Source organism: Mycobacterium sp. 1164966.3 (assembly GCF_001665395.1).
Lineage (GTDB): Bacteria > Actinomycetota > Actinomycetes > Mycobacteriales > Mycobacteriaceae > Mycobacterium.
On sequence record NZ_LZSG01000019.1, the window covers coordinates 1 to 115,343 of the forward strand.

At 65.9% G+C, this 115,343-nt stretch carries 102 protein-coding genes, 1 pseudogene and 2 riboswitches (1 of these 105 running past the window's edge); of the genes and pseudogenes, 41 read left to right on the forward strand and 62 right to left on the reverse strand.

The genetic code is table 11. From position 1 onward, the window contains the following. From A9W99_RS25870 to modA, 4 genes are all read right to left on the reverse strand, one after another. Positions 1–180: alanine and proline-rich secreted protein Apa (locus A9W99_RS25870; RefSeq protein ID WP_216639713.1), on the reverse strand; the 180-nt coding region annotated here is incomplete at its 3' end. Positions 181–294: 114 nt separating this feature from the next. Continuing rightward, complete coding sequence (locus tag A9W99_RS06365) at positions 295–1,437, reverse strand: sulfate/molybdate ABC transporter ATP-binding protein (RefSeq protein ID WP_067374965.1); 1,143 nt, start codon at positions 1,435–1,437, stop codon at positions 295–297. Between the two features lie 2 nt (positions 1,438–1,439). Further along, positions 1,440–2,234 (reverse strand): ABC transporter permease, encoded by a 795-nt coding sequence (locus tag A9W99_RS06370; RefSeq protein WP_067374967.1) that lies wholly within the window; start codon positions 2,232–2,234, stop codon positions 1,440–1,442. A 9-nt stretch (positions 2,235–2,243) separates the two neighbouring features. After that, positions 2,244–3,008 (reverse strand): molybdate ABC transporter substrate-binding protein, encoded by a 765-nt coding sequence (gene modA, locus A9W99_RS06375; protein WP_067374969.1) that lies wholly within the window; start codon positions 3,006–3,008, stop codon positions 2,244–2,246. 287 nt (positions 3,009–3,295) lie between these two features. Between modA and A9W99_RS06380 the strand changes: the two genes are divergently transcribed. From A9W99_RS06380 to A9W99_RS06390, 3 genes are all read left to right on the forward strand, one after another. After that, positions 3,296–3,973: an SDR family oxidoreductase gene (locus A9W99_RS06380; protein ID WP_067374971.1), complete on the forward strand. Its 678-nt coding sequence runs from the start codon at positions 3,296–3,298 to the stop codon at positions 3,971–3,973. A gap of 53 nt (positions 3,974–4,026) precedes the next feature. Beyond that, the gene (locus A9W99_RS06385; protein ID WP_067374973.1) at positions 4,027–4,935 is read left to right on the forward strand and encodes an LLM class F420-dependent oxidoreductase; all 909 of its coding nucleotides are present in this window, start codon (positions 4,027–4,029) and stop codon (positions 4,933–4,935) included. Positions 4,936–5,076: 141 nt separating this feature from the next. Next, positions 5,077–6,465 (forward strand): NAD(P)/FAD-dependent oxidoreductase, encoded by a 1,389-nt coding sequence (locus A9W99_RS06390; RefSeq protein WP_067374975.1) that lies wholly within the window; start codon positions 5,077–5,079, stop codon positions 6,463–6,465. A gap of 3 nt (positions 6,466–6,468) precedes the next feature. On the opposite strand, the gene A9W99_RS06395 is transcribed toward A9W99_RS06390, so the two are convergent. Further along, positions 6,469–6,894 (reverse strand): PaaI family thioesterase, encoded by a 426-nt coding sequence (locus tag A9W99_RS06395; RefSeq protein WP_067374977.1) that lies wholly within the window; start codon positions 6,892–6,894, stop codon positions 6,469–6,471. Between the two features lie 429 nt (positions 6,895–7,323). On the opposite strand from A9W99_RS06395, the gene A9W99_RS06400 reads away from it, so the two are divergent. The 8 genes from A9W99_RS06400 (at position 7,324) to A9W99_RS06435 (ending at position 18,845) form a co-directional block, all read left to right on the forward strand. Beyond that, positions 7,324–7,740 carry a BlaI/MecI/CopY family transcriptional regulator gene (locus A9W99_RS06400; protein WP_067374980.1) on the forward strand — a complete coding sequence of 139 codons (417 nt, stop codon included), beginning with the start codon at positions 7,324–7,326 and terminating at the stop codon, positions 7,738–7,740. Positions 7,741–7,754: 14 nt separating this feature from the next. Then, positions 7,755–8,705 carry a M56 family metallopeptidase gene (locus A9W99_RS06405; protein WP_067374981.1) on the forward strand — a complete coding sequence of 317 codons (951 nt, stop codon included), beginning with the start codon at positions 7,755–7,757 and terminating at the stop codon, positions 8,703–8,705. A 114-nt stretch (positions 8,706–8,819) separates the two neighbouring features. Beyond that, the gene (gndA, locus tag A9W99_RS06410; RefSeq protein ID WP_067374983.1) at positions 8,820–10,277 is read left to right on the forward strand and encodes an NADP-dependent phosphogluconate dehydrogenase; all 1,458 of its coding nucleotides are present in this window, start codon (positions 8,820–8,822) and stop codon (positions 10,275–10,277) included. 15 nt (positions 10,278–10,292) lie between these two features. Continuing rightward, positions 10,293–11,729 carry a GuaB1 family IMP dehydrogenase-related protein gene (locus tag A9W99_RS06415; protein ID WP_067374985.1) on the forward strand — a complete coding sequence of 479 codons (1,437 nt, stop codon included), beginning with the start codon at positions 10,293–10,295 and terminating at the stop codon, positions 11,727–11,729. Beyond that, a complete protein-coding gene (locus tag A9W99_RS06420) occupies positions 11,729–13,105 on the forward strand; it encodes a hemolysin family protein (RefSeq protein WP_067375132.1) in 1,377 nt (458 codons plus the stop codon). Before A9W99_RS06415 ends, A9W99_RS06420 begins: the two co-directional genes overlap by 1 nt. Continuing rightward, positions 13,102–14,151 (forward strand): hemolysin family protein, encoded by a 1,050-nt coding sequence (locus A9W99_RS06425; protein WP_156622978.1) that lies wholly within the window; start codon positions 13,102–13,104, stop codon positions 14,149–14,151. Before A9W99_RS06420 ends, A9W99_RS06425 begins: the two co-directional genes overlap by 4 nt. 239 nt (positions 14,152–14,390) lie before the next feature. Beyond that, the gene (locus tag A9W99_RS06430) at positions 14,391–16,574 is read left to right on the forward strand and encodes a malate synthase G (RefSeq protein ID WP_067374987.1); all 2,184 of its coding nucleotides are present in this window, start codon (positions 14,391–14,393) and stop codon (positions 16,572–16,574) included. A gap of 96 nt (positions 16,575–16,670) precedes the next feature. Further along, positions 16,671–18,845, forward strand: coding sequence for a substrate-binding domain-containing protein (locus tag A9W99_RS06435; RefSeq protein WP_067374989.1), 2,175 nt, complete (start codon positions 16,671–16,673; stop codon positions 18,843–18,845). Between the two features lie 220 nt (positions 18,846–19,065). Here the strand turns inward: A9W99_RS06435 and A9W99_RS06440 are convergent, their stop codons facing one another. Beyond that, positions 19,066–19,932 carry an alpha/beta fold hydrolase gene (locus tag A9W99_RS06440; RefSeq protein ID WP_082929864.1) on the reverse strand — a complete coding sequence of 289 codons (867 nt, stop codon included), beginning with the start codon at positions 19,930–19,932 and terminating at the stop codon, positions 19,066–19,068. Between the two features lie 40 nt (positions 19,933–19,972). On the opposite strand from A9W99_RS06440, the gene A9W99_RS06445 reads away from it, so the two are divergent. Continuing rightward, complete coding sequence (locus A9W99_RS06445) at positions 19,973–20,833, forward strand: haloalkane dehalogenase (RefSeq protein WP_067374991.1); 861 nt, start codon at positions 19,973–19,975, stop codon at positions 20,831–20,833. A 27-nt stretch (positions 20,834–20,860) separates the two neighbouring features. Here the strand turns inward: A9W99_RS06445 and gcvP are convergent, their stop codons facing one another. The 12 genes from gcvP to A9W99_RS06505 all read right to left on the reverse strand — a co-directional run bounded on the left by gcvP (position 20,861) and on the right by A9W99_RS06505 (position 34,432). Next, a complete protein-coding gene (gene gcvP / locus A9W99_RS06450) occupies positions 20,861–23,704 on the reverse strand; it encodes an aminomethyl-transferring glycine dehydrogenase (protein WP_067374993.1) in 2,844 nt (947 codons plus the stop codon). 165 nt (positions 23,705–23,869) lie between these two features. Then, a riboswitch (glycine riboswitch) is annotated at positions 23,870–23,967 on the reverse strand. Positions 23,968–24,075: 108 nt separating this feature from the next. Then, positions 24,076–24,699: a MerR family transcriptional regulator gene (locus A9W99_RS06455; RefSeq protein ID WP_067232242.1), complete on the reverse strand. Its 624-nt coding sequence runs from the start codon at positions 24,697–24,699 to the stop codon at positions 24,076–24,078. A 253-nt stretch (positions 24,700–24,952) separates the two neighbouring features. Continuing rightward, positions 24,953–25,447 (reverse strand): bifunctional nuclease family protein, encoded by a 495-nt coding sequence (locus A9W99_RS06460; RefSeq protein WP_067232245.1) that lies wholly within the window; start codon positions 25,445–25,447, stop codon positions 24,953–24,955. Positions 25,448–25,553: 106 nt separating this feature from the next. After that, a complete protein-coding gene (locus A9W99_RS06465; protein ID WP_067374996.1) occupies positions 25,554–26,291 on the reverse strand; it encodes a MerR family transcriptional regulator in 738 nt (245 codons plus the stop codon). Beyond that, the gene (gene garA, locus A9W99_RS06470) at positions 26,291–26,764 is read right to left on the reverse strand and encodes a glycogen accumulation regulator GarA (protein WP_371514928.1); all 474 of its coding nucleotides are present in this window, start codon (positions 26,762–26,764) and stop codon (positions 26,291–26,293) included. Before garA ends, A9W99_RS06465 begins: the two co-directional genes overlap by 1 nt. Before the next feature lie 202 nt (positions 26,765–26,966). Next, positions 26,967–27,365: a glycine cleavage system protein GcvH gene (gene gcvH / locus A9W99_RS06475; RefSeq protein WP_067375000.1), complete on the reverse strand. Its 399-nt coding sequence runs from the start codon at positions 27,363–27,365 to the stop codon at positions 26,967–26,969. Between the two features lie 28 nt (positions 27,366–27,393). Further along, positions 27,394–28,158 carry a DUF881 domain-containing protein gene (locus A9W99_RS06480; protein WP_253869648.1) on the reverse strand — a complete coding sequence of 255 codons (765 nt, stop codon included), beginning with the start codon at positions 28,156–28,158 and terminating at the stop codon, positions 27,394–27,396. Positions 28,159–28,312: 154 nt separating this feature from the next. Continuing rightward, the gene (locus tag A9W99_RS06485) at positions 28,313–28,645 is read right to left on the reverse strand and encodes a small basic family protein (protein WP_067232259.1); all 333 of its coding nucleotides are present in this window, start codon (positions 28,643–28,645) and stop codon (positions 28,313–28,315) included. A 55-nt stretch (positions 28,646–28,700) separates the two neighbouring features. Continuing rightward, positions 28,701–29,621, reverse strand: a complete 921-nt coding sequence (locus A9W99_RS06490; RefSeq protein ID WP_067375001.1) for a DUF881 domain-containing protein — start codon at positions 29,619–29,621, stop codon at positions 28,701–28,703. Then, on the reverse strand, positions 29,614–30,240 hold the full coding sequence (locus A9W99_RS06495; RefSeq protein ID WP_067375003.1) for a CDP-alcohol phosphatidyltransferase family protein: 627 nt from the start codon (positions 30,238–30,240) through the stop codon (positions 29,614–29,616). Before A9W99_RS06495 ends, A9W99_RS06490 begins: the two co-directional genes overlap by 8 nt. Positions 30,241–30,329: 89 nt before the next feature. Then, a complete protein-coding gene (gene secA2 / locus A9W99_RS06500) occupies positions 30,330–32,678 on the reverse strand; it encodes an accessory Sec system translocase SecA2 (protein ID WP_067375006.1) in 2,349 nt (782 codons plus the stop codon). 110 nt (positions 32,679–32,788) lie between these two features. Continuing rightward, positions 32,789–34,432 carry an acetolactate synthase gene (locus A9W99_RS06505; RefSeq protein ID WP_067375008.1) on the reverse strand — a complete coding sequence of 548 codons (1,644 nt, stop codon included), beginning with the start codon at positions 34,430–34,432 and terminating at the stop codon, positions 32,789–32,791. A gap of 82 nt (positions 34,433–34,514) precedes the next feature. On the opposite strand from A9W99_RS06505, the gene A9W99_RS06510 reads away from it, so the two are divergent. After that, the gene (locus A9W99_RS06510; protein ID WP_067375010.1) at positions 34,515–36,422 is read left to right on the forward strand and encodes an ABC transporter ATP-binding protein/permease; all 1,908 of its coding nucleotides are present in this window, start codon (positions 34,515–34,517) and stop codon (positions 36,420–36,422) included. Here the strand turns inward: A9W99_RS06510 and A9W99_RS06515 are convergent, their stop codons facing one another. The 3 genes from A9W99_RS06515 to A9W99_RS06525 form a co-directional block, all read right to left on the reverse strand. Beyond that, positions 36,423–37,904, reverse strand: coding sequence for an FAD-binding protein (locus A9W99_RS06515; protein ID WP_067375012.1), 1,482 nt, complete (start codon positions 37,902–37,904; stop codon positions 36,423–36,425). After that, the gene (locus tag A9W99_RS06520; RefSeq protein ID WP_067375138.1) at positions 37,901–38,401 is read right to left on the reverse strand and encodes a VOC family protein; all 501 of its coding nucleotides are present in this window, start codon (positions 38,399–38,401) and stop codon (positions 37,901–37,903) included. Before A9W99_RS06520 ends, A9W99_RS06515 begins: the two co-directional genes overlap by 4 nt. 138 nt (positions 38,402–38,539) lie before the next feature. Then, positions 38,540–39,223, reverse strand: coding sequence for a TetR/AcrR family transcriptional regulator (locus A9W99_RS06525; RefSeq protein WP_216639714.1), 684 nt, complete (start codon positions 39,221–39,223; stop codon positions 38,540–38,542). A 120-nt stretch (positions 39,224–39,343) separates the two neighbouring features. Between A9W99_RS06525 and A9W99_RS06530 the strand changes: the two genes are divergently transcribed. After that, positions 39,344–39,793: a nitroreductase/quinone reductase family protein gene (locus A9W99_RS06530; RefSeq protein WP_067375016.1), complete on the forward strand. Its 450-nt coding sequence runs from the start codon at positions 39,344–39,346 to the stop codon at positions 39,791–39,793. A 13-nt stretch (positions 39,794–39,806) separates the two neighbouring features. On the opposite strand, the gene A9W99_RS06535 is transcribed toward A9W99_RS06530, so the two are convergent. After that, positions 39,807–40,466, reverse strand: a complete 660-nt coding sequence (locus A9W99_RS06535) for a hypothetical protein (RefSeq protein ID WP_067375018.1) — start codon at positions 40,464–40,466, stop codon at positions 39,807–39,809. A gap of 102 nt (positions 40,467–40,568) precedes the next feature. Continuing rightward, positions 40,569–41,531, reverse strand: coding sequence for a sterol desaturase family protein (locus A9W99_RS06540; protein WP_067375020.1), 963 nt, complete (start codon positions 41,529–41,531; stop codon positions 40,569–40,571). Positions 41,532–41,607: 76 nt separating this feature from the next. On the opposite strand from A9W99_RS06540, the gene A9W99_RS25875 reads away from it, so the two are divergent. Together A9W99_RS25875 and A9W99_RS06550 are read left to right on the forward strand one after the other, a co-directional pair. After that, positions 41,608–42,528 carry an alpha/beta hydrolase fold domain-containing protein gene (locus A9W99_RS25875; RefSeq protein ID WP_172828820.1) on the forward strand — a complete coding sequence of 307 codons (921 nt, stop codon included), beginning with the start codon at positions 41,608–41,610 and terminating at the stop codon, positions 42,526–42,528. Continuing rightward, entirely contained in the window at positions 42,525–43,727 is a 1,203-nt protein-coding gene (locus A9W99_RS06550) for an NAD(P)/FAD-dependent oxidoreductase (protein WP_067375021.1), read from the forward strand. Before A9W99_RS25875 ends, A9W99_RS06550 begins: the two co-directional genes overlap by 4 nt. 54 nt (positions 43,728–43,781) lie before the next feature. Here the strand turns inward: A9W99_RS06550 and A9W99_RS06555 are convergent, their stop codons facing one another. The 26 genes from A9W99_RS06555 to eccB form a co-directional block, all read right to left on the reverse strand. Further along, positions 43,782–44,492, reverse strand: a complete 711-nt coding sequence (locus A9W99_RS06555) for an MgtC/SapB family protein (protein WP_067375023.1) — start codon at positions 44,490–44,492, stop codon at positions 43,782–43,784. 99 nt (positions 44,493–44,591) lie between these two features. Beyond that, entirely contained in the window at positions 44,592–44,909 is a 318-nt protein-coding gene (locus tag A9W99_RS06560) for a DUF732 domain-containing protein (RefSeq protein WP_067375025.1), read from the reverse strand. Positions 44,910–44,914: 5 nt separating this feature from the next. Then, on the reverse strand, positions 44,915–46,309 hold the full coding sequence (locus A9W99_RS06565) for a PPE family protein (RefSeq protein ID WP_067375027.1): 1,395 nt from the start codon (positions 46,307–46,309) through the stop codon (positions 44,915–44,917). Between the two features lie 21 nt (positions 46,310–46,330). Then, the gene (locus A9W99_RS06570) at positions 46,331–46,630 is read right to left on the reverse strand and encodes a PE family protein (RefSeq protein ID WP_067375029.1); all 300 of its coding nucleotides are present in this window, start codon (positions 46,628–46,630) and stop codon (positions 46,331–46,333) included. A gap of 18 nt (positions 46,631–46,648) precedes the next feature. Further along, positions 46,649–47,902 carry a PPE family protein gene (locus A9W99_RS06575; protein WP_156622982.1) on the reverse strand — a complete coding sequence of 418 codons (1,254 nt, stop codon included), beginning with the start codon at positions 47,900–47,902 and terminating at the stop codon, positions 46,649–46,651. Between the two features lie 26 nt (positions 47,903–47,928). After that, positions 47,929–48,171, reverse strand: coding sequence for a hypothetical protein (locus tag A9W99_RS06580; protein ID WP_067375031.1), 243 nt, complete (start codon positions 48,169–48,171; stop codon positions 47,929–47,931). A gap of 649 nt (positions 48,172–48,820) precedes the next feature. Continuing rightward, on the reverse strand, positions 48,821–49,144 hold the full coding sequence (locus A9W99_RS06585) for a DUF732 domain-containing protein (protein WP_067375033.1): 324 nt from the start codon (positions 49,142–49,144) through the stop codon (positions 48,821–48,823). 74 nt (positions 49,145–49,218) lie between these two features. After that, positions 49,219–50,625, reverse strand: a complete 1,407-nt coding sequence (locus A9W99_RS06590; protein WP_067375035.1) for a PPE family protein — start codon at positions 50,623–50,625, stop codon at positions 49,219–49,221. Positions 50,626–50,638: 13 nt separating this feature from the next. Further along, positions 50,639–51,877 carry a PPE family protein gene (locus A9W99_RS06595; protein WP_067375037.1) on the reverse strand — a complete coding sequence of 413 codons (1,239 nt, stop codon included), beginning with the start codon at positions 51,875–51,877 and terminating at the stop codon, positions 50,639–50,641. Positions 51,878–51,943: 66 nt separating this feature from the next. Further along, a complete protein-coding gene (locus A9W99_RS06600) occupies positions 51,944–52,243 on the reverse strand; it encodes a PE family protein (protein WP_067375039.1) in 300 nt (99 codons plus the stop codon). Between the two features lie 730 nt (positions 52,244–52,973). Next, positions 52,974–54,203, reverse strand: coding sequence for a PPE family protein (locus A9W99_RS06605; RefSeq protein ID WP_067375040.1), 1,230 nt, complete (start codon positions 54,201–54,203; stop codon positions 52,974–52,976). A gap of 14 nt (positions 54,204–54,217) precedes the next feature. Beyond that, positions 54,218–54,517: a PE family protein gene (locus tag A9W99_RS06610; RefSeq protein WP_067375042.1), complete on the reverse strand. Its 300-nt coding sequence runs from the start codon at positions 54,515–54,517 to the stop codon at positions 54,218–54,220. Positions 54,518–54,805: 288 nt separating this feature from the next. Further along, positions 54,806–54,982, reverse strand: a riboswitch (M-box (ykoK) riboswitch). 320 nt (positions 54,983–55,302) lie between these two features. Further along, positions 55,303–57,135 (reverse strand): type VII secretion AAA-ATPase EccA, encoded by a 1,833-nt coding sequence (eccA, locus tag A9W99_RS06615; protein ID WP_067375045.1) that lies wholly within the window; start codon positions 57,133–57,135, stop codon positions 55,303–55,305. Then, positions 57,132–58,346, reverse strand: coding sequence for a type VII secretion protein EccE (gene eccE / locus A9W99_RS06620; protein ID WP_067375047.1), 1,215 nt, complete (start codon positions 58,344–58,346; stop codon positions 57,132–57,134). The genes eccA and eccE overlap by 4 nt, the downstream gene beginning before the upstream one ends. A 13-nt stretch (positions 58,347–58,359) precedes the next feature. Continuing rightward, complete coding sequence (gene mycP / locus A9W99_RS06625) at positions 58,360–60,174, reverse strand: type VII secretion-associated serine protease mycosin (protein WP_067375048.1); 1,815 nt, start codon at positions 60,172–60,174, stop codon at positions 58,360–58,362. Then, the gene (gene eccD, locus A9W99_RS06630; RefSeq protein ID WP_067375050.1) at positions 60,152–61,663 is read right to left on the reverse strand and encodes a type VII secretion integral membrane protein EccD; all 1,512 of its coding nucleotides are present in this window, start codon (positions 61,661–61,663) and stop codon (positions 60,152–60,154) included. Before eccD ends, mycP begins: the two co-directional genes overlap by 23 nt. A gap of 192 nt (positions 61,664–61,855) precedes the next feature. Next, positions 61,856–62,758: an ESX secretion-associated protein EspG gene (locus A9W99_RS06635; protein WP_067375051.1), complete on the reverse strand. Its 903-nt coding sequence runs from the start codon at positions 62,756–62,758 to the stop codon at positions 61,856–61,858. Between the two features lie 82 nt (positions 62,759–62,840). Further along, positions 62,841–63,125, reverse strand: a complete 285-nt coding sequence (locus A9W99_RS06640; RefSeq protein WP_067375055.1) for a WXG100 family type VII secretion target — start codon at positions 63,123–63,125, stop codon at positions 62,841–62,843. A 50-nt stretch (positions 63,126–63,175) separates the two neighbouring features. Then, a complete protein-coding gene (locus A9W99_RS06645) occupies positions 63,176–63,472 on the reverse strand; it encodes a WXG100 family type VII secretion target (protein WP_067375057.1) in 297 nt (98 codons plus the stop codon). Between the two features lie 252 nt (positions 63,473–63,724). Then, positions 63,725–64,024, reverse strand: coding sequence for a PE family protein (locus A9W99_RS06650; RefSeq protein WP_067375059.1), 300 nt, complete (start codon positions 64,022–64,024; stop codon positions 63,725–63,727). Between the two features lie 395 nt (positions 64,025–64,419). Then, entirely contained in the window at positions 64,420–65,634 is a 1,215-nt protein-coding gene (locus A9W99_RS06655) for a PPE family protein (protein WP_067375060.1), read from the reverse strand. Positions 65,635–65,643: 9 nt separating this feature from the next. Then, positions 65,644–65,943, reverse strand: coding sequence for a PE family protein (locus A9W99_RS06660; protein ID WP_067375062.1), 300 nt, complete (start codon positions 65,941–65,943; stop codon positions 65,644–65,646). A gap of 252 nt (positions 65,944–66,195) precedes the next feature. Then, positions 66,196–67,362, reverse strand: coding sequence for a PPE family protein (locus tag A9W99_RS06665; protein ID WP_067375064.1), 1,167 nt, complete (start codon positions 67,360–67,362; stop codon positions 66,196–66,198). A gap of 538 nt (positions 67,363–67,900) precedes the next feature. Continuing rightward, on the reverse strand, positions 67,901–69,067 hold the full coding sequence (locus tag A9W99_RS06670) for a PPE family protein (RefSeq protein WP_067375066.1): 1,167 nt from the start codon (positions 69,065–69,067) through the stop codon (positions 67,901–67,903). A 518-nt stretch (positions 69,068–69,585) separates the two neighbouring features. Then, entirely contained in the window at positions 69,586–73,752 is a 4,167-nt protein-coding gene (gene eccCa, locus A9W99_RS06675) for a type VII secretion protein EccCa (RefSeq protein ID WP_067375068.1), read from the reverse strand. Next, the gene (gene eccB, locus A9W99_RS06680; RefSeq protein WP_067375070.1) at positions 73,749–75,263 is read right to left on the reverse strand and encodes a type VII secretion protein EccB; all 1,515 of its coding nucleotides are present in this window, start codon (positions 75,261–75,263) and stop codon (positions 73,749–73,751) included. Before eccB ends, eccCa begins: the two co-directional genes overlap by 4 nt. A gap of 442 nt (positions 75,264–75,705) precedes the next feature. Between eccB and malQ the strand changes: the two genes are divergently transcribed. The 3 genes from malQ (at position 75,706) to A9W99_RS06695 (ending at position 80,350) form a co-directional block, all read left to right on the forward strand. After that, the gene (gene malQ / locus A9W99_RS06685) at positions 75,706–77,862 is read left to right on the forward strand and encodes a 4-alpha-glucanotransferase (RefSeq protein WP_067375142.1); all 2,157 of its coding nucleotides are present in this window, start codon (positions 75,706–75,708) and stop codon (positions 77,860–77,862) included. 341 nt (positions 77,863–78,203) lie between these two features. Beyond that, positions 78,204–79,949 (forward strand): molybdopterin-dependent oxidoreductase, encoded by a 1,746-nt coding sequence (locus A9W99_RS06690; RefSeq protein WP_067375144.1) that lies wholly within the window; start codon positions 78,204–78,206, stop codon positions 79,947–79,949. 104 nt (positions 79,950–80,053) lie between these two features. After that, the gene (locus A9W99_RS06695; protein WP_253869640.1) at positions 80,054–80,350 is read left to right on the forward strand and encodes a LapA family protein; all 297 of its coding nucleotides are present in this window, start codon (positions 80,054–80,056) and stop codon (positions 80,348–80,350) included. Between the two features lie 10 nt (positions 80,351–80,360). On the opposite strand, the gene A9W99_RS06700 is transcribed toward A9W99_RS06695, so the two are convergent. From A9W99_RS06700 to A9W99_RS06710, 3 genes are all read right to left on the reverse strand, one after another. Beyond that, positions 80,361–80,756, reverse strand: a complete 396-nt coding sequence (locus A9W99_RS06700; RefSeq protein ID WP_156622980.1) for a hypothetical protein — start codon at positions 80,754–80,756, stop codon at positions 80,361–80,363. A 69-nt stretch (positions 80,757–80,825) separates the two neighbouring features. Continuing rightward, the gene (locus A9W99_RS06705; RefSeq protein ID WP_067375075.1) at positions 80,826–81,254 is read right to left on the reverse strand and encodes an SRPBCC family protein; all 429 of its coding nucleotides are present in this window, start codon (positions 81,252–81,254) and stop codon (positions 80,826–80,828) included. Positions 81,255–81,357: 103 nt separating this feature from the next. Then, a complete protein-coding gene (locus tag A9W99_RS06710; RefSeq protein WP_067375077.1) occupies positions 81,358–81,921 on the reverse strand; it encodes a hypothetical protein in 564 nt (187 codons plus the stop codon). A 246-nt stretch (positions 81,922–82,167) separates the two neighbouring features. Between A9W99_RS06710 and A9W99_RS06715 the strand changes: the two genes are divergently transcribed. After that, positions 82,168–84,033, forward strand: a complete 1,866-nt coding sequence (locus tag A9W99_RS06715; RefSeq protein ID WP_067375079.1) for a DUF4407 domain-containing protein — start codon at positions 82,168–82,170, stop codon at positions 84,031–84,033. Positions 84,034–84,104: 71 nt separating this feature from the next. On the opposite strand, the gene A9W99_RS06720 is transcribed toward A9W99_RS06715, so the two are convergent. Next, entirely contained in the window at positions 84,105–85,322 is a 1,218-nt protein-coding gene (locus A9W99_RS06720) for a cytochrome P450 (protein WP_067375082.1), read from the reverse strand. A 189-nt stretch (positions 85,323–85,511) separates the two neighbouring features. On the opposite strand from A9W99_RS06720, the gene A9W99_RS06725 reads away from it, so the two are divergent. Next, positions 85,512–86,060 (forward strand): TetR/AcrR family transcriptional regulator, encoded by a 549-nt coding sequence (locus tag A9W99_RS06725; protein ID WP_067375084.1) that lies wholly within the window; start codon positions 85,512–85,514, stop codon positions 86,058–86,060. A gap of 55 nt (positions 86,061–86,115) precedes the next feature. On the opposite strand, the gene A9W99_RS06730 is transcribed toward A9W99_RS06725, so the two are convergent. From A9W99_RS06730 to A9W99_RS06735, 3 genes are all read right to left on the reverse strand, one after another. Next, a complete protein-coding gene (locus A9W99_RS06730) occupies positions 86,116–86,406 on the reverse strand; it encodes an ANTAR domain-containing protein (RefSeq protein WP_067375086.1) in 291 nt (96 codons plus the stop codon). Positions 86,407–86,656: 250 nt separating this feature from the next. Further along, the gene (locus A9W99_RS27125) at positions 86,657–86,827 is read right to left on the reverse strand and encodes a hypothetical protein (RefSeq protein ID WP_253869642.1); all 171 of its coding nucleotides are present in this window, start codon (positions 86,825–86,827) and stop codon (positions 86,657–86,659) included. Beyond that, complete coding sequence (locus A9W99_RS06735; RefSeq protein ID WP_253869644.1) at positions 86,827–87,918, reverse strand: M28 family peptidase; 1,092 nt, start codon at positions 87,916–87,918, stop codon at positions 86,827–86,829. The genes A9W99_RS27125 and A9W99_RS06735 overlap by 1 nt, the downstream gene beginning before the upstream one ends. Positions 87,919–88,290: 372 nt before the next feature. On the opposite strand from A9W99_RS06735, the gene A9W99_RS06740 reads away from it, so the two are divergent. The 8 genes from A9W99_RS06740 (at position 88,291) to A9W99_RS06775 (ending at position 96,932) form a co-directional block, all read left to right on the forward strand. Beyond that, complete coding sequence (locus A9W99_RS06740) at positions 88,291–89,154, forward strand: mycofactocin-coupled SDR family oxidoreductase (RefSeq protein ID WP_067375088.1); 864 nt, start codon at positions 88,291–88,293, stop codon at positions 89,152–89,154. A gap of 94 nt (positions 89,155–89,248) precedes the next feature. Then, positions 89,249–90,187 (forward strand): thiamine pyrophosphate-dependent dehydrogenase E1 component subunit alpha, encoded by a 939-nt coding sequence (locus A9W99_RS06745; protein ID WP_082929871.1) that lies wholly within the window; start codon positions 89,249–89,251, stop codon positions 90,185–90,187. Between the two features lie 28 nt (positions 90,188–90,215). Further along, the gene (locus A9W99_RS06750) at positions 90,216–91,214 is read left to right on the forward strand and encodes an alpha-ketoacid dehydrogenase subunit beta (RefSeq protein WP_067375148.1); all 999 of its coding nucleotides are present in this window, start codon (positions 90,216–90,218) and stop codon (positions 91,212–91,214) included. Next, positions 91,207–91,443 carry a lipoyl domain-containing protein gene (locus tag A9W99_RS06755; RefSeq protein WP_067375093.1) on the forward strand — a complete coding sequence of 79 codons (237 nt, stop codon included), beginning with the start codon at positions 91,207–91,209 and terminating at the stop codon, positions 91,441–91,443. The genes A9W99_RS06750 and A9W99_RS06755 overlap by 8 nt, the downstream gene beginning before the upstream one ends. Before the next feature lie 19 nt (positions 91,444–91,462). After that, entirely contained in the window at positions 91,463–92,335 is an 873-nt protein-coding gene (locus A9W99_RS06760) for an enoyl-CoA hydratase-related protein (RefSeq protein WP_067375095.1), read from the forward strand. A 19-nt stretch (positions 92,336–92,354) separates the two neighbouring features. After that, positions 92,355–93,890, forward strand: coding sequence for an acyl-CoA synthetase (locus A9W99_RS06765; RefSeq protein ID WP_067375097.1), 1,536 nt, complete (start codon positions 92,355–92,357; stop codon positions 93,888–93,890). Positions 93,891–93,903: 13 nt separating this feature from the next. Next, positions 93,904–95,271: a Rieske 2Fe-2S domain-containing protein gene (locus A9W99_RS06770; protein WP_067375099.1), complete on the forward strand. Its 1,368-nt coding sequence runs from the start codon at positions 93,904–93,906 to the stop codon at positions 95,269–95,271. After that, positions 95,268–96,932, forward strand: coding sequence for an FAD-binding protein (locus A9W99_RS06775; RefSeq protein WP_067375101.1), 1,665 nt, complete (start codon positions 95,268–95,270; stop codon positions 96,930–96,932). Before A9W99_RS06770 ends, A9W99_RS06775 begins: the two co-directional genes overlap by 4 nt. 64 nt (positions 96,933–96,996) lie before the next feature. Here the strand turns inward: A9W99_RS06775 and A9W99_RS06780 are convergent, their stop codons facing one another. Continuing rightward, entirely contained in the window at positions 96,997–97,854 is an 858-nt protein-coding gene (locus tag A9W99_RS06780) for an enoyl-CoA hydratase-related protein (RefSeq protein ID WP_067375104.1), read from the reverse strand. 237 nt (positions 97,855–98,091) lie between these two features. Here A9W99_RS06780 and A9W99_RS06785 point away from each other — a divergent pair, with 237 nt between their 5' ends. The 3 genes and pseudogenes from A9W99_RS06785 to A9W99_RS06795 all read left to right on the forward strand — a co-directional run bounded on the left by A9W99_RS06785 (position 98,092) and on the right by A9W99_RS06795 (position 99,960). Continuing rightward, a complete protein-coding gene (locus A9W99_RS06785; protein WP_067375106.1) occupies positions 98,092–98,904 on the forward strand; it encodes an SH3-like domain-containing protein in 813 nt (270 codons plus the stop codon). Continuing rightward, positions 98,880–99,598 (forward strand): annotated as a pseudogene (scnC, locus tag A9W99_RS06790) (thiocyanate hydrolase subunit gamma). The gene A9W99_RS06785 and the pseudogene scnC overlap by 25 nt, the downstream one beginning before the upstream one ends. Beyond that, a complete protein-coding gene (locus A9W99_RS06795) occupies positions 99,598–99,960 on the forward strand; it encodes an SH3-like domain-containing protein (RefSeq protein ID WP_067375150.1) in 363 nt (120 codons plus the stop codon). The pseudogene scnC and the gene A9W99_RS06795 overlap by 1 nt, the downstream one beginning before the upstream one ends. A 3-nt stretch (positions 99,961–99,963) precedes the next feature. Here A9W99_RS06795 and A9W99_RS06800 read toward each other — a convergent pair whose 3' ends face one another. Next, complete coding sequence (locus tag A9W99_RS06800; RefSeq protein WP_067375109.1) at positions 99,964–100,509, reverse strand: bifunctional 2-polyprenyl-6-hydroxyphenol methylase/3-demethylubiquinol 3-O-methyltransferase UbiG; 546 nt, start codon at positions 100,507–100,509, stop codon at positions 99,964–99,966. Between the two features lie 10 nt (positions 100,510–100,519). Next, on the reverse strand, positions 100,520–101,614 hold the full coding sequence (locus tag A9W99_RS06805) for an NAD(P)-dependent oxidoreductase (protein ID WP_067375111.1): 1,095 nt from the start codon (positions 101,612–101,614) through the stop codon (positions 100,520–100,522). Between the two features lie 202 nt (positions 101,615–101,816). Here A9W99_RS06805 and A9W99_RS06810 point away from each other — a divergent pair, with 202 nt between their 5' ends. Next, positions 101,817–102,419, forward strand: coding sequence for a TetR/AcrR family transcriptional regulator (locus tag A9W99_RS06810; RefSeq protein ID WP_067375113.1), 603 nt, complete (start codon positions 101,817–101,819; stop codon positions 102,417–102,419). Here A9W99_RS06810 and A9W99_RS06815 read toward each other — a convergent pair. Beyond that, complete coding sequence (locus A9W99_RS06815) at positions 102,408–105,707, reverse strand: LuxR family transcriptional regulator (RefSeq protein WP_067375152.1); 3,300 nt, start codon at positions 105,705–105,707, stop codon at positions 102,408–102,410. The two genes, A9W99_RS06810 and A9W99_RS06815, sit on opposite strands and share 12 nt — an antisense overlap. 153 nt (positions 105,708–105,860) lie before the next feature. Here A9W99_RS06815 and A9W99_RS06820 point away from each other — a divergent pair, with 153 nt between their 5' ends. The 8 genes from A9W99_RS06820 to A9W99_RS06855 all read left to right on the forward strand — a co-directional run bounded on the left by A9W99_RS06820 (position 105,861) and on the right by A9W99_RS06855 (position 113,994). Further along, complete coding sequence (locus A9W99_RS06820) at positions 105,861–107,078, forward strand: cytochrome P450 (protein WP_067375154.1); 1,218 nt, start codon at positions 105,861–105,863, stop codon at positions 107,076–107,078. Between the two features lie 127 nt (positions 107,079–107,205). After that, a complete protein-coding gene (locus tag A9W99_RS06825; protein WP_172828821.1) occupies positions 107,206–107,658 on the forward strand; it encodes a hypothetical protein in 453 nt (150 codons plus the stop codon). 81 nt (positions 107,659–107,739) lie between these two features. After that, the gene (locus tag A9W99_RS06830; RefSeq protein WP_067375117.1) at positions 107,740–108,921 is read left to right on the forward strand and encodes a cytochrome P450; all 1,182 of its coding nucleotides are present in this window, start codon (positions 107,740–107,742) and stop codon (positions 108,919–108,921) included. Continuing rightward, complete coding sequence (locus tag A9W99_RS06835; RefSeq protein WP_067375119.1) at positions 108,918–109,112, forward strand: ferredoxin; 195 nt, start codon at positions 108,918–108,920, stop codon at positions 109,110–109,112. The genes A9W99_RS06830 and A9W99_RS06835 overlap by 4 nt, the downstream gene beginning before the upstream one ends. Positions 109,113–109,271: 159 nt before the next feature. After that, positions 109,272–110,060: a heavy metal-binding domain-containing protein gene (locus A9W99_RS06840; RefSeq protein WP_067375121.1), complete on the forward strand. Its 789-nt coding sequence runs from the start codon at positions 109,272–109,274 to the stop codon at positions 110,058–110,060. Beyond that, positions 110,060–110,437: a DUF5073 family protein gene (locus A9W99_RS06845; protein WP_067375123.1), complete on the forward strand. Its 378-nt coding sequence runs from the start codon at positions 110,060–110,062 to the stop codon at positions 110,435–110,437. The genes A9W99_RS06840 and A9W99_RS06845 overlap by 1 nt, the downstream gene beginning before the upstream one ends. Positions 110,438–110,794: 357 nt before the next feature. Beyond that, on the forward strand, positions 110,795–111,493 hold the full coding sequence (locus tag A9W99_RS06850; RefSeq protein WP_067375156.1) for an ABC transporter ATP-binding protein: 699 nt from the start codon (positions 110,795–110,797) through the stop codon (positions 111,491–111,493). Then, positions 111,490–113,994: an ABC transporter permease gene (locus A9W99_RS06855; protein WP_067375158.1), complete on the forward strand. Its 2,505-nt coding sequence runs from the start codon at positions 111,490–111,492 to the stop codon at positions 113,992–113,994. Before A9W99_RS06850 ends, A9W99_RS06855 begins: the two co-directional genes overlap by 4 nt. Here A9W99_RS06855 and A9W99_RS06860 read toward each other — a convergent pair. Together A9W99_RS06860 and A9W99_RS06865 are read right to left on the reverse strand one after the other, a co-directional pair. After that, on the reverse strand, positions 113,981–114,598 hold the full coding sequence (locus tag A9W99_RS06860; protein WP_067375125.1) for a DUF4389 domain-containing protein: 618 nt from the start codon (positions 114,596–114,598) through the stop codon (positions 113,981–113,983). The genes A9W99_RS06855 and A9W99_RS06860 overlap by 14 nt on opposite strands. Continuing rightward, positions 114,595–115,343: the 3' portion of an NAD(P)/FAD-dependent oxidoreductase gene (locus A9W99_RS06865; RefSeq protein ID WP_067375160.1), read on the reverse strand. It continues 451 nt past the right edge of the window; the window shows 749 of its 1,200 coding nt (coding positions 452–1,200); the start codon falls outside the window, past its right edge; it ends in the stop codon at positions 114,595–114,597. The genes A9W99_RS06860 and A9W99_RS06865 overlap by 4 nt, the downstream gene beginning before the upstream one ends.

Consider the following 115,343-nt stretch of genomic DNA (forward strand, 5'->3'; position numbering starts at 1 on the left):
CCGGGGCGGCGCGGGGGGGGGGGCGGTCGGGCTTGCCGGGGGCGACGGCGGGGGCTCCGGATCGGCGTTCGAGACTGCCGGCAACGCGATCGTGATGGCACTGGCGCCGCTCACCGCGGCGATTGCCAGGGTCGCCCACAGCCCTTTGCTACGTGTCGAGTTTTGGTCCACCTGCTCCATGGCGACGAACCTACCGTGTTACGGCTGTGACGCAAGGAAGCGCCTCTGCCGTTGCGGCGCGGTTTTCCCGATGTTGCCGATCCGCAATGTGTGACCGGACAGGCTCCGGACAAGCTATTGACGCCTCGGCCCACCTGGCGCGGGATAAAGCGTCACTTCGTGAGCTTTGATGCTGAACCACACCCGCTCCCCCGGCGTCAGACGCAGCTCCGCAGCTGCGTCGACGGTGATTTCGGCGGCCAGGCCGGGTGCGCCGTCGGGCTGCTCCTGAGCGCGCACCAAGACCGCGGATCCGCGGGCGTCCAGTTCCGCGACGGTCACCTCGACGGTGTTGCGCGGACTGCCGTGAGGCATGTCCTGATACACCGCGACCGCGGTAGGCGGGAACACAGCTATCGCGTTCTGGCCGTCAGTGGGCTCCCCGAACTCGCTGCCGGGCAACGGATTCGGGTTTCCATGCAGGTGTGCGCCGGATCGGGCGTGCAGCGAGCCGTCCGGGCCGATGGTTCCGTTCACCAGGTTGACACCCGCCACGCGCGCCCCGAAATGGCTGCGCGGCCGTGCCAGCACCTCGACGACCGGGCCGATCTCGGCGATTTTGCCGCACTCGAGCACCAGTACCCGGTCGGCCAGCGTGAACACATCCAGCAAATCGTGGGTGACCAGGATTACTGCGCAGCCGCTGCGACTGACAACGGTACGCAACACCGCTCGGATCGCCGCCGCAGCGGCGACGTCGAGGCCGGTCAGCGGCTCGTCGAGCAGCAGCACGTCAGGTTCGGCCGCCAGCGCCCGGGCGATCGCGACCCGCTGAGCCTGCCCCCCGGACAGCTGCCGCGGCTTGCGGTCGGCGAACAGCTCGGCGTCCACCTCGCGCAGCCAGCGCCGCGCCTTCGACGCGTTCGCCCGCGCGCGGCCCGGCGCGAACATCCCGAACATGCCGTCGCGGCTGCGCGGCCCGAACGCCACGTTGGCGGCCACGCTCAGATGCGGGAACAGCAACGGCTTTTGCAGCAGCAGCCCAACCCGGCGGTCGTGCGTGGACACATGCACGCCGGCTTCGGTGTCGGTCAGCACCCGATCCCCCAAACGCACCACGCCTGCGTCGGGCCGAATCAGCCCAGCGATCACGTGCAGCGCGGTGGATTTGCCCGCGCCATTGGGCCCGAGCACCGCGAGCACCTCGCCGGCGGAGACCGAGAAGGACACATCCAGATGGCGCTCTGCGAAGACCGCGCGCAGCTGCAACTCAGTCATCGCTACCTCGCGTCGGTCCCGGTCAGCCGGCGAGTCCCCAGACCCAGCACCACCAGCGCCGCCACCGCGACGAGCAGGATCGACAACGCCACCGCCGCATCCGGGTCCGTCACCCGCTGCAGGTAGATCTCCAGTGGCAGGGTCCGAGTAACACCCTGGCGGGATCCGGCGAACGTCAGCGTCGCCCCGAACTCCCCCAGCGACCTGGCGAATGCCAGCACGGCGCCGGACGCCACGCCGGGAAGCAGCAGCGGCAGGGTGACCCGCCACCACACCGTGCTGGGCCGCGCCCCCAGCGTCGACGCCACCACCTCGTAATCGCCCCCGGCGGTGCGCGCGGCGCCCTCGAGGGAAATCACCAGAAACGGCAACGAGACGAAGGTCTGCGCCAGCACCACAGCAGTCGTGCTGAACGCGATGCTGACACCGGCGGCCTCCAGGTATTGCCCGATCAGCCCGAGCCGGCCGAACGCGTAGAGCAGCGCAATGCCGCCGACCACCGGCGGCAGCACCAGCGGCAGCAGGATCAGCGGACGCAGCAGCCGCACTATGCGCGTGTCGCTGCGGGCCAGCACCAGCGCCATCGGCACACCCAGCAGCACGCAGAGCAGGGTGCTTGCCGCGGCGGTCTTGAGGCTGAGGTACAGCGCCGCCGCGGATGACGTGCTGGTGATCAGCGACCAAAAGTGCAGCCAGTCGACTTTGATGGCGATCGCCAGCAGCGGCAGCACCACGAACGCGGTCCCCGCGGCGGCGGGTATGTATACCCACCGGGGCAGGTGCGTCGGCCGGTACATGGCTGGTAGTCAGGGGTTGGCTTGTGGTGTCTGAAAGCCGAACTGGGCCAACACTTTCTGGCCCGTCGGGGAGGTCACCAGGGTGACGAATTTCTGGGCCAGGGTGGGTTGAGGTGCCTTTTTGAGCATCGCGATGGGATAGACGTTGACCGCCCCGGCGGCTTCGGGGAAGTTGACGGTCGCCACTTTGTTTGCGGCACTGCGTGCGTCGGTGATGTAGACCAGCCCGGCGTCGGCTTGTCGAGTGGTGACTTTGTTGAGGACGTCGGTCACGCTGAGTTCCTCACTGACCGGACTGAGGCGCACCCCGGTGGAGTCTTCGATGCGATGCGTCGCCGACCCGCAGGGCACCGGCTGCTGGCAGATCACCACGCGCAGACCCGGCTTAGCCAGGTCGGCGAACGAGGTGACCCGCTGCGGATTGTCCGGCGCGGTGACGATGACCAAGGTGTTGGAGGCGAAGTTGCCCGGATCACCGGCCAGCAGACCCGCTTTGGCGACCGTCTCCATCTGCGCGGTGTCGGCCGACGCGAAGACGTCGGCAGTTGCTCCCTGCGTCAACCGGGTCGCCAGCTCCGAAGAACCGGCGAAGTCGAATTCCACGCTGCTGCCGGGATTGTCGGTTTTGAATTGCTGACCGATCTGCGTGAACGCCGGTTTCAGCGAAGCCGCCGCGAACACCACCACCGCGGACGGCGACTTCGGACCGCACGCGAGCAAGCCCGACGCCAATACGGCCGACAGCACTCTGGCCAGGACCCCGATCGGACGCATCGGCCCAACCTATCTCGCTGGTGTCCGGGCCCGGAACGCCCTGAAGGTGCTAGCCGAATAGTTATGCAATTCGTCCGCGCGTCGCGGAGGTGTGGAGTTTCGCCAAAGAGCTACTGTCCAGTAACATTGGCCGGAGTCGACGCCATAACACGCTGAGATTCCAGGCAATGCAGTTCCGGCGGCCGCTGTGGTCCAACGGTTGAGCCGCCGTCGGAACTAGGTTCGCTGCAGCAAATGCGCTGGTGAACGGCCCAGGGTCTGGGTTCAACGTTGAACACGAGGAGGTCATGGCAGTGGAGGTGCTGGTCACCGGAGGCGACACCGATCTAGGGCGAGTAGTAGCCGAAGGCTTCCGCGAGGACGGCCACAAGGTAACCCTGGTAGGCGCCCGCCGTGGCGATCTCGAGGTCGTCGCTAAGGAACTCGACGTGGACGCCATCGTCTGCGACACCATGGACCCCAGCAGCCTCGCCGAGGTGCGCGGGCTATTCCCCCATCACCTGGACACCATCGTCAACCTGCCGACGCCGCGCTGGGAAGCGGGCGATCCCCGCACCTATTCGTTGGCCGACACCGCCAACGCATGGCGCAATGCGCTGGACGCGACGGTGCTCTCGGCGGTGCTGACCGTGCAGGCCGTGGGCGACCACCTGCGTTCGGGCGGGTCCATCATCAGCGTGGTGGCGGAAAACCCGCCCCCGGGCAGCGTGGACGCCGCGATCAAGGCGACTCTGTCCAGCTGGGTTGCGGGGCAGGCAGAAGTTTTCGGCACCCGCGGGATCACGGTCAATGCGGTGGCATGCGGTCGCAGCGTGCAGCCCGGGTACGACGGCCTCGCGCACACACCGCCGTCGGTCGCGGCTGAGATCGCCCGGCTGGCGCGGTTCCTCACGACGTCGGCGGCTCGCCACATCACCGGCCAGACGCTGCACGTCAGTCACGGCGCGCTGGCCCATTTCGCCTGAGCCCCGTCCAGGGCGCTGTCTCAACCGCCGGGCCGATCGCTACGGTTGACACCGTGGCGATCAAGCTCGGATTTCAAATTCCCAACTTTTCCTATGACACCGGCGTAGAAAAGCTCTTCCCTACGGTTATCGCGCAGGCCCAAGAAGCCGAAAAAGCTGGCTACGACTCGCTTTTCGTGATGGACCACTTCTACCAACTGCCCATGCTGGGTCCTCCGGACGCGCCGATGCTCGAGGGCTACACCGCCCTGGCTGCGTTGGCGACCGCGACCGAACGTCTGCAGTTAGGCACGTTGGTGACCGGCAACACCTACCGCAATCCGGCGCTGCTGGCCAAGATCATCACTTCTTTGGATGTGGTGAGCGCCGGCCGGGCGATCCTGGGCATCGGCGCCGGCTGGTACGAGCTCGAACACCGCCAGCTCGGCTTCGAATTCGGTACGTTCACCGACCGTTTCCAGCGACTCGAAGAGGCGTTGCAGATCCTTGTGCCGATGATCAAGGGCGAGCGGCCCACATTCTCCGGAAAGTGGTACCACGCCGAATCGGCGACGGCCGAGCCGCGATACCGCGACCGCATCCCGATCATGATCGGCGGCGGCGGCGAGAAGAAGACCTTCGCTATTGCCGCCCGCTGCGCCGATCACCTCAACATCATCGCGGGGCTCGACGAGCTCCCACGCAAGGTAGACGCGCTCAAGGCGCGCTGCGACGAGGCCGGCCGAGACCCGGCGACCATCGATACCAGCCTGATGTTGACGGTGTTGCTCGATGGCAAATTCGACCCCGACCGGGCGAACCCGCGCATGGTGGCCGGCAGCGCGGAGCAGATCGCCGAGCAGGTGCAGGCGAGAATCCTGGACGTCGGCGTCGGTGGGGTGATCGTCAATATGCCGAATGGGCACACCCCCGGTGTCATCACGACAGTCGCCGAGACGCTGCGACCGCTGTTCGGCATGTAGCCCAGCACACTCTCGCGACGCCGTTGTGGCTGATTACACAGGCTCGCGCTTGGGTATCTAGTCGCCGGCTTGACTACGCTTGGCTGCGGAGTAGCTAACTGCAGTCGAACGCCGATGGAGCCTCGTCAGGAGCAGCCGAACATGAGTCCCGAGCAAGAAGTCCCAGCTGCTCCCAAGCGTCGGCATCAGGTGGTGATCATCGGCTCGGGCTTCGGCGGACTCAACGCGGCAAAGAAACTCAAGCGCGCCGACGTCGACATCAAGCTGATCGCCCGCACCACCCATCACCTTTTCCAGCCGTTGCTGTACCAGGTGGCCACCGGGATCATCTCTGAGGGGGAAATCGCCCCGCCCACCCGTGTCGTCCTGCGCAAGCAGCGCAACGCGCAGGTGCTGCTGGGCAATGTGACCCATATCGATCTGGCCAATCAGCGCGTCATCTCGGAGTTGCTCGGCCACACCTACGAAACTCCGTACGACACGCTGATCGTCGCCGCCGGCGCCGGCCAGTCCTACTTCGGCAACGACCATTTCGCCGAATTCGCACCCGGCATGAAATCGATCGACGACGCCCTGGAGCTGCGCGGGCGCATTTTGAGCGCCTTCGAACAGGCCGAACGGTCGAACGATCCGGAACGACGCGAGAAGCTGTTGACCTTCACCGTCGTCGGCGCCGGTCCGACCGGTGTGGAAATGGCCGGGCAGATTGCCGAATTGGCCGAACATACGTTGAAGGGCGCGTTCCGCCACATCGACTCCACCAAGGCGCGGGTGATCCTGCTGGACGCCGCCCCCGCGGTATTGCCGCCGATGGGTGGGAAGCTCGGTCAGCGGGCCGCCGCGCGGCTGGAGAAGATGGGCGTGGAGATCCAGCTCGGCGCGATGGTCACCGACGTGGACCGCAACGGAATCACCGTCAGGGATTCCGACGGCACCGAGCGGCGCATCGAGTCGGCCTGCAAGGTGTGGTCCGCCGGAGTCCAGGCGAGCCGGCTGGGCCGGGACCTCGCCGAACAGTCGCCTGTGGAACTCGACCGGGCGGGCCGGGTTCAGGTGCTGCCGGACCTGTCCATCCCCGGATACCCGAACGTCTTCGTCGTCGGGGATATGGCCGCGGTGGACGGCGTGCCCGGCGTTGCACAGGGTGCCATCCAGGGCGCCAAGTACGTTGCGACGACGATCAAGGCCGAACTCGCGGGCGCCGACCCCACCCAACGGGAACCCTTCCAGTACTTCGACAAGGGTTCGATGGCCACCGTGTCGCGCTTCTCCGCTGTGGCCAAGATCGGGCCGCTCGAGTTCAGCGGCTTCATCGCCTGGCTGATCTGGCTGGTCTTGCACCTGGTGTATCTGATCGGATTCAAGACCAAGATCACCACGCTGCTGTCCTGGACGGTGACCTTCCTCAGCACTCGTCGCGGTCAGCTCACCATCACCGACCAGCAGGCTTTCGCCCGAACGCGCCTCGAACAGCTGGCCGAGCTGGCCGCCGAGGCGCAAGACGCGGCGACCACCAGAGTGGCCAGCTGACCGTCAGCGCGCCTCGAGGTTCTGTAGCCGCACCTGACCGCGGGCGACCGTACGGTCATTGGCGTCGGTGACGGTGACCAGCCAGAGTTGTTGACTACGACCGCGATGGATCGGTTCGGCAGCGCCGTACACCATGCCCGAGCCGATAGAGCGCAAGAAATCCGTGTTGTTGTTGACGCCCACCACGTTTCCGCCGAGGCCGCTCCCAGGCGAATTCAGCCAGGTGTAGGCCGCCACGCTGGCCATGCTCTCGATCATCGAGCAGTAAACGCCGCCGTGCACCAGCCCCATCGGCTGCAGCAGTTTGTGGGTGACCTCGAGTTGCGCGCGGGCGCCGTCGGGGGTGAGTTCGGTGAACCGCAGCCCCAGCTCGGAATCGAAAGGCGCGGTGAAGTTCTCCGGAAGGGTCACGTCCGACGACACGTTCATGTGTCTACACCATCGGCCGATCCCTGTTCGTCGTGGCCGATTCCCTCCCCAGAAAACAGGCCGGGAAACAGGCGAGCCCCGTGCAACCCAGGCACGGGGCCCGCCGATCGAGTAGACCGGGGGTCGCTGCAGCCCTCAGGACTCTGCCGCGGTCATTGTTCGCTCGACGGGATTTAGAATAGGCAAGGCTGCCCTAATTTTGCAAGGGTAGGCCGGCCGGATTGTTCGGCGCTCCGGGCGCGCGAAACTTGTCGGCCGTCGGTGTTACCAGGGTCACACCCACGTCTATAAAGGCCGGTTTACCAGTGCCTGGTGTCCGCTGGGCGCCCAAGCGCGACCGGCCTGGCCGTGCGACGGGCGGCTTCGCATACGACAACCGGTAGTAAGCCGGAGTACGCTTATTGGACGTCTGATGGAGATGAACGAACTATGGCCAAGCTGACTCGGCTGGGTGATCTGGAACGAACGGTGATGGACCATTTGTGGTCCACACCGGAACCCCAAACCGTTCGCCAAGTCCACGAAGCGCTGTCCGCGCGGCGTGACCTCGCGTACACCACGGTGATGACGGTGCTGCAACGGTTGGCCAAGAAGAATCTGGTTTCCCAGATTCGCGACGACCGGGCGCACAGGTATGCGCCCGTGCACGGCCGCGACGAACTGGTGGCCGGGCTGATGGTCGACGCGCTCGCCCAGGCCGAGGACTCTGGGGACAGGCAAGCCGCGCTGGTGCACTTCGTCGAGCGCGTCGGGGCCGACGAGGCCGACGCACTGCGTCGAGCGCTCGCCGAACTGGAAGCAAATCAACGCAATACGCCTTCTGCTGGCGTTACTGCGGAGGACTGAGGGAGACTGGCAGCGTGTCCGCGCTGGCCTTCACCATCCTTGCGGTGCTGCTGGTCGGTCCGATACCGGCCCTGATAGCCCGCTCCAAGTGGCCGCTGCGCGCTCCACGCGCCGCGATGGTGCTGTGGCAGGCGGTTGCCCTGGCAGCGGTGCTTTCGGCATTCAGCGCCGGCATCGCGATCGCCACCCGCCTTCTGATGCCCGGTCCCGACGGGAGGCCGACGGCCGGCATCCTGGACGCGGAGGGCCGGTTGGGCTGGCCGCTGTGGGCCGCATACATCGCCGTTTTCGCGCTGACGGTGCTGGTCGGTGCGCGATTGATGGTCGCCGTGGTACGTGTGGCCATCGCGACTCGGCGGCGGCGAGCGCACCACCGCATGGTGGTCGACCTCGTCGGGGTCGGACACGACGCCGCCCTGCCCCAGCCCTGCACCCGCACCCGCGACCTGCGCGTCCTGGACGTCTCACAACCGCTCGCCTACTGCCTGCCCGGCGTACGCAGCCGCGTCGTGGTCACCGAAGGGGCACTGAACACGCTCAACAACGCGGAAGTGGCGGCCATCCTCACCCACGAGCGAGCCCATCTGCGCGCCCGCCACGACCTGGTCCTGGAGGCGTTCACCGCGGTGCACGCCGCGTTCCCGCGGCTGGTGCGCAGCTCGACTGCGCTCGACTCGGTGCGATTGCTGGTCGAGTTGCTGGCCGACGATGCCGCGGTGCGCGCCGCGGGGCGCACTCCCCTGGCGAGGGCGCTGGTCGCGTGCGCGTCGGGCCGTGCGCCGTCCGGCGCGCTGGCCGCGGGTGGTCCCAGCACCGTCTTGCGGGTCCGCCGGCTCTCCGGGCGCGGCAACAGCCTGCCGCTCTCGGCTGCCGCGTACCTGGCCGCGGCGGCCGTCCTGGTGGTGCCGACGGTCGCGTTGGCGGTGCCGTGGCTGACGGAGCTGCAGCGTTTGTTCGCCGCCTAGGCGCTGCGCCCGAGCGAAACACTCTGCAGTGTCGGCACTTCGCTGTGTCAGAGTTGTCGGACTAGTGTTCGCCAAAGAGCTCGAGCCGAATTTCTGCGACCGGAGAGGCAAGACATGAGTTCGTCGGAATCGAAGACGGGAACCGCGCAGATCGGCGTCACCGGCCTGGCCGTGATGGGATCGAATATCGCCCGCAACTTCGCTCGCCACGGCTACACCGTGGCTTTGCACAACCGGTCCGCCGCCAAGACCGACGCGCTGCTCAAAGAGCACGGTGACGACGGCGACTTCGTGCGCTCGGAGACCATCGAGGAGTTTCTGGACGCGCTGGAGAAGCCGCGGCGGGTGCTGATAATGGTCAAGGCGGGCGATCCCACCGACGCCGTCATCGAGCAGCTCGCCGACGCCATGGAAGAGGGCGACATCATCATCGACGGCGGCAACGCCCTCTACACCGACACCATCCGCCGCGAGAAGGCCATGCGCGAGCGCGGACTGCACTTCGTCGGCGCCGGGATCTCGGGCGGCGAGGAAGGGGCCCTCAACGGGCCGTCGATCATGCCCGGCGGGCCCGCCGAGTCATACGAATCGCTGGGACCGCTGCTCGAGGAGATCTCCGCACACGTCGACGGAGTGCCGTGCTGCACCCACATCGGCCCCGACGGTGCCGGACACTTCGTCAAGATGGTCCACAACGGCATCGAATACTCCGACATGCAGCTCATCGGCGAGGCCTACCAACTCCTGCGCGACGGTCTTGGCCTGACTGCGCCGCAGATCGCCGACGTGTTCGACGACTGGAACAAGGGCGATCTGGACAGTTTCCTCGTCGAGATCACCGCACAGGTGCTGCGGCAGGAAGACGCCAAGACCGGCAAGCCCCTCGTCGACGTCATTCTCGACGAAGCCGAGCAGAAGGGCACGGGTCGCTGGACGGTGAAGTCAGCGCTGGACCTCGGTGTGCCCGTCACCGGCATTGCCGAGGCGGTGTTCGCCCGCGCATTGTCCGGTTCGGTGGCCCAGCGTAAGGCCACCACCGGGCTGGCCTCCGGCGCGCTGGGCGAAAAGCCCAGCGACTCAGCGCAGTTCGTGGAGGACGTCCGGCAAGCCCTCTACGCGTCGAAGATCATCGCCTACGCGCAGGGCTTCAACCAGATCCAGGCCGGCAGCGCCGAGTACGACTGGGATATCACCCCGGGTGATCTGGCCACGATCTGGCGGGGCGGCTGCATCATCCGGGCCAAATTCCTCAACCGCATCAAGGAGGCGTACGACTCCGACGCCGAGTTGGCGACGCTGATCGTAGCGCCGTACTTTCGCAGCGCGATCGAATCCGCCATCGACGGCTGGCGCCGGGTGGTGGTGACAGCGACCAAGCTGGGTATCCCGATTCCGGGGTTCTCGTCGGCGCTGTCGTACTACGACGCTCTGCGCACCGAGCGCTTGCCCGCCGCGCTCACCCAGGGGCTGCGGGACTTTTTCGGTGCCCACACCTATGGCCGCATCGACGAGGACCCGAGCAAGAAGTTCCACACGCTGTGGAGCGGAGATCGAACCGAAGTACCTGCCTAGCGAGTTGCATAGACGATGAGGTTCCTGGACGGGCAGCGGCCCGGGTACGACCTGACCTACAACGACGTCTTCATCGTGCCGAACCGCTCGGACATCGCCTCGCGGTTCGACGTCGATCTGTCCACCGTTGACGGTTCGGGCACGACCATTCCGCTGGTGGTCGCTAACATGACTGCGGTTGCCGGGCGGCGGATGGCCGAGACGGTGGCGCGCCGCGGCGGCATTGTCATTCTGCCGCAAGACCTTCCGATCGACGCGGTGCAGCAGACGGTGGATTTCGTCAAGAGCCGCGACCTGGTACTCGACACGCCGGTGACCCTGACGCCCGACGATTCGGTCTCGGACGCGATGGCGCTGATCCACAAGCGCGCACACGGCGTGGCGGTGGTCCTCTTCGAGGGCCGTCCGATCGGTCTGGTGCGGGAATCGTCGTGCGTAGGTGTGGACCGCTTCGCCCGGGTGCGTGACGTCGCCGTGAGCGATTTCGTGACGGCTCCGGTGGGCACCGAGCCGCGTAAGGTCTTCGACCTGCTCGAGCACGCCCCGATCGACGTGGCGGTACTGACGGGCGCCGACGGCACGCTGGCCGGGGTGCTGACCCGCATGGGAGCCATCCGCACCGGCATCTACACCCCTGCCACCGACGCCCGCGGCCGGTTGCGGATCGGCGCCGCCGTCGGCATCAACGGCGACGTCGCGGCCAAGGCCCGGGCCCTCGCCGAGGCCGGTGTCGACGTACTGGTCATCGACACCGCCCACGGGCACCAGGTCAAGACGCTGGAAGCGATCAAGGCGGTCGCGTCATTGGATCTGAATGTGCCGCTGGCGGCGGGCAATGTGGTGTCAGCCGAGGGCGTTCGGGATCTGCTCGGCGCGGGGGCGAGCATCGTGAAGGTCGGCGTCGGTCCGGGCGCGATGTGCACCACCCGGATGATGACCGCCGTCGGACGTCCGCAATTCTCCGCTGTGCTCGAATGTGCTTCTGCAGCAAGGGAACTCGGCGCCCACGTGTGGGCCGACGGCGGGATCCGGCATCCGCGGGATGTGGCGCTGGCGCTGGCCGCCGGAGCGTCGAACGTAATGATCGGGTCGTGGTTCGCCGGTACCTATGAATCCCCCGGCGACCTGATGCGCGACCGCGACGACCAGCCGTACAAGGAGAGCTACGGCATGGCGTCCAAGCGTGCGGTGGTCGCCCGCACCGCCGCGGACAGCAACTTCGACCGAGCCCGCAAGGCGTTGTTCGAGGAAGGCATCTCGACATCGCGGATGGGACTGGACCCCGATCGGGGCGGCGTCGAGGACCTGATCGACCACATCGCCTCCGGGGTGCGCAGCACCTGTACCTACGTTGGTGCCGCCACGCTTGCGGAACTGCACCAGCGCGCCGTCGTCGGAGTCCAGTCGGCGGCCGGCTTCGCCGAGGGCCATCCGCTGCCGACCGGCTGGTGATCAACATCTCTCTCATCGTGGCCACCGGGCTGGCCATCGTGGTGCTGATCTTCGGCACGGCGGTGTTCGTCGCGGCCGAATTCTCGCTCACGGCGCTGGATCGCAGCATTGTCGAGGCGAACGCCCGCGCCGGTGGCCGTCGCGACCGCTTCATCCAGCGCGCTCAACACAAGCTGTCGTTCCAGCTGTCCGGGGCCCAGTTGGGCATCTCGATCACCACGCTGGTCACCGGGTACCTCACCCAGCCGCTGGTGGACAAGCTGCCGTACCCGCCGTTGGCCGCGATCGGGATATCCGACGGCCTGGCCGACGGGCTCACCACGTTCTTGGCGCTGGTGATCGTCACCTCGGTGTCGATGGTGTTCGGCGAGCTGGTGCCCAAGTACCTCGCGATCGCGCGCCCGTTGCGGACCGCCCGCGCAGTAGTGGTACCGCAGCTGGTGTTCTCGGTGCTGTTCACCCCGGCCATCCGGTTGACGAATGGGGTGGCGAACTGGATTGTCCGGGAGCTGGGAATCGAGCCGGCCGAGGAGCTGCGCTCGGCCCGCTCACCGCAGGAATTGCTGTCGCTGGTGCAGACGTCTGCGCGCAGCGGCGCCCTGGATCCCGCCACCGCGTCGCTGATGCGCCGATCGCTGCAATTCGGCGCGCTGACAGCCGAGGAACTGATGACTCCGCGGTCGAAAATCGTGTCGCTGCAGACCGATGACACCATCGCCGACCTGGTGGCAGCCGCCGCGAAGTCGGGGTTCTCGCGTTTCCCCGTCATCGACGGTGACCTCGACCAGACCGTCGGTATCGTGCACGTCAAGCAGGTGTTCGATGTCGCACCCCCCGATCGCGGACACACGCCGGTGACGACCGTGGCCAAGCCGGTCACGGTGGTGCCCTCCACGCTGGACGGCGACGCGGTGATGGCGCGTATCCGCGCCGACAGCCTGCAGACCGCGCTGGTTGTCGACGAGTACGGCGGGACCGCCGGCATGGTGACCGTCGAGGACCTGATCGAAGAAATCGTGGGCGACGTCCGTGACGAACACGACGACGCGACACCGGATGTGCTGGCGTCCGGCAACGGATGGCGGGTGTCGGGCCTGCTGCGCATCGACGAGGTGGCCACCGCGACCGGATATCGCGCCCCGGACGGACCTTACGAGACCATCGGCGGGCTGGTGTTGCGCGAGCTCGGACACATCCCGCGGGCCGGCGAAACCGTCGAGGTGCCGGCGTGGGACGCGGACGGTTTGTCGGACGACTCGGTGCGCTGGCAGGCGACGGTGGTCCGGATGGACGGCCGCCGCATCGACCTGCTTCAGCTGACCGAACTGGCCCATCAAGCCGACAATCACCCGACCGGCCCAGGACCGCGAGAATGATCCACGACGCGCTCAAAGTGTTGGCGGCGATCCTGCTGATCGGCGGCAACGCATTCTTCGTCGGCGCGGAGTTCTCGCTCATCTCGGCCCGTCGCGACCGCCTGGAGGCGCTGGCCGAGCAAGGGCGGGCCCGTGCTGTCACCGTGATCCGCGCCGGTGAGCAGCTTGCGTCGATGCTGGCGGGCGCTCAGTTGGGCGTCACCGTGGCCTCCATCCTGCTCGGCCGGATAGGCGAGTCGGCGGTCGCCGATCTGCTGCGGAGGTCGCTGGGTTTCACCAGCATGCATCCGACGCTGGTGCACACAGTGTCGTTCGTGGTCGCGCTGGCCGTCGTGGTGACACTGCATGTGCTGCTCGGCGAGATGGTGCCGAAGAACATCGCACTGGCCGGTCCGGAGCGAACGGCGATGCTATTGGTTCCACCGTATTTGCTCTACGTGCGCGCGGCCCGGCCATTCATCGTCTTGTACAACAAGTGCACCAACGCGGTGCTGCGGGTACTGGGTGTCGCACCCAAAGACGAGCTCGACATCACGGTGTCCACCACCGAGCTGTCCGAGATGATCGCTGATTCGGTGTCCGAAGGCCTACTGGATCAGGAGGAACACACGCGGCTGAGCCGGGCGTTGCGGGTATCGACCAGGGTCGTCGCCGATGTCGCGCGGCCGCTCGCCGAGGTGCGGGCGGTGCCGGTCGCCCGGGCGGGCAGCGGGCCGACGGTCGGTGCCGTGGAACAGGCCCTCGGCGAAACCGGCTACTCCCGGTTTCCGGTCACCGGCATCGGCGGCGAGTTCGTCGGATACCTGCACATCAAGGACGTGCTGACGCTCGGCGACGATCCGCAGGCCATCGTCGATTTGGCGCTGGTACGTCCGCTGCCCCGGGTGCTGCAGTCCCTGCCGCTGGCCGACGCATTGTCGCGGATGCGCCGCAGCAACAGCCATCTGGCGCTGGTGACCGACGAGGGCGGGCAGGTGGTCGCCATGGTGGCGATGGAGGATCTGGTGGAGGACCTGGTCGGTAGCGTGCACGAAGGCACACACTGATTGCGACCCGTATGCTCTGTGCGGCTGGGGGTGCAGACGACTCGGATGGCCCGCCGCAGTGCCGTCCGTGAAGTCGCCAGCCCCGGCTTGACCTGCTGCTGCAGGTCGCCGTATACGCTCGTCAGGCTGTCGCTCGGTAGGCTGGCGCATAGCCAAAATGGGGCCGATCGGCCCGGTTGGTCTGATCGAAGCGGCCAACCGGGCTCCAACCGGGCTTCCACAGGGTGTGAAGGAGAACCATGACTGAACGCGTGTCGGCGGGCAACTTGCGCGTCGCCAGGGTGCTCTACGACTTCGTGAACAACGAGGCCCTGCCCGGTACCGGAATCGACCCGGACAGCTTCTGGGCGGGCGTCGACAAGGTCGTGACCGACCTCACCCCGCAAAACCAGGATTTGCTGAACCGCCGCGACGAGCTACAGGCGCAGATCGACAAGTGGCACCGCCATCGGGTCATCGAGCCGATCGATCAGCAGGCCTACCGCGAATTCCTCACCGAAATCGGCTACCTGCAGCCCGAACCCGACGACTTCACCATCACCACCTCCGGCGTCGACGACGAGATCACCACGACAGCCGGGCCGCAGCTGGTGGTCCCCGTCCTCAACGCCCGCTTCGCGCTAAACGCGGCCAACGCTCGCTGGGGTTCCCTCTACGACGCGCTGTACGGCACCGACGTCATCCCGGAAAGCGGCGGCGCGGAAAAGGGCACCAGCTACAACAAGGTTCGCGGCGACAAGGTGATCGCCTACGCGCGCAAGTTTCTCGACGGTGCCGTGCCGTTGGCGTCGGGCTCGTGGGCAGACGCGACGGAGTTGCGCATCGACGACGGTCAGCTGCAGGTCGCCATTGGTGCGGAGGCCACCGGGCTGGCGAGCCCGGAGCAGTTCGCCGGCTACAGCGGCGAGCTCGGCTCGCCCAACTGGTCGGTGCTGCTGGTCAACCACGGTTTGCACATTGAAATCCAGGTCGACCCGGAGTCGGCGGTCGGCAAGACCGATGCGGCCGGCATCAAGGATGTGATCCTTGAGTCGGCGGTCACCACGATCATGGACTTCGAGGACTCGGTGACCGCGGTCGACGCCGACGACAAGGTGCTCGGCTACCGCAACTGGCTCGGTTTGAACAAGGGCGATCTCGCCGAGAACGTCCTAAAGGACGGCAAGACCTTCACCCGCGTCCTCAACGAGGACCGCACCTACACCACGCCCGACGGCGGCGAGCTCACCCTTCCTGGACGCAGCCTGTTGTTCGTCCGCAACGTCGGTCACTTGATGACCAACGACGCAATTGTCGACAGTGACGGCAACGAGGTTTTCGAGGGCATCATGGACGCGCTGTTCACCGGCGTGACAGCGATTCACGGGCTCAAGAGCGGCGACGTCAACGGGCCGCTGGTCAACAGCCGCACGGGTTCCATCTACATCGTGAAGCCCAAGATGCACGGTCCCGCCGAGGTGGCGTTCACTTGCGAGCTGTTCAGCCGCGTCGAGGACGTGCTGGGATTGCCGCAAGGCACCCTGAAGGTCGGCATCATGGACGAGGAGCGCCGCACCACCGTCAACCTCAAGGCGTGCATCAAGGCAGCAGCCGATCGCGTCGTGTTCATCAACACCGGGTTCCTGGACCGCACCGGCGACGAGATCCACACCTCCATGGAGGCGGGACCCATGATCCGCAAGGGTGCAATGAAGAACAGCACCTGGATCAAGGCCTACGAAGACGCCAATGTCGACACCGGCCTTGCCGCCGGCTTCAAGGGCAAGGCGCAGATTGGCAAGGGCATGTGGGCGATGACCGAGCTGATGGCCGACATGGTCGAGCAGAAGATCGGCCAGCCCAAGGCCGGCGCCACCACCGCATGGGTGCCGTCGCCGACGGCGGCCACCCTGCACGCGATGCACTACCACCAGGTAGACGTGGGCGCCGTGCAGCAGGAACTCGAGGGCCAGAAGCGCACGACCATCGAGGAGCTGCTGACCATTCCGCTGGCCAAGGAACTGGCCTGGGCGCCTGAGGAGATCCGCGAGGAGGTCGACAACAACTGTCAGTCCATCCTCGGGTACGTGGTGCGCTGGGTGGAGCAGGGTGTCGGCTGCTCGAAGGTGCCCGACATCCACAACACGGCCCTGATGGAGGACCGGGCCACCCTGCGGATTTCCAGCCAGTTACTGGCCAACTGGCTGCGACATGGCGTCATCACCAGCGAGGACGTGCGCGCCAGCCTGGAGCGGATGGCGCCGTTGGTAGACGAGCAGAACGCCGGTGATCCGGCGTACCGCCCGATGGCGCCCGACTTCGACGACAGCATCGCCTTCCTGGCCGCGCAGGACCTGATTCTGACGGGCGGGCAGCAGCCCAACGGCTACACCGAGCCGATCCTGCATCGCCGTCGTCGGGAGTTCAAGGCGCGGGCCCGCTGATCGGTGCGGGCCGCTGGTGGCCCGGGGGACCTGGGAATTTCGCGTTGACCAGCGGAGATCTTCAACGGATTCGAACGAAAGGACGCAGACACCGGAATGGGTAGGCACAGCTTGCCGGACCCCGAGGATTCCGCCACCGAGCCCTCTGAGGAATCCTTCGCGGACAGTGCGTACCCCGGGGACGAGGCCGATCACGGTCGACATAGCGGCCAACAGGCGGATGACGAATCGGACATCTGGTCCGACGATGACGACGAATGGTCCGATGACTACCACGATTCGGACGAGAGCCGTTATCTGGACGAAGACGAACCGTCCCCCAGCTGGGGATCCCGTCCCATCGAAGACGAGTCTCTGCCCGCTCCGCGTGAGGCCTACGCCGACCTCAACGACGACCGGTACGCCGCCGGAAGTGACATAGCGCCCGGGGTGGCCGAGGGGTATCCGGACTTTCCGTCCCGGCCCGCGAGCGCGGCAACCCCGGGCCCGTCGACGCCCCCACCGCCGCTCTACGCCGCTGGCCACCGCGGTGGCGGCGAATGGCGCGGCGGGCATCGCAGCGGTCGCGGCGGCCGGGGAGTCAGCATCGGCGTCATAGTGGCCCTTGTCGCGGTCGTCGCCGTGGTGGGCGTATGGATTCTGTGGAAATTCATCGGTGACTCGTTGTCGCATCGGTCGCAGAACGCCGCGGCCCGCTGTGTGGGGGGAAAGGAGACGGTTGCCGTCATCGCCGACCCGACCATCGCCGATCAGGTGCGGGAGCTGGCCGAAAGCTACAACCCGTCGGCCGGGCCGGTGGGCGACCGCTGCGTCTCGGTCGACGTCAAACCTGCCGGTTCCGATGCGGTGCTGAGTGGTTTCAGCGGCAAATGGCCAGCCGAGTTGGGCGATCAGCCCGCATTGTGGATCCCGGGCAGTTCGGTCTCCGCCGCACGCCTGAGCGCGGCGTCCAAACAAAAGATCGTCAGCGACAGCCACTCATTGGTGACTTCACCGGTGCTGCTCGCGATTCGCCCCGAACTCCAGCAGGCCCTTTCCAGCCAGAACTGGGCGGCCTTGCCGGGCTTGCAAACCAATCCGAACTCGCTGGCCGGCTTGAATCTGCCGGCCTGGGGATCGTTGCGGCTGGCTTTGCCGACCAACGGTAACGGCGATGCCTCGGTGCTCGCCGGCGAGGCGGTTGCCGCCGCGTCGGCCCCCTCCGGCGCGCCGCCCACCCAGGGCGTCGGCGCCGCGCGCACGCTGATGGCCGCGCAACCCAAACTGGCCGACAATTCCCTCGGCGCAGCGATGAACGCGCTGCTCGGCGGGGGCGATCCAGCGACCGGCCAGGTGCACGCGGTGGCCACCACCGAGCAACAGCTGTTCCAGCGCGGCCAGTCGCTGCCGGATGCCAAGGGCAAGTTGGGCTCCTGGCTGCCGCCCGGGCCGGTCGCGGTTGCCGACTATCCTGCCGTGCTGCTCACCGGCTCATGGCTGTCCCACGAACAAACCGAGGCCGCCAGCGCGTTTGCCCGATTCATGCAAAAACCCGAACAACTGGCCAAGCTGGCCAAGGCCGGGTTCCGGGTCAATGGCGTGAAACCGCCGAGCAGCGCGGTCACCAGCTTCCCCGCCCTGCCCCCGGCGCTGTCGTTGGGCGACGAGGCGCAGCGCGTCACGCTGGCCAACGGACTGACCTCATCGTCGGCAGCGGTGGCCGCGACAATCATGCTCGACCAGTCGATGCCCATCGACGAGGGCGGCAAAACCCGGCTGGCCAATGTGGTTGCGGCCCTCAGCGAAAGAGTCAAATCGATGCCGCCGAACTCGGTGGTGGGGCTGTGGACGTTCGACGGCCACGAGGGCCGATCCGAGGTGGCAATCGGACCGCTGGACGACCCCGTCAACGGGCAGCCTCGCTCGGCCGCGCTGACAGCCGCACTGGACAAGCAGTATTCGTCCAACGGCGGCGCCGTGTCGTTCACCACGCTGCGCATGATCTATCAGGAAATGCTCGCGAATTACCGTGCCGGGCAAACGAATTCAATCCTGGTGATCACCGCCGGGCCGCATACCGACCAAACTCTCGATGGCGCGGGTCTGCAGGATTTCATTCGCAAGGCAGCGGACCAGGCCCGGCCGATAGCGGTCAACGTCATCGACTTCGGCGGCGACCCGGACCGGGCGACCTGGGAGGCCGTCGCACAGCTCAGTGGCGGCAGCTACCGCAACCTGGCGACCTCGGCGTCCCCCGACCTCGCCGCGGCGGTCAACACATTCCTGGGCTGAGTCGGCATTGCCGAGCAGACGCAAAATCGCCCATTTTGGCCCCGCGAAGGGTGATTTTGCGTCTGCTCGCGCTCGCTGCTTTCGGGCGCTGTGAAGCCACGGCTTTCGGTGTGAAGCTACGGCTTTCAGGGTGAAGACAGGGCGGGATCTGGGATTTTCCCGCCCTGGTTTCACTCCCCAACGCCAAGCCTTCACTCCCAACGCCAAGCCACTACGCCGGCTAGCCGGCCAGCAGGGAGAGCGCGGCGTCGGCGTAAGCCTTGGGATCTTCGATCTGCGGGTAGTGGCCCAAGCCGGGCAGTTCCAGCACCGCGGCGCCGGGACGCAGCTCGCGCAACCCGTCGAGAACGTTCGTCGTGGCCACCGGATCGTTGAGTCCCCACACGAAGCCCAGCGGTTTGGGCCAATCGCGCACGGCGCCATGCCAGCGCTGCGCGTAACGCTCCCGCTCCTCGAGATAGCTGATCAGCAGGTGCGCGATGCGATTGCCGTCGTTGTACGACAACAGCTCCCACTGGGCGGCGGCCTCCTCAGCCGAAAGCGGGTGATCTGCCGAGAACAGCCGGCCGAACCCCCGCTGGAAACCGCGCCGATTCGTCAGCCGGGCCGCGACCGGACCCAGCGGTCCGCGCAGCACCTTCTGGATCGGCCGCAGGCTGGCCCGTTCCAGGATCACGCTGCCGTTGCTCAGCACCGCCCGCTGCATCTCGAAAGGCAGGCGGCCGTCCAGGTCTCGGGCGATCAGCTCGGTGGTCACCGACGTGCCCATGTCGTGGGCGAGCACCACTACCGGGCCGGTCGTCGTCTGCGCGATCACCGTCTGTACCAGGTTGGCCTGCTCGAGCAGGCTGTAGCGATGCGGTCGCGGCTTGTCCGACAGGCCGTAGCCGAGGAAGTCCATCGTCACCCAGGCGTGGTCGCCCAGGTACGGCAGCACGGCCCGGAAATCGAACGAACTCGACGGGAAGCCGTGCAGTAGTAGCACAGTCGGTGTCGCGCCGGCTTTTGACCGGACGAACAACCGGCCCGCGGGCGTCTCCAGCCAGCGACCGGCGTCGCGCCATTCCTGGACACTCAATGCTGTCACCCTTCGGACATACCATCGAGGGCGCGATCTAAGGAGGGTTATGACGATCGAATTCACCCCTGACCCCGAGCTGTATCCGTTCGAGTCGCGCTGGTTCGACAGCTCGCGGGGACGGATCCACTACGTCGACGAAGGTGACGGCCCACCGATCCTGTTCTGCCACGGCAATCCGACGTGGAGCTTCCTGTATCGCGAGATCATCGTCGGGCTGCGGGACCGATTTCGCTGCGTGGCACCGGATTATCTCGGTTTCGGGCTGTCCGATCGCCCGCCCGGATTCGGCTACAAGGTTGACTCGCATGCCCAGGTGATCGGCGAACTGGTCGATCACCTGGGACTCGACGGGTATCTGAGCATGGGTCAAGACTGGGGTGGGCCGATCAGCACTGCCGTCGCCGTCGAGCGTGCCGATCGGGTGCGCGGCATCGTGCTGGGTAACACCTGGTTCTGGCCGACCGACGATCTGACGACGAAGCTCTTCAGCCGCGTGATGTCAAGTCCCCCAATGCAATACGCGATTCTGCGACGCAATTTCTTTGTCGAGCGGCTGATTCCGGCCGGGACCGCGCATCGGTTGAGCCCGGAGGTGATGGAGCACTACCGCGCCGTGCAGCCCGACGCACAGGCGCGGTTGGGGGTGGCCGAACTGCCGAAAGAGCTCCGGGCTGCCCGTCCGCTGCTGGCACGGCTGGCGCGCGAGGTGCCCGCAAAACTAGGCGCCAAGCCGGCACTGTTGGTCTGGGGCATGAAGGACTTCGCGTTCAGACCCGGCCCGACGATCCCACGGATGCGCCAGACGTTTCCCGATCACGTGCTTGTCGAGCTTCCGGAGGCCAATCACTTCATCCAGGAAGACGCGCCCGACCGGATCGCCGCCGCGATCATCGACCGGTTCGGCTGATGCCAGAGTCGAGGACGCGGAGCAACGTTATGCGAACGCCTCCACCGGCGGGCACGCGCAGACCAAGTTGCGATCGCCGTAGGCGCCGTCGATCCGGCGCACCGGCGGCCACACCTTGGGCCGGAAACCCGCACCCAGCGGGTAGGCAGCCTGTTCACGGGTGTACGGGTGATCCCACTCCGCCACCAGCAGACACTCCGCGGTGTGCGGAGCGCCGCGCAGCGGATTGTCGTCAACCGGCCACTCCCCCGCCCCGACGCGGTCGATCTCGCCGCGAATGGCGATCATCGCCTCGCAGAAGGCGTCGACCTCGGTCAGGCTCTCGCTCTCGGTGGGCTCCACCATCAGCGTGCCGGCCACCGGGAAACTCATCGTCGGGGCGTGAAAACCGTAGTCCGCCAAGCGTTTCGCCACATCATCGACGGTCACGCCGGTCGACTTGGTGATCGCGCGCAGGTCCAGGATGCACTCGTGGGCGACCATGCCGTTCTCGCCGGTGTAGAGCACCGGGAAATACTCGTCGAGTCGGCGAGCGATGTAGTTGGCCGAGGCGATCGCGGTCAGCGATGCCGCGCGCAGGCCGTCGGCACCCATCATCCGGATGTAGGCCCAGGTGATCGGCAGGATCGAGGCCGATCCGTAGGGAGCCGACGACACCGGGTGACCGTCCGGAAGCTCGGGCGCATAGGGATGGCCCGGGAGGAACGGAGCCAAATGCGAACGCACCGCAACCGGCCCCACTCCCGGGCCCCCGCCGCCGTGCGGGATGCAGAACGTCTTGTGCAGGTTCAGGTGGCTGACGTCACCGCCGAACTTGCCCGGGCGGGCCAGCCCCACCAGCGCGTTGAGGTTGGCGCCGTCGACGTATACCTGACCGCCCGCGTCGTGCACGGCGGCGCACATGTCGGCGATGTCCTGCTCGTACACACCGTGGGTGGACGGGTAGGTGATCATCAGCGTCGATAGCCGGTCGGCGTGCTCGCTGACCTTCGCGCGCAGATCGTCCAGGTCGACGTCCCCGTTGTCGTGGCAGGCCACGACCACCACGCGCATCCCGGCCAGCGCCGCCGAGGCCGCGTTGGTGCCGTGCGCGCTGGACGGGATCAGGCAGATGTCGCGGTGTGGCTCTCCGCGGCTGGCGTGGTAGTCGTGGATTGCCAGCAGACCCGCGTACTCCCCTTGCGAGCCGGCATTGGGCTGCAGCGAGACGGCGTCATAGCCGGTGATAGCCACCAGCCAGGTCTCCAGGTCGCCGATCAGCCGGCGCAGCCCCGCGGTGTCGGCAGGCGGGGCGAACGGGTGCTGGCGCGCAAATTCCGGCCAGGTGATCGGCTCCATCTCGGCAGCGGCGTTGAGTTTCATCGTGCATGATCCCAGCGGAATCATGCTGCGGTCCAATGCGACGTCCTTGTCCGCCAGCGCGCGCAGGTAGCGCATCATCGTCGTCTCGGTGCGGTTCTGCGTGAACGCGGGATGCGTCAGGAATTCCGACGTGCGGGCCGCAACTTCTGCGCCTGCCGGCTGGACGGGCGACACGCCAAAGGCGTCCAGAACCGCCGCCACATGCTCTTCGGTGGTGGCTTCGTCGCAGGCCGCCGACACATGGTCAGGGTCGACACGCCACAGATTGATGCCCTTGGCCTTGGCAGCCGCCATCACCTCGTCCGCCCTTCCCGGTACCCGGGCCAGCACCGTGTCGAAGTACGTGTCGTGCACCAGCGCGTCGCCCAGGGCGGCGGCGATGGCCTCGGCATGGCCATGCACCCGGCGCGCGATCGCGGTCAATCCCTCGGCGCCGTGGTAGCTGGCATACATCGCGGCCATGACCGCCAGCAGCACCTGCGCCGTGCAGATGTTGCTGGTGGCCTTGTCGCGACGGATGTGCTGCTCACGCGTTTGCAGGGCCAGCCGGTAGGCCGGCGACCCGTCGGCGTCCAGCGAAACGCCGACCAGGCGCCCGGGCAGCTGACGGGCGTGTTTGCTGTGCACGGCCAGGTACCCCGCATGCGGGCCGCCGAATCCCATCGGCACGCCGAACCGTTGCGTGGTGCCGAAGGCGACGTCGGCGCCGATCTCGCCGGGCGGGGTGATCAGCGTCAGCGCCAGCAAATCGGCGCCGACGGCGATCAGGGCCCCGCGATCATGCGCCTGAGCCACCAGAGCGGCCCAGTCGGTGACCCGACCGCTGGCGCCGGGCAGCTGGGTGACGACGCCGAAGAAGTCACCCTCCGGCAGGCCGTCGCGCAGGTCGGCGGTCACGATCTCGATGCCCAACGGTTTTGCCCGGGTGGCCAGCACCGCTGCCGTCTGGGCGAACACGTCGCTATCAACGACGAGGCGGCCAGTCGAGCCGCCGCGCGCCGCACGATGCATCAATGTCATGGCTTCGGCCGCCGCGGTGCCCTCGTCGAGCATCGAGGCGTTGGCGATCTCCAGTCCGGTGAGGTCGCTGACCATGGTCTGGAAGTTCAGCAGCGCTTCCAGCCGGCCCTGACTGATCTCGGGCTGGTAGGGCGTGTAAGCGGTGTACCAGGCGGGGTTTTCCATGATGTCGCGCAACAGCACGGGCGGGGTGAGCGTGTCGTAGTAGCCCTGCCCGATCATCGAGACGGCCACGGTATTGGCGTCGGCCAGCACACGCAGCTCGGCCAATGCTTCGACCTCGCTGGCGGGCGCCGGCAGCCCGTCCAGGCCCGGTGCGGCGCCGGTGTCGGTGAGCTTGTCGAGAATCCCGGCCGGGACGGCCTTGGCGGCAAGCTCGTCGAGTGAGTTGACACCGATGACCGCCAGCATGGCCTCGACGGCCTGCCGGTCCGGGCCGATGTGCCGGTCGGCAAACGTTGCCGGGTGGGGGTTTGAATTCCCTGACATGTGACGAACTCCTGACGCACGGTTCCAGAGGAAGGGTCTAGCGGCCCTCTCCCTCTGTCTTCACCCGTGCACCAGGCGCCTGAGAGATTCGGCGCCGCTACTTGGCGCCTTTCCCCATCGGCGGGCGACGGTCGCTGCGGTCGTCGCCGCTTTCCAGAGGCATCGTTGTCTTACGCGGTCCGGGTGCCTGAGAGGTTGACGGAGAGGTGTTGCTCCTTCGGCGTCCATGACTGGCGGTCATGGAACTCTCCCGCGCAAGCGCGACGCGGCGTCCAGTTTACTCGCCCGCACTTGCTCAGCCGCGAGCGTGCGCATTTGTACGCTGACACGCCGGCCGGCGCGTACATTTGCGCACGCTCGCGGAGGAAGCCTCAGCCGATTTTGCGGTCGCGATGCTTGCGGCGAGAGGCCAGCTCGTCCTCAGGGGCCGCGATCGACTCGCCGCCGTCGGCACGCTCACCGGGGAAGTCGGCGATGACGCCGGTCAACTCCCGCATCGCGCCGGACACCGCGATGCCGAACACCCCTTGCCCGCCCTGTAGCAGGTCGACGACCTCTTCGGCGGATGTGCACTCGTACACGCTGGTGCCGTCGGAGAACAGGGTGATGTTGGCCAGGTCCTGGACACCGCGCTGACGCAAATGGTCGACCGCGACGCGGATGTTGTGCAGCGAGATGCCGGTGTCCAGCAGGCGCTTGACGATCTTGAGAACCAGGATGTCCTTGAACGAGTACAGCCGCTGGCTGCCGGAACCGGCTGCGCTGCGGATCGAGGGAACCACCAGAGATGTGCGTGCCCAGTAGTCCAGCTGACGGTAGGTGATGCCGGCGATCTGGCAGGCGCTTGGGCCGCGGTAGCCCACCAACTCATCGGGCACCGAGTCGTCGGGGAAAAGGCCGGGCTGCACAGGCTCGCTTGGTGCGGCAGCGTCAGTGGTCGCGACATTCGCTTGGTCAGAAAGGTCCAGCTGCTCCTGACGTGGCTGCTCGCTCACGGTGGTTCCTCTCGCCGATCGCGCTCGTGTACTCGCTGCGTCATTGGCTGCCCCCGGCAACCACGGTCGCTCAGGCCCGAGTGCTAGTGAGCATACGCTTTTCGCTAGCTGCCGTGGCCCGAGATGAATCTTCAAGTCGTGTTCAAAGTATGGCTGCCGCCCGGGCCGGGAGCCGCGATCCGCGAGGCGTGTCGACAAAGCAGTGCCAGATGAGACGCATCCGTAACGTTGCCCGGACGATGCCCGACCGCTGCTACGTAGCCTTGAAATCGTCGGGAGACACGCTGTCGAGAAATTCCTTGAACTTCTCCACCTCGTCCTCGCGGACCGCGCTGCTGGACTCCTCGTCGCTCTCATCGGGGATGAGCAGGCCGGCCTGGGCCAGGACCGCTTCTTCGACGTAGATCGGAACGCCGACGCGCAGCGCGATCGCCACCGAGTCCGAGGGGCGCGCCGACACCGTGATGTTGCGATCGAAGATCAGGTCGGCGTAGAAGGTGCCCTCCTGCAAATCCGTGATTCGCACCTCTTTGAGCGAATGGCCAAGTGCGGCAATGAGATCCCTGATCAGGTCATGTGTCAGCGGCCGGGGCGGCTCGACCCCTTGCTGCTCCAGGGCGATGGCCGCGGCCTCCGACTGGCCTATCCAGATCGGCAGGTACCGGTCACCATTGGCTTCGCGCAGTAACAGCACCGGCTGGTTCTGCGGCTGCTCGACGCGAATGCCGACAACACGAACTTCACCCATCTGTGTCTGCCCTCCGCACATGCCGCTGTGTCCGACTGAACCCGGCGCGACGACCCCGCCAAGGCCAGGGTCGCCGAACACCAAGCTGTCGACCGAAGTCTAGTCCTCAGCGGTGAAGAAGGTCGCGAACCGCCGACTTGATCAACGACGTATGCAACGTGATGGCAAGCGCGGCGACCTCGCGCGCCAAATCGTCGGCACGGTCGCGGGCGCCGGCCTTACCGGCTTTGACTAGCGGCCCGGCGATCTGAGCGATCAGATCGGACTGCCGGTCGGCGGCTGACCGAAAGGCACGCAGATGCCGCGGCTCGACGCCGTATTCGGACAGCGCGCGGGCACATTGCAGAATCACCACCGCGTGTTCGTCGAAGAAGCCGCCCGGCCCGGTGGTGATCACCCCCGCCTTGAGCAGTGCCGTCAGCAGGTCGTCGTCTACCCCCGAACGTTCCAGCAGGTCTTCCCGGCTGAGCCGGATGCGGGTGGGAGCCACCTCGGCGGTGTCGGATTCCGAACCACCGTTGTCGGCAACCGGCACCAATCGCGGTACGCCGTAAGGCGATCCGACCGACGGCAGCTCACCGTCCGGCAGGGCGTCGAGCTGTGCCCTGATCACCTTCAGGGGCAGGTAATGATCCCGCTGCGCGGTGAGGATGAAGCGGAGGCGCGCACAGTCGTACGCGGTGAACCTGCGGTACCCGGAAGCGGCGCGCTGCGGCGTCACCAGCCCCTCAGCCTCCAAAAAGCGGATCTTGGAGATGGTGACATCGGGGAAATCCGGCCGCAGCAGGTCGAGGACCGCCCCGATCGACATCCCGGCTACCGCCGGGCTATCGAGTGCGCCCACTAGCCTCCGGTTCCCCCCTCGTCACCCTGCTTGGGTCCGGTCAGGAACACCAAGCGGAACTTGCCGATCTGCACTTCGTCACCGTTGGCCAGCACTGCCGAATCCACCGGCTCGCGGTTGACGTAGGTGCCGTTGAGGCTGCCGACATCGACGACCTGGAATTCGGTGTTCTCCAACCTGAATTCGGCGTGACGACGGCTCACGGTGACGTCGTCGAGGAAAATGTCGCTGTCTGGGTGCCGGCCCGCGGATGTGATGGCCTGGTCGAGCAGGAAACGCGATCCAGCGTTGGGTCCGCGTTTGACGACCAGCAACGCCGAACCCGCCGGAAGGCCTTCGACCCCGGACACTGTGCTCTCCGTGCCGGCCTGCGCGGGCGCGTCGAGTTCGTTGAGGAAGTCGGCCCGAAAGACGGAAGTCGTCTCTACGGTGACATCGTCAGAAGTCTGGTCCTGCGAACTTCCTGAGTCCATTTCCGTCACCCGCTGCTCCTTACTGGCTGCTGTGGCGTTCGACCGGGCCGCTCGGCCGGCTTTTCAATCGAAATGCCGTCAAATGTCTTCAAATGCCGTCAATGCCTTCGATACCTATGTGTCGACCGTACCGCGCAGTGGTCCGCGATGTGGTTCCCACCACAAGATCTTCGCGCAACGCTGGCTGGCACATTAGCAACCGTCATTCGGTCAGTGTGCCGCGGTAGGCCTCGGCGTCAAGCAGCGCCGCGAGGCCCGACTCCAACGTTGCGGTATCCGGCACCTGCAGATCCAGCAGCCACCCGGTGCCGTAGGGATCCGAGTTCACCAGTTGCGGACTGCTTTCCAGCTCGGAGTTGACCGCGGCCACCGTGCCGGACAGCGGCGCATACAGATCCGAGACCGATTTCGTGGACTCCACTTCACCGAAGGACTCGCCCGCGGTTACTTCGGCACCCACATCCGGCAGCTGCACGAAAACGACATCGCCCAATGCGGATTGCGCGAAATCGGTGATCCCGACTCGCACGATGTCGTCCCCGCTGCGGCGAACCCACTCGTGCTCGGCGGTGTAGTGCAGATCGGACGGGATATCGCTCATGGGCAAGTCCTGTTCTGTTGGGTTCTGCTCACTTGACGGGCTGAGCGTATTGGCGTGCTTTCGGTTGCCGCAAGGTGGTCACATCGATGCGGTCGGACTGTTGCACACTCATCCGGGCGCCGACACGCTTGGCGCTGTCCTCGGCGCCACCGGGAATGTTCATCGCCGCGGCCAGCGTCGGCGGATCGCCAATCGCCAGAACCGAATACGGCGGCGAGAACGCTTTTCCGTCGATAGTCAGCGAGCCGGGAGTGCCCACCACCCAGGTATCGACACCGACCCGAACAGACTGGCGCGCATCGTTGATCTCGATGGCCTCTGCGCCGGCGGCGCGCAGCTCGTTGATGACGTCGAGCATGGTGTCCGGCGCCATTCCGGGACCGGGGTCTTCGATCTTGACGGTGACGCCGGGCCCGGTGGCGCCCACCGACCCGACGAGGATGGCCAGCGCCGCCAGCCTGGCCTGCGCGCTTTCGATGGCAGCCTGATCGGTGTTGCCGGACGCCCGCAGTTTGTTCAGGGTGTTCTGAAGCTCGGTCACCTCGGTCTCCAGGGCAGCCTCACGTTGCCGCAGCGAGTCCAACAGCACCAGCAAATCTGCGGGACGGGCGGTGTCCAGGGAATCGCCGGACTTGGTCTGATGCACCTGGGTGGCGATGGCGATGCCCAACACCACACACAACAGGATGGCCAGCGCGCCGAACGCCAACCGGGAACGACCACCCCGCAACAGCCCGGGCAATCCCGTTCGGCCCAGCGGCCCGATTGCTGGCCGGGGACGGTTTCCGGGCAATTCGTGACGGCCGTGCTGCGGTGCGTCCGGCGCTTCGGAGTCAGCAACCTTTCGCGTCGAGTTCTCAGCCTCGGCGGCGCTTTGTGCGCGGTCCTGGGACTGGTCTTCCGGGAAAGACCCCGGGGGTCGCTCGCTCACCCTGACCTCATCTCTGTCATGCGCCGAAGAGTCGGCGCCGCAATGCGGCGGCGTTCCCGAAGATCCGGATACCCAGCACGACGATGATCGCCGTGGACAACTGGGTGCCAACGCCGAGTTGGTCCCCGACGTAGACGATCAGGGCGGCCACCAGGACGTTGAACACGAACGACACCACGAAGACCTTCGGGTCGAAGATGCGCTCAAGGTAGGCGCGCAAGCCGCCGAAGACCGCGTCCAGCGCGGCCACCACGGCGATGGGCAGATAGGGTTGGACGACCTCCGGCACGCTGGGGTGAAAGAACAGGCCCAGCACGATGCCGATCGCAACCGCGGCGATACCGATCATGCTGAGCGGATTCCAGTCGTCGGCAAGGGCATCTGGAACACCGGGACTTCTCTCACTAGGGCCCAATCTGTTTGGCGAACTTGACTTCCCGGATTGCTCCGGCGGGCAGCGAAAGGCGATCGGAGACGTTCACGCTGACGCCGACGCCGTAGGAAGTCTCCAGCAGCCTCAGCCGGTGCAGACCAGGGCTGTTCTCGAAAGTGTCTCGCATCCCGTGCGGCGGCCCGACGGCCAGGATCGTATACGGGCTGCTGGTCGGGTTGTTGTCGACCAGGATCGCCCCGCCCGCCTGCCGGATCGTCACGTTCGGGCCGATCCTGGCGCCGCCAACCGAAATGGCCTCTGCGCCGCTCGCCCACAAGGAGTTGACGACCAGTTGCAGATCGCGGTCCAGGATGATTTGCCGGCTTCCGTTCACCCGCTGCTTGGATACGTCGGAAAGGTTTGGCCCCACACCGGGATCGGTCACCGTCACCGTCAGGCCGGGACCGGTGATCGCTGTGCTGGCCGCGGCCAGGCTGAGGGCATCGAGGCGGGTCAGGAGACGCTGTCCCATCGCGTTGTCGGCTAGCGCGAGTCGCTGCACGTCGTCAACTTGAGCCGCGAGCACGTTGCGTCGCTGGGCCAATTTGGCGGCCGCCGTCTGCGTTGACCGCACACTGGTCGCCAGCAGTTGCTGGGCGGTACGCACGCCGGGTGCAACCGAGCGGGCCTGCGCCACCGCGGCGGCAAAAACCGTGACTACCAGCATCGCCGCCAGCGCCTGCCAGATCCAGCCGAAAACACGTGCTCGCCGGGATGGGCGACCTGGTTGGCCGCGCTTGGCGGCTGCGGCGGCGTAACCGGGGTCCAGGTGTTCCGAGAGCAGGGCCCGCAGCAGCGACGGCACCGGGATCAGTGTGGGCCGCGCCGCCGCATGGGCGCTACGACCCGCGTTGGGGTCGTAGCCGCCGAGCAGCCGGTCAGGTTCAGACATGCTTACCCGCTTGCGGCGTCGGCGGCCGATCGGCCCGGCTGAGCTTGGGCAGCTGGCGAACCACCAGCGTCATCTGCACGATGTACAGGACGAACGCCCAGAGGTACATGTACAAGCCCCAGATCAGAAAGCCCCAACCGCAGGCGCCCACCACCCGGCTCCACAGTGCGTGCCACTGGCCCAGCAACACCAGCGGAAAACCAGACATCAACGCGAAAGTCGCGGCTTTGCCAACGTACGTGACCGGCAACGCGGAGAGCCCGCGACTGCGCAGCGACGGCAGTGTGGCGGCCAACAGCCCATCGCGGGCCAGCAGCGTGATGACGAACCACCACGGCACAATGCCGCCGGCCGCCATGGTGATCGGGACGGCAACCATGTAGAGGCGATCGACCGTCGGGTCCAGCAGCACGCCCAACCGTGAGGACTGGTTGAGCATCCGCGCGATCTTGCCGTCGGCCCAGTCGGAGATCCCGCTGAACATCAGGATCGCCACCGCCCAGGCGTTGGCGTGCGCGACCAGCAGCACGTAGATGAACACCGGGATGAGCAGCAGACGGATGGCGCTCAGCACGTTGGGTACGGTCAGCACTCGATCGGCTGGGTGTGCGGGCTCCATATGCCGTGACCCTAGCCCGGCGACGATACGGTCCGCACGACGGACCGGTGAACGCTCGAGCGCGCGACTGGCCGCACGTTCGACGAGCCCTAGCGGAACACTCCGGGCAGGCTCAGCGTGGACAGCGTGTCATCCGCCAGCGGATTGTCGTTGACCATGTACGTCCACGTCGAGGTCGGTCGCGCCAGCTTGGACAGATCCAGCCCCGGCTCCTCGTCGAGCACATTCGCGGTCTCGAACGTCTGCTGCGCGGCCTCGATCGCGTCGGCGGCCAGCGAGGCGAACGCGTCGACCGCCAACCGGTGAAATTCGTCCAGCGGGTTCTGGCGGCCCAGTGCGCGCAAATGGATGCTTTCCCGGATGTCGGCGAGATATGCCAGATGATCGGCCCAGCCGCGGTCCAGGTGATACAGCATGATCAGTCGGCAGATCTTTTCCAGCCGTTCCTCGGCCTCGTCCTCGGGCATGGCCTCAGCCAGCTCCTCGTACCGCTTCGGAGCCAGCTCGGCAAGCTCCTCGCGCGCAGTCGCCGTGCGCAGCAACGTGTTTCGCCGTTCCACGATGATGGCCCGCTGTTGCGCGATCAGCTGGTTGTAGCGCCAGGTGTTGGCGTGGACATCCAGCATCCGGCCCTCCGCGACCCGCTGGGCATGGTCGAGCATCCCAGCCGCCTTCGGGCTGACGATCCGGCCGTCCTCATCGGTCTCCATGGGCAGCTTGTTGTAGTCGAGGTTGGCCGCGACGACGTCGTCTTCCCAACTCGAGAAGAACACCGAGGACCCCGGATCGCCCTGGCGCCCCGCCCGGCCGCGCAACTGATTGTCCAGCCGCTGGGTGTGATGCCGACCGGTCCCGACCACGTGCAGACCGCCCAGTTCGGCAACGCGGTCGTGGTCGGACTCGTCGGAGCCGCCGAGCCGGATGTCGGTGCCGCGCCCGGCCATCTGGGTGGACACCGTGACCGCGCCGAATTTTCCGGCCTCGGCGATGACCTGCGCCTCTTCGGCGTCGTTCTTGGCGTTGAGCACCACCGCGGGAACGCCGCGGCGCAGCAACCGCTCGTGCAGCTCTTCGGATTCGGCGACGTCGCGGGTGCCGACCAGCACGGGCTGGCCCGTCTCGTGCACCTCGGCGATGTGGTCGATGATCGCGTCGTTCTTGGCCGCGGCGGTGATGTAGACCCGGTCGGACTCGTCCTCGCGGATGTTGGGAGTGTTCGGCGGTATCGGTGAGACGCCGAGTTTGTAGAACTGGCGCAGTTGTTCGCCGGCGGCCAGCGCGGTACCCGTCATGCCGCAGACGGTGGCGTAGCGGTTGATCAGCGCCTGCACCGTGATGGTGTCGAGAACCTCGCCGGTCTCGGTGGTCTCGATGCCCTCCTTGGCCTCGACGGCGGCCTGCAGGCCGTCCGGCCAGCGCTGCAGCTGTGCGATGCGGCCGCGGGATGCGTTGATCAGGTGCACCGCATCGTCGCGGACGATGTAGTGCACGTCGCGTTGCAGCAGCACGTGCGCGTGCAGGGCGACGTTGACCTCGGTGAGCGTGGTCCCGACGTGTTCCTCGGAGTACAAGTCGATTCCGCCGAGGGCCTTCTCCACCTTGCGGGCGCCGGTCTCGGTCAGATGGACGTTGCGGTTGTCGGAGTCGGTGGCAAAGTACTCGTCCGCGTCGGACCCGCGGACCAAGTTGCCGACCAGCTTGATGATTTCCAGGCGTGGGGTCTCGCGGTGGGTGGTGCCGGCCAGCACAAGAGGCACCAGCGCCTCGTCTACCAGCACCGAGTCGGCTTCGTCGATAAGTGCCACATCCGGATTGGGCGATACCAGGTCCTCGACGTCGGTCACCAGCTGATCGCGCAGCACATCGAAGCCAATTTCGTTCACCGAGGCGTAGGTGATCTCGCAGCCGTAGGCGGTTCGGCGCTCCTCGCTCGTCGACTCCCCCGTGATCCAGCCGACGGTCAGCCCCATCGCCTCCAGCAGCGGGCCCATCCACTCCGCGTCGCGGCGAGCCAGATAGTCGTTGATGGTCACGACGTGCACATGCCGCCCAGCGAGGGCGTAGCCCGCGGCCGCGATCGCGCCGGCCAGCGTCTTGCCCTCACCGGTGGCCATCTCGATCACGTCGCCGGCGAGCATCCGCAGGGCGCCGAGCAACTGCACGTCAAATGGGCGCAGGCCGGTCGCCCGCTCGGCCGCTTCCCGGGCGATGGCGAGGAACTGCGGGATGTCGTGGGATTCCGCGAGATCGTCGAGATTCAGCAGCCCGGCTGCTTTGCGCAGTTGCTCGTCTTTGAGGTCGGCGGCTTCCTCGTCGTATTCGGCGGAGGCGTTCACCTCGGCGAGCGAGCGGTTTCTGTTCTTCTCCGTGCTGGCACCGAGCAGCCGCCAGAATCGGCTGCTGACTCTGCCAGGTTGGCTTTGGGTGGTCTTCGGCACAGGTCAACGGTACGCGAGCGGCCCACTCCCACCGCGAGCGTGCGCATTTGTCCGGGACACGCCGGGGGCCGGGCGTACATCTGTGCACGCTCGGCCTCAAGTTGGGGCCGTTAGGCCAAGTTGGACCTGCGTGGGTACGCGACGGTGGGATCGGTGAGCACGTTGACGACGGCGGGCAGGCCACTGGCAAACGCCCGTTCCAGTGCCGGGCGAAGCTCTGCGGGCGCTGACACCAGCTCGCCATGGCCGCCCAGGGCGCGTACCACCTCGTCGTAGCGGGTGCCCGGGCGCAGCTCGGCCACCACCGAATAGCCGTACAGCGCCTCCATCGGATGTTTCTCGAGCGCCCAGATGCCGTTGTTGCCGATCACCGACACCACCGGCACGTTGTGCCGGACCAGCGTGTCCCACTCCATGCCGCTGAACCCGAACGCGCCGTCGCCCTGCAGCAGCACCACCTGCCGGTCCGGACGGGCCAGTTTGGCGGCCAGCGCGTAGCCCGGGCCGGACCCCAGGCAGCCGAAGGGCCCGCTGTCCAGCCAGCATCCGGGCTGATAGCTGTCGATCACCCGGCCGGCGTAGGACCCGAAGTCGCCGGCGTCGATGACGACGACGGCGTCGCGGTCGAGCATTGGGGCCAGCTCGGCGTACACCCGCATCGGGTGCAGCGGGATCCGGTCGTCGGCCAGTTCGGTTTTCTCGCGGTCACGCGCCGCGGTCTCCGCCGCGCGCAGCTCCCCGACCCAGTCCTGATGGTCCGTCGTCGTTCCGATGGAGAGCGCCGCCAGGATGGTCGTCAGGTCGCCGTACAGGCCGGCCGCGACCGGCCGCGGATGCTCGCGGCCGGGTTCGACGCGGTCCGCCACGACGATTTGGGTTTCCGCCCCGAACACGCCGCCGAACCCCAGCCGGAAGTCCATCGGCACGCCGACGACCAGCGCCACGTCCGCCCCGCCCAGCGCCTTTCCGCGCGCCCGCGAGAAGGCCAGCGGGTGGTCGGCGGGGACCACACCTCGGGCCATCCCGTTCATCAGCACCGGAATCTGGCGTTCCTCGGCCAGACGCAGCAGCGCGACCTCCGCGCGCCCCCACCAGACGTTGGTTCCCGCCATGACCACCGGGCGCTGCGCGGCGGAAAGCAGGCCGGCAGCGCGCTCCAGCGCTTCGGGGTCGGGCGCGGGTTCCGCCGGCAGCTGGGTGAGCGCGCCGGCGGCGCAGTCGTCGTCAGCCATGGAGAAGACGTGATCCATCGGAAAGTCGACGAAGCCGACGCCGGACGGGGCGGTGACCGCCGCCGCCAGCGCTTCGTCGACGAGCCGGCCCGCCGCCTCGGCCGACTCGGCGGTGGCGGCGAACCGGGTCAGCGGCGCAACAAACGGCACGTGGTCAATCTCCTGCAACGAACCCATCCCCCAGCGCAGCGCGGGTGCGCGGCCACCCAGCACCACCAACGGCGACTGGTTCTGCTGTGCGGCTGCCATCGCACTCATCCCGTTGGTGACCCCAGGTCCCGCGGTAAGCGCGGCCACCCCGGGCACCCGGGTGACCTTCGACCAGCCCTCGGCGGCGAACGTCGCCGTCTGCTCGTGGCGGGTGTCGATCAGACGGATGCCTTCGTCACGACAGCCGTCGTAGATGGAGAACAGATGACCGCCCGACAGGGTGAACATGGTGTCGATACCGTTGGCGCGCAGTCGGCGGGCGATGAGCCGGCCGGCGTGGAAGGTCTGGGTGGGGGGAGCGTCGGTGCTCATGTCCGCAGCCTATCCGTCGCGCTCAGGTACCTTCGCGGGGAAGTACGCCCCCATGAGGGGTGGCAGCAAGGAGACGCAATAAATGGACCACAGGCTCTTCAAGCCGTCCATCGACTGGTCCGCGGCAATCCCGGAATCCATTGTCTGGCTGGCGATCGCCTGGCTGATCAGCGCAGTCTGTGTGCTGACCGTGTTGGCTGTGTTGAGGTATTCGACCGTTTGGGGTCGGCAGTTCTGGCGTATCAGTGGTGGCTACTTTACTGGCCGTCACGCGGTGCGGGTCTGGCTGATGCTCGGTTTGTTGTTGCTGATGATCCTGATCTCGGTCCGTCTCGACGTGTTGTTCAGCTTCTTCTACAACGACATGTACTCGTCACTGCAAACAGCGTTCCAAGGCGACGCAATGGGCGACGCAAAGGTCTTTCGATCCGGCAAAGACGGCTTTTTCAGCTCGCTCCTGCATTTCAGCGTGCTGGCCGGTGTATACATCGCAAAGATCCTCCTCGACATCTACTTGACGCAACGATTCACCATCGCCTGGCGCATGTGGCTGACCAGGCGCCTCACGGACGATTGGCTGGAGGGCAAGGCCTACTATCGAGATCTGTTCGTAGACAAGCCCATCGACAACCCCGATCAGCGCATCCAGCAGGACATCGACATTTTCACCGCCGGGGCCGGTGGCACCCCGAACATCCCGCGAAACAGCGCCCAGGACATCTTGCTGTTCGGTGCTGTCCACGCGGTTGCGTCGGTGATCTCATTCGCCGCGCTCTTGTGGATGCTTTCCGGGCCGCTGCTTGGGGTGCCGCGGGCGATGTTCTGGATCGTGCTGGTCTTTGTGTTGGTGGCGACCGTCGTCGCGTTCTGGCTGGGGCGTCCCTTGATTTGGCTCAGTTTCAGCAACGAAAGGCTCAACGCCGCGTTCCGATATGCGCTGGTGCGCCTGCGCGACGCCGCCGAAGCCGTCGGCTTCTACCGGGGGGAGCGCGTCGAGGGGGCACAGTTGTGGCGGCGCTTCACGCCGATCATCGACAACTACCGCAGGTACGTTCGCCGAACCATCGCGTTCGAAGGATGGAACTGGTCGATGACCCAAGCGATCGTCCCGCTGCCGTGGATAGTCCAGGCGCCACGACTGTTCGCGCACCAGATCAAATTCGGCGATGTCGTACAGACCGCCTCCGTGTTCGGCCATATCCACGATTCGCTGTCGTTCTTCCGCAATTCATACGACAAGTTCGCGTCCTACCGCGCGGCGATCATGCGGCTGCACGGGCTGGTGGACGCGAACGAAAAGGGGCGCGCCCTACCGACGATCCTGGTCAAACCCAGCCGCGACGTGGCTGTCGAGCTCGCCAAAATTGAGGTGCGCACGCCGGCCGGGGATCGCTTGGTTGACCCACTTGACGTGCGGCTGGACACCGGTTCCTCGTTGGTGATCGTCGGGCAGTCGGGGTCCGGGAAGACCACCCTGCTGCGCAGCCTGGCCGAATTATGGCCGCATGCCTCAGGGACACTCTCTTGCCCGGCCGGCGACAACGCGACGATGTTCTTGTCGCAATTGCCCTATGTGCCGCTGGGCACGTTGCGCACCGTGGTGTGTTACCCGAATTCACCGGACGCCATTGCCGAGCACACGTTGCGGGAAACGCTGACGAAGGTCGCACTGGCGCCGCTCTGCGACCGGCTGGACGAAGAGCGCGACTGGGCCAAGGTGCTCTCCCCAGGCGAGCAGCAACGCATTGCCTTCGCCCGGGTCCTGCTCACCAAACCGAAAGCGGTCTTCCTCGACGAAAGCACGTCGGCGCTCGACGAAGGGCTGGAATTCGCGCTCTACCAAATGCTTCGCACCGAGCTGCCGGATTGTGTGGTGGTCAGCGTCAGCCATCGGCGCGCCGTCGAACTGCTGCACGAACGGCAGCTGGAGTTGCTCGGCGGCGGTCACTGGCGGCTAGGGCCGGTCGAGAAGGAGACGGCCCAGGTGTAGTTACCGCGTGGCCGCGTGCGCCCCCGCGCGGCGGCCGAAGAAGGAACCCTCACCCAGTTGGGTGCCGCTGGCGTAGCCCTTGCCGTCCTGCGCCAGGTTGGACGCGCATGCACCCACCGCGTACAGCCCGGGAATCACGCTGCCGTCGGCGCGCTGCACCTCGCCGTCGAGGGTGACCGCCAGGCCGCCGACGGTAAACCCGGAATACATTGCCCGACCGAGCGAGAGATCGAACACGGCCCATGGGCCATTGTCTTGTGGCGCAAGGAATTCCGGCTGCTTGTGGAGATCCGGATCCTCGCCCTTGGCGGCGAACTCGTTGTAGCGCTCCAGCGTTGCCGCCAGGTTGCCGGCCGGAATGCCCAGCGCGGCTTCCATTTCGGCGATCGTCTCGTAGCCGTCGAGGAACCGGATCAGTGGCATGCCGGGCATCTCGGTGTGCGCTTCGTCGACGATCAGGTAAGCGGTTTGGTCCGGCTGTTCCAGCACGAACGCCGAGGTACGCGAGTGGTAGGAGTCCTCGGCGACGAAGCGCTTGCCCTCGTTGTTGACGATCACACCGGTCAGCAGGATTTCCGGAGGGTAGGCGGCGGCGGTGATGAACAACTCGTCCATGTGCTCGGTGACGCCACCCGCCGAGATACCCATTCGGATGCCGAGGCCGTCGTCGTTCGGGTTGCCCAGGATGTAGGGCGCTACCAGGCCGTGGTGTTTGGTGCGGCGTGGCTGACCCAGCGCCGGGGTGTGCTCGGCGACCATGTCCGGGTTCATCGCGAAACCGCCGGCCGCGATGATCACCGCCTTCGCCTTGACCGCGCCGGTTTCGGTGAAGTGCTTCCATGCCGCGCCGACCACCGCACCCTCGTCGTCGACGATCAGATTGGTTGCCCCGGTCTCGTAGCGGATCTGCACTCCCAACGCGTCGGCGCGTTTCACCAGCAGGTCGATGACCATCGCTGCGCCGCCCAACTCGCCGGGCACCGGCACCGAGTGCCCACGCGGCGCCGGCATCGCCTGCTCGCAGAAGGGCCACACCTTTTCGTTACCGGTGTAGCTCAGGCCCTCGGTGCCCGGTGGGACTACCACTTTGCCTGGAAAGTAACTGCGCTCGAACTCAAAACCCAGGTCTTCCAGCCAGTTGAAATGATCGACGCTGCCCTCGCAGTACGCCCGAATCTTGGCGTGGTCGGGCTTGCGCGACACGGCGACCAGGTACTTGTACATCTCCTCGGGTGAATCCGGGTGTCCGGTCGCCTGCTGGACCGCGGTCCCACCGCCCAGGTAGAAGTGGCCCCCGGCAAGGGAAGTGGTGCCGCCGGCCGCCGCGGCGCGCTCGAGTACCAGCACCGTCGCGCCGGCGGCCGCCGCGCTGACCGCCGCGCAGCCGCCGCCGATGCCGAAGCCGATCACCAGAACATCGACGTCGTCCGACCAGGACTCCACTGTGTCCGCTTTGACCGTCGCCGGAATCTGGGTGCTCACCGCTGCTCCTGTTTTATGTAGTCGTAGAACGCTCTCATCTCCGGTGAGATATGGGCGATCTCTATGAACGGCACTCCGGCCTGTGGCGCTGACACGTAGGCGAAGCGGATTTCACCCGGCATCACGCCCTGCTGGACAACCGGCGCGCCGTGAGCCGACGCTGCCACCAGCGCCGCGTCGAATTGCTCGGGGCTTTCGGCCTCCATGCAGATGTGGTGCAGACCCGGCCCGTTGTCTCGCAAAAAGTCACTATAGATGTTCTCGCCGCGGACCGGTGAGATCAGCTCCAACTGCATGTCGCCGAGGTAGCTCAGCGAGATGCTCGCGACGAAGTCCGCGGGCTCGCCGTGATAGGTGCAGCTATCCGGACCGAAATGGACGTCCGGGATGCGCACCCACTTCCTTACGCCTAACAAGCCGGTAAGGGCCATTTCAGTGGCGTCCAGGTCGTTGGTGACCCAGGCGATCTGCGTCGGCGATTGAACGGGAAGGCTCATCGTCTCGCAGGATAGCCCAGCCCTGACAAAGCCCATAGCCCGCCAAAGCGGCCTGGCCGAACTTTGCCGCCATCAGCAACAAGCGTGCCCCGAGGGCCGGGTGAACACGTTCTAATTCCGGCTATGGCGCCCACCAGGTCAGTGCTGGGCCAGCACGCCCACCAGCAGCAGTATTTGGGTATCGAATACCGACTCGGGGTCGGTGAGGGTGTCGGCCCCGTACTGTCCGAAGACCTCCAGGCTGATCGCGCCCACCACGGCCGCCCAGAGCAGGAAACATTTGGCAATGACCTGATCGTCGCCCGGGAAGCCGAATTCTTGTCGCAGACGCTCGAAATCCGACGACATCGGTTGCGAGACAACGTCACTGGTCAGCCGGACGTCCCCAGTGGCTATCCCGGCGGCGATAGCGTCGAAGAATGCCCCGACGACACGGGTGCCGACGCCGACGGTGCGTTCGGGTGGCGCGTGATAGCCGGGCACAGGGCTGCCGTACAGCAAGGCCCAGCGCGCAGGGTGCGCGACGGCCCATCGCCGCGCCGCCCGCGCGATCGCGATGACGTCCTCGCTCCACAAATCGGGCACGCCCTCGCGGGCTTGGTCGACGGTGTCGGCCAAATCGGAATAGGCGTCAACGAGCAACAAAGTCAGCAACTCGTCGCGGCTGGACACATACCGGTACACCGCCGAGGACACCATCCCCAAGTCCCGGGCTATGGCGCGCAGCGACAACCCGGCAGCGCCATGGTCGATCAGGTGCCGACGGCCGAGTTCGACGATTCTGCTCTCGATCTGCTCGCGCGATTCCTGACGTTTGCCCACCCGGGCAAGTCTCGCACAATCGAGATCACCGCTCTTGCTTTTCCGCATGGCCTGTGGCACGGTGAGCGCATAAGTGAGCGGTGCTCTCGGTTGTCGGCCAAATACGGGAAGGACCGAGCCATGCCGACTCGATACGATCAGCCCAACCGGGCCGCACGAGCCGCCAACACGGTAGTTCGCTGGCTTGCCGAACTGGGAATAAGCATTGCCGGAACACGGGCGCTGCGCGTCCAGGGCCGCAAAACCGGCAAGCAGCGCGGCGTGGTGATCAACCTGCTGACCGTCGACGGTGTGGACTACGTCGTCTCGCCCCGCGGCAACACCCAGTGGGCCCGCAACGTCCGGGCCGCAGGTGTCGTCGAGGTGGGACCACGCTGGCGCAGCGCACCCGTCGGCGTCCGCGAGGTGCCCGACGACGCCAAACCCGAACTGTTGAAGCGTTATCTAGCCAGGTGGTATTGGCAGGTCAAGGACTACGTGCTGGGGTTGACGCCGGAATCCGGCGACGACGAGTTGCGCGCCGCGGCACCCTCGATACCGGTATTCGCCCTGCATCCGGCCACCCGCTGACCTCGGTGGCGGGCTACCCCGCGCCGGCGAGGTCCGCGTTGGCCTGCTCGGAGATGTTGCGCCAGGACACGGCGGCCGGCAGATCTCCCCACACGCTGTTGAAGATTCCGACGATCTGGGCGCTGCCCCCGTTCGATACGTACACCGGCCCACCCGAATCGCCCTTCTGGCTGACGACGCCGTGGGACATGGTGAACCAGCCGTTGTTCACGCTTTCGACGGTTCCGCAGGTTTCCCCGGTGCTCACGCCGAAATGGCAGATCGCCTGGCCGGGCGCGACCGACACTCCCCTGCCTTCCAGCGGGCGGCCGCCAGGCAGGATGTTGCTCACCGCGACGTTGTCGGCCAGCACGATCGCCTCGTAGTCGGCGATCATCTGGTCGGTGGCGACTGTGGTACCGGTAGGCGTGTTGTCCCGGAAGGTTGCCATGTGACCGATGACGTTGTTCGCCCAGTCGGTCACCACCCCGCCGCCCCGGCAATGGCCGGCGGTGTAGGCAATTCTGCGGCCCGGATCGACATAGCCCAGGGTGCAAAGTTTGCTGTCCTGATGGATCTCCATGCCGGGGAACACCGCTGGCGGGTCCGCGCTGGCCGTCCCGGGTAGCAGTCCGGCCAGCACTACCGATGCCGCACCCGCGGCCCACCCGCGCACTGCCCAGCGACGCACCATCGCTCTCCGCTCCGTCGGGGCCGGCGAATGGCACCGGCCGCAGATCGAGGTTATGGTTCAACCCCCCGTCGACATAGCTTTTCGCGCCGGCCACTGCGAGCGTTACCCGGACTTGGCCAGCGGCACCGCGTCGTCGGCCCGGCGTGCCGCACGCGGCTCCCAGCCGGGCGGCCCGAAAACATAGCCCAGACGATCGCGCAGCCGCGTCGCCGACCGCCAGTCGCGGGCGATCGCCACGTACTCGCGCGTCTGCAACTTCCAGATGTTGAAGGTGTCGACCCGCTTGGTCAGACCATAGTGCGGGCGGAACACCTCAGGCTGGAAGGTTCCAAACAATCGGTCCCAGATGATCAGGATGCCGCCGTAATTCTTGTCCAGGTACAGCTGGTCCATCCCGTGGTGCACCCGGTGATGCGACGGCGTGTTGAAGAGGAATTCGAAGGGCCGTGGCAACTTGCCGATTCGCTCGGTGTGGACCCAGAACTGGTAGATCAAGTTCAGTGACCAGCTGAAGTACACCATCCACGGCGGAAGCCCGAGCAGCGGCAACGGCAGCCACATCACGACCTCACCACTGTTGTTCCACTTCTGCCGCAACGCGGTGGCCAGGTTGAAGTATTCGCTGGAATGGTGGGCCTGGTGCGTGGCCCAGATCAGCCGGACCCGGTGCGCGATGCGGTGGTAGCCGTAGTAAAGCAAGTCGACGCCGAGGATCGCGATGACCCAGGTGTACCACTGCTTTGGCGAGAGGTGCCAGGGCGCGACGTAGGCGTAGATCGCCGCGTAGCCGACCAGGGCCAGCGATTTCCAGGCGGCGGAGGTGGCCACCGAAACCAGCCCCATGGACATGCTTGCCATGGAATCGCGGGCCAGGTAGCTGCCGGACGCCGGGCGTGAGAGCGCTGGGTCCGCTATGTCCTCAGGCCGCTCCGCAGCGATGCGTGCCAGCTTGCGCGCCGCCGTCCACTCCAGAATCAGCAGCAACAGAAAGAATGGAATGGCGAACAGCACCGGATCCCGCATTTGCTCGGGTAGCCCGAACCAGAATCCGGCCAGCGCGTCCACAGCACTAGATTACGGCGCGCCGCTCTCGTCAGCTGAGCGGCTAGGGATCCTGGCGTATGGGTACAGACTGTTCGTGATGAGACCGACGAACCACGGCATGCTCAACCGAGGCTTCACCCAGCGACTTCTTCGCGCCACCGGAGTGCGCAATCGGCTCTTTCCGGCCGCAAAGCTGGACTACTGGGCGGCCAATCCGCGGTTGCCCTACGCCGGCCAACCGTCCAAGCGCGTCCTGAGGAAAGTCGACGTCACTCGGCAAGCCCTCAACAACCGTTTGCTCTATCAGGTCACCCCGCGCCTGGCCGACGGCGCGGCGCCGGCCGGCCATGTGCTCTATCTGCACGGCGGGGCCTACGTGCTCGACCTGATGCCGCACTTCCATTGGCCGGCCATCGCCAAGTTGTCGAGTATGTTGCGGCGCACGATGACCGTGCCGATCTATCCCATCGCCCCTGAGCACACCTACCGTGAGGTCTTTCCGTTCCTGCTGCAGGTGTATCGCCGCATGCTGGACAGCGCTGAGCCGAGTTCGATTGCCTTTATGGGTGATTCGGCGGGCGGCGGTATGGCTTTTGCGTTATGCCACGCCGTGCGCGACGCCGGTCTCCCCCAGCCGAGCGACGCAGTGTTGCTGTCCCCGTGGATGCACGTCGGACTGCCGGACCCGGACGTGCCGGCCGTCGCCAAGATCGACCCGTTCCTCAACCTGGACGACCTGCGCGCCGCGGGTGTCCGATACGCCGGCGGCGACCCGCTGGACAATCCCCTGGTCAGCCCCGGCGTGGGACCGCTTGTCGAGTTGCCGCGTCTGACCGTATTCACCGGAACACACGACGTCCTCAACCCCGATACCCGGGCTTTTCGCAAGCGAGCGGCAAACGAGGGTCTCGACATCGGCTGGCACGAGCTCGATGGAGGATTGCACATGTGGATGCTGCTGCCTGGTCATGAGGGAACAGTGGCGCTGGAGCAGGTCCGTCAGGTGTTGAGCCCTTGACCGAGGTGATGGTGATCGGCTCCGGCTTCGCCGGCCTGTGGGCGGCGCTGGGGGCTGCCCGCCGACTCGACGAGCTTGCCGTCCCGCCGGGCAAGGTCGACATCACTGTGTTGAGCGCGAAGCCGTTTCACGACATTCGGGTCCGCAATTATGAAGCCGATCTGAGCGCCTGTCGCATTCCGCTCGCCGATGTGCTTGATCCGGCCGGGATTGGGCACGTCGCCGCCGAGGTAACCGCCATCGACACCGAAGCGCGCACACTCGCGACGTCGGACGGCATTACCTACCGCTACGACCGGCTGGTGCTGGCCGCGGGCAGCCACGTGCTCAAGCCCGACGTTCCGGGTCTGCGCGACTTCGGTTTCGACGTCGACACCTACGACGGCGCTGTCGCGCTGGATCGTCACCTGCGCAGACTGGCCGAGGGTCCACCCACTGCGGCGTCCGCCACGGTGGTGGTGGTCGGAGCCGGTCTGACCGGGATCGAAGCGGCCTGCGAGCTTCCCGGCCGGCTGCGGGCCATGTTCGCTCGCAATGGCTTTCCGCCCCGGGTGGTGCTGGTCGACCACAATGTCGTCGGATCGGATATGGGCGCGTCGGCCCGGCCGGTGATCGAACGGGCGTTGTCGGACAACGGTATCGAGACCAGGGCCGGTGTGCGCGTGATAGCCATCGGCAAAGACAGCGTGTCGCTGTCCTCGGGCGAGCAGCTCGCCGCGGCCACCGTGGTGTGGTGTGCCGGCATGCGGGCCAGTCCGCTGACCGAACAACTGCGGGTGGCCCGCGACCGGCTGGGACGCGTGCAGGTCGACGATCATCTGCGGGTGATCGGTATTCCCTCGATGTTCGCCGCCGGTGACGTGGCCGTTGCCCGGATGGACGACGAGCACGTCTCGGTGATGTCGTGCCAGCACGGGCGTCCGATGGGGCGCTACGCCGGATACAACGTGATCAGCGACTTGTTCGGTGAGCCGCTGTTGACGCTTCGGATCCCTTGGTACGTAACAATTCTCGATCTCGGACCGGCCGGCGCGGTCTACACCGAGGGCTGGGACCGGCAAGTGGTTGCCCAAGGGGCGCAGGCCAAGACGACCAAACAGACCATCAACACCGTGCGGATCTATCCGCCGCTGACCGGCAACCGCGCCGACCTGTTGGCCGCGGCCGCACCGGACCTGCAAGCCCGCCCGTCGGTCTGATGGTGGCGACCCGCAGCGCCCGGCTACGCCGCGCTTGCGATCGCCACGGGGACGTCACTCGGCCTGCGCCTGATCGCCGGCGTACCAATGCACCGCGTAGACGCCCGGCTGCAGGGACAGTTCGGCTACCAGCCGTTCGAGGCGGGCCGGCGTGTGGCCGTCCATCAGCAGGTGTGCGGTCAAGGTGAGGTTGTCCTCGTCGTCGGCCCGCCCGGTGTGGATGCCGCGCAGAATGATGTCGTTACCGGCGGTGTGCTGCACGATATGTGCGCGCGCGTACTTCGCGGATTTAGGCCGACAGATCACTTGGACCTGGTAGGGCTGCAGGCCTTCGTCTTCCTCGACGCTGTTGTCGTGGTCGATGAGCCGGCCCAGCGGCCGCCCGAACAGGTGGATGGCCACCACGGCGCCGGTGGCGATCAACGCGAACAGCAGATGGCCCGAGGCGGCCAGCACCCCGACCGCTGCCGAGCACCACAGCGTGGCGGCGGTATTCAGTCCGCGCACGTTGAATCCTTCGCGCAGGATCACCCCGCCGCCGAGGAACCCGATCCCGGATACCACGTAGGACGCGACCCGGGTGGCGCTGGTGTCCTCGGTGACGACGGAGTACAGCACGAACAACGTGGCGCCCGTGGCAACCAGTGCGTTGGTGCGCAGACCGGCCATCCGTGCTCGCCACTGCCGCTCGAGACCGATGAGGGCGCCGCAGCCCACACCGACGGCCAGCCGGAGCGCGAAGTCGGCGATGGTCAGCGTGTGCATGACGCCGCACTTCCTTCCGATCCAAGACGGCGACGGCAGCTAAGCAGATGTGAGTTAACAGCAAGTGGAGTGGAAGCGAACCGGGGGTGCCGCGCGCGGCTAGCGCGACTTGGGTGTCAGGTGTTCGGGACAGTACGCATTCGATGCGAGGGCTGCGAACCGGGCAGCGCCATCCATCGTCATTCCCGGATTTTCGTTCTTGATGTCGTGCACAACCTGCAAACCGGTTTCACCCTTGCTGATCATCCCGCACACCGCCTTGGCGGAGGTGATGACTTGCCCCGGGCTGCTGTAGGTGAACCCGGCATTGTCCAGCGCTGCCAGGAACGCCGCATCGTCGCCGTCCGGCTCGCCGTATGCGGGTGCTGCGAGGCTGATGGTGACGAAGACGCCGGCAAGCGCTAGTTGCAGTTTCATGGCAGTCAACTCGAATGTGCTTCGGGGAGTGTGATTTTGGGCTTGTCTCCACTGGATACGTGCACCGTGTGGATGCCAGGCTTCTTGGACAACCGGTCGAGCAGTGCGTCGAGTCCGGCCTTGTCGACATTCCAGTGCTGCACCGCTTCGGGTTCCTTCTGCAACCTCGCGATGACGTCGTCGAGCTTGACGGGCTCGACGGGCCCCCTGCCGCCGGTGGCGCGGGCGCGGGCCCCGCTTCCGCTGAGGACTTGCGGCGCCACGCTGCCCAGGGCGCCTCCGGTCATGGCTCCCAAAGCCATTTGGCCGACCAGGCTTCCCGGGATTCCCGCGGCGGGAGCGGCCGCCAGGCTGGCGGCCGGCAAGGCAGTGCTGGCCATCCTGATCGCCGGAGTCGCCGACGCCCAGCTCGGTGGCACCGACAGTTTGCCGACCACGTTGGCGTCGCCCACGCCCGCCGATACCGCGCTGGTCAGGCCGGCCGACCGCAGCCCAAGCCCCGCCCCCAGCGATGATTTCGGAATATCAAGCCCCGCAGCAGAAGGGGTGTAAAAGTATTTGAACTCGGTCATGCCCAGGTTGGGGATGCTCATGATGTCATTGGCTACCGTGCTGAACCGGCCGATGTCGGCGAAAATCCCGAAAGTGTTCTGCCACAGCGGCCCGGCCAAGGGTGACCCCGTGAGGCCATTGAGTATCCCGTCCCAGAAGGCCATGTAAGCGCGGGCAGCATCGCCGAACGGCCGCAGCAAGTCCGCGATGGGGTTGGAGGAGAGCGCCGCCGCCGCTGGGAGCGCATTCGTCACTGCGCTGGTGCCGCTTGCCGCACCGCCGGCCTCACCTACCGCGGCCGCCTGACTGGCGAGCCCAGCCGCATTGGTGGTAGGCGGCGGCTCGGTGAACGGCGTGAGTTGGGAGGCAGCCGCCGACGAGGCGGCATAGCCGAACATCGCCGTGGCGTCCTGGGCCCACATTTCCCCGTACTCGGCCTCGGCGGCTGCGATCGCGGCGGTATTCTGCCCAAAGACGTTGGTTGCCAACAGCATTGCCAGCTGAGCTCGGTTCGCCGCGATCACCGGCGGGGGCACCACCGCCGCGAAAGCGGTCTCGTAGGCGCCCGCCGCCGCCCTCGCTTGGCCGGCCGCGACTTTAGCCTGCGCCGAGGTGGCCGATATCCATGCCACGTATGGTGCTGCGGCGGTCGCCATCGCGACAGCCGACGGGCCGCTCCACGCGTCGTTGGCCAGACTTTCGATGATCGAGCCGTAAGACGCGGCGGTGGACTGCAATTCGCTCGCCAATGCATCCCAGGCGGCGGCAGCCGTCAGCATCGGCCCCGCGCCCGGACCGGTATAGATCTGACCCGACGTGATTTCTGGTGGCTGGAATGCGAAAGTCATTGGGCGCACAGTTCCTTACCGCTAGCCGGCAGCGGCCGCGTTGGCGGCCTCAGTGGCCGCATACGATGCGGCACTGGTCGCCAGGGTGCTCACAAACATCTCGTGAATCGCCGCCGCCTGGGCGCTGACCGCCTGGTACATCAGCGCGTGTGCGGCGAACTGCGCGGCCGTGAGCGCCGACACTTCGTCGGCAGCAGCTGGGACCACGCCGGTGGTCGGGGCCGCCACAGCAGCGTTCTCCGCGCTCATCGACGAGCCGAGCGCCTCCAGGTTCCCGGCCGCAGCAGCCAGCATTTCCGGTTGTGCCGTAACAAAACTCATGCGTCTTACTCTTTCTCCCTAGTCCGCCGGGACCACGATGATGGTGGCCGTCGTAGCTGTGTCAGTGGAGCCCTGCGCTCCACCGCCGCCGGTGGCCCGGACGCCGTTACTGACGGTGTGCACACCAGCGCCAGCAAAGGCGCGTCCAGCCAGACTCGCCGCGGCCATCTCACCGAACAGAGCACCTTGCGGTGCAGCCGAAACTGCCGGCACAGCACTCAAACTCGCACTCGGCAGGACCGAGGCGAACGTCTTCAGCACCGGGGCGGCCGCCACCCAGCCTTGCGGAACCGAAAGCGAGCCGACCAGGGTCGCTCGGCCCATGGATCCCGACACCGCTCCCGCTCCCGAGTTCGGTATGACCGAGGACACGTAGCCGCCCCGTAAGGGTGAAAGCGCCCCGACGGAACCCTTGTCGTTGAGCAGTGCGGCAACGCCCGGCGCGTTTTGCGACAGACCGAGTAACTGAAGTGAAAAAAGCCACCAGCCGCCGCCCAAAACGAACGGAACCATTGGGCTGTAAGCACCGGTGATGGCTTGGAAAATGGAGCGGAATTCTGCCGAGATCGGATAGAGGAAGTCGATGACCGACGCGGCCGGCGTCGCCGCCAAGGGGGCTGCCGTCCCCAACCCTTGCAGCGCACCGGGAACCAACGTGACCAGCTGAGACAGCTCTGTCGAGATGTTCGACGCAGGTGAGGCGGCGGCTTGCGCAACGGCAGCAGCTTGGCCGGCCACGGCTCCCGGCGCAGTGGTCGGCGGCGGTTCGGAGAAAGGTGTCAGCTGGGCGGCTACCGCCGACGAGGCGGCGTAGGCGTACATCGCCGCGGCATCCTGCGCCCACATCTCGGCATACAGCGCTTCGCAAGCCGCAATCGCCGCGGTGTTCTGGCCCAGAAAGTTGGTAGCGATCAATGTCATCAACAGTGTGCGGTTGGCTGCAATCACCGGCGGGGGCACCGTGGCCGCGAACGCCGTCTCGTATGCGACGGCGGCGACCTTGGCCTGCATTCCCGCCTGCTCCGCTTGCATTGCCGTCGCCGTCATCCACGCCACATAGGGTGCCGCCGCAGCCGTCATCGCGATCGACGCCGGGCCCTGCCAGGACCCGACGGTCATCCCCTCGATCGTCGAGCCGTAGGACGCTGCGTGCGAATGCAATTGGGCCGCCAGTACGTCCCAGGCCGCCGCAGCGGCCAACATCGGCCCCGCCCCCGGACCGGCGTACATTCGCCCCGAGTTGATCTCGGGTGGCAGCACCCCGAAATCCACAAACACGCCCATTACCCCCAGTTCCGTTACCGCGCTGCGAGCGCGTGAACCGCCTCGGCGGCCGCAGGCCAAGCCGAATCGGCCATCGTCCGCTCGTGAACGACGCCCACCTGCGCGGAGGTCTGGGTCGAAATCTGTTCGACGGGAACGAAATTCGCTCCGAGATCACAAGCACCTGCGACCGCGGGTCGGGTGGCGACCGCCGACCCGATCCTCGCCGGGTTGCCGGCGGCTGCCAGCGACTCCGGCTGCTCGGTCACAAATGACATGGACTTCCTCCCTGACGACCACGTGTTGGCAACGTGTCGGCGGCCTTGTTCAGCTACCGCACGTATTTCAGCGGGTCTTAGATGGCCGCCATGGTAATCACGGGTCTGCACGCTTGCCGGTGACGCAGTGCAGTTCATATGAAATCCATCGGATTCGCCGGTGATTGGCTGCTTGTCCGGCGAGCAATGCCCGATTCGGCGTCGTCCGATCATCTACTGCATTGGCAGGGAAACACCAGCTAGAGGGCTTTTAGCGCCTGCGAGGATGGGCGTTTGGCGCAATTGTTGGGGCGGGGCCGGTCAGCACTACAAGTGCGCTGGTTCCGCAAATTCGTGAGTGGCTTGTTTCAGCGCATGTGTCAGCAGACCCGCTGCGCATAAATCGTTCCGGAAACCGGCAACACCGACGAATGTTGATATGTGCTATTAATCGCTTCGTCAAATATGCGCTTTGCCGTGGATTGTTGTCGCCCCGCAACGTTTATCAGCAGATTATTTGAATTCTATATGTGTGTGGGCCCCGGATTGACTGGGGCTCGCAGCACATCGAATGCGCGCGCAACGTCGCGTCTGGTCCGTCCGACACCGCAACCGCCAAACGAAAATCGAAAGCGACCATCTGTCAATGGGATTCAGCCCGCAGCGACGGCTAAGCCTTGGACAGCTGATGGGGACAGTAGAACTTCGCCGCGAGCACGGCGAACGTGCTGGCGTGCTCCATGGTGATGGCCGGATTGCGGACCTTCAGGTCGTGAATCAACTCCAGCCCGGATTCGCCGCTGTCCAGACACGTGCACACCGCTTTGGCCGACGCGATAGCTTGATCGGGACTGTTGAAGCCAATGTCGTTGTCGCGCAGGGCTGCGATGAAGCCCCTGTCGTCAGCGACGCCGTACTCCTGCGGTTCGCCATACGCCGGTGCGGCCACGCCGATCGCGACGGCGATGCCGAATAGAGCCAGCAGCATTCTCATGGAGCACCATCCTGTTCGCGTTGTGATGATTGCTGTCTCCTGAATAGCCTGGTAGGCAATGTTTTTCGCATGACCTATCCCAACTGGGCGTCCGACGGCACCACCTTGGGTTTGCCCTTGGTCAGATGCACCGCGTGGATGCCCGGTTTCCGCGCCAGTTGCTCGAGCAGGCTGTCGAGGCCCTCCTCGTCGACGTTGTGGTGCTGCACGCTTTCCGGTTTCTCCGCGATCTGGGCAACCATTCGTTTCAGCTTTTCCGGCGAGGTGCTGTCTTTGAGGTCTTTTACCGGGGTGAGACGGCCTCGAACGCCGATGCCCCCAGCGGCGCTGGGAGCACCCGCGCCGAGGGCGCTGCCCAACATGCCTGCCATGGACATCGAGCTGAACACGCTTGCCTCGCCGAGCGCGGCGGCGGGCACCGCGTCCGGGCCGGCGGCAGACAACGCGGCGGCGACCATCCTGACGCCCGGGGTGGCCGTGGCCCAGCTCGGCGGAACGGTCAACTTCCCGACCAAAACACCACGTCCCCAATCCGCCTGTACCGGGCTGGTGGCGCTCGTCAGCCAGCCGCGGCCCCAGTGCGGCGTAAGCCCGCCGGCCAAGGCGTCTTTGGGAAGGTCGCCGAACGCGGTCGCGTGCGGAGCGAACTTCAAAAACTGCGAGGCGGGGAAGTTCACGAGCAGCCCGATGTCGTTGAAGCCGGTGGTAAAGCTGAGCGGCGTCTTGACCGCGTTGTAAAGGGCTTCGTACCAGGCGGAACCGTTTGGCCCCAATACCGTGTTGAGCAAACCTCGCATCGTGTCCGTGTACTCGGTGCTGAGGTTTGCTCCCATTTGCAACAGGTCCGACCCCGGGCTGGTGGCGGCCGCCAGCGACGACACCGCCGACTGTGCACTGCCGGCCGAGGTGCCGGCCGCTGAACTCACCGCCGCCGACTGGCTGAGCAAGCCGCCCGCGTTGGTGATCTGCGGCGGCTGACTGAACGGCGTCACCTGACTGGCGGTCAACGAGGAACTCGAGTAGCTGTCCATCGCCACGGCGTCCTGGGCCCACATCTCGCCGTATTGGGCTTCGGCGGCTGCGATCGCCGCCGTGTTCTGCCCGAAGATGTTGGTGGCCACCAACTGTGCCAGCAAATTGCGGTTGGCCGCGATCTCCACCGGCGGTACATGCGCGGCAAACGCCGTCTCGTAGGCGGCCGCCGCCGCGGTGGCCGAACTCGCGGCCTCGACGGCCTGCGCGGCGGTGTTCTGCATCCAGGCCAGGTAGGGCGTGACCGCGGCCGCCATGCTCACTGACGAGGGACCCATCCACGGCCCGCTGGACAACGCATCGATCACCGCGGAATAGGAGGCCACCGTCGACTGCAATTCGGTGGCCAGCCCGCTCCAGGCGGCCGCGGCGGCCCTCATCGAGCCCGATCCCGGGCCGCTGTACATCCGCCCGGAGTTGAATTCCGGTGGAAACGCCGCATAAAACATGTCGATCCCCCGGTCAGTCCTCGAGCGCCGGAATCACGAAGATCGTCGCCGCCGCAGGATCGGCCTCGATGGCCGCGCTGAGCGAACGAGCCGTCGCTGCGCCGCCTCCGGAGCCGAACGCGGCAGCACCGAGACCGCGTCCGGCAAGGCTGGACAACGCCATCTGGCCGAAGACGCTGCCCTCGCCCGCGAGTGCGGCTTCCGGTGCTGCTGCCAAGTTCGCCGGTAGCACCGAAGCGAGCGTTCTGATCTCCGGGGCGGCTTGAGTCCACCCCTGGGGCACCGACAAGCTTCCGACCAGCGCCGATCGGCCCATGGACCCTGACACCGGAGCGCCGGTTAGGCTCGCCGCGGGCACGTGCGGCGCCAGCTCGGTAGCCAGCGGGGCCAACGCCCCGCTAATGGGTTTGGGCGGCGTGAAGTATGCCTGGAGACCCTGGCCGTTTTGGGCGTAGGCGTACATCTGCCCGAACGACAGGAACGGCCCGCCGGGTATCGAAGTGAGCCCTTGCAGGGAGTACGGCCCCGACGCGATCGTCGACATGATCGTGTTCCAGTTGGTGAGCTCCGTCGGCACAGCCGGCAGATTGAAGATCGGCGTGGTGCCCGACTCCAGGCCGGAGAAGATGTTGCCCGCGGTTGCGGTCGGCGTTGTCGGCGAGAACGTGGCATTCGCCAGGTTTTGCAGAACTCCCGGCAGACCGTTGATCAAGCCGCTCTGGGCGCTGGCTTGAGACACCGCCGCCGATTGCAGGGAAGTCCCCTCGGCATTGGTGGTCTGGGGCGGCTCGGTGAAGGGCGTCAGCTGCGCAGCGGACGCCGAGGAGCCGGCGTAGGCATACATGGCGGCGGCGTCTTGTGCCCACATCTCCATGTAGTGGGCTTCGGTGGCCATGATCGCCGGAGTGTTCTGCCCCAGGATGTTGGTGGCGATCAGCGACATCAACAATGCGCGGTTGGCCGCGATCACGGGCGGTGGCACCGTCGCCGCGAACGCCGTCTCATACGCGGCGGCGGCGAGTTTGGCCTGGGTACCGGCCAATTCGGCCTGGGCGCCGGTAGCGTTGATCCACGCCACATACGGCATGGCCGCCGCGGCCATGGTGATCGAGCTGGGCCCGGTCCAGGGTCCCCCGGTCAGGCCTTCGATCGTCGCCCCATATGCGGCTGCCGTGGACTGTAACTCGGCGGCCAATTCATCCCATGCCGCCGAGGCAGCCAGCATCGGTCCGGCCCCCGGACCGGCATACATGCGCCCTGAATTGATCTCCGGCGGAAGCGCCCCGAAGTCTATAAACACCCCCGGTACCTCCGGCCCTCACGTCGCGGCGACCGCGTTGGCGGCCTCGGTGGCCGCATATGACGCAGAGCTGGCCGTCAAGGTCGCGACGAACTGCTCGTGAATCGCCGCGGCCTGCGTAGCCATCGCTTGATACACCTGCGCGTGCGCGACGAACTGCGCGGCGGTAAGCGCCGAAACCTCGTCGGCGGCGGCCGGGACGACGCCGGTCGTCGGGGCGGCTGCGGCCGCGCTTCCGGACGTCATCACCGATCCGATACCCGCCAGGTTGCCGGCGGCTGCTGCCAGCGCTTCGGGCTGTGTCGTCACAAAAGACATGGGCGCCTCGCTATAACTATGTCGCTAGGAAACTGTTTTCGGCATTCGTTGTATGCGGCCGGGGAATTGCCCCTGCTTCCTTAGATGGCCGCCATGGCCATCAGGATCCACTCACTTTTTGCCGGCAAATCCGCGCACCGCATATGAAGTGCGCCAGATCGGCCAGTTATTCGGTACTGGTACAGGCCACTCTCAATACAGTGACCATCGTGATCGGAAGTTATGCACAGGGCGTTCCCGCCAGGTAATCACGGTGTAAATAAGACATTCGGAGCTTGGCACGGCGCGTGTGAGATTTGCTTTGCAGTTAACCCTGCGAGTTGCTGTTCTAGCAGTTCATCGCCATAAATCAGAGGGCACAGCAATACGTTATCTAGTCAGCGTAAAACGGCACATCAGCTCCGGCAATGAGACACACGTCACGGGTATCTGCTGAACTCACCGCGCGCGAAATGGCTCAGCCCGAGAATAATTGGACCGGCGTGTCGCAGCTGGCGCGCACTCCGCATATGTTTATCTGAAACATTAAACTGTCATCGACAGGGTTGCCCGTAAGACAGACAAAGGTCGCGGCGCAGCCATTCATTCGACCCGCGCCGCATCGACAAACAATCGCCATGCGATTTCTTGAGCGTAAGTAAGCTCGGCCGTCAATAAGCTGATTCCCAGCTGTTGATCTCCTGTGAGCAGCAACGAATTCGCACGCCGCGGCTAGCCGTCAACCGTTGTGCTATCCCGCCGCCGGCGGACGTGCGACGAAGGTCGGGCGGAAGCCGTATTGGGGTACGGCGCGACCCAATCCCTGGCCGCCGAAGTTGCCGAACGGCACCGGCGGCATGCCCGCCGCCACCGCGGGTGACGGGGCGATCATCGGAGTGCCCCCGAGCGCCGACGCCAGCGGGCCGCCCACGGGTGCGGGACCGGTCCAGCTGGGCGGCACCGACAACGGGCCGACCAGCGAGGCCCCGCCCAGGTTCGCTGCCACCGAACCGCCAGCCGCCCCGAGGTTGCCCAGCGAACCCGCTGCGCCGCCGATCGCGCCTTCGGCGCCCGCGGCGGCGGCCCCGGCAGCTTCTCCGGCCTCCTGAGCGGCTTGTCCCCCGGCCAGTCCCATGAAGTCGGCCGCGGTGCCCATCCAGTTGCCCGGCATATAGAAGCCGGACGAGAAGATGGTGTTCCAGATGTTGGCGTTGGGTCCCCATGCGGTCCAGAAGTTGTCGAGCGCGGTGTTACCCGAGGATCCCCCCAGCAGCATGCTGAGAAGATCCCCAGACCCCGTCGTCGGCGTGGCTGACGAGAGAGGCGAGGCCATTCCCTGCAGTGTGCCCGGGACCGTCGAAAGCACTTGTGACAGCGTGCCTTGCTGCGTGCCGGCCGGCGTGGCCGCCGCCTGGACCAGCGCCGCTGATTGCGCGGTCAGCCCGCTGGGACTGGTGGTCTGTTGCGGCTCGGCGAACGGGCTGACCTGGCTGGCCATCGCCGACGAGGCCGCGTATCCGTACATCGCGGCGGCGTCCTGGGCCCACATCTCCGCGTACTGAGCCTCGGTGGCCGCGATGGCCGCAGTGTTCTGACCGAGGATGTTGGTGGCAACAAGCGCCGCCAGCTGAGCGCGGTTGGCCGCGATCGCCGGCGGCGGCACCGTGGCAGCGAAGGCGGCCTCAAAAGCCCCGGCGGCGGCCTCAGCCTGCGCGCCGGTCTGCTCGGCCTGTAGGGCGGTGGTGCCCATCCACGTCATATACGGCGTGGCAGCGGCCGTCATCGATGCCGACGCCGGACCGTGCCAGCCTTCGCTGGTGAGGCCGGTGAGGACGGAGTCGTAAATCAATGCGGTGGAACGTAATTCGGCCGCCAGTCCTTTCCACGCCGACGCGGCGGCCAGCATCGGGGCCGAACCCGGTCCGGTGTACATCCGCGCCGAGTTGACCTCGGGCGGAAGCATCGCGAAATCCAGTGTCATGGTTGATCTCCCGTTCAGCGGGTGGCGATGGTGTTGATGGCTTCGGTAGCCGCGTAGGAAAGGCCGCTGGAACGCAGCATCTCGACAAACATCTCGTGAATTGCCGTGGCTTGAGCGCTGACCGCCTGGTACATCGCACCGTGAGCGCTGAATTGCGCTGCTGTCAGGGCGGATACCTCATCGGCAGCGGCGGGGAACAGTCCCGTCGTCACAGCCGCCGCGGCAGTGTTCTGCGCGGCCATGATTGATCCGGCCGCGTTCAAGTGGCCGGCGGCCGCGGCCAGTGCTTCTGGTTGCGCAATTACGAACGACATCGGGCTTCTCCTCATCTTCAGAGACCGAACCCGGGCGTGGTGGCTGAGTCCTTCTTGCGCTGGCCGCATTTCACCAGCACGTGTCCGCGCGGCGGAGACGTGCGGTCTGCGGCGTGAGCCGAATCAGACTGCTGAGAGGGTGCCGGGGTTGGATCGCAACGAAATGGTCATCGATCTGGAATACGGACTATCACCGGGACTCATTTCGCTCTCACCTCCTCACGGCCAGGGCATACGGGGATGCCACATGTCGCACACAAGGATGAGGGCCCAGCAAGAACGCTGGGCACGGCACCCCTCTCGTCAGAGCTTTGGCACCACACGGCGTATCCGGTTGGATCGCAACCGGAAGCCACTTGGGCTCAACCCTTCAGCCGGGAGGAGCTGTCCTGACCCTGGGCGTCTCTCGACGTTCGAGGTCAGTGGCCTGTATCCGTGTAGACGCCTCACCTAGCGAGGTGCATACCTAGGAAATGTTGGCACTCACAACCGTGTGAGTCAACCCAACGTGCCCCTTATTGCAACAAAGTTGCACCTGACTTCGGCCAATCGTCACATGTGACACTCGGGCACCAGGAAAGAACGATGTTGGCGCTCGCTTCGGACGTGGTAAGAGCTTTTGGTGTGAACGGTGGGCGCTCGGTGTGAGCGTGGCGGCGGAATCGGCCGGTGAATCTCCGCCCAGGCTGCAGACACAGCCGGGTGTCGGCGGAAACTCCTCGCTGTGAAATTCACTGTGGGGAAACCCAATTCGCGCCTGGCGAGCCCGCAGCCACCGGGCCGGGCTACTCGGTCTTCTTCTCGGCGACCGCGGCGCTGAGGCCTTCGGCCAAGTCCTCGCGAGTCAGCTCCTTGAAGCGGAGCAACTGGTCCTCGCTGAACTCGGTCAGATCGCTGGCCAGCACCGCGTCCAGGTCCTCGTCGTCCAACCGGGCGCTGCGGTGATCGCGCGCCTTTTCGACGACATTGCGCACGAAACCGGCGTTGCCGAGTAGGTCGATGCCGCGGATCAGGTCACCGTCTTCGGAGTAGCTTTGTTCGTTGTAGAACCTCGTGTACGAAGGCAACAACACCTGCGCCTCTTCGTCGGTGATGACGTCTTCGTTCTCCCGCCCCATCAATTTGGTCAGCGCGATCAGCTCGTCCGGTGTATAGCTGTAGAACTCGATGACCGTTGAAAAGCGCCGTCGCAGACCCTGATTCACCTCGAGCATCTTTTCCATCGCCTTGGCATAACCGGCTCCGAACACCACCAGCTCGTCGCGATGATTCTCCATGTACAGCAGCAGCGTGTTGATGATCGCGTTGCCGTAGGGGTCGCCCTGGGAGTAGCCCTTCTCGTGCAGGGTGTGCATCTCGTCGAAGAAGACCGCCCCGCCCAACGCCCCTTCGAGCATCTCCTCGGTGTTCTTCTCCGCGTCGGCCATATAGCGGCCCAAGAGCTTGGTGCGGCTGGTTTCCACCACCATCGGCTTGCGCAGCACGGTCAACCCGCACAGCTGTTTGGTGAACGCGCGTGCCACCGACGTCTTGCCGGTACCCGGCGGGCCCAACAGCAGGGTATGGCGGGAGGTGACCGGCACCGGAAGCCCCATCTTGGCCCGCGCCAAGTTCACCTTGGTCGTCGACTTGATGAGCTTGATTTCCTTTTTGGCCTGATCCATGCCGAGCATCGCGTTGAGCTCGGCGTCACCCTCCGCCAGATACTTCGCGGCTGCTTCGGCATGCCGGGCGGCCTCGGTCTGAGCACGGGTCGGCGCGCTGTCCGGGTCCCAGGGATCGGTGCGGGCCTCGATCGTTTCCGGGTCGGTCATCACCAGCCGGAAGGTGGGATTGTCCAATGCCTCCCGGGCCGGGGTGAACTTCGGGTCCCGGGAATACACGCGGCGCAACAGCTCGACAGCCTCGTCCTCGCGGCCCATATGCCGCAAGCACATGCCCTGGGTGTACAGGGCGATGTTGGCCGCGCCCGGCACCCGGTCCCCCTCGATGGCGTCCTGAGCGCGACGGTAGGCCTCCTCGAAGACGCCCAGCGATGCCAGCGCCGTCGTGGCCATCGCCGCGCCCGCGGCTTTCAGCTCGGGATGACGCCATACCGTCGCATCCGGGAACTGCGCGAGCACGTCCGGCCAGCGTTTGGTGCGGAAGTACAGCACGCCGCGGGCATAGCTGACCAGCTCGGCGTCGAAGGGATGTCGCGGCTCGATGTTGTCCAGCAGCTCGGCCGCCTCCTGGTACCGCTTGGCTTCGGCCAACGTGACGGCATATGCGCAGGCCAGCGAATCGACGCTGGTTACCGCCAGCCGCAGGAACAGTCCGTCGGAGACCTCGGGACGAAACTGCAGGTCCGTGACACCAAGCCGACGGGTCTCCCACCCGAACGTCCTAACCGCCGCCCACGCGCCGGCCAGCACTTCCATGCCCTGCTCGCCGGCGAACACTCGCGCCAGCCAGGCGTCGCACATCGCTGGATCGAGGTTGCTGGCGGTGGTGAACATCTGCAACGCCACCTGCGGGTTGTGACTGGGCTGCAATCCGTTGACAGAGATCCCGGATGCCAGCAATCCGGCGACCATCGCATTGCGGGCGTCTTCGGCGGTCGACTGCGGGCGGCTCATCGCCCTGCAGGCAAGCTCGTTGAGCTTTCCTGCGGCTGACCAAGTTCGAACAGCAACTCGTCATGGTCGTACAAGCCCCGGCTGGGCAGGTCCAGCCGGGCCCGCAGCGAAGGGGTTGGGAGGCTGGCGCGCACCGCGGCCAACTGACGGCCAGTGAGCCGGTTGAGGCCCGCCGCCAGCTTTCTGGGCAGCTTGCCGTCGGTGTGGTAGCGCACCCAGGCCGAGACCTGAGGTTGGCCGCCGCGACTGGTGAGCCGGATCGTGATCACCGTCGCCTCGGTGTCTGCCTGCCACAGCTCGTCCAACGTCTCTGCGTTGATGTCCGACGGCGTCACCCAGAAGCTGGTGGTGTACCCGTTGAAGTGTTTCAGGTGACGCCACCCGGGCCTGCTCCATGTCGGCTCCAGATCGGCCAGCACGGCGCTGTCGACCTCAGCGAGCTCGTCGGCGGTCAGGGGGCGAGCCGCGCAACTTTGCCCGTCGAGATCCTGGGCGAGCCGCTCGGTGGCCGCTACTAACGTCGAAGCCAGCGAATCGCGCACCGCGACGGCGGCCACGTTGCGCTGTGGGTCCATCCGCAACACCAGCCAGGTGCTGCGCTGGTACGAGCGGGGCCGGTCGTTGAGCTCCTCCCACTGTTCGGGGCCCCAGTCGTCGAGCTTGGACAACTCTGCCGCGTTGCCGCCCTGACGTACTTTCACCGAAACGATGTCGACGCTGTCGAGGTGGATGTCGAATTGGCGCAGCCCATCGGCAACCGCGTCCACCGGCAGGGTGTCTGTCGAGGGTCCGGCCGACGGCGACGTCCGATGACGATGGCGCCCGGGGGCTTCCTCCTCGTTGCCGCCGACCGCGATCACCGTGAGCAGCCGGCCCTGGTACTCGCGCACTCCGACCGTGTCGCGCCCGAAGCGGCGCTGGTGATCGATCGCGGGTGTACACCCGGCCGCCAGCGCGGTGCCCGGGTCGGCTGACCAGTCCCACACCCAGGTGGCCAATCCTGACGCCACCGTGATGCCGCGGTAGGTGACCAGCGCCAGCAATGCCACCAAGACCGCCAGACCGACACCCACCCACCACGCCACGTGATGTTCGCCCTGCCATGCCTTCGGACAATGGCTGGCCAGCAGCAAGATCGCTACATCCACGACAAACACCGTGGTGAGCCGCGGCCATGACAAAGCCAGTCCCAACCTGCGCTGAGCCTTCATTGTTGCTCCGCCCCTACTGCTGCTTCCGCGATCGTCGCATCAACGATGCCGTACCGAATATCGCGCCACCTATCAACAACGCCCCGGTCAATCCCCCGGCCGCCACCCACACCGGCACCATATCCCGACGAGCGGGCGGGGTCGGCACGTTCATCGGCGTCGATAGCTTCGTCGGCGGCTTCGGTGGCCCTTCGGGCACATCCCAGGTCAGTGCTGCCACCGGATCGACGACACCGTGGCCCACTTGGTTGTCCACACCCCGAGCGGGTGCCCGGGCCGTGCGGACCAGCCGGTTGACGACTTGGTATGCGGTCAGCTGGGGGAATCTGGAGCGGACCAGCGCAGCCACCCCGGACACAATCGCGGCGGAAAAGCTGGTGCCCGACGGCACCAGCAACGAGTTGTCCGGACCGTCTATCGCGTTGATCAGACCGTCGTCGCGAGGCGAGAGTCCGATGACATCGGTTCCCGGTGCCGCGATCGAGACCCACGGGCCGGCGATGCTCGACTGGCCCATCGGCGCGCCGTTGGAATCCACCGCCCCGACCGTGAGGACATAGTCGCTGAACCACGACGGCGTGACGACGGTGGTGACACCGCTCCAGCCGCGAGGATCCTTGGGCTGCAATGGATCGTAGAGCGGATTCTGCTTGCAGTCCTTCTTGTTGCTGTCGCCGGCCGCCGCCACGATGACGGCGTTTTTGTCGACTGCCGCGTAGTGCACGGCAGCGCCCAAGACGCGCTGGTCGACGATGTTGCGCGCGCTCATGCAGGTCACGTCGGAGATGTTGATCACCGACGCGCCCATGTTCGCTGCATGCACGATCGCGCGCGCCATGGTCTGGACGTTGTCGATCTTCTGCACCGTTTGCGGATCCTCGTCGCCGGTGTAGGGATCCTTCAGGCCGAATGCGTTGCTGGACTGGCGGATTGCGATTATCTCCGCTTCCGGGGCGATTCCGCTGAAAGCGTCCGGCGCGGACTGCGCTGGAGGCGGGGGCGCCGGCGGCGGTGGCTTGGGCGCGGGATCCAGCGGGCGGGGACCACCGACGCTGACCACTCGCCCACCGCCGGAGTAGGCCGGGACCGTCACCGTGCCGCCGCCGTGATTGGCGGACGGCGCCTGCCCCGGCAGGCCGGGGAGGCCCGGCGCGCCCGGATTTCCAGCTCCCGGCCCGCCACCTCCCGGACCGCCACCTGCCGGACCGCCTTCCGACGGCGAGGGCGGCGGCGCGGGGACCATTGTCACGGTCTGAGGCAGCGGCGACAGCGTAACCGTCTGTGGCGGTGGCGCTTTCGGCGGTGGTTCGGTGGTGGGGATAGTGACGGGCTTGCGCGGTGCCGCCGGGGGGCCGGCCGCGCCGTTCGCCGGCGCGGCACCGATCATCGACGCCACTATGGTGCCGTGGGCGTCGCAGTCGGACAATCCGTCGCCGCCCGCCATCACGTAGTCACCACCGGGAATCAGGTGCGCGAATCTGGGGTGCGGCGTCACACCGGTGTCGATGACGGCGACCTTCACCCCCGCGCCGCGGCCGAACTCCCAGGCCTCGGACAGGTTGAGCATCTCCATGTACTTGGGCTGCGACCGAAAGTCCGTTCCCGGCAGCACGCCGACCTCGGTGCAGTAAGAGTTTTGCTTCATCGGTGCGGCCGGTCCGGGCGGACCGTCCGGTGGCACCGCGCCGGGGTCGATTGGCGGGGGCGTCACCGCATAGACGGGCGGTAAGCCCGCCAATGCACCCGAAGTGAGCAGAATTGCGGCGGTGGTCGCTCGAGCCGCGCGGCCCCGCCATTTCCGCGCGCTAACGGTACCGGATTGCTGCATAGACATTCATCAACCACAGTGCCAATGGGAAAATTGGCATCAGGCAAAGGTATTCGATCCATTCCACGAATTTGCGGAACAGCGGGCTGTAGATGGTGTTGGGCACGACTGCCGCGGCCGTCATACCTGCCGTGGGCAGCAGCACCAGGATCGCCACCCCGATCGACAACGACAGCGGTGACGACAGCACCAGGATGTACCGGGTGACCACCGCGGCCACCACCAGCACGGCCGTCGCGGCCAGTGTGATCGCCTGCCAGCGGTCGACGTATGAGCGACCGCGCAACAGCAGGAAGCCCGCGATGAACCCGGTCAGAATGAGCGGGAGCCAGCGCTGGAAGGTACGCGGATCGCACAACGCGGTCAGTGAGACCACCGTCAATATGCCCAGTCCCACCAACAGGCCGGTCAGGAACGACCGCGCGCGCTCCGCCTGGAGGAGCACATCGCGCACCGAGGCCGGCCCTTCCAGGACCGGCGGACCGCCGCCGGAGCGCACCACGGTGGTGGGCAGGTCGGGCCGCGCCTCGAAAACCCATCGGCTGGTGGCCGACGGGAACACCGGCAGCCGGATGCCGGCCAACCGGCGGGCCAGCGACGGAGCGGCGTGATAGGCCACCACGCACGCCAGCGCCACGCAGGTGAGCAGTGTCACGGCACCGGTCATCGCGACCATTCGCGCCAGGCTCGCAAGCGTCGCCACCGCACTGACGGTGACGATCGCCGTGTACATGCCGAGCCGTCGACCGGTGAATCGCAGGGCCAGCATCGCCGCGACGGTGAGCACTCCGGAACCCAGCAGTGCGTGCGGGGACCCCAGCGGTCCCGGCGGGGCGGTGGCTGCGGCCACCGTCAACTCCGCGAGGGAGCTCATCAGCAGGATGTCGCCGACGCGTCGATCCTGGTCGGTCTTGGCCCGGATCAACAACAGCACTGAAACGGCCAGCGCCACCACCGCGATCGCGCTCGCGAACGCGGTTGGCAGCCAGGAGTGGTGGTGCCAGCGGTACCAGCTCAGCAGCGCTGCGGAAAGGCCCACCCCGATCGCCACCATCGACGCGCCGACCTGAACCGCGACTACCGGGTCGATCGCGGCGAAGCGCTTGCTCAGATTCGTCGAGACCGCGGTCGAGATGTGCTCGATCACCTGCGAGCGATGCTCGGTGTCTGCGATGAACCGAATCCACAGCCGGTCGCCGTCGTAGATGTCCTGCTCGGTCAGCGATTGAGTGGCGCGCAACGGCGTGCCGTCCACCAGACACAGCGCCCACCGGCCTCGCCCGGTGGTCTCCAGCGGGGCTTCGCCGAGTTCCCTGAGCCGACTGTTGACCACCTTCAGCAGCGGGTCGGTCATCAGCGAAACCGGGGCGTTCGCATCCAGCAAAACGCCTACTTGGACACCTTCGCCGGCCATGATGCCGACCACGACGGCCCGAGGTTGCGCAATACCCTCAATGTCAGCGTGTGGCGCGTCAGCTACCGCCGTCATCGCCGTGCACCCCCTGCCAATTCCGAATTCATGTGGCTCGCCTCGTGGTGAGTACTCGCCTCGCGGTGAGTAGATGTGGATATCTTTGGTGTCAACTTTGCTGCTGATTCTAGAGAAGTATGGCGCGTTCGCATCTCGAGAGCACTTTACGTTCGAACACGTTGTTGCACTCGGTATCTCGTTACGCGGCTGTTAAACCCGCCGATGTGTTTTCCACTCGCCGTACGGCAATGTGTCCAAAACCGTTTTTACACCTACCTGCACGAGCTGCGGGGTCGCCGGGCAGATGGCCAGCCAGGCCTCCCCTGATCCGGCCGTGCGGGCCTGCTGATAGAGCGCGATGCGGCCCCCCGAACCGTCCTTGAGCGACAGTACCGAGGCGCTTGGCCCCTTGGCGTCATCCCGGTACTGCCGTGCATAAACGGCGACCTCGGCTGCGGGGTCGGACAGCGCCTGCCCCAGTGCGGCGACGGTGGCTGCGCTGATGCCCATCCGCCGCAGATCGCCGCCGGAGAACACGTTGAATCCGGACTCCTGCCACGATTTCGTCGCCTCCAGCATTTCTTCCAGTGGCACGTTGACGGCGTTGATGGCTGCGGGTTCGGCGTGGTGGATCGATTCCAGGCCGTCCATCACCAGTGCCGCGATCGAGGCGCTGTCCGACACGGCGACGTCGTCGACCGTGATGTCGCTGCCAACTCGAACCGCGGATACCCAGTGCTGGCCGCGACGGGCCAGAACCACCCGGAACTCGTTGTCGGGGATGTCGCGTGAACCGGGCGGCTGGTTTTCGTCGTCCACGACGCCGTAAAGCAGTTTGCCGCGCGACAGCAGGGCGACGACCTCGAGGTCGGGTGCGGCGAGCACCCGCATCCGGGCGGCGACCTGCTCGTTCACCTCGTCGTTGACGACGATGCCCTGTTCGCGCATGACGGCCATCCCGGGATGTTCGTTCAGCCAGTCATTTGAATCGGTGGATACGTATGGCCGGCACCGGAGCTCCGGTGCTACATGCCTGATGTCCAGCAACGCCTGGAGCATCCAGAATCCGTCGACATTGACGGTGATATCGGTGCGGGTGCTCTGCTGATCCATCAGTTACCTCATTGAATTGCTCGGACACTGCAGGACGCGGCAGCACACCGGGATGGTGTGCTGCCGCGCCTGGTGTTGGTTGTTAGGCCCAGCTGGACCCGACGGCACTGTCCGTGCTGGCCATGTTGCTGCCGGCCGCCTGGACCTTTTGGCCGTGGGCGTTGGCCTGCTCGTAGATCACCTGGAAGTTGCGTCCCAACTGGGTGATGAACTCCTGGCAGGCCACCGAACCGGCACCACCCCAGAAGTCACCGGCAGCAAGCACATCGCGGACGATGGCCTGGTGCTCGGCTTCCAGTGAGGCAGCCTGGGCACGGATCAAGGCGCCGTGGGCATCCACATCGCCGAACTGGTAGTTAATTGTCATCTCGATGTTCTCCTAACGTCTGAAAGGGTAGGCAGCTTCGGCTGTTGCCGCTAGCTGCTAAGGATCTGCTGCGACGCCTGCTCTTGCTGCTCGTAGTTGTTGGCGTCGCGGATCAAGCCGTCGCGCACACCGTGCAGCATGTTCACGATGTTGCGGAAGGCCGTGTTCATCTGACCCATGGTGTCGTAGGAGGTCGCCTCGGCGGCACCGCTCCAGCCCGCACCCGAGATGTTCTGCGACGACGCCCACATCCGGCGAGCCTCGTCCTCAACTGTCTGGGCGTGGGTCTCGAAACGCCCCGCCATCGCCCGCATCGCGTGCGGGTCGGTCATAAAGCGCGTTGCCATATGAATTACTCCTCAGTCAATAGTTGCTTGGAATTGTCGTGCTGGAAGGCGACGGCTGGGCCGACTGCGCGATGACGCAACCGCCCAACCGCAAACTAACTACGCTCCCCTTTCTGTCAGCCGCCGGTGCCACCGGCCGTTCCAACACGGTCAAGCAGACCGTCCCGGGCGCTTCCATCGCCGGGCAGTCGATCCCCGAGATCACCGACTGCCTGGGGGTTGCCGTCGCAACCCTTGCCTCGCCGGCCTGGTCTAGCCGGCAGCGGCTGCATTGGCGGCCTCAGTGGCCGCATACGAACCGGAACTTGTCGTCAGGGTGTTCACGAACGACTCGTGAATCGCGGCGGCTTGCGCGCTGACCGCCTGGTACATCTGCGCGTGCGCGGCGAACTGGGCCGCCGTCAGCGCCGACACTTCGTCAGCGGCAGCGGGGACCACCCCGGTCGTCGGGGCCGCCGCAGCCGCGTTCTGTGCGTTCATGGCGGAACCGATGCCCTGCAGGCTTCCGGCCGCCGCAGCCAGGGCTTCTGGCTGCGTGGTCACGAACGACATGTTGCTTCCTCCTCATTCGTCAGCAACCGCTCTCCCCCAAGAGAGTAGATGACTCCGCGGTCCGAGGTCGTTTTCGGCGCCGCCAATCGGCAAGTGTTCACCAGCCGGTACGGCGAATTCACTTTCGGTAACGCCACAGTAACAGTGCTCCGCCTGGATCGCGGCCCGCTCGCGACCCCGATAACGAGATCTTTACAGTGCATACGGCCAGCTCCGTGGGTTCTGGTGGGATAAAAATCGCGTCGCCGGCTAACTCCCGCCGGTTAGGCCCGGCGGTGGGCACAGCGTCGTCGCGGGTCCCATTGCCGCCAGGCGCGCGCGGGCCCATCCCGGCGGGCGAAGTCGCCGCGTGCGCGGTGACCGCTGTGGTCACCGCAGCAACTGCCGGTGCGGGGTCATCCGGCGAAGGGTGGGCGCGCCATGACGGTGGGCCGGAAGCCGTACCGCGGACCGCTGTTGGCGCCGGCGCCCCCGCCGACACCCGCGAGCGGCATTCCCCCCAGCAGGTTTCCCGCTCCCGATTCGGGCGCCGCGCTGATCGTGCTGATAGGTAGCGGCGCGGCATGGCTCGGCGCCGCGACGGGCGGGGACCAGGTGGTCGGGACCGATAGCTTGCCGACCGACGCCGCCTGGCCCATTCCCGCGGCCACTCCCTGGCCACCGCCGCCCAGCAGTCCTCCCAAACCGCCTAAACCTTTCCCGGCAGCTGCGCCCGCGGCTTCCGCCCCGGCTTTCGCGGCGGCCGCCGGGGCCAGCCCCTTGCTGATGGACAGCATGGTGTTTGCCATACCGGTCGAGAAATATGGCATGCCCAGCACGTTATAAGCGGGACCGGCAAAGTTCCTGAAGGCGGTGATGAACCACTGCGGGTTCACCGTGCTGTTCCCGCCGATCCCGGTGAGGATCGAACCGAGTATTGAGTTCGGGTCGACCGTGAACCCGTTTGAGGTTCCCGTGATCCCGGTCCCGGTCAGCGACAGACCCTGCAGCACGTCACTCACAGAAGACGTCGTCTGCGCGGACGTGCCCGCCGAAGTACTGGCGGCCTTCGTGACCGCGGCGGATTGCAGCGCCTGCCCGGCGGGGTTGGTCGTTTGGGACGGCGAGGCGAACGTCGTCAGCTTCGTGGCGGTCGCCGAGTTGGCGGCGTAGCTGTACATGGCCGACGCGTCTTGGGCCCACATTTCGCCGTACTGCGCCTCGAGCGCCGCAATGGCGTTTGTGTTCTGACCAATGACGTTCGTAGCCATCAACTGCGACAGCTCGGCACGGTTTGCCGCGATCAGCGGGGGCGGTACTGTCGCCGCGAACGCGTTCTCATATGCGGCTGCCGCGGCGCTGGCCTGGCTGGCTGCCTCCTGGGCTTGAGCGGCGGTCGTGTTCATCCAGGTGACATAGGAGTTCGCCGCCTCAGCCATTGCACCCGACGCCGGACCCAGCCACTCGTCGTCGGTCAGCGTGGTCACCGCCGCTTCGTAGGCCGTTGCGGCCGAAGACAGCTCTGCGGCCAACCCGTTCCACGCGGCGGCGGCCGCGACCATGGGGGACGAGCCAGGCCCCGAATACATCCGCAAGGAGTTGATCTCCGGCGGTAATGCCCCGTAATCCATCCCCAGTCCTTACCTGGCCGCCACCGCGTTGGCCGCCTCAGTGAATGCATACGACCCTGCGCTGGTGCGCAGCGTGTTGACGAACATCTCGTGAATGGCCTGTGCCTGGGCGCTGACCGCTTGGAACATCTGGGCGTGCGCGGCGAACTGGGCCGCCGTCAGCGCCGACACCTCGTCGGCAGCCGCCGGAATCACGCCTGTCGTCGGCACTGCCGCAGCCGCGTTCTGGGCGCTCACTGCCGAGCCGATACCTTGCAAACTCGCGGCAGCCGCCGCCAATGCCTCCGGTTGCGCCGTCACAAACGACATCTGATTTCCTCCCTCGATGGGCTAGTAATTCAATCACCTTCAGCGAAAGTCATTCTGTGGTCACGTTACTTCGCTTGCACCGAACGGTGTTGCGCGCAATGCCAACTATTCATTCCCGGCCAACTACTGTTCATGTCCTGGTAAGCGGAATTCACCTGTAGTTCGCTCGCGAATTCCGTCGATGAAGTCATTGCTTGCCAACACATCGGACAACCCGCCGGCCCATAAAATTTGGTTGAAATTAACCTCCTCTTATCCTGCGGATGGTGATCGGGTGAGCACGTTGTAGCGGAAGCCGTATTTGGTGACGTAGCCGGCGCTGCGCCGGCCGGTTCCGGCGCCGGATAGCGGTATTCCGCGCAGCAGGCCCGATGTTCCGGCATTGGAGGCGGTGGCGGCGTTGATGCTGCTGATGGGTGCGGGTTCGGCGACCGGGCTGATTTCTGCGATGGGTGTGGCGGCGGTCCAGGTTTGGGGCACCGACAAGGCACCGACACGGGCGGCCTGGCCCCAGTTGGCAGCCACCGGGGCGCCCCAGGCGCCGATGGCACCTGGCGGCGGCAGTGCTCCACCGAGCGCGGGGCTAGGAGCAGGAGCGCCGGGCAGCATTCCAGCGCTCCACCCCAGCAGCGAATTAACCGACCCCACGGAGCCGTAGGCAAAATAGGTCTCCGCGGTCCACATGCCCGACGATGCGCCGAAGACGGTGGCGATCAGCCCGTTGGGGCCGACGACCCAGTCCGGCAGCTTCGAGGCTGTGGCGGCGCCGGTCGCCGCCCCGGTGGTGCCGGTCGCCGCTGTGGTCGCCGCTGAGACCGTCGAGGCGGTGTTCCCTGCCGGGGTGGCTGCCGCCTGATTGACCGCCGCGGCCTGGGCGGCCACGCCTTCGGCACTGACGGTGTTCGGTGGCGGCACGAACGGACTCAATACCGAGGCGGTCGCCGAGGCGGCCGCGTAGCCATACATCGCGGCGGCGTCTTGGGCCCACATCTCGGCGTAGTGGGCCTCGGTGGCCGCGATGGCGGCGGTGTTCTGCCCGAAGAAATTCGTGGCGATCAACGCCATCAGCAGCGCGCGGTTGGCCGCGATCACCGGAGGGGGCACCGTCATCGCAAACGCCGCCTCATAGGCCGCCGCGGCCGCGCGCGCCTGCATGGCGGTCTCCTCGGCTTCGGCGGCGGTGGCGCTCATCCAGGCCACATATGGTGCTGCCACGGCCAGCATCGCGGTCGAGGCCGGCCCCACCCACGGCGCGCTGGTCAGCTCGGTGACTATTGAGCCGTAGCCGCGGGCGGCGGTGTCCCATTCGGCGGCCAGACCGTCCCAGCCCGCCGCGGCCGCCAACATCGGCCCCGCCCCCGGACCGGCATACATCCGCCCCGAATTGACCTCCGGCGGTAACGCCCCGAAGTCGAACACTATCCTCCCCCAGCTGTTGCGTGTGGCCCCGTCGCCGACCACGGGACGGTCAGGGAAACGTCACGAAGAGTCCCCGGCTCGTCCATCTCACTTCGGCGCGAACAACTTTCGGAAGCACACCGCACCGCCGGTTTAGCCACTCGCAGAACCGATGCCCGAAACTTCAGCGGCAACAGCACTTCTCGTCCCCACTAAACGGCGCACTCTGTCTCAACAACCCCTTAGCGTCAGCAACATCGCTGGTTATGAATACTAGATCGCCATAGCGCTATACGCGGGTTCCCACACCTCGCAAGCTTTGGCGGAGAAGGTTTTTCCGTTTCCGCCAGGCTTGGCGCGATCCGGACCACGTCTCTCGTTTACCTGCGACAACACCCCGGATGAAAGGCGGTGTTCACTTTCTGGCAACCACGCATTCCATCACTGTTGTCCACATCTGCGGATAAAATCTGGCCGTAATTAATCCCTCGCGAGTGCGACCGCGCCGGCTGAGCTCCCTACAGATCTGTCGAGGGGTACGCCGCAGGGCGGCGTCGTGCTATCCGGCGGATGGTGATCGGGTGAGCACGTTGTAGCGGAAGCCGTATTTGGTGACGTAGCCGGCGCTGCGCCGGCCGGTTCCGGCGCCGGATAGCGGTATTCCGCGCAGCAGGCCCGATGTTCCGGCATTGGAGGCGGTGGCGGCGTTGATGCTGCTGATGGGTGCGGGTTCGGCGACCGGGCTGATTTCTGCGATGGGTGTGGCGGCGGTCCAGGTTTGGGGCACCGACAAGGCACCGACACGGGCGGCCTGGCCCCAGTTGGCAGCCACCGGGGCGCCCCAGGCGCCGATGGCACCTGGCGGCGGCAGTGCTCCACCGAGCGCGGGGCTAGGAGCAGGAGCGCCGGGCAGCATTCCAGCGCTCCACCCCAGCAGCGAATTAACCGACCCCACGGAGCCGTAGGCAAAATAGGTCTCCGCGGTCCACATGCCCGACGATGCGCCGAAGACGGTGGCGATCAGCCCGTTGGGGCCGACGACCCAGTCCGGCAGCTTCGAGGCTGTGGCGGCGCCGGTCGCCGCCCCGGTGGTGCCGGTCGCCGCTGTGGTCGCCGCTGAGACCGTCGAGGCGGTGTTCCCTGCCGGGGTGGCTGCCGCCTGATTGACCGCCGCGGCCTGGGCGGCCACGCCTTCGGCACTGACGGTGTTCGGTGGCGGCACGAACGGACTCAATACCGAGGCGGTCGCCGAGGCGGCCGCGTAGCCATACATCGCGGCGGCGTCTTGGGCCCACATCTCGGCGTAGTGGGCCTCGGTGGCCGCGATCGCCGCGGTGTTCTGCCCGAAGAAATTGGTCGCGATCAACGCCATCAGCAGCGCGCGGTTGGCCGCGATCACCGGAGGGGGCACCGTCATCGCAAACGCCGCCTCATAGGCCGCCGCGGCCGCGCGCGCCTGCATGGCGGTCTCCTCGGCTTCGGCGGCGGTGGCGCTCATCCAGGCCACATATGGTGCTGCCACGGCCAGCATCGCGGTCGAGGCCGGCCCCACCCACGGCGCGCTGGTCAGCTCGGTGACTATTGAGCCGTAGCCGCGGGCGGCGGTGTCCCATTCGGCGGCCAGACCGTCCCAGCCCGCCGCGGCCGCCAACATCGGCCCCGCCCCCGGACCGGCATACATCCGCCCCGAATTGACCTCCGGCGGTAACACCCCGAAGTCGAACAACGCCCCTCCTTAACTGGCCAACATCACAGTGGCCGCCTCTGCCGCCGCATCCGGTGCTTGCGGCATGGCGAAGCGGTCACAAATGGTTTTCGGTAACGCGACGGCGCCATCAGCATTTCTGCGTCGCACGAACGAAATGCGCATTCTGCCTCGATAATCCGCGTCCACAACATCGTTCGATAGCGAGATTAGAGGGCTGTTGCGCGCAACGCCGCGCGCAACGCCAACTATTCATTCATGGCTAATTTCGGGCTAACCGGTGTTCATCCCGAGGTCACCGCGGCTTTACGCAGCTCGGCTGCTCAAGTCATTTTCCAGCCGCATGACCATTTGGCGACAGCAGGTCGACCGGTGCATTTGTCGGCTGCCGGAAAGGAGACATTAACCCGCAGTTTGCTTAAAATATGGACGCAATTAAGAAATGTGTAATCAACGGCAGATGTCCACGCTTTCGCGGCGCCGAAAATCGACGCGCTGAGATCGGCGCTGGCGCGGGTGAAGCCGAGTCCGGTGCGGGACTAGCGCCGCACCTCAGTGGCGGCGACCTGCACGAATACCCCGGTGTCCTCGGCCATTAGCAGGCCCCGGCCGCGGGGCAGCGGGCCGCCCTTCATCTTGCCGCGGATGAAGCCTTCGTCGGGGTCGGCGTCCATCACCAGCAACGGCGCATTCGCCTGGTGCAGCGCCCGCAGCATCGGGTCGCTGCCCGCCGAAGACCAGCCGCCGAAGGTGCGGGTGACAATTACGTGCAACCCGACATCGGCTGCCCTGGTCACCCAGGGAGCGGCCTTGTGCAGCGGCGAATCGAACCCTGGCGGCAGCTGCTGGATGTCGTCGACGATCAGGAAGATCTCCGGACCGCTCCACCAAGACCGCGACAACAACTCCGCCGCTGACAAGCCCGGTGGTGGCTCACGTCCGGCCAGCACCGCGGCCAGTTCGCCCATCATCGCCTGGACGCCGTCCAGGTTGTAGGCGAACTTCTCCACATATTCGGAGCCCAGCGCGGTCAGCAGCTGGCGGCGTGGGTCGACCAGCCAGACCTGAGCCGACGGCCTGCCCGCCGGCGGCGGCGGCGCGCTGGTGGCTCCCGGCGCGTACAGCCGGCCGATTTCGGACATGATGGTGGCCAGCGTCGTGGTCCGGCCACATTCGCGTCGCCCGGTCACCATCAAGTGCCCGTTCTCGGCGAAGTTCAGATAGACCGGCTGCAGGTCCAGCTCCGATATCGCCCAAGCGATTCCGCCGGCGCCGACGCCCTGGCGGGTGTCGCGGGCGGCGAGCTCGCGGACTTGCTCGACGCCGAACCGGGCCGGTAGCCGTCGAACCGGAGCCGCATGGCCGGTCGCGAGCCGGCTGACCGCCGCCACCACACTGTCGGATTCGAAGACGTTGTCGGCCGTGGCGCCCAACGCCGGCCGGGCGATCAGCGTGTGCAGCCCCGCTTGCGGGTCGCTGTCGAGGCGCACGTAGTTGACCGCCACCATGCCGCGTCCCGGCTTGACCGGAACCTCTTTGGCGAACCGCGATCGCACCAACTTGGCGTCCTCCACCGCGGCCAGTCGCAGCTCGATCCGGGAGCCGAAACCGCTGCGCACCGGGGGCCGCAACTCGGATTCACGATCGGCGCTGACCACTACGTGCACACCGAACGACGGGCCCTGATTGATGATCAGGTTCACCTGCTCGATGAGCACTTCGTTCTCTTCGGCCAACGCCCGGTAGTTGTCGATCACCAGGTACACGTCGCCGAACCCGTCGTTGGGGACCGGGCCGGGCTCACCGCCGAACTTGCGGCGCCGGAACATCTCCATCGACGCGATTCCGTATTCGAGGAAGCTGCGTTTGCGCTCGCGGACCAGCGCCAACAGTTCGGCCACCGTCCGGCGCACGCCGTACGGGTCGGTCGGGCCGGCCACCTCGCCGACGTGCGGCAACTGGGACACCGTGGTCAGCGCCGTGCTGCTGTAGGCCAGGCAGTAGAACTGAACCTGTTCCGGGGTGTGGGTCAGGGCGGCCGAGCAGATCAGCGTCTGCAGGGCGGTCGTCTTGCCCGAACCGCCGGCGCCCAGGATCAGCACATTGGCACCCGGCCCGGAGGTGTCGACGGTCCACGGCGGCTGGTCGTGCTTGAACGGCCGGTCGATGATGCCGATCGGGAAAATCAGGTTTCGCGCCGAGCCGTAGTCCTTCTGCCAGGGGTGGCCCAGGAACCGGTTGACCAAATCGTCGATGGCGACGGGCGTTGTCAGCGGCGGTTGCCACAGCCGGTACGGCTCGAACTGGATCTTGCGCAGCTGATCAATGATCACCGTGCCGACTTTCGGCGTCCGGATTCCTTCCTCGTCCTCGTCCTCATCGACGTCGCCGGCTTCGAGCACCTCGCCATTGCCGTGCACCGGAGCCTCTAATTCCGGGCCTCCCACGCTCACCTCGAGCGGCGTGAACGAGTTGGTAAACAGTTGCGGGCGAACGTAATCGATGCTGTGCACCAGTGCCGGTGCTTCCTCGCCGTCAATGGTGACCCCGCGTGAGTAGTAGTCCCGCCAGAGGAACTCGGCCTGGAACCGGATGATGTCCTCGAGACTCTTGCGGAAGTATCCCAATCCGGCCTGTGCCGGCAGGTTCACCGCGTTGGGTACGCCGGCGGCCTGCGCTGCCCCGGCGGTGCGCGCTTTCAGAACCAAGCGGTACCCCATGTTCTCCATGAGCTTTTCCGCGCGGCTCTCAATGGTCTGCGACGCCATCATCAGGTGGATCCAGTAGGCGCGGCCCTGCCGGCCGATCGAGTCGAGGACGTCGACCGCGGTGGGCATGATGCGGAACCATTCGTAGAACTCGTCGATAACCACCACGAGCATCGGCAGTGGTGGCATGTCCTGACCGCGGGCGCGCATGCGGGCACGTACCGCGTTGTATTCCTTGGCGTCATCGACGCCGGCGTTGTCGCATACGGCCTTTCGGCGGGCGATCTCACCCCACAGCGCATCCAGGAAGCGCTCCATCAGCGCCTGGTCCTCTTCGAGGTCGGTGATGATCCGCGACACGTGCGGCACACCGGCGAACGGCTTCACCGCCGACCCACCCTTGAGGTCGGCCAGGACGAACTGCAGTTCCTCCGGCGGGTGGCCGAGCATCAGCGACTCGATCACGGTCCGCACCAGCGTCGACTTACCCGAACCCGTCGTACCCGACATGACGCCGTGCGGGCCGTCGCCACCTTCGTCGAGGGATTTCATGTCCAAGAACAGCAATTCGCCGTTGTCGGACCGAACGCCGAACGGGGCGCGCAGCCGGGACCGGCCCATGGTGTCGGCGCGGCTGCCCCACAAGGAGTTGAAGTCGATATCCGCGGGATCGTCAATTCCGTAGTAGGACATGATGTCCCGGGCGCCGATCTGGGCAACCCGCTGGCCGATCTCTTCGTAGGCCTCGGCCAGGCGCCAGCGGGCCTGCTTCTGCGCGAACTCTTCCGCCTCCGCGCCGCTGAGGTGATCGGTGAGGGCGAAGAACCAGGGCTTGTCGTCGATGACCATCCAGGTGTCGCGGTCACGGGGCAGCGCCTCGATAACGCCCTTTTCGTCGAACCGCAACGTCCGCTCCGGAACAGCAGTCCACATCGAGGAGCCGGTCAGGTCGAAGAAGGTCACCCCGTCGACGCCCTCGGCGCTGATCACGTACTCCCACTGGGGATCGGTGACATCGGCGATGATGACGTGGTGGGGCGTCGGGGTCTGCGCCGACGAACTGGCATGCCGCGGCGTGAAAGACCCACGGCCGGCGAACAATTCGGCCTGCTCGGCGGCGAATTCGCGCACCGAGCTGTAGACCATCCGCGCATTGCCCGCCGCGTCCTGACGCTTGGGGTCACCGAAGTGCGGAAGCCATTTGACCCAGTCCCATTCGTCGAGATCGGAACTGACGACGATCATCTGCACGTGGTCGGGCCCGTGCGAGAACGACAATTGGCAAACGATCGAGCGCATCAACCCCAAGACCTGCTCGCGCTCCCCGATCAGCGAATACCAGGGCTCGACCAGCAGGGAAACCATCTTCGGCAGGTTGTACACGACGCTTTGATAGCGGCCGAATTCCTGCAGCGCCTTACCGGTCACCGGCTCCAACTCGATGTCGGTCGGCATGTTCTGCGGCTCGCCCCAGGTCACCTCGGGGCGCGTCATGCCCACGCCGACGCGGACCACTCCGAAGTTGAGGTCCTTGCCGTCGGGCTTGCGCTCCCACATCCGCGACGATCCCACGGCTGCGGACAGGGTGTTGGGGGCCGGGTGGAACCACCGGTAGTTGGCGTCCATGCTGTCGGCCGACTCGTGCGCCGTTTCGCGCAGCATGTCCAGCATCAGCATGAACTGGGCGCGCATCGAGTCCAGCTTCGGGCGGCTCATCTGCTGCTGGCCACCGAACCGGCCGCCGAACATCATCATGGCGACGCCGCCGATCATGAAGATCGGGAAGATCGAGCCTGCGCCCCCGAACACGTGCGAGCCGCTGGCGAAGGTCATGCCGACCATGCCGACCAGCAGGCCGACCACCAAGACGCCGACCACGATAAGCCACCAGGGTTTGCCTTCCGGCGGCGGAATGCTCAGCGGCGTTGGCAGGACGATGTTTTCCGGCTTGATTACCGGAGGCTTCTCCGGTGTCGGCCGGGCAAAACCACGTTTCACTTGGGTACCGCCAGTTCTTGAGGTGTCATGTCTTTCGGTAGCGTGTCGTGCATCACCAGCGCGTCAGCTCGTGACAGCGTCGGTCCTTGCGGTAGCAGCTGCAGAGCCACCCACGGCGCCAGGCTCGGCTGCGATTTCAAACCCAGTGCCTCGCGGGCTTCTTTACTGGCGTCGACCCCGAACCGCGCGCCCGCCTCGGTGATCCACCACAGCGACTCCGTCGTCTGCGCCCCCGGGTGGTTGCCCGTGACGGCGACGAAGTTCGCATAGTCGGAGCCGAAGTAGACCTGGTCCGCTGCGGTCGCCTCGGCCCGCACCAGCTTCACCACTTTGCCCAATTTGGACGTCGGGATCGGCAGGGTAGGTCCGGACACGACCTGGACGCGGGCCCGGCTCTCCCCTGCGCTGCGCTCCCACCACCAGCAGGTCGACGGATTTTCCCGGATGTCCACCACTTCCAGCGGATTCTCCGGATACGACGAGAGGTCCAGCTTGTTGACCACCGGCATTTTTGCCAAGGCAGCCGGTTGCACGGTCACCGGCTTGCCGTTCCCAGGTCCGCCGGCGTTCTGCAGAATCTGGGCGACCAGCGTCGGAAGCGTCTGCACGCCATCGGTCAGAACCAGCGAATACTGTTGCGGCCCACTGATTTGCGGTGTGACGAGTATCGTCCCCACCGGTCCGGGAGCGCCCGGGAAAGCCGCGGGAGCATTCAGGTTCGGCACGTCTGGCACAACCAATTCGGGTCCGACGGGCAGGGCGTCGAACAACGCTCGGCTCATCGGCTTGGCCTGGCTGACTTGCTCCGGTGTCAACCCGAGCGGCAGCAAGACCGCCCGGTTCGTCGGGTCCACCCGCGAACGGCGCCCCTGCCGAACCACCCAGGCGTCCCCGCCATAGCTGAGCACCACCGCGTCCGACCCGGTCAGCACCCGTCGGTGGTTGCTGAGTTCGGGGGAGCCGTCGATCACCGTCACCGTCACTCCCTGGGAGGATCCGGCGCCTGTCGAGGTGGCCACGCTGTCGCAGACCAACCACGACGACGACGTCGGGGTCTTCGGCGCGAACGACGACGGCGCGCCCGGAATGCCCACCAACGGACCGTGCGGCAGGCCGGCGATCTGGCTGCCGCGAACCAGGTGCGGGTTGTCCGGACGCCCGGTGATCAGCCGCGCCGAGGCCAGGTTCAACGCCGGGTACAGCCGGTCGCCGACGCGGACGTAAAGCGCGCCGGAGTCGCGGTCGGCGATGATCGGCGACTCGTTCAGCTGGCCGGACGGGCTGATGAACGACCAGAGCAGCGCCCCCAGGCAGATGACAACTGCCGCCGAAATCGACGCCACCACCGCCAGTATCTGGCGACGGCCGGGTTCGACCTCCATCCGCACTCGCCAGCGGGTCAAGGCCATGGCCGTGCGGCGGGCAAGGAACTGGTAGCCGCTTACCTGGGTTTTAGTCGACAGCCCGAGGCCGTACCCGGTTCCCCGTCGCCCGCGACTCTCATCCGCCACGTTTATTCACCGTCCGGTTTGCTATAGCGCCTGAAAATTGACTGGGGCTTTGGCCCGCATTTCGGCCTCGATATTCATTGCGAGCGCAAATCACATCGATAACCGTAAGGCACCTGCACAGACCTCGCCACGCGACAGTGCGCGCACTTTTCCCGTGCCTCTTGCTGCCTCGACGAATCCGTTCCCTTTCGGTCGAGATCCGCGCGGACCATTGAGCAACCGAGTCAAGCGCAGCGCGCTCGACAGAGCTGCCAGTTTGTCCGTTCCCCCGCTGCATTCTTGTGCCTTCAAAAGGCATGGTAGCGACCTGCGACCGACTCGGCTCGTCGAAGAGCCAACCCTGACGATCAGCCAGCGGGAGCGGACAGCAACGCCGCGACCCACCTCGGCGCCTTACCCCCGCTGACGAGGCCGGCGGGGTCCGGGACGCAAGATGGGCGTCATGAGTGAGCTTGCGCCCTCGCTGGTGGAACTTGCCAGGCGGTACAGCATCGCGACCGACTATGAGGACTGGGCCGGCCGGCGGGTGCTCGTCTCGGAGACCACCCTGGTAGATGTTCTCGCCGCGCTCGGCGTGGCGGCGGGTACCGAGGAGGAGCGCAACGCCGCGCTGGTCGCGCATGTGCGGTCCTATTGGGCGCGTCCGATGCCGGCGACCATCGTGGCCCGGTCAGCGGCGCAAACGCGGTTTTGGGTGCATGTCACCCACGGGAGCGCCGCCGACGTGTGGCTGCACCTCGAGGACGGCTCGGAGCGCGACGACATCCAGCAGGTCGACAACTTCACCCCCCCGTTCGATCTGGACGGACGCCGGGTCGGCGAAGCGAGCTTCGTGTTGCCCAGCGACCTGCCGCTCGGCTATCACCGGGTGTATTTGCGCTCCGGCGACTCCGAGGCCAGCACCGCCCTCATCGTCACGCCCGACTGGCTCGGTCTGCCCGAGCGGCTCGGCGCGCGCCGCGCCTGGGGCCTGGCCACCCAGCTATACAGCGTGCGGTCTCGCCAGTCGTGGGGTGTCGGCGACCTCACCGACCTGGCGGATCTCGCCGTGTGGTCCGCGGCCCGGCACGGCGCGGACTACCTGCTGGTCAATCCGCTGCACGCGGCCGGGCTGACGCCCCCGATGGAGCCCTCGCCGTACCTGCCGACCTCGCGACGGTTCGTCAACCCGCTTTACCTTCGCGTTGAGGCAATCCCCGAGTTCGCCGACCTACCCAGGCGCGGACGAGTCCGGCGACTGCGCTCCGAGGTTCAGCAACACGCCGCTGAACTGGACGCGATCGACCGCGACACCTCGTGGGCCGCCAAGCGCGCCGCGCTCGAGCTCCTCTACCGGGTGCCGCGGTCGGCGGGCCGCGAACTCGCCTACGCCGCATTCCGCGAACGCGAAGGCCGTGCCCTCGACGATTTCGCGACCTGGTGCGTACTGGCGGAGAAATACGGCGGCGACTGGCACCAGTGGCCGGAGAGGGTGCAGCACCCGGCGAGCGACGGCGTCGCGGCTTTCGTCAAAAAGAACGCCGACGCCATCGATTTCCACCGCTGGCTGCAGTGGCAGCTTGATGAGCAGCTGGCCGCGGCGCAGTCGCAATCGGTCCGGGCCGGCATGGCGTTGGGCATCATGCACGACCTGGCCGTCGGCGTTCATCCCGACGGTGCTGACGCCTGGGCGCTGCAGGACGTGCTGGCGCTGGGGGTGACCGCGGGGGCGCCACCCGATGAGTTCAATCAGCTCGGACAGGACTGGTCGCAGCCGCCTTGGCGCCCGGACCGGCTCGATGAACAGGAGTATCGACCCTTTCGCGCGCTGATCCGGGCGGTGTTGCGGCACGCCGGCGGGGTGCGCATCGACCACATCATCGGGTTGTTTCGGCTGTGGTGGATTCCCGAGGGCGCACCCCCCACCCAGGGCACCTACGTGCGCTACGACCACGACGCGATGATCGGCATCGTCGCCCTGGAGGCATACCGGGCCGGGGCCGTCGTCGTCGGTGAGGATCTCGGCACGGTCGAGCCGTGGGTGCGGGACTACCTATTACTCAGGGGGCTGCTGGGGACCTCGATCCTGTGGTTCGAGCTGGATCGAGACGGTACGGGCGGCCCATTGCCGGCCGAGCGCTGGCGTGAGTACTGCCTGTCGTCGGTGACCACCCACGATCTGCCGCCCACCGCGGGTTACCTGGCCGGCGATCATGTGCGACTGCGGGATTCCCTGGGGTTGTTGACCCGGCCCGTCGAGGAGGAACTGCAGTCAGACCGCGCCGAGCTGGCCGCCTGGATGGCCGTGTTGCGCCGAGTCGGGCTGTTGGAGCAGGGCGCTGAGCCCGACGCAGAACCTGATGCCGAGCAAGTCATCTCGGCCCTCTACCGCTACCTCGGCCGAACGCCGTCGCGACTGCTCGGGGTTGCCCTGACCGATGCGGTCGGTGACCGGCGGACCCAGAATCAGCCGGGCACCACCGACGAATATCCGAACTGGCGAATTCCGCTGACCGGACCGGACGGTCGTGCGGTGATGCTCGAAGAGGTATTCGCCGATCGCCGAGCGGCCGACTTGGCCCAGGCCGTGCGAGCCCAGACCGTCCCACAGACCGGATGATGCACCGCTCGCTCGGTGACCGACCCGCTGTCCTCGCAGGAGACTGTGCCTGAATTCACAGCCGACCCTTAGGATCCGCGTTTGCGGAAAAAAAGCCGCTGGTTCATATGCGGTTGCGGTTTTAGCGCGCGGACGTGCGGGCGGTTTGCTGCGGCACGCCGGCAACCGTCGGGAAAGTTGCCTGCCGACCGGGTCCGCCGCGGCTTCCTGGTCCGGAGGCGCCCGGTTTATCCAAGTGAGGTGGTGGTATTTTTCGCCAAGTGACGAACACCGAACGTCAAGGTGCCGATCCGCACGCCGATTCCGCCCAGGATTCCGCGGGCTCAGTCTCGACAACGACCATCGGCACGCCACTGGCAACCATTCCGGACTTCCGCAGCGAAATCCATGAAGCCGAGGACACCATCGATGTGGAGAGCTACGGTGGCGGGTTCGACCTAACCAGAAGGGCGACGGCGCCGCGGCTGAGGGTGGGCCGCGACAAGTGGTTCAACCTGCTGTGGCTGATTCCGATCGGCTTCGCGCTGCTGATCGCGGCGGTGGCTATCGGCAAAGGCCTGCACAACATGCCGGCGGTGCAGTCGTTCATCCATCGCCACCCCGGCACCGATACCCACTCCGCCGTCACCCCCGGGCTGCCCGCCTGGATCGGGTGGACCCACTTTTTCAACCTGTTCATGATGATGTTCATCATCAGGACGGGCATCCAGATTCTCTGCGACCACCCCCGGCTCTACTTCAGCCGCAATGCCACCCCCGGCAAGGACGAATGGCTGCGGGTGGGGCCACCGGTGCCCGACGACGATCTGTGGACCGCCAACGCCGACACCGTCGCGCTGCCGCCGCAGTTCGGCCTGCCCGGGTTCCGGCACTCGATCGGGCTGGCCCGCTGGTGGCACCTCGGCGTCGATGTCTTGTGGCTGGTTAACGGCGCGGTGTTCTATGTCTTGCTGTTCACCACCGGGCAGTGGCGCCACATCGTGCCGACCAGCTGGAGTGTGTTCCCAGATGCGGCATCGGTGGCCATCCAGTACCTGTCGCTGGACTGGCCGGAAGACAACGGCTGGGTCGCCTACAACGGCATGCAGCTGCTGGCCTACTTCACCACCGTCTTTATCGCCGCCCCGGCCGCGCTGATCACCGGTCTGGGCATGTCGCCGGCGCTTTCGCAGCGGGTCCACTGGATCAGCACGCGGCTGAGCATCCAGATCGCCCGTTCACTGCATTTCCTGGTGCTGGTGTACTTCTTGTTCTTCATCCTCGTGCACGTCACGTTGGTTTTCGCGACCAGCGCCCTGCGCAACCTCAACCACATGTTCGCCGCCCGCGACGACAACAGCTGGATGGGATTCTGGATCTTCGCCGCGGCGATGGTCATCACCGTCGTCGCGTGGGTGTGGGCCACTCCCTTCACAATTCGTCATCCCCGCGTCGTTCAGCGTGTCGGATACGCGCTCGTCGGCCCCTTCCAGCGCATGCTGGAGCAGCTTGATCCCAAGCCCGGCGCCTTTACCGAAGAAGACATTTCGCCGCACCACTGGCGCAACGGCCGTCTTCCGGAGACCGTCGAGTACAAAGAGCTGGAAAAGAACGACTTTCGCGACTGGCGGCTGAAGGTCTACGGTCTCGTTGAGCACCCGATGGAGTTCTCCCTCGACGACTTGAAAGCGCTGCCTTACCACGACCAGATCAGCCAACATTTCTGCATCCAAGCCTGGTCGGGTGTGGCCAAATGGGGTGGCGTGCAAATGAAGACCATCATGGACATCGTCAAGCCATTGCCCGAAGCGAAGTGGGTCGTGTTCTACTCGATGGGCCTGGGCGCCACCGGCGGCATCTATTACAACGCCCACCACATCGGCCAGATGGACCACCACATGACGATGTTGGCGTACAACATGAACGACCAGCCGTTGCCCTACATGCACGGCAAGCCGCTGCGGCTCCGTAACGAGTTGCAGCACGGCTTCAAACTCGTCAAGTGGATCAAGGGCATCGAATTCGTCGCCGATTACCACGACATCGGTAGCGGTTACGGCGGCTACAGCGAAGACCACAAATACTTCGGGCGCCACCAGACGCTGTAAAGCGGACTGGCCAGATCACCCGCCGCCTCCTGGCCGCCGAAGTCGTTTGCCCAAAGCGCATTTCGGGTAGAGCTTTGAGCGGGTTCAACAAGAGGAGGCGCTTCATGGGAGAGTTCTCGCGCGGCCTCGGCGACCCCGCGCAACCCACCCGTACCCGCGGCGCACTCCGGATTGGCGAACCGATCGATGACGTCGAGAGGATCCCCAGGATGGTCGTCGTCGGCGCCGCCGTGATCGTGTTCGTGGTTGGTATGGCCAATTTCGCCTTGGGACAGGTCCGTCTCGGTGTGGCCGCGGTCAGCATCGGACTGCTGGTGTTCGGCGCCGGGCTGAGCTGGCTTGCCATGGAGCGCAGGAGGATTCGCGATGCAGAACGGGAATGGCTGATCGACCACCAATAGCTTGGCCGTCCTACTGAGTCGGGCAGATCTGCTTCAACCAGTCGTCGAGCACCTTGTAGTTCTTCGGGTAGTCCGGGTCACCAAAGTGAGCACCGCCGGCGCTGACGAAGTATTCGATCGCGGCTTTGGCTGAAGGTGGCGGACTATAGCTTTCAATGGCGTTCGCGGCCCTGCGTGCGCCATCGGTGTCCGACCCCGCCAACAGGTCCACACTGGCGTCGTTGACTTCGGCACATTGGCGGGAATTCAGCGGTGCGACGGGCGCGGGGGCGCTGGTCTCGTGGCCGGGTGATGCGGAGAGGCCGGTCGTGGATCTCTCCGGTGCTCCGGCCGTCTTGCCGCTCGAGCAGGACGCCATCAGCGTGGCGCTGACCAGGACCGCCCCGAGCACCCGCCATTTCCGCATACAAACTCTCACCTCGCCGCCGCGGCCCATTGAGATGCGCTGATCCTGCCCTACGGCAGGAGGCTGCGACTACTGGAGGGCGGCGAGGTTGTTTATCGACTTGCGGACGTCGGACCGCAGCACCCGGGCGACCAGGTTTCCGATCGGCCCATTCAGTAGGCCGCCCTTCAAATCGGCGACGAGATGGAAGGTGGAGCCGGGATCGTCGTCGGTGACGCTCATCGACAAGTCGATGCGAATTCCGCCACGGCCGCGGCCTTGCAGCTCAATCGATTTCGGCTCGTCGTAACGCGTGACCGTCCAATGGATGATGTTGCGGAAACCCTTGACCTTGATCAGCGACGAAATGCACGTGCCTTCCTCGATGGTCGACGGAACCTCGCCCCGCCATCCGCCGAAAATCGTCATCCATTCGTCGAATCGACCCAAGTCTGATGCCAGCTTCCACGCCGACGCCGGCTCCAGCTTCGATGACGTCGAAACGTCTACTCGTGCCATATCTTTCCGCTTCTCGTCTGAGGTGGACATTGCGACAGCACTCATAGACGTGTCATTTAGCGCTGTCCGGCTTGCATACCCGCCCGCATCGGCCGGAAAACACTTACGGGCCGTCCCAGGTGGTCTCCAGCTGGTGTGCCACGTCGATGACTTGTGCCGCCTGGGACTGCGGCGCGTCGATTTCGTCGGCCACGTAATGGGCGATGAATCGGCGGATCTCGCCGTCGACGCCCGCGATGATGCGCAACACCTCACCGCGAATGGATTTGGACGACACATTGACGGTGATGTCGGAGGGGCGCGGCTTCGCCACGTCGACGATCAACACCAGCGGCTTCGCCGCCCGCGCGGTTGCACGCAGTGCGATGTCCCCGGTGACGGTGAATCGCTGCTTGTCCAGCCGTAGGTCGAGGAGCAGATCGATCGCCAACGGGATGTGGATCACGAATGTGATGCTGTCGCCGAGGCGACGGGTGACCTGCGGGTCTTTGACTTTGACGTTCGCGCTGACCTTGGCGATTCCCCCGGGCCCCTGCGCGATCGGCTCCATCGCGAACTCCGTGCCGGCGAAATCGGCGAATGCGGCGGCGACGCGCTCGGGGGTGACGGCGACCTCGAAAAATCTACGGCCGAACTCTTCGTAGGTAACGTAGTCGTAGTTTTGCATAGGTTTATACCGTCTCACGTCGCGTGCCGTAATGGCCGCTGATCCGCCCGCGTGGCAGTTTTCGGGCCGGAATCCAGTGCCAGACGAGGCGCGATGCCGCAGCGGGGCGGCCCGGCGTGGACGCCGCGAATGTGTGGTTCGTCGCCCGCTGCCGGATTTGTGAAGAGAGACACAAGCGGTCTCTTCGATTCGGTGTGTCGTACGGCAAGCTGCCAGGCTTGGAAAAACTGGAGGTGTTGGAATCTCATGCGCGCGCATCAAGCTACTGAGTCGCGCCGGGCAGCATCCACGGTGGAGAGGCTGCTGACCTGGCTCGGCGGGGGGCACTGGGGCGAACTCGGTGAGCGTTACGAGCGGTCCACGCATGCCGTGGCCGGTGCCATCGTGCTGTGCGGGGCCCTGCTGGCCTGCCTCGTCGCCGGCCTGGCGGTCGGTCAGTCGGCCCGCTGGCCGGTATGGGCGATTACCGGGCTGGCCCTGGTGTTCGGCCTGCTGGTCGGTGCGGTGACCCGCGGCATCGCCGGCGGCCCCGGGCGCGGCGTTCCGGGCGCATTGGGACGCGGGGCGGTCGCGGTTGCCGTCGGTGTCATCGTGGGTGAGCTGGCCTCACTCGTCATGTTCTCCGGCTCGATCGACCGCCGTCTCGACGAGCAAGCCGCGCTGAGCGCCGACTCCACGCCGGCCGTGGCGCAGGCAACGGCGAGCCTGGCTCGCACCCGCGATGCGCGGACTGCGCTCGACGGCGGCGTCGAGCGGGCCCGCGGCCAGCTGGACAACGCCCTGGTGGTAGCGCGTTGCGAATATCACCCCACACCGGGCTGCCCACAGACCCGGATCACTGGAGTTCCCGGCGCCGGACCCGAAACCCGAACGGCAAACGAACTTCTGGATGATGCGCGACGGGACTTGGACAACGCCACCGCCACGCGTGACCGCGAAGCCCCGCGGCTGGACGCCCTGGTCGCTCGGGGCGAGCAGGCCCTGGCCGAGGCGCGGCACAGCGCGATCGCCGACAGCGGTCGCGGACTCGGTGACCGTTGGGTCGCACTGAACGATCTGACACTCGCCAGCGTGGGCGTGTTACTGCTGCGGCTGCTGACGCTGGCAATTTTCGCGCTGCTGTACCTGCTGCCGCTGTTTCTTCGGCGGTGGCGCGGTGAGACGACTCATGATCGCCAGTCAACGGCGCGCGCGGACCGCGAACGTGCCGAGCTGGAGGCCGATACCGCCATCGCCATCAAGCGTGCCGAAGTTCGCCGCGAGGCCGAAATCATGTGGGCCGAGCACCAACTAACCCAAGCCCGCCTCGCCATCGAGGCCCAGCTGGAGATCGACCGCGAGCAGCAACGCCGTCGAGTGGTCGAAGCGCTCGAAGGTCCCGAGCGACCGGTCCGGGCTTTTCCTGGTGTGACGGCGCAGCGTACTTTCGAACCAGTGGAGGAAGACATGTATCTGCCGATTGCCGCCGAAGCCGAGGCCGCCAGTCGCGCTGCTGCTCAATTGCCCGCTGCCGCAACGGATACCGAATCGGACACACCGAAGAACCTGCCGGCACCGGCCGAATCGGGTGGCGCGGTCGAACCGCGGCAAGAGCGCGCCGGGGGAACGCCACTGATCCCGTCGATCCCAGACGCGACCAGAGCCGCGGCTCGCTGGATTCGCCCGTTGGTGCCGCCCTTCGTCGCTCGGGCAATCGACAACACGACTCAGCCGCTGCGCACCGCGCGCCAGGTGTTCGAAGAGGTCGAGGAGATTGCATTTTCGCTCAAGCGGACCCGCAAAGTCACGGTGAACTCCGAAACTTCCGACTCGGGCAGTTCGCCGGCGGGCGCGCAGCCCCAGCCCGCTGCTGCCGACAACCCGGCTGGGACCCAACACATCCCGTCGTGGCGTGACCAGGCAGACTCCTGGGACGCCGGTAGCTCCGAGAACTACGCGCAACTTCCCGCCGACGACGGGCACCCATCGCTGAGCCGGGCATCGGCGGGCGGTCGGCAGGGCCCGTCGCTCGAGTCGGCAGAACGCGACCGCCGGCGCGAGTTGATCGAGCGCGAAGGGCCGCGTCAACTGCGGTCACCCGACGGGCCGCGACAGCTTCCGCCCGCCGAATAGCACCGGGCGGTGATAGTTCCCGGCTGGCGTCGGAGAACGAAACCACTTGCACCGCTGTCTCATCCGGTGCGCTAGGCGAGCGCCAGTTCAAGTTTCTCGAGACGGCGCACCAGGATGCTGGGTAGCCATCGTCCGACATCGGCCACCTCGATCGCCGACGTGCGTTCGAGTAGCATTCGCAAGACAATCTGGGCCTCCAGGCGGGCCAGGGCGGCACCGACGCAAAAGTGCGCGCCCTTCCCAAAGCTGATGTGGCCCTTGGTTTCAGAGCGGTCCAGGCGAAACTCGCCGGGGGCCTCGAAGTGGGCTGGATCGCGGTTGGCGGCACCCCACAGCAGTAACAGATGCGAGTCGGCGGGTAACTCCACCCCGGCCAGCATGGTGTGATTTCGCACGTGCCGGTAGTGGCCCCGGAACGGTGCCTCGTAGCGCAGCGTCTCCTCGATGAACGATCCGAGCAATTCCGGACTTTCGCGCACCTGCTGCTGGATGTCGGGACGGTGCGCCAGCATCCACGCCGCGCTGCCCAGCAGCGAAGCAGTCGATTCGCCGCCGGCGGCGAACAACGTCACCATCATCACCTGAGCGGTCATCATGTCCAGCTCACCCGCCGCACAAGCGGTGGCCAGCTCACAGAGCAGGTCGTCCTGAGGGCCGCCCTTTGCATGAGGCGCCGCGGCGAAGCGCTCGGCGATGTAACCGCTGAGTTCGAGCACGGCGCTGCGTGCGGCGGCAAGCTGATCCTCGTCGACCAGCCCCTCGAGCAGCTGGGTGGCCGCGTACCCCCACTTCACCAATTGAGCGACGTCGGTGTCGGGCACGCCGATCAATTGGGCCACCACCATCATGGGCAGGCGGTTGGCCACGGCGCCCATCCACTCGATGCGGCCGCAACGCATGCCGTCGGTCAACAGCCGATCGGCGGCCTGCGAGGCGAAGTCCTCCAGCGCCCGGATCCGCCGAGCCGCCAGGTGGCGTATCAACAGCTTTCGGTGCATCGCGTGCGCGGGATCGTCGGCGGTGGCCAATACGTGGGTGGGGCCGCCGAGTGGGTCCATCTCGAACGGCTTGACGGTGCCGTCCCGCGTGCACGTCATCGTCGCGGTCAGGTTGGACGAGAAGTCCTCCGGACGGCTGACGGCTTCGACGACGGCATCCCAACCGCACACCGCATAGAAGTGCGAGTCGCCGATGCGATGCACCGGCCCCGCGGCCCGCATCCGCTCGTAGAGCGGGTAGGGGTTTTGCAGAGCTTCAGCAGCGAACAAAGTCTGCTCGACGACGGTCATTTGCCCAGGCTGATCGCAGGATCGGCACACGTCAACGCCATTGCGAGAAGTTGAAAACCGGCACCAACGGGGCGCCTGACCAGTGATCTCACCACACGGCCCCGACCAGCGGCTCCGCTGAGAATAAGTGCCGCTGTTGTCTCAGCGTGAGAAAATAGACCCGCTACTTCGCTGAAGGGCAGGTGAGCGGTGCCGAGTGACGATTGGCTGGTCGGGGGCGATCGGCGGGCAATGGCAACCGAACGCATCCATGCGGCGGCGACCGACCTGATCACGCAGCAGGGTCTGGACGCCTTCGACATCGAGACGCTGGCCGCGCGCGTCCACTGCTCCCGCGCGACCGTCTATCGATACGCCGGCGGAAAAGCCGAGATTCGCGACGCGGTACTGGCGCGGGCCGCCAATCGCATCGTCGACGCCGTCCGCGCGGACGTCGAGGACTTGACCGGGCCGGAACGCGTCGTCACCGCGATCATCGCGGCACTCAACAGGATTCGCTCCGACCCACTGGGTCAGTTGATGGTCGGCTCGATCCGCGCCACCGACGAAATCTCGTGGCTCACCTCTTCGTCGCTGCTGGCCGGCTTCGCCACCGATCTGGCCGGACTCACTGACGGCGACCCGCAGGCCGCGCAATGGTTGGTGCGCGTGGTGCTCTCACTGATGTACCTGCCCGCCGAGAACGACGACGCCGAACGCCAACTGGTGCAGCGCTTCGTCGCGCCCGCCTTCACTTGAATCTGGCGCTCAGGAAGTGACGCCCGCGGTACTTCCCCACTACCGCGGCCGTCGTTCAGCAGGTCGCAACGGCCTTCCGCGCGAACAGCTGGCCCCACTCGTGGCGGGCCGCGGACTGCGCTTCGCTGAAGCTGGGTGTCGTCTCGCCTTCACCCGCCAGATGGACCAGCGCCCACGCCATCGCGAATACCGGCACCTTGTGACGTACTGCGGCGCTGTGCAATTCGTCGAACGCGGTCTCTGACGGGCAGCGTCTCAAGCCAATGAGAATGCCCCGCGCGGTGTCCAGAATGCGGCCCGAGTTGTGGCCACACGACATCTGGGCCGGAACCCAGTTAGCGATCATGAAGTGGATACCTCCTGTTGAGCCCTATCGATGTCGGCAAATTCGCGACCACGATCCCCGATAGCGCACTGTGCAATGATTTGCGTTTTAAACGCGTAGTGCCAGACCAACGCCTGAATCGATATGTGCTTGTGACAGTGCTGATATCGACGGGGGCCTCAATTACGCGCCGGTGTGAGGGCAAGTGCCAGAGCGTCTTTGGCAGGCAGTGGATGCCTTGATCCCGTCAGGACCACCGTGGTATGCCAAATCAGGCTCCTCGCACCAACTCCCGCATTACCGCCTCGGCGACCGTCACTGCGTGGCTTACCGTTTCGTAGACCAGGTTCTCCGGTGTGTCCGACATCAGGTGATAGTTCGACAGCTCCTTGTGGCGGTCGATCGACGAAAAGCATGCGGTGGGAAATCTCGCCCGGCTCATCAGCACCGCGTCGGTGCTGTTGCGCGAACGCATGCCCCTGCGCAGCGGCGCATCGGCACGCTGCGCGAACGCATGCCCCTGCGCAGCGGCGCATCGGCACGCTCGGCCGCGCGAACCACCAGGTCGCGGAACGGACTGTAGTAGTAGTCCTCCATTACCGTGGTGCCCTCGCCCTCGAGCATGATCAGCTCCGGCGAGCCGACGGTGTCGAAATTCAGGAAGTAGGTCCGGCCGCGGTCGAGTGCGGGCGCATGGCGCGCCAAGAACCCGTAGATACCGCCCTGCAATATCTCCTCGGCACCAAGCGAAACCAGCAGAGCGCGTACGCCTTTCACAGGTCGCTCACGGAGTCGTTCCGCGAGCGCGACGATCAGCGCGACGGCAGACAGATTGTCGTTGGCTCCAGGGACGACGGGGCTGCGAGCGATGTCGGCGAACACCGCGGCCGCCGCCGCGCTCATCGCGGTACCCGCGATCATCATCCTGCGGCTGCCGCGCAAGGCGCCGACGCCGGCGAGGGCGGGCGCGAGGATCGGCGGCCACCAGTTGGGCAACGACGTGTTCATGCGTTCGGCGATGCCGGGAAATCTCTCGACCAAGAATTGTTGAGGACCTTGGTTGAAGAACTTGCCGGTGCGTGCCGCGTCGTGGTGGGCGCACACGACGACGGTGTGTTCGCCGCCGGGGTCACCCGCTTCGGCCACGACGTTCCACGTCGTTCTGGCCTGCTGTGCGTTCTTGCGGGCCACCCGCGGACCGTTGGAACAGTCGTCGGCGATCGCGAGCCCCGCACCCACGCCCGCCAGCGCTGCCGGTACCCGTAAGCGCCGGCTGATCAGGCCCGCAAGACCGGCCGCCGCCCCGATTGCCGCCAGCTTCACGTGCAATCGGGGGTAGCCGTCGAAGAACTGCTCTTCCTCGATCCGGACGTTTCGCGCGCCCGCCGTGCGCAGGCGCTCGACGATCCACTCCGCCGCCTGCCGCTCGCCCGGCTCACCAGCAGCGCGTTCGATCGGCGCCAGCGTCTCGACCACCTCACGCATCGTGGCGAGCTCGGTCGGCAGCGCGGGGACCCGACCAGACAGAGCCATAGCAGCTCCTCTCAGTACTTTGTGAGCCAATTTCAGCACCGCAGAGCCTGCAAGCGCACACAATCTTCTCAGCAGGAGCCGATGGGCAGATGGCCCGCCACGAGGCACAGCCACCCGAGCCGCCATTCCTTGCTATTTTAGATATTCTAGTTACTGTAGGGGATACAGTAGCCCGGCTACGGCCGCGCTGCGCCAAGGAAAGTCATCAGCGCGGCAGTATTTCGTGGGAGAGATGCGATGGAGCCGACCGTTGATCTGAGCCCAATCCCGATGCGGCGCACCGGCGGCACGGTAATGCGTAATCCGGAAATGCATTGGGCCGCAACGGCTGCCGTCGATACGATCACTGGGATATAAGGGCGGGTTTCGGCGATGGGCAGGGTGACAGGCAAGGTTGCGGTGATCAGCGGGGCCGCGCGCGGTCAGGGCCGTTCGCACGCGCGGATGCTCGCCGCGGAGGGTGCCGACATCATCGCGGTGGATCTGTGTGAAGACATCGAAACGAACGAGTACCCCCTGGCCCGGCCGGAAGACCTCGAGGAAACCGCGCGACTGGTCGAGAAGGAGGGCCAGCGCACGGTCAGCGCGATCGCCGATGTCCGCGACCGCCCCGCCCTGTCCAAGGCGATCGACGACGGCGTCGCCGAGCTGGGACATCTCGACATTGTCATCGCCAACGCAGGCATATGTCCATTGACCGCCGGCCTGCCGCCCAAGGCGTTCGCGGACGCCGTGGACGTCGACCTGGTCGGGGTGCTCAACCTGGTGCACGCCAGCCTCAGGCATCTGCAGGCCGGCGCGTCGATCATCGTGATCGGATCGAACGCCGCATTCATGTCGTCGATGAACACCAGCGGCATCGACGGCGGTCCCGGCGGGGCCGGCTACGCTTTCGCGAAACTGGCTGCGGCACATTACGTCAACGACTTCGCACGGGCGCTGGCACCGTTCTCCATCCGGATGAACGCGGTGCACCCGACCAACGTCAACACCGACATGCTGCACAGCGCGCCGATGTACCGGGCGTTCCGGCCCGACTTGAAGAACCCCACCCGCGAGGATGCCGAGCCGATCTTCCCGCTCGTGCAGTCGATGCCCATCCCCTACGTCGAACCAGAGGACATCAGCGAGGCGGTGCTGTTTCTGGCCTCGGACGCGGCCCGCTACATCACCGGGCAGCAGTTACGCGTCGACGGCGGAGGCTTCCTCAAGGTCAAACCCTGGTCGGGCGGGTGACTTCGGTGAAATCAATCCGACTGCACCGCAACAAAACCGGAGGAGCACAGTGAGCCAGGAGCCGCCCGCGGTTCAGCGTCGGCTCTACGCGCTGATGGCGCTGATGAAAGCGGCCGACGACCGGCTGTCCAAGGGCATCGGCACCGGCGAGTTCATGTGCGTCTACTGGCCGTCGCGCGGACAGGAGGCAATCGCCGCTGCGATGGCTGTCGCTCTTCGCCCCGACGACCAGCTGGTGACGACCTACCGCGGCCTGCATGACCTGATCGGAAAGGGTGTCCCGCTCGAGGAGATCTACGGCGAGATGATGGGCCGAACCGTCGGCGCGAGCCGAGGCAAGGGTGGCACCATGCACATCGCCAACCCGGAAAAGGGTGTGATGCTCTCGACCGGAATCGTCGGCGCGGGCCCACCGGTGGCTGTGGGGCTGGCGATGGCCGGCAAACGTAAAGGCCTGGACCGGGTCACGGTGGTCAGTTTCGGCGACGGCGCTACGAATACCGGATCGTTCCATGAGGCGGCTAATATGGCCGCGCTCTGGGATCTACCCCTGGTCCTGGTGTGCCAGAACAATCTGTACGCCGAGATGACGCCGACCTCGGACACGATGAAGCTCGAGCACGTCGCCGACCGTGCCGCCGGCTACGGCATGCCGGGCGTACGCGTCGACGGCAACGACCCGTTGGCCGTGAAATCGGTACTCGACCAAGCGCTGCAGCGGGCACGCGCCGGTGACGGACCGACCTTCATCGAGTGCGTGACATTTCGCTTCCGTGGCCACTACTTCGGTGACCGGATGCCCTACATCCCCAAGGATCAGCTGGCCGCGGCGATGGAGGCCGACCCGGTGCCGCGGTTCCGCCGTCACCTTGCGGATGCCGGCATCTGCACGGAAGACGAGCTCAGCCGGATCGACGACGATGCGCTGCAGACGGTGGACACAGCGTTGAACACCGTGATGAGCGCGGACCCCGCCGCCGCCGACGAACTCGAGCGCGACGTGTACGCGACGCCGATCGGGTTCCCGGTCTGAGGAGCGACGGATGAATAAGAAAGAGGGAGTGGACGAAAAAGAGATGACCATGCGCGAGGCGCTGAACCTGGCGCTGGATCAGGCATTGCAGGCCGACGACCGAGTGTTTCTGCTCGGCGAGGACATCGCCGACCCGGGAGCGTCCGGCCCGACGGCGGGGCTGTCCACCAAGTACGGTCACGACCGGGTCCTGGACACGCCCATCTCGGAGGCCGCGATCGTCGGTGCGGCAATCGGTGCCGCCATCGACGGGATGCTGCCGGTGGCCGAGATCATGATCATGGATTTCATCGGCATCGCCGCCGATCAGCTGATCAACAATGCCGCCAAACTGCGGTTCATGACCGGCGGGCGCACCACTGCGCCGATCACCGTCCGCACCCAGGTGTATGCCGGCCTGGCCACCGGTGCGACCCATTCGCAAAGCCTGGAGGCGTGGTTCATGCACGTTCCGGGGATGAAGGTGATCGTGCCGTCCACTCCGCGTGACGGCAAAGGCCTACTGACCTCCGCGATCTTCGACGAGGACCCGTGCCTGTTCGTCGAGACGATCCGGTTGCAGGGCAAGAAGGGGCCGGTGCCGGCCGACCCGGGATTCGCAATCCCGTTGGGTCAGGCCGACATCAAGCGAGCGGGTACCGATCTGACCGTCATCAGCTACGGGCGCAGCGTGCACGACGCGCTGGCCGCCGCGGCCACCCTGCAGGAGCAGGGCGTGAGCGTCGAGGTCGTCGACCTGCGCACCCTGGTACCCCTGGACGTGGAGACGGTCGTCGAATCCGCTCGTCGCACCCGCCGAGTCGTGATCGTGCACGACGCGGTCCAATTCGGCGGCCCGGGAGCCGAAATCGCGGCCATCCTGCAGTCCGAACTGTTCGGCGAGTTGGCCGCGCCCGTCGAACGCGTCGGCGCCCGTTTCGTTCCCAACCCTGCGGCGGCGGCGCTGGAGGCCCAGGTATACCCCTCGCCGGCACGGATCGTGGCGGCCGCGCAGCGCACGCTGCAGAGGGCGGGAGCCCATGGCTGACTTCATCATTCGCATCCCCCGGGTGTCGGTGGCAGTCTCGGAAGCCGAGCTCACCGACCTTCTCGTCGAGGCCGGCGAACATGTCGAAGCGGGCACTCCCATCTACGTGATCGCCACCGAGAAAGTGGAGCAGGAAATCGAAGCGGGCGCCTCCGGCACGGTGCAATGGACCGGTCAGATCGGAAGCACCTACGACATCGGCGCCCAGATCGGCGTCATCAGTTCCTAACGAAAGGATCAGGCGAGCAATGGATCTCAATGAGACCCGGGAGAGAATCATCTACCAGAAGGAAGGTCCGATCGCAAAGGTCACCCTCAACTGGCCGGAGAAGGCCAATGCCCAGGACCAGAAGCTGGCCGAAGAAGTCGACGCCGCACTGCTGGATGCGGACCGCGATTATGACATCAAGGTGCTGATCGTGAAGGCCAACGGCAAGGGCTTCTGCTCGGGACACGCGATCGGCAACAACGCGGTCGACTACCCGTCCTTCGTCGAAGGTGCGAAAGTCATGGGCTCGCCGTGGAAACCACAGACCGACCTGTTCGTCAAGCCCATCCTGAACCTCTGGGAGTTCTCCAAGCCGACCATCGCGCAGGTGCACGGCTACTGCGTCGGCGGTGGCACCCACTACGGGCTCACCACTGACATCGTCATCGCCTCCGAGGACGCCTACTTCTCCTACCCGCCGCTGCAGGGCTTCGGCATGCCGTCGGGCGAATGTTCCATCGAGCCATGGGTTTTCATGAACTGGCGGCGCGCGGCCTATTACCTCTACCTCGCCGAGGTCATCGACGCCAAGCGGGCGCTGGAGATCGGTCTGGTCAACGAGGTCGTCCCGCGCGACGAGCTGGACTCGCGGGTCGATGCCATCGCCCGCCACATCGCGCAGGCCCCGATGACGACGCTGCTCGCGACCAAGGCCAACCTCAAGCGGGCCTGGGAGCTGATGGGCATGCGGGTGCACTGGCAAAGCTCCAACGACCTGGTCGCGCTCGCCTCGATCAGCAAGGACGTGCAGGAGCTGATCCAGACCGTGTTCAAGGACAAGGTGCTGCCGTCCGAACAAGCGCGCCGCCAAGCGGCCGCTGCCGCATCGGCCGACGGCGCGGCGACTACCTGAGTTTTTCGGGGTTCAGCAGGTGGACATCGCCGAGCACGCGAGCAGCGCCGGGCAGCGGCCGGCCATCGTCGTCGCCGACGGTGCGACGACCTCGTACGGCGAACTGTACGCCCGCAGCCGCCGCGTCGCCGCGGTGTTGCACGACGCGGGACTACGCCGCGGCGACGGGGTGGCGCTGGTCTTGCCGAACCGGGCGGAGTTCCTCGAAATCACCTGGGGCTGCCAGCTTTCCGGGCTTTACTACACCGCCGTCAACACCCACTTCACACCCGAGGAGGTCGCCTACGTCATCGACGACTCCGACGCGCGGGCGGTGCTGGTCGACGGGTCGATGGGAGAGTTCGCGGCGCACATCCGCAGCGTCAACACCGGCGTCAAGGTCCATCTGGTCGTCGGCCCCGAATTGCCGGGCTGGCGACGCTATGAGGACGCGCTGGCCACGGCGGGGGATGCGCCGCCGCTGTCGGACGGCTCGGAGATGCTCTATTCGTCGGGCACCACCGGACGGCCCAAGGCCGTGCGACGGCCGCTGCCGACCGACGGGAACGGCTCCTGGGCGCAGGCCGTGCTCGAGATGGCGCTGACCCACAAGTACGGGATGAGCCCGTCGAGCGTGTACCTCTCCCCCGCGCCGCTGTACCACGCCGCCGGGGTGAACTACACCATGGCGGTCAACCGCGTCGGCGCCGCGTCGATCATCATGCAAAAATTCGACGCCGAGAGCGTGCTGCGGCTGATCGAAACCCACCGCGTCACGCACGCCCAGTTCGTGCCGACGATGTTCGTGCGGATGCTCAAGCTGCCCAAAGCTGTCCGGCAAAGCTATGACGTTTCGAGCTTGCGGTGCGTGATCCACGCCGCCGCGCCCTGCCCGGTGGATGTCAAACGGCGGATGATGGAGTGGTTCGGGCCGATCATTCACGAATACTACGGTGGCACAGAGGGATTCGCCGGCACCACCATCGGTCCCGATGAATGGCTGGCGCATCCGGGTTCGGTGGGCATACCGATGTCTCCGGTGCACGTCGTCGGCGACGACGGGCAGGAACTCCCCGTCGGTCAGTCCGGCGAGCTGTATTTCGAGGGCGGCCCGAGTTTCGAGTACTTCAAGGATCCCGCCAAGACCGCGTCGGTGTACAACGAGCGAGGTTGGCGGACACTGGGAGACATGGGTTTCGTCGACGAGGACGGATACCTCTACCTCACCGATCGCTCGACGTTCATGATCGTCTCCGGTGGGGTGAACATCTATCCTCAGGAGGCGGAAAACCTTCTGATCATCCACCCGAAACTCGTCGACGCAGCGGTCTTCGGCGTCCCGAACGACGAGTTCGGCGAGGAGGTCAAGGCCGTCGTGCAGCCGGTCGACGGGACCCTTGCCGGGCCCGACCTGGAGGCCGAGCTCATCGCGTACTGCCGAAAGCACCTCGCCGGGTACAAGTGCCCGCGCACAATCGAATTCGACCCGGAGCTGCCCCGCGACCCCAACGGAAAGCTTTACAAGAGGCGTATGCGTGAACGTTACTGGGAAGGGCGGGCGTCACGAATCTTATGAACGAGGGAAAGCCATGGATGTGAACTGGGCGCCGCTTCCGGTGCCATGGGCCGTGCAGACGCCCGATCGTATCCCCAAGCAGCGCTACTACGACCCGGAGTTCTACGCGCTGGAAAACGAGATGTTCTGGCCGCGCGTGTGGCAGATGGCGTGCCGGCTGGAAGAGATCCCCAAGCCCGGCGACTTCGTGGAGTACGAGATCCTGGACGACTCGATCATCGTGGTCCGCGTCGACGCCGGAACCGTTCGCGCCTATCACAACGCCTGCCGCCATCGCGGGGTAAAGCTGGTGGAAGGCAATGGATCTCGGCGCACGTTCGTCTGTCCTTTTCACGGGTGGTGTTGGGGTGTCGACGGACGCAACACTTTCGTCGCGCGCCCCGACGTGTTCGCCGAGGAGAACCTGTGCCCCGACGATCTTCAGCTGGTCTCGGTGCGGTGCGAGCTGTGGGGTGGATGCGCGTGGATCAACTTCGACGACCACGCGCCCGCACTGCGCGAATGCCAGGAGCCGTTCGCGTCGATCTATGACGCGTGGCAGGTGGAATCGTTGCGGGTCGAGTGGTGGCAGTCGTGCCGCCTCCCGGTGAACTGGAAGCTGGCGACGGCGGCGTTCATGGAGGGCTACCACGTGCCCCAGACGCATCCCCAGCTGCTCCCGTCCGCTCAGACGGGCGGGCCGTCTGCCGCGGTGCACCCCGTTGTCCAGAGCAGCCTGTATTTCATGCGCACCCTCGGCGACGGCATGGCCGGGATGACCCACCAGAACGACGTGCGAATCGCCGAGGGCCTGCAGAACATTGACCTGCCAGCGGATCCGGCCGAAGCGCTGGGCGCCTGGCGCAGCGCCCTCAACGATGCCGTCGTCAGCTGGCACCGGGCCCGGGGCAGCACCATGCCCGATCTCAACGACCTGGTTCGACGCGGGATCACCGACGCGATCGGGTTCTGCTTCCCGCATCACTTCATCCTGCCCACCTACAGCAGCGCCTCGTCGTACCGGATACGGCCGCTGGGGCCCGAGGAGACGCTGTTCGAGATCTGGTCCCTCACCCGGCTGCCCTCCGACGTTTCGGCTGGGAAGCCCACACCACCAGAACCCATGCCGCCAGATGACCCGCGCTGGCCACCGATCCCCGCCCAGGACTTCTCCAACCTACCCCGACAGCAAAAAGGTCTGCACTCCAAAGGATTTGAGTACATGCGGCTGTCCAACCAGATCGAGGGACTGATCTCGAACTTCGAACGCGTCGTCGACGGCTTCCTCGCCGGCCTGCCCTACGACGCGTTGGTACCCGCAATCCAGAAGACCAACACCACCATCGATGTGCCGGTGGCGGACCTGGGATTCAGCGCTCCCGTCGCTTCGGAGGCACGATGACCAACTGGGATCACTCCGTCGACCTCCTGATCGCGGGCAGCGGCGGGGGCGGGATGGTGGCGGCACTCGTGGCGCTCGACTCCGGGATCGAGCCGCTGGTGATCGAGAAGCTGGAACTCATCGGCGGGGCGACGGGGATGTCGGGCGGCATGGTGTGGTTGCCGAACAACCCCTTGATGGTTGCCGAGGGAATACCCGATTCGCATCAAGACGGTATGGCGTACTTCGACGACGTTGTCGGCGACATCGGTCAGGCGTCGTCGGTCGCTCGCCGCGAGATGTTTCTGACCGCCGGCTACCAGATGATCGAGTTGCTCCTGCAAAAGGGTGTTCGCCTTGTTCGATGCCCCGGCTACTGCGACTACTATCCGAACCACAAGGGCGGCAACGCAGCCGGACGTTCGGTCGAGGGCATACCTTACGATGCGTCGGCATTGGGGAGCTGGGGCGACAGGCTCCAGACTATGGACAAGAACTGGAATCGCGGATTCGTGGTGATGACCAACGAGCTGCGGTCGGTGCAGTACTTCAACCGCTCGCCACGCGCGTTCGCCGTAGCGCTGAGGGTGTTTACTCGCACCTGGTCCGCCCGGCTGCGGCGCCGCAGGATGCTGACCAACGGCGCGTCAATCATCGGTCAGATGCTCAAGGTGCTGATCGACCTCAGCGCGGGTGATCCGCCAGTGTGGACCAACACTGCGATGGACGACCTGATCGTCGAGCAAGGTCGGGTCGTCGGCGCCCGCGTCACTCGCGGCGGCTCGTCACTGAATGTGGAAGCGCGCAAAGGTGTGCTGCTCGCCGCGGGTGGGTTCAGTCGCAACGCGGAAATGCGCCGCCGCTTCAGCGGCGATCAGCCGAACGAGGCAAAGTGGTCTCTCTCGAATACGGGCGACACCGGCGAAGTGCTACAGACGGCGATGCAGCTGGGCGCGAAGACCGACTTGCTCGATGAAGCCTGGTGGCTGCCATCAGTTTTCGTCGCTGACCCCCGCGCCCGCGCAATCGGCCAAGCGCGGCAGCGGCCCGGGGCCATCTACGTCGACCGCACCGGCAGGCGCTTCTGCAATGAGTCGAACTCCTATGTCGAAGTCGGCAAGGCAATGTACGCCAACAACGCCGTGCCGTGCTGGCAGATCTTCGATGAAGGTTATGTACGACGGTACGTCTCATCTGCGAATCCGCTGCAGACGCGCCGGCTGCCGGAAGAGGTGATCGAGTCGGGAGCCGTCCTGCGCGGTGACACCCTTGCTGACCTCGCACGCCAGATAGATGTCCCCGCAGAAGCATTGGAGCAGACGGTCGTGCGCTTCAATGAGTTCGCGGCCAAGGGGCTAGACCCGGACTTCGGGCGCGGTCAGTCGGCGTACAACGTATGTCTCGGCGATCCCGGTTACAAACCTAACGCCGCACTTGGGCCGCTCGACCGTGCGCCGTTCTACGCCGCCCGGGTGTTCCCGGCCGACGTCGGTACCTGCGGCGGGGTACTCACCAACGAGCACGCGCAGGTCCTCGACCAAGACGAACGCGTGATTGAGGGGTTATACGCGACGGGCAACATCACCGCTACGGTTATGGGCCGCAACTATCTCGGAGCGGGCGGTAGCATCGCGAACACCATGGTGTTCGGCTACGTCGCCGCCAGCCACGCCGCCGGTTAGCTTGCGCGAGCAGGTGGCGCGAGCAGACGCAAAATCCCGCGACACGCCGGGGTTGTGGGGGATTTTACGTTCCCCCGCAAGCGGGAGGTGCCCCCAGCTCGCCCTCGATAAACTCGCGCGGTTTCATCCCGGACTGCATGAGCTCGGCCCGCCGCGCCTGAACGTCGGACGCCGCACCGACCATGTTGGTCAAGATGTGGCTGACCTGCAGGTGCACCCGCATGCCCATCAACTCCCACGCGCGCTTGACGTTGTTCTTCACCGCCATCAGCGTCGTCAGCGGGATCTGCGCAATTTTGCGGGCCATCTCCTCGACGACATTCTCGAGTTCGTCGCGCGGCACCACCCTGTTGAGCAGACCCCACTCGAGGGCTTCCTGGGCCGAGAGCGTCGGGGCGAGCAACAGCCAGTCCATGGTGCGGTGCCAGTTCATCAGCAGCCACGGCTCGATCATGGTGTGCCCGCCGGGTTCTCCGAGGCTTTGGGCAAGCGGCATCTGGAAGTACGCGTCATCGGACGCCACACAGAAGTCGGTCAGCAGACCGAGGTAGATTCCGCCACCCATGCAGTAGCCGTGGATCTGCGAGATCGTCGGCTTGGGAAACTCCCACAGGTACAGCGTCGGCCAGAGAAACAAATCTGCGGTGCCCTTGTACAGGTCCTCGAAGGTGTTTCCGAAGTCTGGGTAGGGGTTTTCGTCGGGGCTCCAACGCGCCACGTGCCCGCCGCAGAAGCCCTTGCCGTTGGCCTTGAGGATAACGACTTTGATCTCCTTGTCGCGGTCGGCCTCGTGTAGGCAATCGTCGACTTCGGTGACCAGGACCGCATCCTTGGTGTTCGCCTTGTCGACTCGGTTCAGGATGATCCGCGCAATCGGCGGTTCGCGCTCATAGATGACCGCTTCGAGCACACGCCGCTCCATGCCGGGTGACATTACCGGATATAACGGTGCCATCGAACGACTCGAGAGTTTCGTGTGATTCCGCTTGAGCCGCCGTCGATCTTGTCGACGCGGACGGCCGACCGCGTCGCCACCGCAGAAGTTCGCAGGATATTCGCAACGCCGGGTGGTTGCGCGATGTCCACGCTTGCGGTGAGCTGACTTGGAGGCACTGAAACAGTTTCCGACGAATGGGGCTCGGCATGCCGGGCAGCACAGCTGGAATTGGTGGCCCGGCTGAAGTCGTCCTATCCGGAGCTTCCTGATGCTCCCACCCCCGATCTTCTGGACCACGAGCGCATTGCCGCCTACCTCAAGACGCCGCATGACGTCGGCGGTGAGCCGGATGTTCCCCTCAGATTCGAGAACAAGCAGTACGAGAAGTGGGAAGAGAACACCTACGTTTTGTGCGAGGTTCTCGGCTGGCGCGGGATCTGGTTGTCGGAGGAACGACGCCGGATGGGCAACGTCGACCTCGGCCGCACCATCTACCTGGGACTGCCCTACTACGGGCGATGGCTGCTGGCCGTCGCCCGCATTCTGGTCGAGAAGCATCACATCGGTCTGAGCGAGTTGGCCGAACGCATGGCCGAGGTCAAGGCGCGGTACCCGGAAGGCCTGCAGGGAAAGTCATTGGCGGCCAAGCCGAAGTTCGAAGGTGACCCGTCGAGTGTCGAACGCAATAGTCACCACATGCACGCGGTCGGCAAGGGCGACCCCCAAGTGTTCGCCGGACAGGCCGGCGACCCGAAGTTTCGCGTCGGCGACCACGTCGTGGTAAGGGACCTTCCGGTCTTGCTGTATACCCGCACTCAGGAGTACTTGCGTGGTGCCAGAGGCGAAATCGCTGTCGTCTCCTACGAAAGCCCGGCAGCTGAGGACGAGACGTGGGACAGCCCGGACATGAAGCCGGAGTGGTTTTACATTGTTCGCTTCAACCTCTCCGAGCTGTGGGATGGCTACACCGGACCTGGCAACGACACGTTGCAGACCGAGATCCCGGAGCGATGGCTGGAAAGGGCCTCAGCATGACCGATCACGATCACGATCGAACCGCTGCACCGATGGTCGACGAGACAACCGATTCGAAGTCCTCGAGATCGCCCTGCGCGAACTGTGCATCGAGAAGGGCATATTCACCGCGGAGGATCATCGGCGCTTCACCGAATTCGCCGAACAGATCGGCCCGACGCCCGCCGCCCGCATGGTGGCCCGGGCCTGGCTCGATCCGGAGTACAAGCAGCTCGCCCTCACCGATGCGCTCGCCGCAAGCAACGAAGTCGGCGTGGACTGGCTGCAGCCCACGGGGTTTGGGACTCCCAGCGACTTCACGGCCTTTCGTGTCCTCGAAGACACGCCCACGCTGCACCATGTCATCGTGTGCACCTTGTGTTCCTGCTACCCGCGGCCGATACTGGGCAATTCGCCTGAGTGGTACCGGACACCGAACTTCCGGCGCCGTATCGTGCGCTGGCCACGCCAGGTGCTCGCGGAGTTCGGGCTGTACTTGCCCGAAGAGGTCGAGATCCGGGTGGAGGACTCCAATCAGAAGCACCGGTTCATGGTGATGCCCATACGCCCGGCCGGCACCGACGGCTGGTCCGAGGACCAGCTGGTGCAGATCATCACTCGTGATTGCCTGATCGGCGTCGCACTGCCGAAGGTCGGCGTGACCACGAAAGTGATCACCGAGACCCGGCCGGCCATCCATCCGGTGGAACAGTGATGGCGAATACTCGTTCGGTCAACGGCACCGCACCCACGTCGCTGGCGAAAATCATTGAACGCAACCAGGTCTGGCGCCGGATGGCAGCAAAGTACGGCGTCGACAACCCCGTACCGCCATGGAAGACCAGTCTCGACGGTATCTGCGACGCGCTCGACCAAAGCGCCTGTGGCTCAGAGGTGCTCAACTTTGTAGAGCGCCGTGACGAAGAGGACGCGCTCTCGGCAACCGTCTATTCCACGCTGCCCTATCCCGAGAATCGGCTGGTCGCGCTGGCGCACTCGTTGGTGGCGCGCGGCATTATCGACGAGGCCGAGCTCGAGGAGCGTATGGCAGCAGTGCGGGCGAGGCTGGAATCCTGAGCGTCAGGATCGGGCCAGCAGCCACGCATAACCGTCGCTCTCACCGGACACGACCGGGACGAGCTCGGCGAAAGCGGTGGAAAGCTCGCCGGGTTCCGCCCGGAACGGACCTGGGGCAGAGCCAATTTCACTGAGCACCACGATTGCCAGCAGCCCGCCCGCAGCCAGGCGTTCGATGATGGCCCGCTCGAGGTGGCGGTCCCGAAACTTGTGGCAGAAGACGACGTCGACTTGCGGACCATCCGGCAGGCCGTCGTCGAGGTCCCATGTCTCGAAGCGGCAGCGATCGCCAACCCCGGTGCGCCGGGCCAGATCTCGCGCCTGGTCAACGGCCACCGCGGAGATGTCCACCCCCAACATCGTCAGTCCGCGGCGCGCCAGCCAGACCGAGCCGAGTCCCTGACCGCAGGCGATGTCGAGACCCTGGCCGGACGTCGGGAACATATCGGCATAGGCGGCGAAGACGGCCGGCGGACCAACCGCATCCACGGGTGCCGGTCCGCGGCTCGCGTGCTTCTCGTCCCAGCGGCGGCGGTCCTCGTCGGTCACACGCCTCAGCCTAAGGCTGCAGGACCCGTTCGCCGGAGTCCTGCGATGGACGCGGGTCGCCCCATCGTTGGCTCAGCACCCGCATCGGGTCCGCGTAGCCGTCGGGCATCCCGCGATATGGCGAGTGCCGTCTCAGATACCAGCGCAGTGCGGGCGCCAGCAGGCGCAGTACCACCCGTCGCCAGCCGACCTTCGCCCGCAACTCGGCGTTCATGCCGGGAAGCGAATGATGCTGGAAAGCAAGAACATTCTGCGAACGTTCGGTGTCCATCCAATCGGTGGCATACCAGGAACGGTCGTCGTCGGGATCGCCGGGCCGTCCCGGCGGCAAGCCGCCCGCCAGCCCCATCGCGGCCGCAGACTCGGCGCCGATGACGGCCTGGGTGATGCGGTGGGTTTCATCGCCGCCGATCAGGAAGACCTCCCGAACCTCGTCGGTCACCGTCGCCGCGCAAAGCGCGGCAGCGACATCACGCACGTCGACGCTCTGAATACGCCCGTCGGACGGCAAGACCGCTTCGAAAAAGATCAGCTCGCGGTCGATCGTCCAGCGCGGTTCGGCGCTGAGCACCGCGCCGAGCCGGAGTATCACCCACTCCAAATCCGAAGTTGTCACGAGGCGTTCGGCCAGGGCCTTGTGTTCGCCGTAGAGCTCGGTGGGTCGCACCGGTGTCGACGACGTCAACAGCTCATCGGTGCGGTAGGGATTGCGCGCCCCGTACACCGCGATGCTGGAAGCGTGCACGAAGCGCGGCGGGGACGGCAGCGCCGAGGCGGCCTTGACCAACTCCGCGGTGGCATCGACGTTCACCGACCGCGCGAGCTCGCCACGGGCATAGCAGAACGGCGGAATGACGGCCGCCAAATGGATGATCGCCGACGGCGCAACCGCTTCCAGCAAGGTCGTGACATCGGTGGGTGACGTCAGATCGGCCCAGCGCACCTCGACACCTGGACGTGCGGTGAGCGCTTGTGCGCGTTTGCGGTTCGCGGGAATGTCCAGGTCGGTCGCCACCACGCGACGGCCCTGGCCGGCCAGCGCGGCAACCACCGCAGAGCCGACGAGGCCGAATGCCCCGGTGACGAGTACACGATCGGTGGTCACTGCGGTCCTCCATAACGGAATAGTCGACACACGCCATTTCTGGACAACTGTCTGGATTTAATGATCGAGGGTAGCCGGTTGTCGGCGGTCGGGCAAGTGTGGTCCAGGCAGCAAAGGTCGCTCCTAGACTGGAAAACACGCGCGAAGTCGCATTTCTCGATGAATTTGTCCCGCGCTGTCGACCGTTTTCTATACTGGACGGGTGTCTAGAGATTCCGCTCCTCCGGTGGCCTCCGTCAGCCGTGACTCGGGCGCAGTTCGCCGGTCGGACCGTCGGCCGGGGCAGACGATCCGCAAGGTTCTCGATGCCGGGCTGGAGGAGCTGCGCGAATCCTCCTACGCCAACCTGACTATGCGGGCGGTAGCGGCCCGTGCCGGCGTATCGCCGGCCAGCGCGTACACCTACTTTTCGTCCAAGAGCGCGCTGGTCGCCGCGGTCTACTTGCGTTTCCTGCGTGATCTTCCGATGCACACCGACGTGAACGACACGACGAAGACCCGGGTGAGTGCCACCATGCGGGACATGGCGGTGGTGGTCGCCGACGAGCCGGAGCTGATCACGGCGTGCGGTGCGGCGTTGATGGCCGACGACCCCGCGGTCAAGCCCTTGCGGGAACAGATTGCAGAAGAGGTCTCCAGGCGGATCGGCGCAGCCCTGGGCCCGGGATGGTCGCGTGCGGTGAAGTCCACGCTGCAGATGACGTTTGCCGGCGCCCTCATGACGGCCCGGTTCGTCAGTTACGACGAGATCGCCGGGCAGTTGGACGAGGCGGTCAACCTGATTCTCGGCGCGTCAGTCGCCTGACAGAGCTCGCCAGTGCTCCGCTTCACGGACGAGCTGGACTCGGGAAGCGATGCCGAGCTTGGTGTAGATGTGCGATAGGTGAGCTTGCACGGTGCGGGGCGACACGAAAAGCCGCGTCGCAATCTCCTTGTTGGCCAGCCCTTCACAGGTCAGTCGGGCGACATCGCGTTCAGCCGGTGTGAGCGATTCCCAGCCAGTCGCGGGCCGTTTGCGTTCGCCGCGGCCGCGCTGCGCATAGGCAATCGCCTCCTCGAGCGACAGCGCCGCGCCTTCCGCCCACGCAGTGTCAAAACCCGCTGGATCCATGGCATTTCGTAACTCTGTCACTGCAAGTTGGTAGGCGGCTTCGTGAATCTTGAAGCGCACCACTCCCATACGCTCACGAAGCCCCGCTGCCGCGCCGAACAGCCGGGTTGCCTCGGGATGGTTGCCGTTGCGAGCGGCCACGCCGGCAAGGCATTCAAGAATGTCCGGGACGTGAAGATACAGCCCCTTGCCGGCTGCGAGGTCCAGCGCCTCGTGGGCGTCACGTTCACCGTCCGCGGGCGAACCTTCTGCAATCGCTATGCGGGCGCGAACTGCCAGCGTCGCCGCCCGATGCCAGCCCTTTGCCACCGCGACGGCTGTGTCAGCCATCTCACGCGCCTCGGCGAGATCACCGCGCGCCAAGGCGACTTCGATGGAGTTGAAGGCACGCTGTACATCGGACAGTTGGTGCTGGAAGGTGCGCAAGCCCTGCCATGCTGCCTCGCCGGCATGGTGCGCGGCATCGATATCCCCTGCGGCCAGGCAGGCTTGGGACAACTGCGCATAGCCCATCCCAAGGAAGTACTCCCCTAGGTCGGCGGAGCATTTCAGCGCCGCTTCGGCGACGGCGACTGACTCCTCCACTTCACCGTGATGCGCAAGCGATATTCCCAACCCCATCATGAAGATCGGTTTGAAGACCTCGTCGTGAGCCTCCTCGCAGTCGGTTACTAACGCAGTGAACTCGGAAATGGCTCCGGCTAAGTTGCCCTGCACGAGAAGCGCCCACCCGATTCCCAGGCGAGACTGGCGCGAATTCGCCCGGTCTCCAATCGCGTCGGCGATATCGCGTCCTTCCTGACCTGCCCTGCCCGCAGCTGATGGATCACCAGCGCTTAACTGGCTGTTGGCTTCCCAGGCAAGGATCTGGCTCAACCGCCATAGGTCGTCGGTAGCCCGAGCCAACGCGGCCGCCTCCGCGTAATACGCTGCCGCTGCCGCATCTTGATACTGGGTTCCCGCGATGAAGCCGCAGGCAGACAATGTCCGCGCAAGCAGTGCCGGGTCGTCAAGTTCGCGGGCAATCTCCAGCGCACGTTGGGCGCGGCTCATGCGATCGCCGACAAAGGCATTCAATATGGACGCGTCGCAAAGAGCACGCGCGTACACCGCTGGTGCGACCTCGACGGGCTGGTCGAAGTCGCCCAATATGGTGCGGAACCAGGCGAAGCCCTCCAAGATGCGGCCCCTGGTCAGCCAGACCGGCTGTAACGACGACGCCAGCGCCAAAGCCCGCTCTGTGTCGCGATTTTCCAGGTCCCAGCCGAGTGAATTCCGCAGGTTGTCCATTTCGGTTTCGACCTGCTCGAGCCGTTGCTGATAGTCGGTGCGGGCGGGCGCATCAAGTAAGGCCGCAATCGACGTGTAGTGATCGCAATGCCGCGACCGCACCGCATCGGCTTCCCCGGACTCGCCGAGTTTCTCCAGCGCGTATTGCCGCACCGTCTCGAGCAGCCGATATCGCGTGTGACCGCTCGTCTCGTCGGCGACCACCAGCGATTTGTCGACAAGCAGAGTCAGCTGATCGAGCACCTGATACGGTTCGATGTCATCTCCGCCGCACACGAATTGTGCTGCAGTCAAATCAAATCCGCCATAGAACACCGATAAACGTCGGAACAGGATGCGTTCGGTCTCGGTCAGCAGCGCATGCGACCAGTCCACCGAAGCACGCAGCGTCTGTTGGCGACGGACCGCGGTACGCGAGCCCCCGGTCAGCAATCGGAAACGGTCATGCAGGCTGTCGACGATCTCGGTCAGCGACAACGCCCGCACCCGCGCGGCCGCCAGCTCAATGGCCAATGGCATGCCGTCCAAACGGCGGCAGATCTCCGCGACCGCGGTCGAATTGTCCTCAGTGACGGCGAAGTCGGGCCGGGCCAGCCGCGCACGTTCGGCGAATAGCTCGACGGCCTCGTCGGCCAGCGACAGGGAGGGCACCTGCCAGGTCACTTCGCCGGTGATGTTGACCGGTTCCCGGCTGGTGGCCAACACGGTTACGCGGGGAGCCGCGCCCAGCAGCTCGACGAGCAACGCGGCGCTGGCGTCCAGCAGATGCTCGCAGTTGTCCAACACGATCAACATGTGGCGATCGCGAACAAATCGAATCAAAGTGTCCATCGTCGAACGGCCGGGTTGGTCGGGCAGGCCCAATGCGCGGGCCACAGTCACCGGCACCACCTCGCCGGCGGTGATCGGCGCCAGGTCCACGTACCAAACCCCGTCGCTGAACAGGTCACCCATCGCATCGGCCACCTGCACGGCCAGTCGAGTCTTGCCGACTCCCCCGGCCCCGGTCAACGTGACCAGCCGATTGGCCGCCAAAGCGCCTCGCACGCTAGTGATTTCGGCTCCACGCCCGACGAAGCTGGTGAGCTGAGCCGGAAGATTATGTGCCGCAACGCTGCTCGCGGTGCGCAGCGGCGGAAAGTCATTGCGCAAGTCCGGATGGCACAGTTGCACCACGCGCTGTGGCCGGGCCAGATCACGCAGCGGGTGAGCACCCAGATCGGTCAGCCAGGCGTCTTCGGGCAACGATTCGGCGACTAGATCGTCCGTCGTACCGGAAAGGACTGTCTGGCCACCATGGGCCAGGTCACGCAGGCGCGCCGTGCGATTGATCGTCGGGCCGACATAGTTGCCCTCGTCCCTAAGCCGCACGTCGCCGGTGTGGATCCCGATGCGCAACCGGATCGGGGCCAGCGGTGCCCGCTGCAAATCCAGCGCGCAGGCCACCGCGTCGCTCGCCCGGCCGAACGCGATCACAAAGCTGTCGCCCTCACCCTGTTCGACCGGACGCACGCCGTCATGGGCAGCGACCGCCTCGCACAGTGCCTGGTCCAGGCGCGCCACCGCGGCTGCCATCACCTCGGGCTGGGTTTCCCACAGCCGAGTGGATCCCTCGACGTCGGCCAGCAGCAACGTCACGGTTCCAGTTGGTAGCCCATTCACACCGACGTCACTCCACTCAGTTGTGCTCATGCTAGCCAGCATGCGGTGACGTGTGCGGCAGAACATTAGCCAAATGGCTTAATAGTTTGCTGCGGGCTATGCCTACGTGAGCGTTCTCGAGCGTCGCGCGAATCGGCACGTTGGCCGATGATCGCCGGCCGCAATCGCCGGATAGTCGAGTTCATGACCGTCGAAACCCCCACTGCCAATGTCTTCGATCTCGCACTCCCATCCATCGCGTATCACGAGTCCCGCGATCACAACGAGGTCCATCGACTGATCCGGCAAGCCCGCCACCGCTCACCGATCGCGTTGGGTCCCTATGGACCCGAGGTGCTCACCTACGAGCTGGTGCGCATCGTGTTGCGCGATTCCCGGTTCGCCATGCCGCAAGGGATGGGCTTGGTGGTGCAGGGTATTACTTCCGGCCCGGTCTGGGACAAGGTATGCAAGCTGCTCATCAGCCTGAACGGCGCCGAGCATCGCCGGCTGCGCCGCCTGGTGTCCCGGGCGTTCACCCCGCGCGCCGCCGCACGGATGCGCACCGCATGCACTGACGTCATCACCGAGCTGGTTGACCAGCACACCGCCGCCGGGCACTGTGACATGGTCACCGACATCGCCCAGCCGTACCCGGTTCCCATCATCTGTGCCCTACTGGGCGCACCGCGGGAGGACTGGCAACGGTTCTGCACGTGGGCGGGCGACATCAGCAAGGCGTTCGGAGTCCATGTCGCCGAGGAGGAATCGACGATCCTGCGCGCCTGGGAACAACTCGAGGCCTACGTCGAGGACTTGATCGAGCGTCGACGACGGTCCTTGTCCGACGATCTCATCTCCGAACTCATCCGCGCGGAGGACAACGGAGACCGGCTCACCCACGACGAACTCGTCAGTCTCGTGGCCCTTCTGCTCAACGCCGGAACCGACACCACGCGAAACCAATTGGCCGCCGCCGTGCAAGTGCTCTGCGAGCACCCCGACCAATGGGCATTGCTCGCCGAACACCCCGAGCTGGCGCCGCAAGCCGTCGAAGAACTCATCCGCCACTCTCCGATCATCTACACGGCACTGCGTGTCGCCACCGGGGACGTCGTGCTCGGCGATGCCCTGATCCCTGCGGGGACCTACGTCATCGCCAATACCGCGTCCGCCAACCGCGACGAGGCCGTGTTCGACGATCCGGACCGTCTGGACATCACTCGCGACGGAGGCCCGGGCATCATGACCCTCGGCGGCGGTGCTCACTACTGCCTGGGCGCCCATCTGGCCAGGGTCGAACTCGTCGAGGCGCTGCGCGTCATCACGCGACGCATGCCCAACGCCCGTCGCGCCGGCGCACCATGGAAGCTGCCGACCGAACTGTCCGGCCCCACAACGCTTCCCGTTGAATTCGGCTAGCAGGACGAGCAGACGCAAAAGCCCCCGAATTCCACTCGAATTGGGGGCTTTTGCGTCTGCTCGTGCCATGGCATGTTGAGGATGATCAAAGGAGGAAGCAGACGTGGTCGGTATCGGACAGGCGGCGATGGGTGCGGCACCGGTTTTCGGTGGCGCGATGCTGGCCTTCGCGGCCGGGCAGTTCAGGGGCCCCGACTTCCGGGGAATGATCAAGCAGGACATGGACCTGCTTGATCGGCTGCCCCCAGACGCCACCGAAAGACGGGCCAACTTGCAGCGCAGCATCGACGACCGCATCGACGACCTGATCGACGCCGCCGACCGGGGGCGTTCGCTGCGCAGGGCGGCCACGTCGTACCACGGAAATTGGCGGGACGTGGTGCTTTTCCTGTGCGCTGTGCTGTTCACCATCGTCTGGTGGAACGTCAAACATGATCGCGCCAACTGGCTGCCGACGTTCATCGTGCTGATCCTGCTGTGTGTGGTGGCGGCCGGCTACGCGGTCCGGGGGGCGGTCCGCTCCACCGCGTCGTTGCTGCGACACCGGCCGCCCGCCGGAAACCCCCGGCCGAGTCGATAACTTCCTTAACTTATGTATTTTTGTAAATAAAGGCGCCCGGAGGCATTGCCCAGCGCCGGACCCGGGTGTCACGCTAGCTGCATGACAGACACCGAAGGTTTCGTCGACCAGGCAGTCATGGGCCTCGCTGAGCCACAACCCATGTACAAAGCGCTGCGCGAGTCGACTCCGGTATTTCGGGCGCCCCAGGCGGTGGTGCTCAGCCGTCTTGCCGACATCGAGATGGCGCTCAAGCGAACCGACCTGTTCTCGTCGAACATGGACGCCGTCGATCTCGGCAACGTGCGACCGCTGATCCCCCTGCAGGTCGACCCGCCCGACCACGCCAAATACCGCCGCATCCTGGACCCGCTGTTCACCCCGCGAGAGATGGCCCGCCGCGAACCGCTCGTCACCGACCTGGTGAATCAGATGATCGACGGCTTCGCCGACCGGGGCGAGTGCGACTTTCACGCCGAGTTCGCGGTTCCTCTTCCGTGCACGGTGTTCCTGCAGCTGCTGGGTCTGCCGCTGGACGACCTGGACAAGTTCCTGGACTGGAAGGATGGCGTGATCCGGCCCGAGGGCGCCACCGACTGGGATGGCCGCCACAACGCCTCAGCTCCGGTGGCGCAGCAGATCTACGACTACTTCGAGCGCGCCATCGACGACCACATCGCCAACCCGCGCGACGACGTGCTGTCCGCCATGATCGCGGCGAATGTGGAGAGCGAGGGCCGGCCACTGTCGCGCGACGAACTGCTCGACATCTGCTTCCTGTTTCTGATCGCCGGCCTGGACACGGTCACCGACTCGCTCGACTGTTTCTTCGTGTATCTCGCGCGACACCCCGACCACCGCCATCAGCTCATCGAGCAGCCCGACATCCTGCCGCACGCGATCGAAGAGTTGTTGCGTTGGGAGACGCCGGTGCCCGGGGTGGCCCGCGTCGCCATGCAGGACGTCGAGGTAGGCGGGTGCCCGGTCAGCAAAGGCGAACGGGTCAGCCCGCTGCTCGGCGCGGCCAATACCGACCCAGCCGAGTTCCCCGACCCGGAGCTGGTGGACTTCACCCGCAACCCCAACCGGCACCGTGCCTTTGGCGGGGGTCCGCACCGCTGCCTCGGATCCCACCTGGCCCGCATGGAATTACGAGTGGCTTTGCGCGAATTCCACCGGCGCATACCGGATTACGAGATCAAGCCCGGTACACAGCTGACCTACACCGCGGCGCTGCGATCGGTGGAGGCATTGCCGCTGGTATTCGGAGCACCGGCACGATGACTCACGTCTCGGTCGACCCCGACCGCTGTGTCGGGCATGGGCGTTGCTACACGCTGGCGCCTGACGTCTTCGATGCCGACGAGATCGGACACTCGGTCGTAGTGGTCGAAGACGTCTCCGGCGCAGCCGAGCAGCATGCTCGCATCGGCGAACAGAACTGCCCGGAACAGGCGATCACGCTCACGTCGTGAGCTCCGCTGTCGCACAAGGAGACTGGGCGTAGACCGGTCTGAGTTAAGCCCTGCCTGATTCCAGGCGCTACCCGCACGGCCAAAATCGGCGTGGATATGGCAGACACTTGCCGCCCGCGGGTCGTACGCTGACGCAAGGCCAGAGAAGGGACCCTGCCGATGGAACCGAACCAGCTCGATCCAGTAGCCAGTGAACGGTTGTCGCACGCTGCAAAGTCATGGACGTCCGACCTGTCGATCAACGAGTTCGCATTGCTGCACGGGGCCGGATTCGAACCCATCGAACTGGTGATGGGGGTGTCCGTCTATCACGTCGGCTTCCAGTTCAGCGGCATGCGGCAGCAGCAGGAGTTGGGCGTCCTCACCGAGGCGACGTATCGGGCGCGCTGGAATGCGATGGCGCGCATGCAAGCCGAAGCCGATGCCCTCAAGGCGGACGGGATCGTCGGCGTCCGCCTCAACTGGCGCCATCACGGCGAGGGCGGTGAGCATCTGGAGTTCATGGCGGTCGGCACCGCGGTGCGTTACACCGAAAAGCCCGGCGCATTCCGGCGCCCCAACGGACAGGCGTTCTCCAGCCATCTATCCGGCCAGGACATGGTGACGCTACTGCGATCCGGGTTCGCCCCGGTGGCTTTCGTGATGGGCAACTGCGTATTTCACATCGCAGTGCAGGGCTTCATGCAGACGCTGAAGCAAATGGGCCGCAACATGGAGATGCCGCAGTGGACACAGGGCAACTATCAAGCGCGTGAGCTGGCGATGTCGCGCATGCAGAGCGAGGCGGAACGCGACGGTGCAAATGGAGTGGTGGGCGTACATTTCGCCATTTCCAACTACGCCTGGGGCCTGCACACGGTGGAGTTTTACACGGCGGGAACCGCGGTGCGCCGCACCGGCAGCGGAGAGACGATCACTCCGTCGTTCGTCTTGCCCATGGACGGCTGATGGTCGACTTTGATCACGAGCGGGTGAGTCGGACCGTCGGGGCGGCACTGGCCGGTCCGGGCGGAGTCGCGTTGGTGGTGAAGGTGTTCGCGGGACTTCCGGGTGTGGTGCACACGCCCGCGCGACGCGGATTTCTGCGATCGCAGCCCGAGCGGATCCAGATCGGTGACTGGCGTTACGAGGTCAGCCACGACGGCCGCCTGCTGGCGGCGCACCTGATCAACGGCATCGTCATCGCCGAGGACGTTCTCCTCGCCGAGGAGGTCGGCCCGCACGTCGCGCGAGCGCTCGGGCAGATCGTCGCCCGATACGGCGCGAGTGTCATCCCGAACATCAATGCCGCCGTCGAGGTTCTCGGCACCAGCACCGGCTATTGATCCGCATCCTGGCGCCTTGGCGGTCACGCTGAACCGCTCGGGCGTCGGGCTCGTGTATTTCGCATGAGTCACGGCCGTCACGCCATGGGTAGTTCGGGCTCGTTGTTTTCCTCGATCGAAGCACTCACTGGCTTCGATCGGCCGGATCGCGGCCTGACCATCGAACCGCACGACGGGCAGCGCCAGCACCGGGTCAACGGCCATTCAGTTCCAGCGTTGGACAACATCAACCTGCGGCTCGACGGCCGGCAGTTCGCGTCGACGCTCGGAGCTTCCGGAGCGAGTAAGAGCACATTGCTGCATCTGCTCGGCGCGGTGATCGAAGCACTCGTCGCCGTCGATCAGCCGGATCGCGGCCTGACCATCGAACTACGCGATGTGGTGCGCCAATACCGAGTGGGCGGCCAGTCGGTCCGCGCGCTGGACAACATCAACCTGCGGCTCGATGGCGGACAGTTTGTGTCGATGGTTGGACCGTCGGGCGCGGGTAAGAGCACATTGCTGCATCTGCTCGGCGCGTTGGACTCCCCCGATTCGGGGTCGATCATCTTCGACGGCAAGGAGATCGGCCGGCTTGGCGATCAGCAGCAGTCCGAGTTTCGGCATCATCGGGTGGGATTCGTCTTCCAGTTCTTCAATTTGTTGCCCACGCTCTCGGCATGGGAGAACGTGGCCGTGCCGAAGCTGCTGGACGGGGTGCGGCTGGGCAAGGCCAAACCGGATGCGGTTCGGTTGCTGGAGCGGGTCGGGCTCGGCGACCGAATCGAGCACCGGCCTTCGGAGCTGTCCGGCGGCCAAATGCAGCGTGTCGCGGTGGCGCGGGCGTTGATGATGGATCCCCCGCTGATCCTCGCCGACGAGCCGACCGGAAATCTCGATTCCGCAACGGGCGCTTCGATCTTGGAACTTCTGGCCGAAGTCGCACACGAGGAGGGGCACGGCCGGCTGGTGGTGATGGTGACCCACAACCCAGAGGCGGCGCAGGCGACGGATCGGGTTATCACACTGCAGGACGGCAAAGTCGGTTCCGACGAGTCATTGCTGGTCCCGTGCTGAGACCCGGCTCGGCGATCGCTGCCGCGGCCAGCCGGCTGCGGCTGTTCAGCCTGCGCGAACTCGCGGTCCATCGTCGACGCACGATCGCCTCGATCGCGGTGATGGCGGTGTCCGCAATGTACTTGGTGGCGATATTCGGCATCTTCGGGTCTATCACCGGTTCAGTGAACCGGCTGGCCGACGGCGTAGCCGGCATCGCCTCCCTGGAGGTGTCAGGCATCACCGACGCGGGATTTCCCGACACCATCACGGCCGACGTGGCCGCGGTCCCCGGTGTCGCGGTCGCGGCACCCATGATCCGGACGTCGGCGTCCACCGCGTCCGGTCACGTGCTGCTGTTCGGCGCCGACCAGAGCATCGCCGCGCTCGGCAGCGCACTCAAAGACGCCGTGTCGGGCCAGCTGACAAGCCCGTCGGATCCTCCCGACGGCGTCCGCGTCGGTCCGGCTGTGGGCTATGCGAAAGGCGCGACGTTCCAACTTGGTTCGGGATCGGTCACCGTCATCGAGGTGCTCGGCGGTAAGCGGCAGGCCGATCTCAACGGCGGGCACTATGTCCTCGCCCCACTTGCATTGGCGCAGAACATCACCGGGCGGCAGGGTCAGCTCGACTCCATCCTGATCACTGTCAAACCCGGCACCGATCTGGATCAGGTTCGCAAAGCGGTCGTCGCCGCCGTCAACGGCCGGGCAGTTGTGGCCGACCCCAGTATGCGGGCGACGCGGGCCGGCGACGGTGTCAAGATGATGAACTATATGGCGCTGATGGGCGCGATGGTCGCGTTGATGGTCGGCGCCTTTCTGATCTACACCACGATGACGATGGCGATCACGCAGCGCCGCCCGGTCATCTCGATGCTGCGCGCGATCGGCGGCCGTCGCGTCACCATCGTTCGTGACATGCTCGCCGAAGCGGCGGTGCTCGGACTTTTCGGTGGTGCCATCGGATCGGCCGCCGGAATCCTGCTGGGCCGCATAGCCATTGGCCGATTGCCAGCGGCCATGACTCAAGGGCTGGAGGCCCGCGTCGAATACTGGCTGCCTGCCTATGCGGTACCGGCGGCGCTGGCGGCCACCGCGCTCACCAGCGTGGTGGCCTCGGCGATGGCGACCCGGCAGGTGTACAAGGTCTCGCCGATCGAGGCATTGGCGCCAGTCGGCGTCTCGGCCGCCGATCGCGTGCCACGATGGCTACGAATCGTAACCGGGATCGGCGCCGGCGTTGTTCTGGCGGCCTCGATGCTGATCGTCGTCAGTCAGCGCGGCGTGGTGGCGTTCGCCGCGATGTCGGCAGTGTTCAGTGCCGAAGTGGCGCTTGGCTTCGCGCTCACCGCGCTGATCGTAAAGGCCACTGCCGCGACGGCCCGAGTGTTCGGCTCCTCCGGGGCATTGGCGGCGGCGACGATCGAACGCGCGCCGCGACGGGTGTGGGCGACGGTGATGACGGTCCTCATCGCGGTCGTCACGACCATCGCGATCACCGGCACCAACACTGACATGATCCGCTCGGCGCGGGGCATCTTCTCGTCGGTCGCCGACGTCCCGGTCTGGGTGAGCGCAAATCCCCCGGACAGCTACCCCACCGATGCTCTGCCGCAAGGTCTTTCGGAAAAGGTCGCCGCGGTGCCGGGCGTCGCACACGTCACCGAGGGCGCATTCGGGTTCGCCGAGGTCGGCGGCACCCGGGTGATGCTGGACGGGTTCTCCGCGGGAACCGCCGACGCCCTCTTCCACGCGCTCGACAACCGGGTTCGCGCCGACGTGCTCGACGGGCGAGGGGTAGTGCTGACCCAGAACCTCGGCAAGGTGCTGCACGTTCGGGCTGGTGATCGACTACGCATGCAGACGCCGCGCGGCGTGCAAGAGACGACCGTGTTGGCTCTGGTGCCGTACTTCTCGACGGTCATCGGGACGGTCGGAATGAGCCTGGATCAAATGCGCACCTGGTTCGACCGTCCGGCGGCCACCGTATTGCAGGTTTCGGCCGACCCAGGCGTCGATCCGCGGCACCTGCTGACCGAGGTTCGCCGGGTGGTGCCGGCGCCGAACTACGTTTACGACGGTCACGCCGAGCTGGCCGGCCTCGAGGCGCCGATGCGCCAAAGCATGTTCATTGCGAATGCCGTCTGGGTCATCGTTGTGTTGGTGGCCGCGGTCGCGCTGCTCAACACCCTGACGCTGTCGGTGCTGGAACGGCGTCGTGAAATCGGTGTGCTGCGGGCGATGGGATCCAGCCGCCGGTTCACCCTGCGGATGGTTCTGGTCGAAGCGGTAGGTATCGGCGTGGTCGGAGGGGTGTTGGGACTGCTGTTCGGCGTGACGGACCAGTGGCTGTTCAGCCTGGTCAGTGGCGAGATGATGAGCTTCCAAGTCAGCTTCCGGCCAAACGCGATGATGCTGGTCTTCACGATCGGCGCCTTGGCGATCAGCTTGCTCGGCAGCGTGCCACCCGCGCGGTGCGCGGCACGACTCAACATCATCGAAGCCGTCAGCGTCGACTAGAACCCACGTCGGGCGAACCGAGATCCATTCGGAATGGCGGGTATTCGTCCCGCATCAAGGAAACATAGACCGCAACCCGATAACGCCATCGCGCGATGCCCAGGAGGAGCTCGAAGATGCCGCGCGGGATCGTTCCGGTACACAACAACGCCAGCGCGGTGATTGGGGCAAGCACCTGCAACAACGGCTCCATCGCCCAGCACAGCAGTATTTGCGGCAGCGCCAGCAGCCACCACTTCACCAGCACAGCCCAATTCGACAGCCGCTCCGGATAATCCACCTCTAGATCGCCCGGGTAGTCGGGCCGGGACGCGAGGGTGAAGGGCGGGTACCTGTCGGTGCTGTTCATCGGGAAGCGGTAATTCATGACGCGCCAGGACCACCGCAGCACGCCGACGTTGAAGTCGAATATCGGACGCGGATACCGTCCGGTGCACAAGATGGCAACGCCGGCAACAATTGTCAGCACCGGATACACCAGATAAAGCGCTATCAATATCGGGTAATGCGGGACGGCCAGCACGCACCACTTGACCAGCCAGAGCCAGCGCGAGGGGGCGTCGAAATCACCTCGAACGCGCACCGGATAGCCCGCATCGCTCATCGCTGTGCCGAGTGGATCGGGGCCCGGATCGGATTGTTCGCAGCGAGGTCTCGGCTGATCCGCGCCGACAACCGGCGGTGACTGGTAGACCGCAGAAACGTGGTCAGGGCCCAGGTGTGCAACCGGTCGGACATCAAAGCCGCCGGTCGCAGCAAGGACTCACCATGGGCGACCTGAAGCGACGCCACCCGCGACACCGCCGCCACCCTGCGCCGCCTGGTCTTCTCGTACCAGCGCAGCGCGCTCGGCACATCGCCGAACCTGGTGCCTCGCCGGAGATCTGAGAGCGCCGCGCACAACACCATCGTGTCGAGCAACGCCTGATTGGTGCCCTGCGCAAGCGTCGGCGGCATCGTATGGGCGGCATCACCGAGCAACGTCAGCACTCCTTGGCCCGGTGCGGGAATCGGATGCCGAAAATGCGGGAACGGCGAAGCCGCCAGGTCGTCGTCGCTGAGTTTCGCGAGTAGCAGGTCCACCGCGTCGGTCCAGCCACCGAAGTTCTCGCGGATTACGTCGATCGGGCGCATCGGCCTGACGAAGTCGGACGACCACGGCAAATCGAACCACCACTGCAGCTCGCGCTCACCCGCGGGCCAGAGACCGAGATTCCCGCGGTCGCCGATTACGATCAGTCCGACCTGCTTGTCGGCGAGGTCCGGGAATTCGGCCAGCCCCTGCCAGCTGCACCAACCGGTCGGCCTCGCATTCGGCGCACCGACCACTTCGCGAATGGTCGAGTGCA

Excerpts from the sequence above, each read along its gene's own strand:
- A9W99_RS06745 (WP_082929871.1), top strand. The coding sequence starts at position 89,249 with ATGGCGCTGATGAAAGCGGCCGACGACCGGCTGTCCAAGGGCATCGGC.
- A9W99_RS06565 (WP_067375027.1), bottom strand. The coding sequence starts at position 46,309 with ATGACTTTCGCATTCCAGCCACCAGAAATCACGTCGGGTCAGATCTAT.
- A9W99_RS06780 (WP_067375104.1), bottom strand. The coding sequence starts at position 97,854 with ATGGAGCGGCGTGTGCTCGAAGCGGTCATCTATGAGCGCGAACCGCCG.
- A9W99_RS27125 (WP_253869642.1), bottom strand. The coding sequence starts at position 86,827 with ATGAGCCGGGCGAGATTTCCCACCGCATGCTTTTCGTCGATCGACCGC.
- A9W99_RS06845 (WP_067375123.1), top strand. The coding sequence starts at position 110,060 with ATGGTCGACTTTGATCACGAGCGGGTGAGTCGGACCGTCGGGGCGGCA.
- eccD (WP_067375050.1), bottom strand. The coding sequence starts at position 61,663 with ATGACGGCGGTAGCTGACGCGCCACACGCTGACATTGAGGGTATTGCG.
- A9W99_RS06820 (WP_067375154.1), top strand. The coding sequence starts at position 105,861 with ATGACCGTCGAAACCCCCACTGCCAATGTCTTCGATCTCGCACTCCCA.
- A9W99_RS06395 (WP_067374977.1), bottom strand. The coding sequence starts at position 6,894 with ATGAACGTGTCGTCGGACGTGACCCTTCCGGAGAACTTCACCGCGCCT.
- A9W99_RS06510 (WP_067375010.1), top strand. The coding sequence starts at position 34,515 with ATGGACCACAGGCTCTTCAAGCCGTCCATCGACTGGTCCGCGGCAATC.
- A9W99_RS06595 (WP_067375037.1), bottom strand. The coding sequence starts at position 51,877 with ATGTATGCCGGTCCGGGGGCCGGACCGATGCTGGCTGCCTCGGCGGCA.
- A9W99_RS06840 (WP_067375121.1), top strand. The coding sequence starts at position 109,272 with ATGGAACCGAACCAGCTCGATCCAGTAGCCAGTGAACGGTTGTCGCAC.
- A9W99_RS06435 (WP_067374989.1), top strand. The coding sequence starts at position 16,671 with ATGGGTAGGCACAGCTTGCCGGACCCCGAGGATTCCGCCACCGAGCCC.
- A9W99_RS06430 (WP_067374987.1), top strand. The coding sequence starts at position 14,391 with ATGACTGAACGCGTGTCGGCGGGCAACTTGCGCGTCGCCAGGGTGCTC.
- A9W99_RS06485 (WP_067232259.1), bottom strand. The coding sequence starts at position 28,645 with ATGATCGGTATCGCCGCGGTTGCGATCGGCATCGTGCTGGGCCTGTTC.
- A9W99_RS25875 (WP_172828820.1), top strand. The coding sequence starts at position 41,608 with ATGAGACCGACGAACCACGGCATGCTCAACCGAGGCTTCACCCAGCGA.
- A9W99_RS06520 (WP_067375138.1), bottom strand. The coding sequence starts at position 38,401 with ATGAGCCTTCCCGTTCAATCGCCGACGCAGATCGCCTGGGTCACCAAC.
- A9W99_RS06860 (WP_067375125.1), bottom strand. The coding sequence starts at position 114,598 with ATGAGCGATGCGGGCTATCCGGTGCGCGTTCGAGGTGATTTCGACGCC.
- eccE (WP_067375047.1), bottom strand. The coding sequence starts at position 58,346 with ATGAAGGCTCAGCGCAGGTTGGGACTGGCTTTGTCATGGCCGCGGCTC.
- A9W99_RS06560 (WP_067375025.1), bottom strand. The coding sequence starts at position 44,909 with ATGAAACTGCAACTAGCGCTTGCCGGCGTCTTCGTCACCATCAGCCTC.
- A9W99_RS06505 (WP_067375008.1), bottom strand. The coding sequence starts at position 34,432 with ATGAGCACCGACGCTCCCCCCACCCAGACCTTCCACGCCGGCCGGCTC.
- eccA (WP_067375045.1), bottom strand. The coding sequence starts at position 57,135 with ATGAGCCGCCCGCAGTCGACCGCCGAAGACGCCCGCAATGCGATGGTC.
- A9W99_RS06825 (WP_172828821.1), top strand. The coding sequence starts at position 107,206 with ATGGGTGCGGCACCGGTTTTCGGTGGCGCGATGCTGGCCTTCGCGGCC.
- A9W99_RS06740 (WP_067375088.1), top strand. The coding sequence starts at position 88,291 with ATGGGCAGGGTGACAGGCAAGGTTGCGGTGATCAGCGGGGCCGCGCGC.
- A9W99_RS06710 (WP_067375077.1), bottom strand. The coding sequence starts at position 81,921 with ATGCAAAACTACGACTACGTTACCTACGAAGAGTTCGGCCGTAGATTT.
- A9W99_RS06555 (WP_067375023.1), bottom strand. The coding sequence starts at position 44,492 with ATGCACACGCTGACCATCGCCGACTTCGCGCTCCGGCTGGCCGTCGGT.
- A9W99_RS06390 (WP_067374975.1), top strand. The coding sequence starts at position 5,077 with ATGAGTCCCGAGCAAGAAGTCCCAGCTGCTCCCAAGCGTCGGCATCAG.
- A9W99_RS06645 (WP_067375057.1), bottom strand. The coding sequence starts at position 63,472 with ATGGCAACGCGCTTTATGACCGACCCGCACGCGATGCGGGCGATGGCG.
- gcvH (WP_067375000.1), bottom strand. The coding sequence starts at position 27,365 with ATGAGCGATATCCCGTCCGATCTGCACTACACCGCCGAGCACGAGTGG.
- A9W99_RS06415 (WP_067374985.1), top strand. The coding sequence starts at position 10,293 with ATGAGGTTCCTGGACGGGCAGCGGCCCGGGTACGACCTGACCTACAAC.
- A9W99_RS06770 (WP_067375099.1), top strand. The coding sequence starts at position 93,904 with ATGGATGTGAACTGGGCGCCGCTTCCGGTGCCATGGGCCGTGCAGACG.
- A9W99_RS06590 (WP_067375035.1), bottom strand. The coding sequence starts at position 50,625 with ATGTTTTATGCGGCGTTTCCACCGGAATTCAACTCCGGGCGGATGTAC.
- A9W99_RS06400 (WP_067374980.1), top strand. The coding sequence starts at position 7,324 with ATGGCCAAGCTGACTCGGCTGGGTGATCTGGAACGAACGGTGATGGAC.
- A9W99_RS06380 (WP_067374971.1), top strand. The coding sequence starts at position 3,296 with ATGGCAGTGGAGGTGCTGGTCACCGGAGGCGACACCGATCTAGGGCGA.
- A9W99_RS06655 (WP_067375060.1), bottom strand. The coding sequence starts at position 65,634 with ATGGATTACGGGGCATTACCGCCGGAGATCAACTCCTTGCGGATGTAT.
- A9W99_RS06775 (WP_067375101.1), top strand. The coding sequence starts at position 95,268 with ATGACCAACTGGGATCACTCCGTCGACCTCCTGATCGCGGGCAGCGGC.
- A9W99_RS06635 (WP_067375051.1), bottom strand. The coding sequence starts at position 62,758 with ATGGATCAGCAGAGCACCCGCACCGATATCACCGTCAATGTCGACGGA.
- A9W99_RS06365 (WP_067374965.1), bottom strand. The coding sequence starts at position 1,437 with ATGACTGAGTTGCAGCTGCGCGCGGTCTTCGCAGAGCGCCATCTGGAT.
- garA (WP_371514928.1), bottom strand. The coding sequence starts at position 26,764 with ATGGACTCAGGAAGTTCGCAGGACCAGACTTCTGACGATGTCACCGTA.
- malQ (WP_067375142.1), top strand. The coding sequence starts at position 75,706 with ATGAGTGAGCTTGCGCCCTCGCTGGTGGAACTTGCCAGGCGGTACAGC.
- gndA (WP_067374983.1), top strand. The coding sequence starts at position 8,820 with ATGAGTTCGTCGGAATCGAAGACGGGAACCGCGCAGATCGGCGTCACC.
- A9W99_RS06425 (WP_156622978.1), top strand. The coding sequence starts at position 13,102 with ATGATCCACGACGCGCTCAAAGTGTTGGCGGCGATCCTGCTGATCGGC.
- A9W99_RS06700 (WP_156622980.1), bottom strand. The coding sequence starts at position 80,756 with ATGCGGAAATGGCGGGTGCTCGGGGCGGTCCTGGTCAGCGCCACGCTG.
- A9W99_RS06695 (WP_253869640.1), top strand. The coding sequence starts at position 80,054 with ATGGGAGAGTTCTCGCGCGGCCTCGGCGACCCCGCGCAACCCACCCGT.
- A9W99_RS06715 (WP_067375079.1), top strand. The coding sequence starts at position 82,168 with ATGCGCGCGCATCAAGCTACTGAGTCGCGCCGGGCAGCATCCACGGTG.
- A9W99_RS06445 (WP_067374991.1), top strand. The coding sequence starts at position 19,973 with ATGACGATCGAATTCACCCCTGACCCCGAGCTGTATCCGTTCGAGTCG.
- A9W99_RS06370 (WP_067374967.1), bottom strand. The coding sequence starts at position 2,234 with ATGTACCGGCCGACGCACCTGCCCCGGTGGGTATACATACCCGCCGCC.
- A9W99_RS06490 (WP_067375001.1), bottom strand. The coding sequence starts at position 29,621 with ATGTCTGAACCTGACCGGCTGCTCGGCGGCTACGACCCCAACGCGGGT.
- A9W99_RS06535 (WP_067375018.1), bottom strand. The coding sequence starts at position 40,466 with ATGGTGCGTCGCTGGGCAGTGCGCGGGTGGGCCGCGGGTGCGGCATCG.
- A9W99_RS06835 (WP_067375119.1), top strand. The coding sequence starts at position 108,918 with ATGACTCACGTCTCGGTCGACCCCGACCGCTGTGTCGGGCATGGGCGT.
- A9W99_RS06640 (WP_067375055.1), bottom strand. The coding sequence starts at position 63,125 with ATGACAATTAACTACCAGTTCGGCGATGTGGATGCCCACGGCGCCTTG.
- A9W99_RS06600 (WP_067375039.1), bottom strand. The coding sequence starts at position 52,243 with ATGTCTTTTGTGACGACACAGCCCGAAGCGCTGGCAGCAGCCGCCGGC.
- A9W99_RS06660 (WP_067375062.1), bottom strand. The coding sequence starts at position 65,943 with ATGTCGTTTGTGACGGCGCAACCGGAGGCATTGGCGGCGGCTGCCGCG.
- A9W99_RS06495 (WP_067375003.1), bottom strand. The coding sequence starts at position 30,240 with ATGGAGCCCGCACACCCAGCCGATCGAGTGCTGACCGTACCCAACGTG.
- A9W99_RS06585 (WP_067375033.1), bottom strand. The coding sequence starts at position 49,144 with ATGAGAATGCTGCTGGCTCTATTCGGCATCGCCGTCGCGATCGGCGTG.
- A9W99_RS06705 (WP_067375075.1), bottom strand. The coding sequence starts at position 81,254 with ATGGCACGAGTAGACGTTTCGACGTCATCGAAGCTGGAGCCGGCGTCG.
- A9W99_RS06460 (WP_067232245.1), bottom strand. The coding sequence starts at position 25,447 with ATGGGTGAAGTTCGTGTTGTCGGCATTCGCGTCGAGCAGCCGCAGAAC.
- A9W99_RS06760 (WP_067375095.1), top strand. The coding sequence starts at position 91,463 with ATGGATCTCAATGAGACCCGGGAGAGAATCATCTACCAGAAGGAAGGT.
- A9W99_RS06580 (WP_067375031.1), bottom strand. The coding sequence starts at position 48,171 with ATGTCATTTGTGACCGAGCAGCCGGAGTCGCTGGCAGCCGCCGGCAAC.
- A9W99_RS06720 (WP_067375082.1), bottom strand. The coding sequence starts at position 85,322 with ATGACCGTCGTCGAGCAGACTTTGTTCGCTGCTGAAGCTCTGCAAAAC.
- A9W99_RS06730 (WP_067375086.1), bottom strand. The coding sequence starts at position 86,406 with ATGATCGCTAACTGGGTTCCGGCCCAGATGTCGTGTGGCCACAACTCG.
- A9W99_RS06605 (WP_067375040.1), bottom strand. The coding sequence starts at position 54,203 with ATGACACTGGATTTCGCGATGCTTCCGCCCGAGGTCAACTCGGCGCGG.
- A9W99_RS06755 (WP_067375093.1), top strand. The coding sequence starts at position 91,207 with ATGGCTGACTTCATCATTCGCATCCCCCGGGTGTCGGTGGCAGTCTCG.
- mycP (WP_067375048.1), bottom strand. The coding sequence starts at position 60,174 with ATGCAGCAATCCGGTACCGTTAGCGCGCGGAAATGGCGGGGCCGCGCG.
- A9W99_RS06795 (WP_067375150.1), top strand. The coding sequence starts at position 99,598 with ATGGCGAATACTCGTTCGGTCAACGGCACCGCACCCACGTCGCTGGCG.
- A9W99_RS06570 (WP_067375029.1), bottom strand. The coding sequence starts at position 46,630 with ATGAGTTTTGTTACGGCACAACCGGAAATGCTGGCTGCTGCGGCCGGG.
- modA (WP_067374969.1), bottom strand. The coding sequence starts at position 3,008 with ATGCGTCCGATCGGGGTCCTGGCCAGAGTGCTGTCGGCCGTATTGGCG.
- A9W99_RS06735 (WP_253869644.1), bottom strand. The coding sequence starts at position 87,918 with ATGGCTCTGTCTGGTCGGGTCCCCGCGCTGCCGACCGAGCTCGCCACG.
- A9W99_RS06650 (WP_067375059.1), bottom strand. The coding sequence starts at position 64,024 with ATGTCGTTCGTGACCACGCAGCCAGAAGCCCTGGCTGCGGCGGCCGGA.
- A9W99_RS06830 (WP_067375117.1), top strand. The coding sequence starts at position 107,740 with ATGACAGACACCGAAGGTTTCGTCGACCAGGCAGTCATGGGCCTCGCT.
- gcvP (WP_067374993.1), bottom strand. The coding sequence starts at position 23,704 with ATGTCAGGGAATTCAAACCCCCACCCGGCAACGTTTGCCGACCGGCAC.
- A9W99_RS06610 (WP_067375042.1), bottom strand. The coding sequence starts at position 54,517 with ATGTCGTTCGTAATTGCGCAACCAGAAGCACTGGCCGCGGCCGCCGGC.
- A9W99_RS06530 (WP_067375016.1), top strand. The coding sequence starts at position 39,344 with ATGCCGACTCGATACGATCAGCCCAACCGGGCCGCACGAGCCGCCAAC.
- A9W99_RS06815 (WP_067375152.1), bottom strand. The coding sequence starts at position 105,707 with ATGAGCACAACTGAGTGGAGTGACGTCGGTGTGAATGGGCTACCAACT.